The sequence below is a fragment of the Actinoplanes sp. L3-i22 genome (assembly GCF_019704555.1).
Lineage (GTDB): Bacteria > Actinomycetota > Actinomycetes > Mycobacteriales > Micromonosporaceae > Actinoplanes.
On record NZ_AP024745.1, the window covers coordinates 9,370,603 to 9,485,945 of the forward strand.

Here is a 115,343-nt window from a genome sequence, read left to right on the forward strand (position 1 = left end):
TTGCCGAACTCGGACACGAAGCCCGTGGTGCCGAGGCTGACCGCGCGGTCGCGGATGCGGTTCATGGCCGAGGAGTAGGTGCCGTCCCCGGCCGCGGTCGGGTCGATGGTGATCCGAGCGCCGTCGTAGTAGTGGCTGTTGAAGACGTACCGGCTGCCCAGCGCCGGGATCGTGGTGAGGCCGCCGGCCTCGCCGAACGTGGTGTTCCAGAAGACCAGCGGCTCGGCGTAGAGCGGGAGCGCGGACCACCCCGCGCTGTCCATCGTGGCGCGGAACCGCTGGTAGAAGGGCAGCAGGTAGCTCTGCTCCCAGGTGGTGCCGGCCGCGCCGTCGAGGCCGCCGTCGAACGGCTCGTTGAACGGGTCGACGCCGAGCATCATGCCCTTGGGCAGCGCGTCGCCGAGGTAGGTCAGCGCCGCGGCCGCCTGGGTGAGGTAGGCGTCCTGCACCCCGTAGGTGTTGTGCCAGAAGTCGTACGCGGCTTTCCGGACGGCGTTGTTGGTCAGCATGTTCTGACCCCAGAGCACGCAGATCCCGCACGACTCGGCCGGATAGCTCCCCTTGTCGATCACCCACTTCGGCGCGCCGTCGCCGGTGTACCAGCTGCCGGTGTTGAAGAGGTAGGACGCGTAGAGGTCCTGGTGGTAGTCGAGCAGCACGTGGATGCCGCGGTCGGTGAACTGCTTGATCTGCGCGGCCGCCCGGCCGAGGTAGGCGGTGTCGATCGTGTTCGCGGCCGGCTGGACGCCTTCCCAGCTGATCAGGAACCGGATCGCGTTGGCGCCGGTCTGCTCGCGCATCGCGGCGGCCGAGGCGGCCGCGTCGGCGGTGCTCCGGAACGGCAGCAGGCCGCTCTCGTGGAGTTTGGTGCTGCCGGAGACGTTGAAACCACGGAAGGTGAGCTCGCGGCCGTACGCGTCGGTGAACCCGTTGTCGGCGGCGAGCGCGGGCTGCGGCACGGCGACCGCGAACCCCAGGAGCATCAGCACAAGCAACCATCGCGCGTGCACCATGTATCGAAGTTAATGAATTTTTAAGGTTTGGCAAAGGACCCGAATTCGCAGGACCCGGCGCGGAGCGTGACGAACGGCGCCGTGCCGGTCATGGGTGCTGGCTGCTGACCGAGATCACCTCGCCGGTGAGGTAGGACGCGTAGTCGCTGGCCAGGAACGCCACCACGGTCGCCACCTCCCACGGCTGCGCGGCGCGGCCGAACGCCTCGCGCGCGGCGAGCCCGGCCAGCTCCGGCTCACTCATCACCTTGCTCAGGAAGGGGTGCGTGGCGAGGCTGGGCGCCACCGCGTTGACCCGGATGCCGTGCGCGGCCACGTCGAGCGCGGCGCACCGGGTGAACGCCATCACCCCCGCCTTCGCCGCCGCGTAGTGCGCCTGCCCCGCCTGCGCGCGCCAGCCGAGCACGGAGGCGTTGTTGATCACCGTGCCCCCGCCGCCCTGCGCGATCATCTGCCGCAGCGCGGCCCGGGTGCAGCGGAAAGTGCCGGTCAGGGTGACGTCGACGACCTGTGCCCACTCGTCGTCGGTCATCTCGCTGACCGCTCTCGCACCGCCCAGCCCGGCATTGTTGATCATGACGTCCAGCCGCCCGAACCTCCCGGCCGCGCCGCTCACCAGCGTCCGCACGGCGCCGTCGTCGGTCACGTCACAAGGCAGGGTCCAAACCATCTGCGCGTACGTCTTCGTCAGGCGCTCGTGCGCCTCGGCCAATCGCCGCTCGTGACGGTCGCTGAGCACCACACGGGCCCCCTCGGCGAGACAGCGCTCGGCGATCGCGGCGCCGATCCCCGTCCCGGCGGCCGCGGTCACCACCACGACCTTGCCGGTCAGCAGGTCGTGCCCGCCCGGCATCATCGGCGGTCCTGGCGGGGCAGGCCGAGGACCCGCTCGGCGAGGATGCCGCGCTGGATCTCGCTGGAGCCCCCGTAGATCGTGTCGGCCCGGCTGAACAGGAACAGCCGCCGCCAGCGGTCGACCTCCCCGTCCCCGTCCACGACCGACGCCACCCCGGCCGGGCCGAGGACGGTCATGGCGAGCTCGCCGAGCCCCTGCCGCCAGCGCGACCAGAGCAGCTTGATGACCGTGGCGGTGCCCGTCGCGGGCGGCGCCGACAGCAGCCGCAGGGTGTGCGCCCGCAGCACCGTCAGGTCGATCCACGCCCTGGTCAGCCGCTCGCGCACGCCCGGGTCGGCGCTCGCGCCGGTGCGCCGGGCCAGCGCGACGAGATCGTCCAGGTCGCGCTGGAAGCCGACCTGCTGACCGACGGTGGCCGCGCCGCGCTCGAACCCGAGCGTCGCCATCGCCACCCGCCAGCCCTGGCCGGGCTCGCCGACGACCAGGTCCCGCTCGGTGCGGGCACCGTCGAAGAAGACCTCGTTGAACTCGCTGTCGCCGGTGAGCTGGCGGATCGGGCGGACCGTGACACCGCTCTGGCGCATCGGCACCAGCAGGTAGGACAGGCCGGCATGCCGGGACGCGCCCGCCGGGACCGGGGCGGTGCGGGCCAGCACGAAGCACCAGTCGGCCACGTGCGCCAGCGACGTCCACACCTTCTGCCCGGTGAGCACCCAGCAGTCGCCGTCGAGCTCGGCGCGGGTGGCGACGGCGGCCAGGTCGGAGCCGGCGCCGGGCTCGGAGTAGCCCTGGCACCACAGCTCGGTGGCCGCGGCGATGCCGGGCAGGAACCGCTCCCGCTGCCGGGCGGTGCCGTGCTCCATGAGGGTCGGGCCGACCATCGTGACGCCGATGTGGTCGACCCGGCCGGGGGCGCCGGCCCTGGCGAACTCCTCGTGGAAGATGACCTGGCGCTCCAGGGAGGCACCCCGCCCGCCGTGCTCGACCGGCCAGGCCAGGGTGCTCCACCCGGCCGCGGCCAGCCGGCGGGTGAAGGCGAGACGTTTCTCGAAGGCCTCGCTCTCCCGCCCGGCGCCACCCGCGCCGCGCAGGTCGTCGGTCACGTTCGCGGCGAGCCAGTCCCGGATCTCGCGCCTGAACTCCTGGTCGTCCTCCACTGGTCTGCCTCCCGCTCCGCGCGTACGCTCACCCTACCAAGCACTTGCTTGGGTGACCATGTCCGGCAGAGTGACCATGGCCGTCAGGAGGTGCGGTGACCTCGACGATCCCGGCAGCCCTGGCCCGCGCTGCCGCGTGCTTCGGCCCCCGATACGAACACCTGCTCGCCGAGGCGCGGCGGGTGGCCCGGGCGCTGATCGCCGGCGGGCTGCGACCCGGTGACCGGCTCGCGCTGTGGGCGCCCAACTCGGCGGAGTGGGTGCAGACCGCGCTCGGAGTCGCCTGGGCCGGCGGCACGCTGGTGCCGGTCAACACCCGGTTCACCGCCGTCGAGGCGCTCGACATCATCGAGCGCAGCCACGCCCGCGGCCTGGTCGTCGTCGGCCCGTTCCGCGGCGCCGACCGCCTGGCCGGCCTGCGCGCGACCGGCGCCACGCTCCCCGGCCTGATCGTGTCGATCCCCGGCGGGTGGGCCGATTTCCTGGCCTCGGGGGACGCGGTGCCGGCGAGCGAGGCCGACGCCCGCGCGGAGGCGGTCACGCCGGACGACGTCGCCGACATCCTGTTCACCTCGGGCACGACCGGGCGCAGCAAGGGTGTGATGAGCGCGCACCGGCAGTCGCTGGCCGTCGCCGAGGCCTGGGCCGGGATCGCCGGGCTCGGTCCCGGCGACCGCTATCTGGTGGTCAACCCGTTCTTCAACAGCTTCGGCCTCAAGGCCGGCATCCTGGCCTGCCTGGTCAGCGGGGCCGCGATCGTGCCGGAGCCGGTGTTCGACGTGTCGCGCACCATGAAGGTGATCGGCGACCAGCGGATCACCGTGCTGCCCGGGCCGCCCACCCTCTACACCAGCCTGATGGACCATCCCGAGGCCGGCCGGCACGACCTGTCCAGCCTGCGCCTGGCGGTGACCGGAGCCGCGGTCGTGCCGCCCGCGCTGGTCGAGCGGATGCGCAAGGAGCTGGGCGCCGAGGTGCTCACCGCGTACGGGTTGACCGAGGCGGTGGTGGCCACCATGTGCCGGCCCGGCGACGACGCCCGGACCGTGGCCGAGACCTGCGGGCGGGCCGCGGCCGGCTTCGAGGTCCGGATCGCCGGCCTGGACCACGAGGTGCTGCTGCGCGGGCCGAACACGATGCTCGGTTACCTCGACGACCCGCGGGCCACCGCCGGGGCGATCGACGCCGAGGGCTGGCTGCACACCGGCGACGTCGGCCGGCTCGACGAGCGTGGCTACCTGACCATCACCGACCGGCTCAAGGACATGTACATCTGCGGCGGCTTCAACGTCTACCCGGCCGAGGTGGAGCGCACCCTGGCCCGGCTGCCACAGGTCGCCGAGTCCGCCGTGATCGGGGTGCCGGATCAGCGGCTCGGCGAGGTCGGCAGGGCGTACGTGGTGTGCCGCCCCGGCCAGTCGCTCACCGCGCCCGAGGTGATCGACTTCTGCCGGGGACGTCTCGCCGGCTACAAGGTGCCGCGAGGTGTCGTGCTGCGGGACGAGCTGCCGCACAACGCCTCGGGCAAAGTCCTCAAATACCTGCTGCGCGCGGAGGCGGGCGATGACTGACGAGGTGCTCTACGAACGCCGGGGCGTGGTCGCGGTCGTGACGATGAACCGGCCGCGCTACCGCAACGCGCAGAACAGCGCGATGACGTACGCGCTGGACTCCGCCTTCGCCCGTGCCGTCGACGACCGTGAGGTGCGGGTGATCGTGCTGGCCGGAGCGGGTGAGCACTTCTCGGCCGGCCACGACATCGGCACCCCGGAACGGGACGCGGACACGTCGTTCCCGCGCCGGGCCGCGCTCTGGTGGGACCACACCGACCGCGACGGAGCCGATCGGCGTTACGCCCGCGAGACGGAGGTCTACCTGAGCATGTGCCGGCGGTGGCGGGAGATCCCGAAACCGGCCGTCGCCATGGTGCAGGGCGCGTGCATCGCCGGCGGCATGATGCTGGCCTGGGTGTGCGACCTGATCGTCGCGTCCGAGGACGCGTTCTTCGCCGATCCGGTGCTGCGGATGGGCATCCCCGGGGTGGAGTATTTCGCGCATCCGTGGGCGCTCGGGCCGCGCTTCGCCCGGGAGGTGCTGTTCACCGGCGACCGCTTCACGGCCCAGCGGGCGTACGAGATAGGCATGGTCCACCGCGTGGTCCCGCGCGCCGAGTTGGCGGCGGCGGTGACCGCGCTCGCCGAGCGGGTCGCGACGATGCCGCCGTTCGGCCTGGCACTGGCGAAACGCGCGCTGAACCAGTGCGAGGACCTGATGGGCATGCGCGCCGGGATGGACGCGACCTTCGGCCTGCACCACCTCGCCCACGCCCACAACGCCGAGGCCACCGGCGACCCCCTGGCCGGTCTGGATCCGAAGGCCATGAAGCGGTGAACCTCGACCTCCCGCCCGCCGCGCGAGTGTTCCGTGACGAGGTACGCGACTGGCTCGCCGCGAACGTCCCCGGCGGGCCGCTGCCGGGCCTGGACACCCCGGCCGGCGACGAGGCGCACCGGGCCTGGGAGCGCACGCTCGCCGGCGCCGGGCTGGCCGTGGTCTCCTGGCCACGGCGCTTCGGTGGCCGGGAGGTCCCGGCCCTGCAGGCGTTGCTGTTCGAGGAGGAGTACCACGCCGCCGGCGCACCCGCCCGGATCGGCCAGAACGGCCTGTTCCTACTGGCCCCGACCCTCTTCGCGCACGGCACCCCGGCGCAGCGTGAACGGATCCTGCCGCCGATGGCCCGCGGCGAGCAGGTGTGGGCGCAGGCCTGGTCGGAGCCGGAGGCGGGCAGCGACCTGGCCGCGATCCGGTCCCGCGCGACGCGCGCCGACGGCGGCTGGCGGCTGTCCGGGCAGAAGACGTGGAGCTCGCGCGCGGCGATCGCCGACCGGGCGTTCGGCCTGTTCCGCAGCGACCCGTCGGCCGGGCGGCACCGGGGCCTGACCTACCTGATGTTCGACCTGCGCGCGCCCGGCGTGACCGTGCGGCCGATCCGGCAGCTCGGCGGGGAGGCCGGCTTCGCCGAGATCTTCCTGGACGACGTGTTCGTGCCGGACGAGGACGTGCTCGGCACGCCCGGTGACGGCTGGCGGGTGGCGATGAGCACCGCCGGGCACGAGCGTGGGGTGGGTCTGCGCAGCCCCGGCCGGTTCACGGCGGCGGCCCGGCGGCTGGTCGCCCGGTGGCAGGAGAGCGAGGACCCGGCGCTGCGGGACCGGGTGGCGGACGCGTGGATCGGCGCCCAGGCGTACCGGATGCACGCCTTCGCCGGGGCGCCCTGCTCCCCCAGCATCACCAAGCTGTTCTGGTCCGAGCTGGACGTGGCCCTGCACGAGACCGCCCTGGACCTGCTCGGGCCGCACGCCGAGACCGACCGCGCGTGGGCCGGCGGCTATCTGTTCGCGCTGGCCGGGCCGATCTACGCGGGCACGAACGAGATCCAGCGCGGCATCGTCGCCACCCGGGTGCTGGGGCTCCCCCGATGATGCTCGTCCCGTCGCCCGAACAGGCCGGCTTCGCCGCCACGCTGCACGATCTGCTGTCGGCGACCGCGGACGACTCGCCACGCCCCGACCGGCGCCTCTGGTCACGGCTGGCCGAGATCGGAGTCACCGCGCTCGCCGTGCCCGCTGCCTGGGGCGGTCTCGACGCCGAGCCGGCCGACCTGGTCGTCGCCGCCGAGGAGCTCGGCCACCATGCGGTGCCCGGTCCGCTCGCCGAGACCCTCGCCGCCGTGCCCACCCTGCTGGCCGCCATGGACGAACCGGATCGATGGCTGCCCGGGCTGGCCGGCGGGACGATCGTGGGGACCCTCGCGGCACCGCCGTGGCTGCCCTACGCCGTGGACGCGGACGTCGCCGACGTGGTGCTGCTCGCCGATCGGGGCCGGGCCGGCCACGCCCGTACCGGCGCGGCTCTGGAGTCTTTGGACAGCAGCCGGCGGCTGTTCGAGGTGTCGCCCGCCGGGCCGCCGCGGATCTGCCCTGCGATCGGGCGAGCCCTGGATCTCGGCGCCCTGGTCTGCGCCGCACAACTGCTCGGGGCCGGGCGGGCACTGTTGGAGATGGCCGTGGCGCACGCCCGCACCCGGGTCCAGTTCGGCGGGCCGATCGGGCGGTTCCAGGCCGTGCGACATCGCCTTGCCGATGTCGCCGTGGGCCTGGAGCTCGCCCGGCCGCTGCTCTACACGGCCGCGGTGACCGTCACCGCCCGGGACGTCTCCGCCGCGAAGGTGGCCTGCGGCGACGCCGCGAACCGGGCCGCCCGGGCGGCGCTGCAGGTGCACGGCGCGATCGGCTACACCCGGGAGCACGGTCTCGGGCGCCGGCTGACGAAGGTACGGGCGCTGAGCCTGTCCTGGGGCACCCCGGCCGACCACCGGGCACGACTGATGGCGGAGCTCGCCAAGGGGGACGCGTGGAACTGACCGCCGACCATCGTGCGCTACGCGACTCGGTACGAGGCCTGGTCGCGGCCCGGCCCGAGCCGTTGTGGCCGCGGTTGTGCAAGGAGATCGGGGTGGCCGGCCTCGCCACCGACGCCACCCTCCTGGAGTGCCAGGTGGTGCTCGCCGAGCTGGCCCGGCAGCTCACCCCGTCACCGATGCTGGGCAGCGCGGTGCTGGCCACCCAGGCGCTGCTGCGGGTCGGCGCGACCGGCCTGCTGCCGTCGCTGAGCGCCGGGGATCGCGTCGCCGCCCTGGTCCTGCACGGCGATCGGGTGCTGGACGCCGCGTCGGCCGACGTCCTGCTGAGGGCCGACGGGGACGACCTGTTCGAGGTCACCGGCTTCACCGTGCGGCCGTGCGACCTGCTCGACCCGACCCGGCCGCTGGCCGTGGTGAGCCACTCCGGCGCTCCGGCCCGGCGACTGGGCAGCGCGCCCGGCCTGTCGGCCTGGCTTCGCGATCTGGCCTGCGTGGCGTTGAGCGCCGAGCAGGTGGGGGCGGCGTCGCGCGCCTTCGAGTTGACCCACTCCTATGTGCGGCAGCGGGTTCAGTTCGGGCGGCCGATCGGGTCGTTCCAGGTGATCCAGCATCGGCTGGCCGAGGCGTACCTCCGCCTGGAAACCGCGACCACCGCGTCCTGGACCGCCGCCGAGGCCCTGGTGGCGGACTCGCCCGACGCTCCGGCGCTGGCCGCGATGGCCAAGGTGCACTGCTCGGAGGCGTTGCAGGCGATCGTGGGCGAGATGGTGCAGATGCACGGCGGCATAGCGATCACGTGGGAGCACGACGCCCACCGCTACCTGCGCCGCGCCTACGCCGACGCGCAGCTCTTCGGCGCCCCGGCCGACCACCTCAACCGTCTCGCCGCGACCCTGCTGCCCACATGAGCGAGCTTGCGAGCGAATCGCGACCGCCCACAGCCCGGCGAACACCAGCAGGAACACCGCGCCCGCGAAGATCGGATACGAATCCAGGAAGCCGCTCACCGCGCGCGCCGGGGGATGCGTGAGATCGCGGCGGCACGCGCCGAGGCCCTGTCCACGGTCTGGCTGCGCAGCATCTACGGCACCGCGTAGCGCGCCCCGGGCCGATCGCTACCGCGGATGCGGCAGGGCGCCCTGTCGCTGCTCGGCGATCACGTGCACCCCGACGACCTCGGCGTCGGGCAGCAGATCTGCCAGAGCCGCGGACACGGCCCGTTCCGCCTGGAAGGCCGCACGCACGGTCGGCGTCTCGACGGTGAGCCGCACCTCGACGCGGTGGTCATCCGGGCTGCTGACCGTGGCGGCCACGACGTCGAGCCGCTCGACGATCTCGCGGACGACGTCGTCGGTGACGATCAATGACGTGGTCAGCTCGACCTGGACGCTCCACGTTCCGAGCGGCATGCGGCAACACCTTTCCTCGCGTCCTCGCGGACACGCGACAATGGACGATTCCGGTCGCCGATCCTTCCAGACACCGCCCGGCGACGTGGTCGCCAGCCCACCAGCGGTCGCCCATCGGACGATTCGGGCGCGCCGGTAGGCTTCTCGCCGAAACGGACGCCGGCCCGGTGCGCGGGCCTGCCGTCAGGTTACGGAAGCAGGAGGCAGTCGGGTGGCATTCGCCGGTTCGCACATTCTCAGTGTCGACCAGTTCGAGCTGGAGGACATTGAACGCCTGTTCGACGTCGCGGACCTGATGCTGCCGTACGCACGGCGCGAACGGACCACCCGGGTGCTGGAGGGCGCGGTGCTCGGCAACCTGTTCTTCGAGCCGAGCACGAGGTCGCGGCTGAGCTTCGGGGCGGCCTTCAACCGGCTGGGCGGTTACGTACGGGAGACCACCGGTTTCGCGTTCTCCTCGATGGCCAAGGGCGAGTCGATCTACGACACCAGCCGCGTGGTCGCCGGCTACATGGACATTCTCGTGGTCCGGCACCCGGACGAGGGGGCGGTGCAGGAGTTCGCCGCCGCCACCCACGTGCCGGTGATCAACGGTGGGGACGGGCCGGGCGAGCACCCGACCCAGGCGCTGCTCGACCTCTACACGCTCTGCCGCGAGCTCGGGTTGCGGCCCGGCGGTCTCGGCGGCATGCACATCGCCGTCGTCGGCGACCTCAAGTACGGGCGGACCGTGCACAGCCTCACCAAGCTGCTGGCCCTGGAGGAGCGCCTCACGTTCAACTGCGTGGCGCCGGCCGAGCTGCAACTGCCGGACTCGCTGGTGCGCCACCTGCGCGCACGGGGGCACGAGGTGATCCTGACCGAGGACCTCGCCGAGGGCATCAGCGACGTCGACGTCGTCTACGCGACCCGGGTGCAGGAGGAGCGGTTCCCGGAGGGCATCGACGTCAGTGCCCGCAAGGAGCAGTTCCGGATCGACGCCGAGCTGTACGACAAGGTGTGCCGCCCGGGCACGGTGCTGATGCACCCGCTGCCCCGCGACAGCCGGGGTGGCACGAGCGAGCTCGCGGACAGCCTCAACACCCGCGGTGAGCTCGCCATCTTCCGGCAGACGGACAACGGGATCCCGGTCCGGATGGCGCTGTTCGCGCTGGTGCTGGACGTGGCCGACCAGGTCACCGCGACCGACCGGGCGGCCACCTGGTTCACCCCGCGGCGGTTCGGGGTCCTGGACACGCGCGACATCCTGTCCTGAGGTCGTTCCGGATCACCGCCCGTGACGCCGGGGCGGTGATCCGGAACGCTACCCGTTCAGTAACTGATGCAGGCCGAATGGATCCTGGTGTAGAAGTCCCAGGTCTCCGGGGAGCACTCGGCCGGGCCGAACTGCGAGGCCTTGGCGCCGACGTGGGGCATGTGCGGGTACGCGCCGACCGTGGCCCGGTTGACGTGGAACATGCCGGCTTCGATCCGTTCGAAGGCCACGAGAGCGGATCTGAGGTCCCGGGTGTGCACCGCGGCCGACATGCCGTACTCGACCGCGTTGACGATGTCGACGGCCTGGTCCGGGCCGTCGCACTCGATGACGCTCAGGACCGGGCCGAAGATCTCCTCCTGGGCGATGGCGGTGTACGGTTCGACGTCCGCCAGGACTGTCGGCTGGAAGTAGTGACCGGGCCGGTCGGCCGACGCCCGCTGTCCGCCGGCCACGAGCCTGGCGCCGTCCGCCACCGCCCGGTGGACGGCCCGCTCACAGACGTCCAGTCGCGGCGCCGACACCACCGGCCCGACGTCGGCGGTGTCGTCGAGACCGTAACCGACCCGTAGGCGTGCGACACGCGCCGCGACCGCCTCGACGAACTCCGGTGCCACCGCGCGGTCGACGACCACCCGGCTCGTCGCGGAACAGCGCTGTCCCGCCTGTCCGAACGCGCCGGCCACCACCGCGTCCGCGGCCCGTTCGAGGTCCGCGTCGGCGAGCACGATTGCCGCGTTCTTGCCGCCGAGCTCCAGTTGGGTGGCGGCCATCCGGCCCCCGGCGGCACCGGCGATCAACCGTCCCACCGGCACCGATCCGGTGAACGAGATCCCGGCCACCGCGGGGTGGCCGACCAGCGCCTCACCGGCCACGCGGTCGCCCTGGACCAGGTTGAGCGCGCCCGGCGTGACCCCCGCCTCGACCAGGACGTCGGCGAGCAGGGCGGCTGTCAGCGGAGCGAGCGGCGACGGTTTGAGGACGACGGTGCACCCGGACAGCAGGGCCGGCGCCACCTTCCACGCCGGGATGGCCAGCGGGAAGTTCCACGGCGTGATCAGCCCCACGACGCCGATCGGCCGGCGCACCGTGATCGCCAGGGTGTCGTCGTCGTCGGCCGGCAGCGTCGAACCACCGAGACGGCGGCCCTCGCCCGCGATGTAGTCGATCAGTTCGATCGTCCGGGCGACCTCCGAGCGGGCCTCGCGCAACAACTTGCCCTGTTCACGGGTGATCGATCGGGCGAAGTCCTCGGCGCGGACCCGGATCAGGTCCGCGGCGCGCCGCAGGACGGCCCCGCGCTTCACCGGGCCGAGCGCCTGCCACCCGGCCCGGGCCTTGCCCGCGGCGTCGACAGCGGCGTCGACGTCGGCGGGTGACGAGTCCGGGAAGAATCCGATCTCGTCACCGGTGTCGCCCGGGTTGGCGTTGAGGATCCTGGCATCCGTCGTCGCCGGCCGCCAGGATCCGGCGATGAGATTGCCCTCGAGGCGATCGTCGTGGGGCATCGCGGTTACTTCGCCAGCCGCTCGGCGGCCAGCTTCTCGAAGCGGCTCTGCTGCTCCAGCATGGCGTGCATGCCCTGCAGGTGGAAGACCTTCTTCAGCGGCGCGATCTGGTCCTCGACGTGGAAGGTCGTGCCGTCCTTGTAGATCTGGGCGAGCACGTCCTCCATCGCGGCGATCGAGCCCCGCACCGCGTGGTTGGCGTAGATCACCGCGCCGAAGCCGGCCGCCTCCAGCTCGGTGGCCGTGACGCTGTTGTAGGTCGTCGGCACGACGATCAGCGGCAGCGGGCCGGCGTACCGGCGACGGAACTCGTAGACCTCGTCCGGCGTCGACTTCTTCGAGTGGATCAGCAGGGCGTCGGCGCCGGCCTTCGTGTAGGCGTCCGCCCGCAGCAGCGCCTCCTCCATCCCGGCGCCGGCGATCAGGGCCTCGATCCGGGCGACGACGGTGAACGAGGGGTCGCGCCGCACCTGGGTGGCCGCGTAGATCTTGGTGACGAAGTCGTCGAGCGGCGCCAGGTCCTGGTTGCCCTCGATGAAGCTGTTCAGCTTCGGGTACTGCTTGTCCTCGATGCAGATGCCCGCGATGCCGTTGTTCTCGTACTGACGGATCATGTCGATGACGTTGTTGACGCTGCCGAACCCGGAGTCGCAGTCGGCGAGCACCGGGATGTCGACGGCGCCGGCGATCTGCGAGGCCGCCGACAGGGCCTGCGTCATGGTGAGGATGTTGGCGTCCGGCACGGCTGCCTGCGCCGAGATCTCCAGACCGCTGGCCCAGATGGCCTCGAACCCGGTGCTCTCCACGAGTTTCGCGCTCAGGGCGCTGTGCGCCCCCGCCAAACGCAGGATGGGGGAATCGCGCAGCATGTCGGCCAGGCGGGTGGTCTTGGTCATGATGGTTCTCCTGCTTCGATCAGGCTGAGGGGACGCGGTCGAGGAAGTCCTGGGTGCGGGAGACGATCTCCTGCGGGGTGTGGCGCACCCGTTTGCCGATGCCGCCGGTGCGTGGCGCGACCACCGCGTGGATCAGCATCGGCAGTTCGGCGAAGTCGAGGCCGGCCAGATCGGCGTCGTCACGTACGGTCACCGCGGTGCGGTAGCCGGTGGCCGTGGCCACCGCGGTCAGGTCACGCGGGAGCATGGTGCGCTGTCCGCCGGTGCTCTGGTGCATGCCGTTGTCCAACACGACGTGCACGACGCTCGCCTGGGTCTCCTGCGCGAGGGTCAGGCAGCCGAGGTTCATCGTCAGCGACCCGTCCCCGTCGATCGCCACCACGGTGTGGCCGGGCCGGGCGGCGGCGATGCCGTAGGCGATCGGGGCGGCCATTCCCATCGACCCGAGGAGGTAGAAGTTGCCCGGGTCGTCAGCGCAGTTGTACAGCTCACGGCTGGGGTAGCCGTTCGTGCAGACCACCACCGCGTCCGGCAGCGCCGCGCGCAGGTGGGTCATGACGGCTTCGGAGGTCAGCACGGTTCAGACTCCTTCGCGGATGACGAGCACGCCGGTGCGCCCGGTCGCGGTGATGTTCTTCAGCACGCGGTCGACGCAGCCCGCCGGATCCACGCCTTCGAAGACCTCGTACGGCAGGCCGAACAGATCGAGCAGGCGCGGCAGTTCCGCACCGATCACGTCGTGCTCGACCGCGTCGTCGGCGCCGGGGCATCCGCGCCAGCTCACCACCAGCAGCAGCGGGACGTCGTAGATCGCGTTGAAGGAGGTGAGGACGTTCAGGGAGTAGCCGAGACCGGAGTTCTGCATCAGCACGACGGGCGTGCCGCCGCCCACGACGATGCCGGACGCGAGTCCGAGAGCGGAGTCCTCCCGGGGCGCCGGGATGTACCGGATGCCATGAGCGGCCGGGTCGGCGCTCTCCAGGAGCTTGAAGAGGTTCTTGAGGTAGGAGCAGGGAACGCCGGTGGCGTGGGTGACTCCGTGGCCGGCGAATGCGGCAAGGAGATCCCGCGCGTGCTGGTCGCTCGCGGTAGAAGACATGGTTTCGTCCTGACTGGAGACGGCTGATGCCGTCGATCGACGATCGGGTGGCTGAGCGGCGTGTCACGGCGGCGCGCGAGCCGGCGGCGGCTGCCCGCCCGCGGGAGGGTCCGGGGTCATCGGGACGACGCGGCCCCGGCCGTCGAGGCCGCGAGGAAGCGTTCCCGGAAGGCGTCCAGTTCGGTACGGCGCATCGCGTCGAAGACGTGCTCGCCGAGGATCGTTCCCAGGCGTTCCTGCGCGGCGGTGATGTTGCGCCGGGGCACGCCGTGCGCGATCGGCACCGTGAAGTTCTGGTCCTGGAGCCAGGTCGCCGCCCCGTAGGCCGCCATCGCGTCCGACGGGATCACCACCAGGGCGCGCGCCGTCGCGGTGAGCGCCGGGTCGTGCAGCAGCGCCGGGATCCCGGCGCCCCAGAGGTCGCCGCCGAGCTCGGCGACGACGATCTCCGCGCCGTCGCCGGCCAGGCGGTCGACCAGGTGACGCGCCACCCCGGTGACCAGCTCGTCCGGGTGGCCGTAGGTGGTCGGGAGCCCGCCGTCGACGAAGTCCAGCGCGACGGAGGCGCCGGCGTCGGCGAGCGTCAGCAGGTCACGCAGACGTCCCGTGCCGGCCAGTTTGGTCACGCCGACGCGCAGCCCGCAGACGCCCGACAGATAGTTGACCAGGTTCGCCGCGAACGTGGTCTTGCCGACCTCGGCGGCGGTGCCGCCCACCAGGATGATCGGCACCCGCGCCGCCGCCTCCGAGCGGATCGGCTGGGCGCGCAGCTGCTGCCCGTCGGCGCCGTACGCCAGGCCGAGCAGACGGACCCGGGTCGGCTGTCCCATGCCGGCCGGGGTGGACGCGGCGACGCCGATGATCCCGCCGACCGCCAGCAGGTCGGCCTCGGCGCCGTCGCCGGTGTCCAGCCCATCGGCGGGAACTGTTCCGTAGATCGAGGTGGTGGTGAACCGGTTGCCGAGGACGCCCAGGATCCGGGTCCCGGGCCGCAGACGCACCTCGCGGGCGTCAGTCGTCTCCAGGGCGGGGTAGGCGCCCACCCGCAGGACCTCGGCCACCACCAGGTCGCCGGCCCGGCCCGTGCCGGACCGGACGGTGAGGTCGTCGAGTGGCTGCCTCGTCGCGCGGCAGCAGCTGGCGTGCAGAGTCCCGGTGTGACGGCCGGGTCCCTGCCTGGACAAGGGGTAGTCAGACATCGTGTTCCTCGTCAGTCAGGATCTTGGTAGGCCGGCGCGGCGGCTGCCGGTCGGCGAGCTCAGGAGAATCGGACCCCGCCCACCGCGTCGGTGATCCGGTCGAAGTCGGCCCTGCTGCCGGCGTCGAAGTAGACGTAATGGCTGCAGTCGCAGCTGTGCGCGGCAGCGGATCCGGCCCGCATGTTCCCGGCCTCCAGACGCACGACGCCCGGCAGCGCGGCGACCTCGTCCGGGCCGTACGCGGAGTCCTGCCGGATCATCAGCACGCCGGCCCATCGGCCCGGGGGCACGCCGCCGGTGGGCGCCGGCCGGTCGATGCCGACCTGGGCGGCGACGAAGTGTTCCCAGAGGTCCACCCCGGTCACCGAGCCGATCGACGTCGCCACCCCGCCGCCGGCCGGGCGCAGGGCCACCTCGCCGAAGATCATGTTTCCGGCGGCGTCGACGAACAGCTCCAGGTGGAAGACGCCGTCGCGTACAGGCAGGGCGTCGAACGCCTGGCGCACCACGACGTCCGCGGCGGCGGCGAGCGGGTCGTCCGGCGCCAGGTGCAGGCTGCCGCGGGAACCGGTGGCCTCGATCACCGGCCGGTCGTACGCCGACACGCAGGACCAGACGACCCGGCCGGCGCGCAGCACGCCGTCGCAGTGCAGCTCCCGGCGGACCGCGACGACCTCCTCGACCAGCCACATCGAGTGCTCCTGTCGCATCCGCCGCACCGCGGCCGCGGCGTCCAGCAGCTCGACGCCGCGAGCGGACGACGACAGGGTGGGTTTGACGACGACCCGGCCGGGCAGCTCGGCCCGGCCCGCGGCGACGGTGCTGGACGACCAGCCGCGGGCCGCGGGCACCCGGCCCCGCACCACCTGCTTCATCCGCCACTTGTCGGTGACCGGCAGGATCTCCTCGAATCCCGGGCCGGGCAGGCCGAAGCTGCTGCGGATGAAGGCCGCCTTGAGCATGTTGCTCTCGGAGGTCGCCACGACGTGGGTGAAGTCCTCCCGCTGCATGGCCGCGGCGACCTCGCGCAGCAGGTCCGGCCCCGAGCCGGGCGCGGCGTCCACCGCGTCGACGGTGCGGAAGTCGCACGAGTCCGCGAACGCCGGGGCCACCTGACGGAAGCGCCGCTTGGCCCCGTCGAGCACCAGCACCCGGCGACGATCGTCACGAGACATGGCTGGACTCCGCGTTCTCGCGGACCATCGCGGTGAGCCGCCGGCGCAACTCGTCCCGGTCGGGGTGAGTCAGGATGGCGTACCCGACCTGCTCGTACGGCACCCCCGGCGACGGTTCGGCGCGCATCGCCAGATCCACCACGTCGTAGTGCTCCCGGTAGTAGTCGGCCCCGCGCTCGCCGGTGCGGTCCTGACGCAACAGCACGTAACCCGTCGGGATGCCGGTCGCGGCCGGATCCGGCACCGGCGGGGTCTCCCCCAGGGCGAAGGCGACCGCGGCCTCGTACAGGTCGATGCCGTACGCGTGCCGGGTGCACTCCGGCACCCGGCCCCCGGGAAGGCGCAGGGCGCACTCGCCGAAGACCAGCTCGCCGGTTCCGGGACGCCGGAAACCCTCCAGGTGGAACACGGTGGGCGCGGCGCCGAGCGTGCTCAGCACCGTGTCCGCGAGCTTCTCCGCGGCGGCGGCGTACTCCGACTCGCCGGCCGTACCGATCAGCATCTCGCTGAGCGGGGTGCCGGAGTAGGCGGAGATCGGGGGCGCCAGGTACACGCCGGTGTTGCTCCAGGTGACCCGCGTGCCGTCCCACAGGCCGTCGACGTGGAACTCCTCGCCGTCGACGAACGATTCGGCCACGAACTGGTCGTCACCGTGCTCGCCGGCCTCCCGGAGGTAGCCGCGGAGGGCCGCCGCCGTGCCGACCACCGCGGTGCGGTGCGAGCCGTGCCCGTTCGAGGGTTTGACGACGAAGGGAGCGCCCAGCCGCGCGGCCAGGTCGCCGAAGTCGGCCTCCCTGGTCAGCCGTTCACAACGGGCTGTCGGGACGACCCCGCTCAGCGCGCGTTTCTGCAGATACTTGTCCCGGAACCGGAGCGTGGCCGCGACATCGCGACTCCCGACCGGCACGTCGAGCGCCGACCGGACCAGGGCTGCCGTGAACACGCCCTGCTCATGCCCGGTGACGACACCGGACACCGGCACGGCGCCGGTCATCAGCGCCCGGAGCACCTCCTGCCCGTCCTCCAGGTCACGGACCACCCGGAAGGGTTCGGGCAGCCCGGGTTTGACCTTCTCCACCAGGTAGTACGTCGGTTGGCCACGGCGGGCGAGCGCTTCCGCCATTCCGGCCCGGTAACCGAGCACGACGATCGACACGTCAATTCCTTTCATCGAGGTCGGGCGGGGGTCGCGCTATCCGCCGAAGCCCGGCGCCACCACGCCGATCTGGGCACGGTTCGCCACGACCCGTCGCGCGACCGGGCCGAGCACCGCCGCCGCGAGCATCAGCACCGCGACCAGGACCGCGAGCCCGATCCCGAGCGAGGCGGACATCAACGCGACCAGCCAGGGGGCGAGCATCCGGGCCGCGCCCAGACCCAGCGCGTTGGTGGCCTGGTACTGCCCCTGCCGGCCGTGCGGAGCGAATCCCATCTGCAGCTCCCACTGCCCCGCGACACCGCGCATCTCGCCGGTGACGTGCACCAAGGTGCCCGCGATCGCCGCGGCCACCAGCCACGGTCCGCCCAGACCCGCGCCGGCTGCCAGAATCGCCAGGCCGGCCGTGGCGACCGCCGCTCCGACGCGGGCGGCCCGCACACTGGACACCCAGTCGGTGATCCCCCGGGTCGCGAAGGTCTGCAGGCCGGCGACGGCCGCGGTGTTCAGGGCCAGGCAGAGCCCGATGATCCAGGACGGACCGCCGTACCGGCTGACCAGCAGAACCGGCAACATCAGCTCGAAGACCGGCAGGAACAGGCTCAGGGTCCCGTTGACGGCGACGAAGCCGAGGTACCGCCGGTCCGCGCCGGGCCGCCGGGCGACCCGCTTCACGGCGGGGGCCGACGACTCGTCGAGGGTCCGGGCCAGGACCGCGCACGCCGCGTACGAGGCGGCGTTGAGCAGCACCGCGGCCGCGAATCCGCGCTGCGGCATCACCGCCAGCAGGCCGGCGCCGATCGCCGCGCCCAGCCCGTACCCGAGATTGGACACCGACCGGATCCGGGCCTTGACGCGCGGTCCGTCCCGCCCGGTGGCGAGGGTCGGCACCAGCGCGTTGCGGGCGACGTTGCACGCCCGGTCGAACAGGACGAGCAGGACGTAGCAGATTCCGGCGGCGACCGGGCTCCGGACCAGCGTCAGGATCCCGGCCATCAGGAACGCGGCGAGGCAGCCGGCCCGGAGCATGCGGCCCAGGCCGACCCGGTCGGCCAGCACGCCCAGCGGGACGAGGCTGACCAGACCGACTCCCGCGGCCAGGCTCAGCAGGGTGTTCGCGGTGTTCTGCCGCAGGCCCAGGAACGACACGAGGAACAGGACCAGCACGCCGGCGAAGGCGCCGCTGCCCACCTGGTTGATCAGCGAGATGGCGACCAGCCGCCGGACGCCGGGGATGAGCCCTGGTGGCGCGGGGTGCGGAGGGGCCTTCCCCACCCCGCCGTCCGCCTCGATCACCACACCGGGCCCGCAGGCCGGACGAGCGGGCCGCGGGGGCATGAGGTGGTCATCGCAGGGTGGTGCTCCAGATCTCGCGCGGGTTGAGCGCCCGCTCGCCGTCGATCTCCGACTCGCCGACCATGCCGGTACGACCGTGCGAGACCCGGTCGTTGTCGACGATCACGACGTCGCCGGTCTCCATGTTGAACTGGATCTGGTTCGTGCTCCGAGCGGCGGCGGCGACCAGCGCCTCGGCGGCGGCGAGATACTCCGGGCCGATCTCGGATCCGCCCTTGTTGTCGCCCAGCACGGCGAGCAGGTCCTGCTTCATCCGCACGCCGTGGTCGAACTCGTCCTGGGCGTCGGACAGCGGGTACACCAGCGGCAACTCCGAGATCGCCTCCTCGACGTTCTTCGACCGGAACACCAGGGGGCTCTCGGTGAGGATCTTCAGGTGCGACTGGAAGTCCTGGTCGGCCGCCTCGTTCTTGAACAGGTCGTGCCACCGCACGAAGATCGACTCGCCGTTCTGCCCGGCCGGCAGGTCACGCCAGCCGGCATCCACCATGTACATGGAGAAGAACGCCGGCCTGGGGTCGGTCCAGGCACGCGCCGAGTGCGGGGTGAGCGACCCGTCGATGTAGTGCACGGACGAGGACTGACGGGTCTCCGGCGCCCGGTACTTGACCCGGTTGAGCACCGGGTGCGGCTCGTCGTCGTGCATCTTCCCGGAGGCCGAGTAGTTCTCGAACGGCTCCCCGAAGGTTCGCAGGAAGGCGACGTACGCGTCGGGCTCCCGGGGGAAGCCGTGAATCAGCGCGATGCCCTGGTCGTCGAGAACCTCGCGGACCCGACCGGCGAGGTCGGCGTCGACGCGGCCGTCCGCGTCGATCGCCGTCTCCTGGATCCGGGCGGCGGTCAGCACGTCTGTGGATTTCACGTTGTCTCCCATCTGTGGTGCGGAATCGGTACTGATTCCGGGCAGCCGAATTCGCACGGCATTCCATACGGAGTGCCGCTCCTGTCAAGAATGTTCGGGGAAAACCGCTGTGACGCTTATAGGAGCGGCGCCCCGAGAGCGGTCTGCGCCATTCCCAGCGAGTACGGTATTCCGGCCGCGCTCAATTGCCCGGCGAGTATTTCCGCGGGCGGATTGGTCTGCGCCCAGGAAGTCGGTGGTTTCAGCTGGAAACGGGGTGCGGTGACGTGTTCGGCGACGCCGGTGGCGGCGTCCGTGGCCAGGTCGGGCCAATATCCCGCCATTTTCGCGCCACCGACGACGATGTCGGTGAAAAGCCCGAGCAGCAGCAGGTTGGTGGCGTTGTCATAGAGGAACGGCTGCCCGCCCGTGCCGCCCTCGACGAGTCTTCCGGTGGCCCCGTCGAGAGTCCGCTCCCGGTCCCGCAGGCCGGCTCGCAGTCCCGGATCGCCGGCGCCCAGCCAGGCTGCGGCGACCTCGACCAGCCACTGCAGCGGGACGAACAGGGTCCGGCCGGGTTCGGCCACCCCGCCCAGCCGCTCCTGGGCCGCGGCCAGGATCATCGAACTCCACGCCAGATTGCTCGCCGCGCCGGCCCACTGCCAGGCCTCCCGGTAGGCCACCGGGACCCGATCCACGTCCTGCCGCGCGTCGATCGGCGCGCAAGCGTGCACCGTGACGTGCTTGCGGGACTTGTTCCGGCTCTGGAACACGAACTTCTCCAGGGATCCGGACGGCGCCAGCCACCACGCGTACGGCCGCCATCGCAGGTCCGACAGCGTCGCGTGGGTCAGCACGGCCCGGACCTGGAAGACCCCGGGATCGGCCCGTGCCATCCGGGCGGCGTGCACGTGTGAGTCCGCCCGGGGGAAGAAGACGTTGGCACTGGCGTGCGGCGTCGTCGCCACGACGGTCCCGGCGTTCAGGTAGCGGTGCAGCCCGGCGGTGTCGTGGCCCAGCGACGCACGGGCCGCCGCACCACCGGGGCCGGCCACCTCACCCGTTTTCCACGCCTGCTCGACACGTTCGGCAAGAAGCGAGCGCAGCAGCAAATTCGAACCTTCCCCGTACGCGATCTGCATGGCAAGAAGTGGGCATCGCCGGGCGGCCGAATGCAGCTTTCCGGGTGCTCATACAGGGGCGCCGGTGCCCTTTACTGAGCTGCAGAGGGGTGACGGACAGCCGTTTTACGAGGTGTACGAATCCATGCCGAAAGCCTCCCCATGACTTCGAAAATCGCTCAGACGGCGCCCACCCTGTCAATAGGGTGATTCGCTATCCACGATGGACGACGGTACATGACCATCCGACGAACGTTCGGTTAAGAACCTGTGGCAAAGATCATAAATACGGCCTCGGATATATTTATGCAGACATAAGCCCTGGTCGTGGGCGGTACGGACATTTCGCGCCCTCGCGCGGACGGCGGGCGCTTCGCCCCGGCCGGGATCTCGTCGAGCGCACGGCTTCGACGGCGTGGACGGCTGACACCGCCCACGCGAGTTGATCTCGCTACCGACGCTATGGATCGACGACTTTCCACACCCATGACAGATGTCATCGATCTTGAGCGACCTTCGGACGGGCCGGACCGGGCCTCAGATCCAGTCGGTGTGGCGGGGCCACGCGAGCAGGGTGTCGACGACCTCGGTGGTGGCGGACGGCGGCGGCGGAGCGGCGGAGCGGTAGCGGCCCTTGAAGAACAGCAGCGGGTCACCGTCCCGGCATTCGCCCAAGGTCTGGACCTCGCCGGTGACTATGGCGTGGTCGCCGCCCGGGTGGACCGCCGCCACCGCGCACTCGGCCCAGGTCAGCGCGCCGTGCAGGATCGGGGCGCCGAGCGGGGACGGGGACCAGGCGACGCCGGCGAACTTGTCCGGGTGGCTGGCGCCGAACGCGCGGGACAGCTCGTGGTCGCCCGCGGCGAGGACGTTGACGCAGAACACGCCGGTCTCCCGGATCCGCTGCCAGGTGCGCGAGGTCGCCTGCGGACAGAACAGCACCATCGGCGGGTCCAGCGAGAGCGGCACGAACGCCTGGCACGCGAACCCCGCCGGACCGGCCGTGGTGATGATCGTGACGCCGGTGCAGAAGTGGCCGAACACCCGGCGGAACTCGCGCGCGTCCACCCGGGTCGGGGTGGTCACCCGTGGCCGCCGGCCGCGAACCGATGGCCCCACACGCTGTGCGCGGTGGTCTGCCGGGCCACCCACGTGGTGTCGTCGACGGTCAGGCCGGCCGTGCCGTATTCGATGTCGAAGCCGCTCGGGGTCCGTACGTAGAAGGAGATCATGTCGTCGTTGGCATGCCGGCCCAACGTGGAGATCATCGGGGCCTTGTTCCGGGCGCAGCGGTCGATGGCCCGGCCCACGTCGTCGACCGACGCGGTCTCGGTCATCAGGTGGATCAGGCCGGTGGGCGCCGGGATCGGGGCGAGCGCGACGCTGTGGTGCCGGGGGTTGCAGCCGAGGAAGCGCATCCACAGCGGTTTGTCGCCGGGCTCCGCCCCCACCAGCGAGGGGTGCAGCACCATCGAGTCGCGCAGCCGGAAGCCGAGCACCTCGGTCCAGAAGCGCAGCGACGCCTCGTCGTCGAAGGCCGGCAGGACCACGTGGCCCATGCCCTGATCGCCGGTGACGAACCTGGTCCCGTACGGGCTGATCGCCGGCCGGGTGTCCAGGGCCGCGCCGCAGAAGAACTCGAGGTGGTTGCCGGCCGGGTCGTCGACGCTGATCATCTCGGCGACGCGCCGGGCGGCGAGCTCGTCCGCGCCGGCCGGTTTGAAGCCGATGCCGGCCGCCTCCAGGACACCGATCAGGCCCGCGAAATCCGACGGCGAGGCCACCTCCCAGCCGCTGGCGGCCAGGCGATCGACGGCACCGGGCACCACCACGATCCGCGCGGGCAGGTCGTCCATGCGCAGGTAGACGGCGGCCGGGTCGGGGCCGCGGCCCTCGACCATGCCGAGCACCTTGACGCCGAACTCGCGCCAGGCCGGCACGTCGGTGGCCTCGACCCGCAGGTAGCCGAGGGCTCGGATGAGAGTCACGGACGGTCCCCTTCCAGGAAGTCGAACGCCAGGCGGTTGAACTCGTCGAACTTCTCCAGGTGCGCCCAGTGCCCGCAGCCACCGAAGACGTGCAGCCGGCAGCGGCGGATCACCTTCAGGGCGACCAGCGCGCCGTCGAGCGGGTTGACCCGGTCCTCGCGGCCCCAGACCAGCAACACTTCGTTGCGCAGCCGGTGCGCGTCCCGCCAGAGCAGGCCCTCCTCGAAGTGCGGGCCGGCGAAGGAGGCGCCCATGGCCCGCAGCGTGGCGGAGTCGCCGGCGGTGGCCAGCCGCTCGTCGATCAGCTCGTCGGTGATCAACGCCGGGTCGAAGACGAGCGTGCGCAGGAACGCCGCCATCCGCTCGCGGGTCGGGGCCGCCCCGAACGCGCCGAGCCGTTTGACCCCCTCGGTGGGGTCGGCGGCGAACACGTTCAGGCTGAGCCCGCCGGGGCCCATCAGCAGCAGCCGCCCGGCCCGCGACGGGTGGTTCAGTGCGAACCGGACCGCGGTGCCGCCGCCGAGCGAGTTGCCGATCAGGTCGACCCGGTCGAGGCCGAGCTCGTCGAGCAGTGCCGCGAGCGCGTCGGCGGAGTGGGTGAAGTACTGCCCGGTGAGCTCGCCGAGCTCGGATCCGCCGTATCCCGGCTGGTCGACCGCGAGCGTGTCGAACGTCTTGGCGAAGACCGGGATCGTACGCGCGAAGTTGCTCATCGCCGAGGCGCCCGGTCCCCCGCCGTGCAGCAGGACGACGGGTCGGGCGCCGGTGGGTCCGGCCCGGTGGAACGAGAGTGTCATGGCCGCCTCACACCATCGCGTCGGCGACGGACAGGCCGAACTCGCCCCGCCCGTACATGGACAGGGCCCGCTCGGGGTCGTTGATCGCGTGCACCCGGCCGGCGTGCGCGTCCCGCCAGTAGCGCTGCATCGGGTGGCTCGTGTAGATCGCCCGGCCGCCGGAGTTCTCGAACAGCCGATCGACGGCGGCGATCGCCAGCTCGGTGCCGCGCACCTGGTTGCGGCGGACCCGCAGGCGCAGCCGCATCGGCGGTCTTTCCCCCGCGGTGACCAGCGCCATCAGCTCGTTCATGTCGGTGGTCAGGGCGAGCCAGGCGGCGTCCACGTCGGCGGCGGCCCGCGCGACCCGCACCTGCGAGTACGGATCCTCGGCGGCGCGCACCCCGGCGTAGGCCGCCCGGACGCGTTCGCGCATGTAGGTGACGTGCGCGTGGTACGCCCCGGTGGCCATCCCGACGATCGGCGTGGTGATCGTGTTCGGGAAGATCGACCCGTACGGGATCCGGTAGAGCGGGGCCGTGTTCAGCTCCTGGCCGGGGCAGACGCAGCGGGCCGTGTCCCCGAAGCTCAGCGACCGGTACGCCGGGACGAACGCGTCGGCCACCACGATGTCGTTGCTGCCGGTGCCGCGCAGTCCGATGGTGTGCCAGACGTCCTCGATCGTGTAGTCGGCGGCCGGGATCAGGAACGTGCGGAAGTCGGCCGGGGTGTCGCCCTCGCCGGGCACGATGCCGCCGAGCAGCGCCCAGCTCGCGTGGTCGCTGCCGGACGAGAAGCTCCACCGGCCGCTCACCCGGTAGCCGCCGTCGACCGCCGAGATCTTGCCGGTCGGGGCGTAGGACGAGGACATCAGCGTGCCCGGGTCGTCGCCCCAGACGTCCTGCTGGGCCCGGTCCGGGAAGAGCGCCATCTGCCAGTTGTGCACCCCGATCACCGAGGCGACCCAGCCGGTGGACCCGCAGGCGGCGGCGATGTCGCGCACGCAGCCGAAGAAGGTGACCGGGTCGGCCTCGCACCCACCGAATCGGGCCGGCTGGAGCAGCCGGAAGAAACCGGTGGCCGACAGGGATTTGACGGTCTCCGCGGAGATCATCCGGCGGTCCTCCGCCTCCTGCGCCCGGTCACGTAGAACGGGTAACAACTCTCGGACTCCGGAGACGACCGCTGCGGCGCCTTCCATGAGATCACCTCGGATCTGCTTGGCTGACCAACGGAACGGTCCTTATACTAGAACACGTTCTACTTGCTGGGCTACCGAAGGGATTCGGGGAGCGACATGACCGACGGCGGAACACCACGCACGATCGACACCGGGGTCCTGCCGATCAGGTTCGCCCGCGGCTGGCACTGCCTGGGCCTGGCCGACTCCTTCCGGGACGGCCGGCCGCACGCGATCGAGGCGTTCGGCACCAGGCTGGTGGTTTTCGCCGACTCGGCCGGCGCCCTGCACGTGCTCGACGGGTACTGCCGGCACATGGGCGGCGACCTGACGATGGGCACGGTCAAGGGCGACGAGATCGCGTGCCCGTTCCACGACTGGCGCTGGCGCGGCGACGGGCGCTGCGCCGCGGTGCCCTACGCGCACCGGGTCCCGCTGCGCGCCCGCACCCGCTCCTGGCACGCCATGGAGCAGAACCGGCAGTTGTTCGTCTGGAACGACCCGCAGGGCGCGCCGCCCCCGCCGGAGGTCACCATCCCGCGGATCGAGGGCGCCTTCTCCGACGAGTGGAGCAGCTGGACCTGGGACTCGATCCGGATCGACGGCGCCAACTGCCGCGAGGTGATCGACAACGTGGTCGACATGGCGCACTTCTTCTACATCCACTTCGCCTTCCCGACGTTCTTCAAGAACGTCCTCGAAGGCCAGGTGGCGGCGCAGTTCCTGGAGACCCGGCCACGGCCGGACGTGCCGATCACGGCGAAGCAGTCCGGCGACGCGACGCTGCGCTCGGAGGCGGCGTACCACGGGCCGTCGTACATGATCGACTACCTCTACAACAACTATCGCGGGATCAACGTCGAGTCGGTGCTGATCAACTGCCACTACCCGGTCTCGCCCGACTCGTTCGTGCTGCAGTGGGGCGTGATCGTCAAACGGCTGCCCGGGCTCACCAACGAGCAGGCGGCGAAGGCGGCGCTGAAGTTCGCCAAGAGCATCGGGATCGGCTTCGAGCAGGACGTGGAGATCTGGAAGCACAAGAGCCGGATCGACAACCCGCTGCTCTGCGCCGAGGACGGCCCGGTCTACCAGCTGCGCCGGTGGTACGAGCAGTTCTACGTGGACGTCGAGGACGTCACCGAGGACATGGTGGCCCGCTACGAGTTCGAGGTCGACACCACCCGGGCCGTCGAGACCTGGACCGCCGAGGTGGAGGCGAACCTCGGGCAGCAGGCCGGAACCGCGTCATGACCCGGGCCGACACGCTCACCGAGCGGCAGGAGTACCTGCGCGGCGGCTACGCGGAGCTGGGTTGCCGCAGCTGCGCCGCGGTGGTCCTGGTGCGCAAGTCGAGCCTGCGGCAGACCAGCGTGCAGTGGACCACCGAGGCCGCCCGGCAGTGCCCGACCGAGCTCGGCGCGCTCGTGCCCACCTGCCCCGGCCTACGCGCCAGCATCGATCAGGCGGTCCGCGCCGGGCTCCTGGACGTGCCCTGATGTCCCACCGGCTGCGCGTCGCCGAGGTGATCACGGAGACCGCCGACGCGCACTCGCTGGTGCTGGCCGTGCCACCGGAGCTGGCCGCGGAGTTCGCCTACCTCCCCGGGCAGTACCTGACGGTGCTGGTGCCGCAGGACGGTGGCGCGGTGGCGCGGTGCTACTCGCTGTCCAGCTCTCCGCACACCGACGAAAACCTCAAGATCACGATCAAACGGGTACGCGACGGGCAGGTCTCGAACTGGCTCTGCGATCACGTCCGCGCGGGTGGCACGCTGGAGTTGCTGCCGCCGGCCGGCGAGTTCATCCCCGGTTCGCTCGACGACGACCTGCTGCTGCTCGCCGGGGGCAGCGGGATCACGCCGGTGATGGCGATCATCAAGTCGGTGCTGGCGCGCGGGCGCGGGCGGCTGCACCTGGTCTACGCGAACCGGGACGAGCCCTCGGTCATCTTCGGCGCCGAGCTGGCCGAACTGGTCCGGCGGCACGGCGACCGGCTGACCGTCACACACTGGCTGGACAGCGAGCGCGGCGCCCCCGGTCCGGACGCGCTGGCGGCTCTGATCGCCGGCGAGCGCGGGCTGACGTCGTACGTCTGCGGCCCTGAGGTTTTCGTCGGGATCGCCCGTGACGCGCTGCAGCGAGCGGGAGTGCCGCAGGATCGCGTGCGGGTCGAACGGTTCACGGTGGAACAGGTGATGACCGCGGACGCGACGCTCGAGGTGGAGCTGGACGGGCGGACGCACCGGCTGCCGTGGCCGGCCGGCAAGCGGATGCTCGACGTGGTGATCGAGGCCGGCCTGAACCCGCCGTTCTCGTGCCGGCAGGGGCACTGCGGGGCGTGCGCGTGCCGGCTGCTCGCCGGCAAGGTCGAGATGATCAACAACGAGATCCTCGAAGCGGAGGATTTCGCCGAGGGATACGTGCTGGCCTGCCAATCCGTGGCGCGCAGCGAGAACGTGACGATCACCTATCAGTGAGTCCGGGGATTTGGAAGCTTTCAATTGAGAGTCTTCCATGTTTCTATCGCATGAATCGCAGTACATCCCCTTCCGAAAGGAAACTGCGCTCATGCGATCCATCACCAGGAAAGCGCTTGCCTCGGCGGCCGTCGCCACGGTCGCCCTCGGCCTGCTCGCCGCCCCGGCGTTCGCCGCGACAGTCGTGGTCAGCAACGTGACCGACCTGACCAGCGCGATCAAGAACGCCACCGCCGGCACCGTCATCCAGGTCCGCGCCGGCACCTACTACCCGACCGCGACCCTGCAGTCGACGAACAACGGCACCTCCGGCTCGCCGATCACGCTAACCGCGTACGGCTCGGAGGTCGTCAAGATCAGTGGAACCAGCCTCCCCAGCGGTTCCTGGATCTTCAAGCTCACCGCCGACTACTGGAACGTCTCGAACATCACGTTCCAGAACTCCCCGGACAGCGCGGTGGTCTGCCAGTCCTGCATCGGCACCAACTGGAACAACATCAAGACCATCAACGGCGGGGACTCCGGTTTCACCCTGACCGGCGACGGGACCTCGAACAACACGGTCAAGAACATCGACTCGTACGGCAACTACGACGCCGCCGAGCACGGGGAGAACGCCGACGGGGTGGCGATCAAGTTCGGGTCCGGCACCGGGAACCTGGTCACCGGGGCCCGGCTCTACAACAACTCGGACGACGGCATCGACTTCTGGTCGTTCTCCTCGCCGGTGACCGTCGAGCACACCTGGTCGTTCGGCAACGGCAAGAACCGCTGGAGCGACTCGGCGTTCGCCGGGGACGGCAACGGCTACAAGCTCGGCGGTGACGGCGAGACCGTGGCGCACGTCGTGAACAACTCGGCGGCCTGGGACAACGCCGGCAACGGCTTCACCGAGAACTCCAACAAGGGTGCGATCGTGATCAACCGGACGACCGCGTACAAGAACGGCAGTTGGGGTTACTACTTCGCCACCAGCTCGGCCAAGCTCGGCAAGAACCTGGCAGTCGGCAACGGCAGCGGCACGGTCTCGAAGGGCTCGTCGGTGACCTCGGCCGGCAACAACTGGGACAGCGGGATCAGCACCCCGTCGTTCGTCTCGACAGACGCCACCACCTGCTACAACGCGCGCAGTTCGAGCGGCACGCTGCCCGCCACCACCTTCCTGACCACGGGTAGCAGCACGATCGGCGCCACGATGAACTAAGACCTGCCCTCGGCGGCCAGGTGGACCGCGATGTCGATCAACTGGTCCTCCTGGCCGCCGACCAGGCGCCGCTCGCCGGCCCGCACCAGGATCTCCGCGCCGGAGACCCGATAGCGCTCGGCGAGCGCGTAGGCGTGGGTGAGGAAGCTGGAGTAGACCCCGGCGTAGCCCATGATCAGGGCGAGCCGGTCGAGCTTGCACTCGTCCGGCATGACCGGGCGCACCACGTCCTCGGCGGCGTCGACGATGGCGAAGAAGTCCACGCCGGTCCGGATGCCGAGCTTGTCGCAGACGCCGACGAACGCCTCCACCGGGGTGTTGCCGGCGCCGGCCCCGAACCGGCGGGTGCTGCCGTCGATCTGCTTCGCCCCGGCCCGCACCGCGAGGATCGAGTTCGCCACGCCGAGCCCCAGGTTCTCGTGCCCGTGGAAGCCCACCTGGGCGTCGTCGCCGAGCTCGGCCACCAGCGCGGCGACCCGGTCACCGACCTGGTCGAGCACGAGCGCGCCGGCCGAGTCGACGACGTAGACGCACTGGCAGCCGGCGTCGGCCATGATCCGGGCCTGCGCGGCGAGCACCTCGGGCGGCTGGGAGTGGGCCATCATCAGGAAGCCGACGGTCTCCAGGCCGAGCTCGCGGGCCAGCCCGAAGTGCTGCTCGGTGATGTCGGCCTCGGTGCAGTGGCTGGCGATCCGGCACACTGTGGCGCCGTTGCCGGCGGCCGCCCGGATGTCGTCGAACAACCCGATCCCGGGCAACATCAGGAAGGCGATCCTGGCGTTTCGAGCGGTGGAGACGGCCGCCTTGATCAACTCTTGCTCCGGCGTCCTCGAAAGGCCGTAAGTGAAGGATGACCCGCCCAAACCGTCGCCGTGGGTCACCTCGATCACCGGCACACCGGCTGCGTCCAGGGCTGCTACGACTTTTTCTACTTCGCCGGTGGTGAACTGGTGACGTTTGGCGTGCGAGCCGTCTCGTAGTGTGGAGTCGGTAATCCGGATCATGCCGCCAGCTCCTCTCCCACGCGCGTCGCGGCCGCCGTCATGACGTCCAAATTGCCCGCATATTTAGGCAGGAAGTCACCCGCACCGGAAATCTCCAGAAAGATCGCCACTCGTCCGGCATCGAACTGCGGCTCGCTGAGCAGGCGATAGCCGGGGACATATTGAGCCACCGCGGCGGCCATGTCTTTGATGGACGCGGCGACGGCGTCGACATCCGCGTCGGGGCCGATCGCGCAGAACACCGTGTCCCGCATGACCAGCGGCGGATCGGCCGGATTGAGCACCACGATCGCCTTGCCCCGGGCCGCGCCGCCGACCTTCTCCAGGGCGCGGCCGGTCGTCCGGGTGAACTCGTCGATGTTGGCCCGCGTCCCCGGCCCGGCCGAGCGGGAGGCGACCGTCGCGACGATCTCGGCGTAGCTCACCGGGGTGCGCCGCGACACCGCGTACACCATCGGGATCGTCGCCTGACCGCCGCAGGTGATCAGGTTGAGGTTGGGCGCGCCGAGGTGTTCGCGCAGGTTGACCTCGGGCACCACGAGTGGGCCGACCGCCGCCGGGGTGAGGTCGATGGCGCGGATCCCGGCCGCGGCGTAGCGCGGCGCGCAGGCCCGGTGGATCGCCGCCGAGGTGGCCTCGAAGACCAGGTCGGGCAGCGGGTCCTGGGCGAGCAGCCAGTCCGCGCCCGTCGCGCTGACCGCGAGGCCGAGGTCGGCGGCGCGGCGCAGCCCGGGGCTGTCCGGGTCGATGCCGGCCATCCAGCGCGGCTCGATCGACGCCGAACGCAGCAGTTTGTGGAGCAGGTCGGTCCCGATGTTGCCGGACCCCACGATGGCTGCCGTCAGCACAGGGACAACCTCACTTCGCCGAGGCCGGTGAAGACCGCGTGGAATTCGTCGCCGGCGTGCGCGTCGACCGCGCGGGCGCACGCCCCGGGCATGATCAGATGGCCGGCCCGCAGTCGCACGCCGAAGCCGGCGACCGTGCGGGCCAGCCAGGCCACCGCGGTCACCGGGTCGCCCAGCACCGCGTCGGAACGCCCCCGCACGACCGGCTCGCCGTTCTTGACCAGCACCGCGTCGATCCCCCGGATGTCGATCGCGCCAGGTGGCACCCGGCCCGCGCCGATCACGAACCCGGCCGACGACGCGTTGTCCGCGATCGTGTCGGCCAGGCTGATGTTCCAGTCCTCGATCCGGCTGTCGATCAGCTCGATCGACGGCGCGAAGGCCTCGGTCGCCGCCAGCACGTCCGCTTCCGTGCACTCCTCGCCGGGCAGGTCCGCGCCGAGCAGGAAGGCCACCTCGATCTCGACCCGCGGGTAGCAGTAGCGGGCCGCGTCGACCGGATCGTCCCCGGACAGCCGCATGTCGGCCATCAGGTGCCCGTAGTCCGGCTCGTCGACGCCCATCATCTGCTGCATCGCCTTCGACGACAGGCCGACCTTGTGGCCGACCACGGCGGCGTCCCGGCGCCGGATGTTGGCGAGTTGGATGGCGTACGCGTCGGCGGCGGTCAGGTCCGGCCACTCGGCGGTCAGCGGCCGGACCGGTTTGCGGTCGCGCTCGGCGACGCGCAGCCGGTCGGCGAGCGCGAGCCGATCAGGCTCGGTCAGCATGGGGACCTCCCAGATCCTGGCCGGTGGCCCCGCGGCCGGACCGGCGCTCGGCGAAGACAGCGGCGGCGGCCGCCCGGCCGGCCCGGCGCCCGGAGAAGACGCAGTCGGCCAGCGACAGCCCGCTCACGTAGCGGCGGGAACAGATGCCGACCGCGGTGCGCCCGGCGGCGTACAGGCCGGGCACGCCCACCACCTGCCCGGTCCCCTCGTCGACCCGCAGACCCCCGAGGGTGAGCATCGGCGCCGGGTAGGCGGTCCGGTTCCGGACCGAGACATCGATCATGGTGTACGGCGGTGGCCCCACCGTCGCGCCGGCGGTCGCGACCAGCCCGGCCGGGTCGACACCGGCCCGCCGGGCCACCGCCTCCACCGTCGGCCCGGTGACCCGCCCGAACGTGAGCAGCCACAACGCCTGCCACCGCTGGAACCACAACGTCTGCGACCAGAGCTGACGGCGGCACCGGGCCAGCGTGGCGGCGTCGAGCAGCAGCCAGGCCCGGCCGCCCGGCGCGCGCAGGATCGCCTCGCCGACCGCCGCGCCGTACCGGTTCAGGTCGCCGGCCCGCCGGCCGTCCCGGTCGACCAGCAGGCCGTCGAGCATGGCCGAGGGCGGGCTCACGAACCGCCAGACGCTGACCCGGCCGAGGTGTGCGGTGGAGCCGCCGGCCGCGACCCCGAGCCGGATGCCCGAGCCGTCGTCGCCGGGTGTGCCCAGCCGCAGCCCGCCCCGGTAGCCGGGCGCGTGCTCGCGCATCATGTCGCGGTTGAACACGTACCCCCCGGCGCACAGGACGACCCGGCCGGCGTCGATCCGCAGCGGGCGTCCGTAGCTCTTCTCCAGCCAGGCCACCGGCCGATGCAGTGCACGGCCCAGCCCGGGCAGGTAGAGGCCGGGCTGGACGGACAGCCGGTGCAGTGCCCGGTGCAACGGTCGCGCCCATCCGGGCAGGGTCCGGCACTCGACCCCGGTCACCCGCCCGTCCGCGTCGGTGATCAGCCGCTCGGCGCGGGTCCGCGGAAGGATCGTCACGCCACGGTCGCGCGCGGCGGCGGCCAGCCGGGCATAGAGCGTCCGGCCGCTCGTCCCCCGCGCGAGCACCCGGTGACCACGCGGCGCCTTCTGGCCGAACGCCTGCTCGCTGCCGGAGAAGTACAGGTAGTGGCGGTCGGTCGGGTACGACGTCTTGTACGGGCAGATCCGCGCGTCGAACGGCACGCCGAGCCCGGCCAGCCAGTCGAGCATCCCGGCGCTCTGCTCGCAGAACCTCCGCAACGTCTCGGCGCTGACCGTGTCACCGACCTCTTCACGCAGGTAGTCGGCCATCTCCTGGGGCGTGTCGGCGACTCCGGCGGCCTGCTGCTGCCGGGTGCCGCCACCGGCGTAGACGACCCCGCCGGAGATCGCGGTCGCCCCGCCCCCACCGAACCGGTCGAGCACCAGCACCCGGGCGCCGGCGTCGGCGGCCTCGATGGCGGCGCACGCTCCCGCCGCGCCGAAGCCGACCACCACGACGTCCGCCGTCTCGGTCACCGCGCCTCCGATCAGTGGTGCTCGATGCTCGATAACTATAACCTGTTCTAGTGGTGGTGACGGAAGAGCAGTTCGACCTGGTCGTGGTCGGCAGCGGCGGTGCTGGCCTGGTCGCGGCACTGACCGCAGCGCATCACGGGCTGCGCGCGATCGTGCTGGAGAAGGCCGAAACGTATGGCGGTTCTACCGCGCGTTCCGGCGGTGGGCTGTGGCTGCCGGGCAACGAGGTGCTGCGGCGGGACGGGGTGCGCGACACCGCCGAGGACGCCCGGGCGTACCTGGCTCACGTCGCCGGGCCGGACGTGGCGCCGGCGCGGCAGCACGCGTTCCTGACCGCCGCGCCGGAGATGCTGGCGTTCGTCCGGGCGCACACCCCGCTCGACTTCGCCTGGGTGCCCGGCTACCCGGACTACTACCCGGAGGCGCCCGGTGGACGGGCGCTCGGCCGCAGCATCGAGCCGCGACCGCTGGACGCCCGCCTGGCCGGAGAAGACCTGGCGACGCTGGCCGCGCCCTACCGGGCCGCGCCGGACGGGGTCGCGGTCACCCAGGTGGACTATCGGTGGCTGGCACTGGGGACCCGGCATCCCCGGGCGATCGGCACCGCGGCACGACTCGGTCTGCGGGGGCTGGCCGCCCGGCTGACCCGGCGCCGAAAGCTGACCATGGGGCAGGCCCTGGCGGCCGGGTTGCGAGCCGGGTTGCGGACGGCCGGGGTGCCGGTCCTGCTGGGCACGCCGATGACCGAGCTGCTGGTGGACGGGGTGCGGTCGGGTTCGCGTACGTTCCGCGCCCGGCGGGGCGTCCTGCTGGCCAGTGGCGGGTTCGAGCACAACGAGCCGATGCGGCGGAGATACCAGGACATCGGGGTGGACTGGACGGTCGGGGCGAGCGGCAACACCGGGGACGGGATCGAGGCCGGTGAGCGGCTCGGCGCGGCGCTCGACCTGATGGACGAAGCCTGGTGGGGACCGTCGATCCCGCTCACCGGCGGGCCGTACTTCTGCCTCGCCGAACGCAACCAGCCCGGCTGCCTGATGGTCGACGGCAGCGGGCGGCGGTTCGTCAACGAGGCCGCACCGTACGTGGACGCCGTGCACGCGATGCTCGCCCCCGGCGTGCGGCTGCCGGCCTGGCTGATCGCCGACCGGACGTACCGGGACCGCTACCTGTTCGCGGGACGCGGCCCGCGCGCGCCACTGCCACGCCGGTGGTTCGCGGCCGGGGTCGCGCAGCGGGCGGACACCCTGGACGAGCTGGCCGCGCGGATCGGCGTGCCCGCACCGGACCTGCGGCGCACGGTCGGGCGATTCAACGAGTTCGCGGCGCACGGGCACGACGACGACTTCGGGCGCGGGGACTCGGCATACGACCGCTACTACGGCGATCCGCGGCAGCGGCCCAACCCGTGCCTGGGCGCGGTGGCCCGGCCGCCGTTCTACGCGTTCCGGATGGTCCCCGGCGACCTGGGCACCAAGGGCGGGCTGCGCACCGACGAGCGGGCCCGGGTGCTGCGACCCGACAACACGATCGTCCCCGGCCTGTACGCGGCGGGCAACGCCAGTGCCACGGTGATGGGCCGCAGCTATGCGGGCGCGGGCGCGACGCTCGGGCCGGCCATGACCTTCGGTTATCTCGCCGCCCTCGACGTGGCCGGAGGCAGCTGATGCCGATCGATCCGGACATCGCGGTCGGCGCCGAACTGCCCGGCCGTGAGCTGAGCTGGGACAGCACCGACGGCTCAGCGGAGCGCGTCGAGGATCAGACCGCTCGTGGGCACCCCGGTGCCCGCCGTGACCAGCACCGGCCCGTCGCCCGGCACCTGGTTGACGGCCGTGCCCCGGACCTGCCGCACCGCCTCCGCGATCCCGTTCATGCCGTGGATGTAGGCCTCCCCGAGCTGGCCGCCGTGCGGGTTGACCGGCAGCCGCCCCTCCGCGATCACATGCCGCCCCTCGCCACGGCCGCAGAACCCGAGAGCTTCCAACTGCATCAGCACGTACGGCGTGAAATGGTCGTACAGCACGGCCGCCCGCACGTCCGCGGGCCCGAATCCGGACTGTCCCCAGAGTTGCCGGGCCACCACGTTCATCTCCGGCAGCGACGCCAGCTCGTCGCGGTAGTAACTGGTCATCACGAACTGATCCGGCCCGCTGCCCTGAGCGGCCGCGCACACCACGGCCGGCCGGCAGCGCAGGTCACCGGCCCGCTCCGCGGACGTCACCACGAGCGCCACCGCGCCGTCGCTCTCCTGGCAGCAGTCGAGCAGCCGTAGCGGCTCGGCGATCCAGCGGGACGCCCGATGGTCGTCGAGCGTGATCGGCCGCCCGAAGAACCACGCGGCCGGGTTCGTCGCCGCGTGCCGCCGGGCCGCCACGGTGACCTGGCCGAAGTCGTCGGTGGTCACCCCGTGGTCGTGCATGTACCGCCGGGCCACCATCGCCACCTGGGCCGCCGGTGTGGCCAGGCCCATCGGGTAGTGCCAGGTCGCGTCGATCCCGGGCGGCGCGGTCGCCTGCCCGAAACGGCGGCCGGACCGCTCGTTGAGCGCGCGGTAGCAGACCACCGTCCCGGCGATGCCGGCCGTCACCGCGAGCACCGCCTGCTGCACGACCGCACAGGCCGCGCCGCCGCCGTACCCGATGCGGCTCAGGAAGGTGAGCTCGCCGGCGCCGATCTCCCGGGCCACCGCGATCTCGGCGTTGTCGTCCATGCTGAACGTGGTCAGGCCGTCCACGTCGGACGGGCGCAGGCCGGCGTCGTCGAGCGCCGCCCGGACGGCCTCGACCGCGAGCCGCAGCTCGCTGCGCCCGGAGTCCTTGGAGAACTCGGTGGCCCCGATGCCCGCGATCGCCGCGGTCCGGGCGATCACGACGCGACCCGGACGACGCCGGAGACGTGCTCGCCGGCCGCCGTACGCCCGGCGACCGCCACCTCGTCACCGTGCGCGTGCCCGCTGAAGGTCAGCGTGTCGTACGCGTAGCACGGCGTCCCGAGCCGGATCTCGATGCCGCGCAGCACCACCTCCGGGCCAGCCCAATCGGTCACGTACCGCTGCACGAGCCCGGTCGTGGCCAGGATGTTGAGGAAGATGTCCCGGCTGCCGCGCCGCACCGCCGCGTCCCGATCGTGGTGCACGTCCTGGAAATCCCGGGTGGCCAGCGCGCTGCTGATGATCACGGTCGGGGTCACCGCGAGCTCCCACGACGGCAGCTCGACCCCCACCGGCCGCCACACCGGCAGCCCGCCGTCGAACCCGGCCTGAACCCGCGCGCCGATGCTCGGGCGCATGCCGCGCAGCTCGCCCACCATCCGTACCCCCTCGTCCAGGTCGACCAGCGCGACCGTCACCGGCGACCGGCGTCCCGGCAGCGGCGGGTGGTGGTGCACGACGTAGCTGTGGATGCTCCCGGTGCCGGCCGCCACCACGTGCCCAGGCTTGAACGCGCCGCAGACCGGGCATCCCGGACCGGGTGGATGGCGCAGCGCGCCGCACTCCCCGCAGCGCTGGATCCGCAGCTCACCGGCCTCGACCCCGGCCCAGAAGAAGGCCGAGTCCGGGCCGTGCACCGGCCGGATCGGCTCGGATCGCACCGGCGCCACGGCGCCGGGCCGGAACTTCAGCACCCGGAAGCTCATCCGGGCCACCGGCTCGCCGGAAACCTCCCAGACGCTCTCGGTGGTGACGAACCAGCCCTCGCCCAGCGCGGTCCGCTTCGGCCCGGCCACGCCGGTGAGCCGGCTGCGGACCGCCAGCGCCTCCCCTTCGCGCAGGTAGCGGTGGTATGTCTGGGCACAGTCGGTCGCCACCACCGACGTGTAGCCGTCCTCGTCCAGCACCGCCGACATCCCGCGCAACGGGTCGTCGCGGTCCTCGGCCGCCGGGCGCAGCCCGCGCATCGTCCACACCTGCGCCATGGCGGGCGGGGCCACGCCGTCGCGCTCCCAGACCGGGCTGGTGTCGCCGATCGCGGCCAGCCAGTCCCGGATCGCCGGCCGGTTCACCGGGTCCCGCGCCGTCCGCGGCGCCGACCACCCGGCCGCGGTGATGCGCTGAGCGGCCGCCTCGATCGTCTCGCCCATGCTGAGCCTCCTTGGCATGCCCTTCCGGCCCTCGCCCGGTCACACCCGGCCTCCCCTTACCTCGGCACCCTCGGCAGGCCCAGACCGGCCGACGCGATCAGCTCCCGCTGGATCTCGTTGACCCCGCCGCCGAAGGTGAGCACCAGGTTGCGTTTGGCCTGCAGGTCCAGCCAGGCCAGCAGCGCGGCGGTGGCCGGATCGGCCGGATCGCCGTGCCGCCAGACCACCTCCTCCAACTCCTGACCGATCCGCAGCAGGCGCTCCGAGGCGAAGACCTTGGTGGCGGACGCGTCGGCGACGTTCGGCTCACCACCGGTCACCTGCCAGTTGAGCAGCTCGTTCACCCGGCGGCAGGCCTCGGCGCGGGCCAGCGCACGACGCACGTCCGGGGTGTCGTGGCTCGCCGCCCAGCTCCGGACCCGATCGATGAACGCGCCGAAGCGCCCGGCCGGACCGAGCATCACCCGCTCGTGGTTGAGCTGCGCGGTCAGCAGCCGCCAGCCGCCGTTCTCCGCGCCCACCAGGCGGTTCGCCGGCACCCGCACGTCGGCCAGGTAGACCGCGTTGACGTGGTGCGCGCCGTCGCAGGTGATGATCGGCGTCCAGGAGTAGCCGGGGTCGGTGGTGTCCACGATCAGAATCGACAGCCCCCTGTGCCGGGGCGCCCCCGGGTCGGTGCGGCAGGCCAGCCACAGGTGGTCGGCGTCGTGCGCGCCGGTGGTGAACATCTTCTGCCCGTTCACCACGTACTCGTCGCCCTCCCGCACGGCCCGCGTCCGCAGCGCGGCGAGATCGGTGCCGGCCTCCGGCTCGGTGTAGCCGATCGCGAAGTGGATCTCGCCGGCCAGGATCCGCGGCAGGAAGAACTCCTGCTGCTCGGCCGAGCCGTGGGCCAGCAGCGTCGACGCCACGGTCTGCAGGGTCACCGCCGGCAACGGCACGTCGGCGCGCGCCGCCTCGTTCACGAAGAGCTGCTGCTCGACCGGCCCGAGACCGCCGCCCCCGAACCGCTCCGGGAACCCGAGCCCCAGCCAGCCGTCCCGGCCCAACCGGCGAACCAGAGCCCGATAGACCGCCCCGTGCCTGTCGATCAGCATCGCCGCGCGATCATTCTCGGTCAAAACCTTCCTGAGGTACGTCCGTAGCCGGGTCCGCAGAGCGAGCTGTTCCTCAGTCAGCGCGATGAACACCGGAGTCCCCCCATCGATCGAGGCAGTGCTCCGCGCCGCCGAGGTGACGGACCAGGTCACGCACCAGTTCGGTGTGCCGGTGCAACGGGTGGTCGGCGACCAGTCCGAGCCCGCCGTGCAGGTGGTGGCAGACCCGCAGGGCCGGCAGGACCTCGCTGCCCAGCCAGAACGCCCCGGTCCACAGGTCGGCGTCGGCGTCGGCGTCCGTACCGTAATCGTGGTCTCTGCCCTGGTCCTGGTCGAGACGCCAGTTCGCGGCGAGCGCGGCGAGGTGCATCGTGCGGGAGGCGATGTAGACGTCGGCGATCTGCTGGGCGACCGCCTGGAAGGTCGCGAGTGGGCGGCCGAACTGGCGCCGGTCGCGGACGTGATCGGCGGTCATCCGCAGGGCTCCCGCCAGCGCGCCGTCGCCGAGCGCACAGGCGCCGGCCATCGCGTACCGCTGGAATCGGCCTTCGATCCTGCCCAGCGGCTCGGCGGCGACATCCTCCAGAAGCAGCGTGAACTCGTCGGTCCCGGACGAGGCCGGGGTCCGCAGCAATGTCACGCCGGACGCGGATGGGTCGACCAGCGCGACCGTGCCGCGCGCCGGCACCAGGATCCGATGGGCCCGGTCGGCGTCCGGGACGGCGTGGCAGGTCCCGGTCAGCCGCCAGTCCTCGGTGGCCGCGACCGGTTCGCCGAGGGCGGCGGTCAGCACCCGGCCCTCCAGCACTCCCGGGAGCAGATCGCGCTGCTGCTCCGCGCTGCCCCAGCGCACCAGCGGCAGCACCCCGAGCGACAGCGTCGACCAGGCCGGCACCCGGGCGGCGTGCCGGCCGATCTCGGTGAGCAGCAGGCCGGTCGCCAGCGCGCCGAGCCCGGCGCCGCCGAGCTCCACCGGCACCGCGAGGCCGAGCAGCCCGGCCTGGCCGAGCGACTTCCACAATTGTCGCGGCGCGTCGCCATGGTCGCCCAGCACCTCGCCGGCAAGGCGGACGATCGCCTCCTGCGCGTTGTCGAGTGCGAAGTCCGGACCCATTCCGCTATTAGAACACGTTTCATTTCTGGGTCAACATCGATCGCCGCAACAGGCCGTCAACATCCCGTTGCTAGGCTGGTGGGACCACAGCGCCGCGAGAGGCAGACCATGGCTGCACCGAGAACCAATACCAGTATTCGCGCAGCGCGCAGCACCATCGACACCGAGCAGGGCTCCGCCGCGCAGCGCGACAGGCGCCGCCGGATCCTCGAGGCCACGCTGCTGCTCGCGTCGAAGGGTGGCTACGACGCGGTGCAGATGCGCACCGTCGCGGAGCGCGCCGAGGTCGCCCTGGGCACGCTGTACCGGTACTTTCCGTCGAAGATCCACCTGCTGGTGTCGGCGCTGGCCGCAGAGCTGGAGAAGACCCAGGAGAAGCTGGAGCGCAAGCCGATCCCCGGTGACAACCCCGACGAGCGCATGCGGTTCGTGCTCAGCCGGGTGACCCGGGCGATGCAGCGCGAGCCGCAGCTCACCGAGGCGATGACCCGGGCCTTCATGTTCGCCGATCCGTCCGCGAGCGCCGAGGTCAACGCCGTCGCGCGACTGATGGAGGACATGTTCACCCGGGCCATGCACGACGGCGAGCCGACCGCCGACGACCGGGCCAAGGCGCGGGTCATCGGCGACGTGTGGCTGTCCAACCTGGTGGCCTGGGTGACCCGCCGCGCCTCGGCGAACGACGTGATCAACCACCTGGAGCTGGCGAGCCGCCTACTGCTGCGCTAGCAACCGGGCCGGGTGCGAGGCACGGTCAGGAGTGTGGCCGGCCGCGCCGCACCCCCGGCCGCCGGCAAAACGCGGCCCGGTCACTCGGCCAGCGCGACCAGTTTCGCCAGGGCCTGCTGACCCGCGGCGCCGGCCTGCTTCTCCAGCATGGCTGCCATCGGGCCCTTCAGGGCCGGGCCGATGAACTCCATCTCGTAGGTGATGTGCGAGCCACCGTCGGCCGCCTCGATCACGAGGAGATTCTTCGCCTTGACGCCCATCGGCCCGTCGCCGTTCTGCTCGAGCCGGCTCGGCGCGGCCGCCGTGATCACCCGCCACGCCATCTCGGCGGGCATGCCCATCAGTTTGACCTTCTGCCGATACGTGACGCCCGCGCCGAGGCTCTCCGGCAGATCGCCGACGAATCCCTCGTGCATCGTGTTCCATTCCGAGACCCGTGACAGGTCCGACACGACATCCCAGACCCGCTGCGGATCCGCCTTGGCATCGGCCTCAACGGTCACCTTGGCCATCCCGCGCCTCCTCCGGTTTACCAACTAGAACAGGTTATAGCAGTGTGACTTGATTCACTAGTTGCTCACCACCCATCGGCGGCGATGCTGTTGTCATGGAAGGACAAGCGGTGACCCGTCGACGCGAGGCTGTCAGCGAGCTCGGCGACGCCCTGCGATCCCTGGTCGAGCACGCCACCATCACCGAGGCCCAGACCGACGACCTGCTCCACGCCGCCACCGAGATCCGCGCCGTGATCGCCCGGCTCGGCTCCCGGGTGCGCGGCCACAACACGCTGTCCAGCGCCGACGACCTGCTCGGCGGCGTCCGGATGTACAACCCGGTCACCGGCTCCGGCAGTGCCCTCGCCCCGCCGGTGCACGTCGAGGTGGTCGCCGGCGAGGCGATCGGCCGGTGCACGCTCGGCCTGGCCTTCGAGGGGCCACCGATGTTCGCGCACGGCGGCGTCAGCGCGATGCTGCTCGACCAGATCCTCGGCCACGCCGTCGTCGCGTCCGGCAATCCCGGCATGACCGTCCGCCTGGACACCAGCTATCGCGCGCCGGTCCCGCTGCTGACCCCGCTGCTGCTGCGCGCCGAGGTGCGTGCGGTGGACGGCCGCCGGGTGACCGCCACCGGCACCATCGCGACCGCGGCCGAGCCGGGGACCGCCCTGGTCACCGCGACCGGCATGTTCGTCGGCCTGCGCGCCGAGCAGACCCACCGCCTGTTCGGTCCGGTCCTGCACCCGAACCCCTGACACCGCACGCGTGCCGCGCCGGGCTCAGGTTCCTTACCACCCCTCGCGTCCAGGTGATGTCCAGTGCCCGTCCAGCGCCGCTGAATAGCTTCTTCCGCAACGGATCCAGCAGCGGAAACAGAAGGAGGGGACATGCGCCGTCGCATGTGGAAAACCTGGGCGCGGACCGCAATGGCGATCACCGTCAGTGTCGCGGCCTTCGCCGCCGGCGGGGCTCTGGCGCTCACCGGCCCGGCCGGCGCCGTCGGCACGACCGGCCGGACCGACTCCTCGGTCATCGACGTCACCAACGGTGACTTCAAGGTCATCCTGTCGAACAGCAAGGTCGCGAGACTGGCGGCCGCGGACCAGATCACCGCGTTCCACGGCTTCAGCAGCCTGCAGAACCTCGTCATCCAGTCACAGGGCTTCGATCTCGAAGGACGCATCCAGGGCACGCTCCGGACGTACGACTTCAAGAGCCTGTGGACGGTCTACAACCTTCCGTCGTCGTCCGGCTGGAAGGTGTGGGCGCTCAGCTTCAAGAAGGACACCAGCCAGAGCGTCCTGAAGGAGACGTTCCGCTCGGAGCAACTGATCGACGTCAACATCGACATCAAGTTCAAGGTCTCGGCCGCCGCGCTGAACGGGGTGTCCACCCTGCGCATCGGGTTCGAGACGCTGCGCCTGCAGCTCGACGGCACGACCAAGGACTTCACGGTGGTCAACGGGGCTTCCGGTGGCGCCAAGGATCAGAACAACGGCGACGTCCCGGTCGACTTCGAGGAGCTCTGACCGGCGACTCCCGACGGCGGCGACCGGTGCCTGGACCGGTCGCCGCCGTCACCTCTACGAGCCGAGGAGGCCGACATGTCATCCGTACTGCCGAGACTCGCCATGGTCACCATGTCCGTCGCAACGCTTCTGATCGGCGGCGCCACCGCCGCCCTCGCGGACGGTGCGCGTTTCGTGCCGGAAGCCACCGGGGCCGGCTGGGACGGCGCCGTCGCCACCGTCACGTTCCAGGAGGTGGACGTGGCTCTGGAGTCGGCGGTGACCACGATCTCCGTCCAGGTGACCGCCGACGTGGACGCCACCTGCGAGCGGGGCGCCTCGACGATCCACCCGCACCGGTCGGCGACCGCCCTGGACGTGCGGGACCATCCGATCAGCGACGACGGTGTCGTCGAAGGCGTCGCCGCCGTGCCGCTCGCGGTGGCCGGGCTGAAGGTCCCCGGCTACACGTGCGTGACGACGCGGGTGTCGCTCATCGCGACGCTGGAGGACTTCTGGACCGGCGCGACACTCACCCACCCGGGCTGACGAACCGCTACCGCGCCGGCCTGGTGATCGCGCTCGACGCGACCGGCGGTTGCAGGCCGGCCTGGGCACGGACCTGCTCGTACCGGTTGCCGATCTCCTCAGCGAGGCGTAGCGCGGACAGGTGGTGCGCCCGCGCCTCGCCGGGGCGGCGCCGGGCCGTGGCGACCTCGCCGAGACTGTTCGTCACCCGCGCCTCGCCGGCCCGTTCCCCGATCCGCCGGAACAGCGTGAGCGCCTCGCCGAGCCGGTCGAGAGCCCGTTCCGGCTCGCCGCGCAGCAGGTCGACACCGCCCAGGCCGTCCAGGGCGTACGCCTCGCCGGCCGGCTCGGTCGCGCCACGGAACAGGGTGAGGGCCTTCTCGTGCTGCTCGCCCGCCTCGTCGTACCGGCCGAGGGCGGACCCGACATGACCCAGATACACCAGCGCGTAGGCCTCACCCACGACGTCGCCGACGTCCCGGCAGATGGCGGCCGACGCGCGCAGGTTCTCCGCGGCCTCCGCGAACCGGCCCTGACGCAACCGCACCTGGCCGAGATTGCCCAGGCCGCGCGCCTCGGTACCCCGGTCACCGGAGTCGCGGGCCAGGGCGATCACCTCGGTGAGCATCCGGGCGGCGTCGTCGTAGCGGCCCAGCCACTGATGGACGTGCCCGAGATTGCCGAGCGCGCGCACCCGGACGGAGTCGTCCGCGGCCTCGCACGCGAGCTCCAGCGCTCGCTGCAGCTCGGCGGTGGCCTCGGCGTACCGGCCCTGCTGAATCGCGACGACGCCGATGTCGATCCGCAGCCGTGCCGCGCTACGGCTGTCCGGCAGGCTCTCGGCGGCCCGCAGCGCGTGCTCGTGAAGGGTGACGGCGTCCGCGTAGTGGCCGCCGCTCTCCAGATAGCGCAGCAGCACCAGGGCGAGCCGCACCGGGTACCACTGCTGGCCGTGCTCCGCCGCATGCACGGCGGTGGCGACCAGGTTGGCGCGCTCGGCGTCCAGCCAGGCCAGGGCCGTGCTGTTCCGCAGCGGCGCGGACGCCGTCGCGGGGCGCGGCACCCGGGGACGCCGGCCACGCTCGGCGGGATACAGCACGTCCATCGCCGTGGCCGCGGTGTGCAGATAGAACTCCAGGACGCGGCGCGGCAGGTCGGTCTCGCCGTCGCGGGCGGCCAGGTCCTTCGCGTACGCGCGAAGCAGGTCGTGCATGGCGTAGCGGTCGCCGTTGCGCTGCACCAGGTGCCTGGCGGCGAGCAGGGCCAGGCTCTCCCGCGCGGCCGCCTCGTCACCGCCCGCCTTCGAGTCACCGCCCGCTTCGTCACCCCCGACCGCTGTCCCGCCATCGCCGGCCTCGTCGCCGAGCAGGGCGGACGCGGCGAAGCCGTCCACATCAGCGCCGGGGTGCAGGCCCAGCAGCCGGAACATGCGGGCCGCGCCGGGCGGCAGGTCCCGGTACGACCAGGAGAACACGACGCCCATGTCGGAATGCGGATCCCCGGTCGACAACAGCTCCAGCCGCCCCCGGTGATCAGCGAGCTCACCCGCCACCTCGGACAGGGTCGCCGGTGTCCTCCGCTGCACCAGCTCCGCCGCGATCCGCAGGGCGAGCGGCAACCTGGCGCACTGCGCCACCAACGCCTCGGCGGCGCCGGTGTCCGCTGTGACCCGATCGCCCACCAGCCGCCGCAGCAGGGCCAGCGCGTCCTCCCTCCGCAGGACGTCCAGGTCCAGCCGCCGCGCGCCGTACCGCACGATCAGTCCGGGAAGGCTGTCGCGGCTGGTCACCAGCACGGCGCTGCCGACCGACCCGGGCAGCAGGGGCCGGATCTGGTCGACCGAGGCCGCGTTGTCCAGCAGGATCAGCACGCGGCGCCCGTCGAGCAGGCTGCGGTACCGGGCGGCGCGCTCCTCGACGTCGCCCGGCACCTGCTCGCCCGGCAACCCGAGCGAGCGCAGGAACCGGGCCAGGGCGGCGCTCGCGGACACCGGCTGCTCCGGGTCGTAGCCGCGCAGGTCGATGTAGAGCAGGCCGTCCGGGAAACGGTCCCGGGCGCGGTGCGCCCACCGGGTGGCCAGTGCGGTCTTGCCGACGCCCGCGGTGCCGGAGACGACGGCGATCACGACGGTGTCCCGTTCCGGCGCGGTGGTCAGCCGGTCGAGCTCGCCCAGCTCGAATGCCCGCCCGGTGAAACCCGGCACGTCGGCCGGCAACTCGGCGGGCGTCTTCCGGTCCCGCACGGTCACCACGTGTGGTCGCGCATCCTCGTCCAGCAGCTCCTGGTGGGCGGCGGTCAGCTCCGGCCCCGGGTCGACACCCAGTTCGTCGGCCAGCCGGCGCCGCACCGCGTGATACACGGTGAACGCCTGCGCCCTGCGCCCGGCGGCGGCGTACGCCCGTACGAGCCGGGCCTGCCCCACCTCGTCGAGCGGATCGGCCGCCGCGGCCTCCTCGAACGCGCTGATCGCCCGCTCCACCGCCCCGGCCGCCAGCATGGCCGCGCCGAACCGGCCCAGGGCCGCCCGGTGCTCCGCCGCGATCGACAGCACCTTCGGGTGGCCGGCCAGCACGGGCAGGTCGGCGAAGGGCCGTCCCTGCCACAGCGCCAGCGCCTCGGTCAGAGCCGCCACCTCCTCGTCGCCGCCGGCCTGCCGGACGAGACGACGGAAGCGCATCATGTCGATCTGGTCGACGGGGACGCCGAGGCGGTAGCCGTCCCCCAGATAGGGCAGCACCGCACTGCGAGAGTGCGGGGCCCGATCGGGCTCCAGCAGCCGGCGCAGCCGCTTCACGTGCGTCTGGATCACGTTGACCGCGCTGGCCGGCGGCTGTTCGCCCCAGAGCGCGTCGATCAGGTCGGCCTGGCCGACCGGCTGCCCACCGGCCAGCACCAGCAGCCCGAGCACGGCCCGTTGCGCGGGCGGCCCGAGCGGAAGGGGCTCGTCATGGAGCCAGGCGTGCATCGGCCCGAGCACCTGGATCCGTAGCGTCATCCCGCGTCCAGTCCTCGTCCAGTCCGGCAGTCAACACTGGATCGGCGAGATTTTATCGACGAAATCCGATGTAGAGGAGTCGCAATGTCGCGAATCGGACGAGCGATGCTGGGCGCGGCGCTGATGATCCCCGGCGCCGCCACCCCGGCCGGCACCGCCGCGGTGTGCGAGGTGGCCTACCGGATGTCCGCCTACACCGGCGGCTTCACCGCCGGGATCACGGTGCTGAACATCGGCACGGAGACGATCAACGGCTGGACGTTCCGCTTCCCGCTGGACGCGACCGCGACGGTCGTCGAGATCTGGAACGCCGTGCTGCTCTCGGCCACCGACGTGGTCACCACCCGCGACAAGAGCTGGAACGCCGTGGTCCCGCCCGGCAACTCCATCACCATCGGCTTCCGCGCCACCGGCGCCAGCGCCACCCCGTCGAGCTTCACCGTCAACGACCTCCCGTGCCGGGTCGCCCCCTGATCCGGTCACGGACGTGGCTCGACCTAGCGCGAACGGGGAGCCGGGCAGTCCCCCTCGAACCTCCCGGCTCCCCCGCTCGGGTCAGATCATCCCGGCCCGCAGCGCATAGGCCACCGCGTGCGACCGGTTGCGCAGGTTGAGCCGGTGGGTCAGCCCGTGGATCACGTTCTTCACGGTCCGGTCGGAGTAGCAGAGCCGACCGGCGATCTCGTTGGTGTCCAGCCCCTCGGCCATCAGCCGGAGCACGTCGATCTCGCGGGTGGTCAGGCCGGAGGCGTTCAGGCCGTGCGGCGCGAGCACCTCGCGCTGGAGCCGTTCGATGTGCTTGAGCAGCTCGCCGACCAGGTTCGGCGGCATCACCCCGCCGCCGTTGGCCGCGGCGATCGCGCTGCGCACGAGCCGTTCGGCGGTGACCGCCGACCGGTGCAGGATCGCCACCACGCGGCACCCGATCGCGGTGAGCAGCTCCGACTCGGTGATCTCGTTGATCACCAGCACGACCGGCAGGCCGAACTCGGCCGACGCCTGGCGCAGCGCGGCCACCGCCTCGGTGGAGAACCGGTCGCAGGCGAAGACCAGGGTCTGGCCACCGGTCCGGTCACCGGGCTGCACCACGGCCACCCCGGGGCCGCTCTGGAGAAGACTGGCCAGTCCCGCATGACTGACCGGGTCCGATGCCTGGAGAACCACCCGAACCCGTTCCACTGCCCACCTCCGCTGTATCGAGACGCGGCGACAGTCTCCGGAAGTGATCTTCAGAAAATCTTCAAGCCCCGGACGGAACCCGGGCCCGGCGGAGCGCCTCGATGTATTTCGGCAGCTCGACCAGGGCCTGTTCGAGCCGGCCGGGGGCCATCTGGTCGGCCAGGACCGCCGTCGAGACCTCGTCGGCCAGGTCGTCGCGAAGCTCGTCGACCCAGCCGGTCGGCATCTGCTGCCAGATCCGGATGACCCGCAGCCGGGCGCGCACCTCCGAGAGGGTCCGTTCCAGACCGGCGATGACCGCGTCGGCCTGGCCCGCCTCCACCGCCAGCCGGCCCTCGTCGGCGAGGGCGAGCATCAGCTCGCCCGCGAACGGGTCGGTCGGGTAGTCGGATGGCGCCGGCACGCGACGAGTCCACCAGTGAACCGGCCACAACGGAACCCTCTGTTCGGTCATCCTGCCCGACTCGTCACCCGATCTTGCCCGGGACTGCGCGGGCGGACTGGCGATCGCCCGCGAGACCGACTACAAATGTGAACATGCCAGGTCATTGCGTCACGTTCCTGGTGTGCCGCTGAGTGATAGATCTTCACCTGCTGGGGCCGGTACACGCGCGACGGGACACCACCGACATCAATCTCGGGTCCGCGCGAAGCACCGCCGTGCTCTGTGTCCTGGCCCTCGACACCGGACACGCGGTCTCCCGGGACCGGCTGATCCACGCCGTCTGGGGTGCGGACGCGCCGGCCAGCGCGATGGGCAACGTTTACACCTATGTGAACGCGCTCCGCCAGCTCCTCGAGCCGGACCGGGACCGCCGGTCGTCGAGCCGGCTGCTCAACTCCGGGGGCGGGACCTACCAGCTGGACCTGCCGGCCGAGTCGATCGACGCGTACCGGTTCGAGGCGCTGCGCGAGACCGCGCGCCGGCACCGGGCCGCCGGTGACAGCGAGGCCGAGCTGGCCGCGGTCCGCGACGCCGGCGCCCTGTGGCACGGCGACGCCCTGGCCGGGGTGCCCGGCCCGTTCGCCGAGGCGCAGCGACTGCGGCTGACCGAGCTGCGGATCGCCACCGCGGAACGGCACGCGGCGCTGCTGACCGCGGCGGACCGGCACGAGGAGGCCGCCGGGGTGCTGCGGGCGCTGGTCACCGCGTACCCGGAGCGCGAGGACCTGCGCACGATGCTGGCCGGGGCGCTGCGCCCGGCCTGGCGGCAGGTGCCGATGACGGTCACCCCGTTCGCCGGCATCCCCACACTCGGGCCGCGCCGCGACCGCCCGGAGGCCGAGCGGCCCACGCTGCTCGGCCGGCAGCACGAGATCGACCGGCTCCGGCGGATCGTGGCCGGCGCCGCGACCGGGCAGGGCCACCGGCTACGGATCGTGGGCGCCGCCGGGATCGGCAAGTCGGCGCTGCTCACGGTGGCGCTGCGGGACGCCGTACCCAAGCAATGTCTTCTGGGTTGGGTGGTCGGTGATGAGCTGGCCGGACGCGGGCCGCTCGCGATGCTGCTGGAATGCGTGGACGCCGCGCTGGCCGGGACCCCGGCCCGGCATCTGGCCGCCCAGCTGGTCACCGTGGCCGGCGACGCCGCGCACACCGCACCGGAGGCGACCGTCGCCGCGGCCGTCGACCTGGTCCTGCGGGCCGCCCGGGAGGCTCCGCTGATCCTGGTCGCCGACGACCTGCACTGGGCCGACCCGCTCACCCGGCGGGTCTGGGACGAGCTCGGGCAACGGACCGGCGAGGTGCCCCTGGTGCTGATCGCCACCGAGCGGACCGCGCCGGCGCCCGCGCGCACCGGCGACGACGTGCTGACCGTGCCGGCGCTGCCGCCCGCCGCGGCGACCGCGCTGGTCCGGGCGATCGCCGCGGCGCCACCCGACGCGCTGCGGCTGGCCCGGACGCTGGACGAGGCCGGTGGCAATCCGTACTACCTGCGGCACCTGGCCGCCGGGGAGACGGTGGCCGACGGGCTGCCGGCCGCGGTCGGCGCGCATCTCGCGCCGCTCGGCGAGGGCGCCCGGGAGGTGCTGCGGGCGGCGGCTTTCCTGAGCGCCTACGAGCTGGCCATCCCCGGCCCGCAGCCGATCGGCTGCACCCTCGCCGCGCTGACCGCCGTCGCCGACCGGTCCCCCGCCGAGCTGTCCCGCGACCTCGCGCCGCTGCTGGCCGCCGGGCTGCTGGCCAGCAGCGGCGAGCGGGTGGTCTTCCCCTACCGGGTGGTGGCCCGCACCCTGCACGAGGGGACGCCGGCCGCCCTGCGGATCCCGGTGCACCGGTCGCTCGGGCTGCGGCTGGCCGCGGCCGGCGCGCCGCCCGAGGAGGTGGTGGTGCAGTTCCTGGCCGGCAAGGTGCCCTTCGACGGCGCGATCGGGACCTGGCTGGCCGGGCACGTGGAGCGGCTGGCCGAGCGCGCCCCGATGGTCACCCTGACCGTGCTGCACCGGGCGCACGCCGAGCAGGGCCTCGATCCGGAGCTGCGGATCCCGCTGACCGCGTGGCTGGCCCGGCTGCTGCTGCGGCAGGAGCGCAACGCCGCCGTGCCGGCCGCCTGGGTGGCCGCCCGGACCACCGATCCGGGGCTGGAGGGCGAGATGGTGTGGACCGCGGCGCGCGCGCACGAGCGCCGGGGCGAGGCGGAGACCGCGGCGGCGCTCGCCCGCGGGGCGCTGCGGGCCGGGCGGATCGCCCCCGAGTGGGCCGAGCGGATCCGGGAGCTGCTCGACCGGGTCCGGTCGCTGCTGCCCGGGGATCCGACCGAGCCGTACCTTCCGCGCCCCCGGATCCTGGACGGCGACCGATGACCACCCCGGCGCTGCGCGTCTCGGTGCTCGGGCCGGTGCGCGCCTGGGCCGGCGAGCGGGAGCTGTCGCTCGGCCCGGCCCGGCAGCGGGCGGTCTTCGCGATCCTGGCCGCGGCGGCGCGGCCGGTCGGGCGCGACGAGCTGATCGAGAGCGTCTGGGGCGCCGCGGCGCCGGCCACCGCGAACGGCAACCTGTACACCTACGTCTCCGGGCTGCGCCGGGGGCTGGGCGCCGGCCTGCTCACCTCCGGCCCGGCCGGGTACGCCCTGCGCCTGTCCCCCGGCGACCTGGACAGCGCCCGGTTCGACCTGCTCTGCGCCGAGGCCACCGCGCAGCACCAGGCCGGGCGGCCGGCCGGCGCGGCCGCGACCCTGGACGAGGCGCTGCGGCTGTGGCACGGGGAGGCGTACGCCGGACTGGCCGGCCACCACTTCGAGCTGGAACGCGCCCGCCTGGCCGAGCGCCGGCTGGCCGCGGCCGAGCAGCGCGCCCGGGTGCTGACCGAGCTCGGCGACGACAGCGTGGTGGCCGAGCTGGCCGGCCTGGTCCGCGACCATCCGCTGCACGAGCCACTGCACGCGCTGCTGGTCGGCGCCCTGCACCGGGCCGGGCGGCGGGCCGAGGCCCAGACGGCGTACCGGGCGGCCCAGGAGACGCTGCGCACCGAGCTCGGCGTCGCGCCCGGGCCGGAGCTCGCCGCGCTGCACGAGCGGATCGTCGCCGAACCGGGCGGTCCACCGGCCGCCGAGCCGGCGCCGCTGCTGCGCGTGCTGCCCGAGCCGGTCGCCGACGACCTGCGGCGCAAACCGCGCAACCGGGTGCCCGGTGGCCGCGACGCCGAGCTGAACCGGTTGCACGGCATGGTCGCCACGCTCGCCGCCGGCCGGGGCCGGGCGGTGTGGATCGAGGGCGAGCCCGGGATCGGCAAGAGCGAGCTGATCGCCGCGGCCTTCGCCGGCGCCGGCACCCGCGGCTGCCAGCTGGCCTGGAGCATCGCCGGGGGCGACGACACGATGAGCCGCGCGCTGGGCACGGCCGGCCCGGACGGGGACGGGGTCCTGGCGTACGTCCGGACGTTGTGCGCCGTCGCCCCGCTCGTCCTGATCGTCGACGACCTGCACCGGGCCGGCGACGTGAGCCTGGCCGTCTGGGCGCGGCTGACCGCGGTCACCCGGCAGCTGCCGCTGCTGCTGGTCGCCGCGACCCGGCCGGACGCGCACGACGGCCGGCTGGCCGGCCCGCGCCGGGGCGTGCAGACCCGCCGGGGGCATCTGATGCACCTCGGCCCGCTGCCCACCGAGGCGATCGAACGGCTGGTCGCCGACCTGGCCGGAGCCCCGCCCGGGCCGAATCTGGCCACCGTCGTCCCGCTCTCCGGCGGCAATCCGCTCTACGCCCGGGAGATGACCACCGCGCTGCTGCGGCTCGGCGCCGTCGAGGTGACCGGCGGCGTCGCCGAAATTCCCGGCTTCTCGCTGGTCCAGGCGCCGCCGTCGCTGCTGGCCACGGTCCGCTCGGCGGTCCTGGGGCTCTCCCCCGGCACCCGGGACGTGCTGCGCTCGGCCGCCCTGCTCGGCCCCCGGTTCGCCGTCGACGACCTGGCCGCGGTCACCGGCCGGTCACCGCTCGGGCTGCTGTCCACCCTGGAGGAGGCGTTCGCCGCCGACGTGCTCGCCGACGCCGGCGCCGACCTGGTCTTCCGGCATCCGGTGCTGCGCCAGGCGCTGTACGAGAGCATCCCGGCCCCCGACCGTCCCGCCCTGCACCGGCACACCGCCGAGGTGCTGCACCGCGGCGGCAGCACCGTCACCCGGGTCGCCGAGCAGCTGATCGCCCAGGGTCTGGTCCCGGACGCCTGGGTGGTGTCCTGGCTGACCGAGCAGCACCCCGAGCTGGCCCGGCGCGCCCCGCAGGTCACCGCCGAGCTGCTGCACCGGGTGCTGGACTCCGACGTACCCGGCCCGGAGCAGCGGGAACGGCTGCTGATCGCGGCGGTCCGGCTGGACTTCCGGCACGAGCGGCAGCCGGTCGAGCGCACCCGGGAGGCCGCCCGGGTGGTCACCGACCCGGCCGAGCGCGCCGAGATGCGCCACCTGCTGGCCACCATGATCCATCGGCAGGGCGAGACCGCGGCCGCCGTCGCGGTGCTGGCCGGCTCGCTGTCCGACCCGGAGGTGCCGGCGCTCTGGCGGACCCGGCACCGGGTGCTGCTGGCGAACTTCCGCCGCGGGCCGCTCGACGACCTGGACGAGGCGGACCGGTCGGCGGCCGCCCGCAACGCCGCCGCGCTCGCCGAGGGCAAGCCCTACGAGGCGGTGTACGCCCTGCAGACCAGCTGGCTGACGCACTCCATCCGCCGCGACCACGAGCGGGCCCTGGACTACGTCGACCGCGCGCTGGACATCATGCGCGACCACCCGGCGTTCACCGCCATGTACCTCGACCTGCTCGACAACCGGACGTTCACGCTGCAGAACCTGGACCGGCTGGCGGACGCCGAGGGCACCCTGCGCGAGGGCGCGCTGTTCGCCCTGCGCCACCGGCTGCCGTCCGGCCTGCACGTCGCCACGGTCGTGCAGCACTACTGGCGCGGCCGGTGGGACGACGCGCTGGCCGAGGTCGGCACGGTCACCGACGGGCCGCGCTCCACCCTGCTCGGGATGCGCGAGCCGGCCGCGGTCACCACGCTCCTGCACGGGGTGGCCGCGCTGATCGCCGCCCAGCGCGGGGACGCCGTGCTGACCGGCGGGCACCTGGGCTTGGCCGAGGCGCTGCCGGCCAGCGACGCGGAACGGGAGAGCAGCGACTTCCAGCTGGTCGCCCGGGCGCTCGCCGCCGAGCAGCGGGGCCGGGCCGAGGACGCGGTGCGGATGCTGGAGCCGCTGCTGGTGCCCGACTTCGCGCCGCTGATGCTGCGGCACCAGTGGCTGCCGTACCTGACCCGGCTCGCCCTCGGCCAGGGGCACCGCGACATCGCCGAACGGGCCGCGGCGCTCTGCGCCGAGGAGGCCACCAAGGAGGTACGCCGGGCCCGGGCGCACGCCGCGGCGGAACGTTGCCGCGCGCTGCTGGCCACGAACCCGGAGCCGGCCCTGGGTGCGGCGGCGCACTACCGCCGGGTCGGCCGGGTCACCGAGCTGGCGGTCACCCTGGAGGACGCGGCGGTGCTGCTCGCGGCGACCCGGCGACCGCACGAGGCGGCCCGGGCCGGCGCCGAGACGGTGGAGCTGCACGCCGTGCTGGGCGCGCGGTGGAACGAGCGGCGCACCCGGGCCCGGCTGGCGGAGTTCGGCGTCGAGCCGGCGGCTCAGCGGACCTCGATCTCGAACAGCGAGTAGCCGTACGTGCTGTTCCGCTTGGTGCCGTAGAGCCGGACGTAGCGGCCGGGGACCGCGTCGAGCGGGACGGTCACGGCGCCGCCCACCCCGGACGCCGTCGAGTAGACGGTCTTCCACTTCGCGTTGTCCGCCGAGACCTGCACCCGGTAGGCGACGCCGTAGGCGTGCTCCCAGCGCAGCACGACCTGACTGAGCCGGTACCGGGCGCCCAGGTCGACGGTGAGCCACTGCGGGTCGCTGAACGCGCTGCTCCAGCGGGTGGCCGGGTCGCCGTCGACGGCGTATCCGGCGGCCCACGGGTCGCCCTCGCTGCCGGACGCGGTCACCGGCCGGCCGAGTGCCAGGTTGCGGCCGGACGGATTGGTCTTGCCCGGCACGGCCGTACCGGCGGGTTTTGTCGGTTTTGTGGTCTTTGTTGGGTTTGTCGTGGCCAGTGGCGTCGTGCTGATCTCGGCCGGTACCGGTGCTCCGGTGGGGACCGGCGCTTGCGCCGCGACCTCGGGCACGCCGCCGGACAGGGCCACGGCGACCCCGACGGTCGCGATGACCGCGGCCACCGCCGCCACCACGGTCACCGCCCGTCGCTTGCCCGCGACCGGAGGCACCGGCGGCACCGGCACCGGGTGGTCACCGACGAGCATGCCGAGCAACTGCTGGGCGGTCGGCCGGTCGGCGGGCTCCTTGGCCAGGGCCAGCCGCACCGGGGCGCGCAACGACTCCGGCAGGCCGTCGAGGTTCGGCTCCTGGCTCAGGATCCGGCCGATGGTCGAGGACGGCGAGTCCCCGCGGAACGGGGTGCGGCCGGTCCCGGCGTACGTCATCAGACAGCCCCAGGCGAACACGTCCGCGGCCGGCGTCAGCGACCCGCTCGGGTCGGCCGAGAACCGCTCCGGCGCCATGTACGGCACCGTGCCGACCAGCACGTCGGCCTGGGTGTGCCGGCTGGTCGCCTCGAACGCCCGGGCGATCCCGAAGTCGATCACCTTGGGGCTGCCCGGCGGCAGCAGCACGTTGTCCGGTTTCAGGTCGCGGTGGATGACCCCGGCGCCGTGGATGCCGGCCAGCGCCGTGGCCACCCCGACCGCGAGCGAGTCCAGGGCGCCGCCGCGCAGCGGGCCCCGCTCCTCGACGACCTCCTCCAGGCTGGGGCCGTCGACGTACTCGGTCACCAGGTACGGCGGATCGTGCTCCAGGTCGGCGCCGACGAACGCGGCGGTGCAGAACGCCGGCACCTCCCGGGCCCGGTCCACCTCGCTGCGGAACCGGCCGGCGAACTCCGGGTCGGACGCCAGGGTGGCGTGGATCAGCTTGATCGCCACGTACGTGCCGTCGTCGCTCTCCGCGAGGTACACCACCCCCATGCCGCCCGAGCCCAGCCGGCCGACCAGCCGGTACTCCCCCAGCCGGTCCGGGTCGGCCGCCCGCAGTGGACTGACGCGGTAGGCAGTGTCCACACACTCTCCTCAGACGCGGGTCAGGCCCGGCAGCCCGGTGAAACGATCCACCGAGGCGGCGCCAACCCGTTCGACCGGCGGGGTTTCCGCCCACTTCTCCAGGCTGCGGTGCATCGAGGTGAGCGCGATCTCGTCGAACGACACCCGGTTCGTGGCCACCACGCCGTCGTCGGACATCTCGTTGAGACCCATCTCGCGGAGCAGGATCATCCCACGCCGCCCGGCCGCCGGTTCGGCGACCTCGAGCACCTTGAACGGGGTGCCGGGCACGAACAGCACCCGGTCCCGGACCGCGAAGGCGTCGTCCGGTTCGAGCAGCGCGGTACGCCGGCCGGCCAGCGACCAGATCACCACGTCGGTGTCCCCGGTGAGCCCCGCGCAGGGCGCCGTCAGCGCGCTGACGAAGCCCCGGTCCCGGACCGCGAGCCGCTCCCGGTAGGCCGCCCAGTCCGCGGCCCCCGGGGTGGTCCGGTAGATGCTCGCGCCCCGGTGCGAGGGCAGCCGGGCGACCCCGGACAGCACGCAGCGGCCGAGCGGCACGTGGGTGCCGCCGGCGCCGGAGCGCAGCCCGGCGTTGATCGCCGCGCCCCGCTCGCCGAGGAAGAGCCGGACCGCGATCGAGTCGGCGACGTCGGCCTGCAACCGGGGGTTCTCCGAGTGGATCCGCTCGACCGGCTCGGCCAGCTCGGCGAAGGCGCCGCCGAGATCCTCCCGGAGCCAGGCGCGCTCGGCGCCGATCTCTTTTCCCCCGGCGACCTCGACGGGCGCCGTCCAGGTCAGGTCGACGTCGACCGGCGCCACCGACAGCGGCGCCACCACCGGGTGCTCCGCGGTGTCGGCGGTCAGCGCGGCCAGCGCGCTCCGGTGGATCTTCGCGGTCGCGCCCTCGGTCCACTCGCCGCCGTCCAGCGCGGTCACCACCGGCCGCCGGATCTTCGCGGTGGCGCCCTCCCCGGCCGACGCGCCGTCGAAGCCGATCACCCCGGCCGGCCCGAACTCCCCGGCCCGGGACGCTTCCACCAGGACACCGAAGTCGCGCGCCCCCACGTCGAGCCGCGCGCCCAGATCCACCGCCAGCTCCTTCATCCGCCGGGTCCGCGCGGCCACCGTGTCGTCGTAGAACAGCGCCACCCGCTCCGCGTCCAGCACCACCTCCCGGACCCGGCCGGCGCCGGCCGGCAGCTTCGGCGGCCGCACCCAGAGCCCGGCCTGGACCACCTCGACGACGGCGTCCGGGGCGTACCAGTAGACACGCTCGTCGACCTGCTCGGCGCCGATGATCGGGGGCCGGTGCCGCAGCACGCGCGGCCTGGCGGCCTCACCGCCGGCTTTGCGCGGGGCAAAACCCAATTCGATGGCGTACGGCTCCCAGCCCAGCACGCCGTCGGTACGTACCGCCTTGATCTCGTACCGGTACGGGCTGCCGACCGGCACCCCGCTGTAGCAGACCACCGGGGATTCCAGCACGTCGGCGAGGGTCTGCCCGAACGACCGGCCGGGGTGCAGCAGCACCTCGCCGTACTGCACGAACCGGGCCCGGTCCCGGTGCTCCGGGGCCAGGTCCCGCCAGAACCGGATGATGTCGTCGAGGTGCAGCGCGCCGGTGCCCGGGCAGCCGACCAGCACCGTCATCAGCTGGTCGGTGCAGGGCACGTCGGCGACCAGCCGGTTGCGGTGCCGGGCCAGCACCGCCGGATCGCCGACCGGCCGCACCCACAGACCGCCGGGCAGCGGCTCGATCTCGCCGCTGGCGCTGGACGGCGTCACGTCGGTGATCGCGCCGTCCCACGGCGGCGCCGGGAAGCGCTTGCCGAGCACGACCGGCGGCCTGCCCTTGCGGAACCGCACCCAGCCGCTGCCGGTGGCCGAGTCGACGAACAGCGTGCCGGCGGCGCCGCGGACCAGGACGCCGTCCGGGGCGACGACCGTCCGGTTCAGGCGCTCGGAGAGCCACTGGCCGACCAGCGCGGCCATCCCGCGATGCTGACCGCACGCCATGATCCGCAGGCCGCGCCGGCGCCGCGGCAGCGCCGCGGCGATCGACTCCCACGAACTGGTCGGCAGGTCCGCGCCCAGGTCGAGGACGACGATGTCGTGCTCGGCGTCGGCCACCACCGCGAGCGCGAGGTTCTGCGCCTCCGGGCTGATCTTGTCCGGCCCGTGCAGGACGAGCGCGTTGCCGACCGTGTGCCGGACCACCTCGCCCGCGTCGCCGCCGCCACGAAGCAGTCCTCTGATGCCGAATGCCATGTGCGGCTACCTCGTTCTCCTAGTAGCTAACCCACCGACGCCAGGCCGCCCTCGGCCCGGTCGGTGAGTCCGTACGCGGTCAGTCCGCCGACATCGGCGACGGTGAGAGTGCGGGCCGCGGCGGTGCGCGCGAGCGCCGCCGAGAGCCGATGGGCCGCCACCACGGTCGGCTCGGGCAGCGTGGTGACCAGATCGGCGAGCGACGCGCGGACGTCCTCGGGCACCTCGTGGCCGCGCCGGACCAGGTAGCGCACCGCGATCTCGGCCAGCTCGGCGGTGCTGAACGCCGGGAAGTCCCACTGCTCGGCGAACCCGTCGCGCAGCGCGGGCACCTGGCGGAACAGCCCGGTCAGGGCCGACGGCTCGCCGCTGAGCACGACCATCGGATCGCCCGGCGCGGCCAGCACCGCGGCGAGCGCCTCGGCCACCTCGACCGCGTGCGGGTCGTCGCCGCCGGTGTCGTAGTCGACCACCAGCACCCCGCCCCGGGCGTCGTCGACCGCCCGGGCGACCAGGCTGCGGGCCTGCCCGGGCCACTGGGCGGCGAGCTCGCGGGAGAACGCCACCGGCACCACGTGACCGGCGGCGAGCACGCCCAGCTCGGCGAGGGCCTGGGCGTAGAGCCGGGCGATCTCGTGCCGGCCGCTGCCGCGCCGCCCGGCCAGGATCACGTTGCCCTGGTTGCCGTAGCCGCGGCGACGATTCTTCAGGTCCGCCAGGCGCAGCACGGTCGCGCCGGCCGCCTGGCGGACGCCGACCAGGCCGGCCAGCTCGCCGATCCGGCGCCAGGCGTGACTGGCGGCCAGCGCCGCGGACGGGTCGGTGGCCGCGTCCGGCTGGGCCGGGCCGGGCTGCGCCTCACGCAGCTGGGCGATCTCGGGTTCCAGGTCGGCGGCGGTCAGCCGGTTCAGCTCGGTGTCGCGCGACGGCGGGGCCAGCGCGAACCGCGACGCCTGGTTGTTGACCACCGCCTCGAACAGCTTGCGGGCGACCCGGCCGTTACCGAACGTCGGCCCCTTCGGGACCCGCTCGAAGTAGGTGTACAGCGACTGGACCGCGTCCTCGGTCAGCTCGTAGTAGTGCTTGCGGCACAGGTTGGACGCGATGGTGACCAGCTCGTCGACGCTGTAGTTGGGGAACTCCACGGTCCGGGTGAAGCGGGACGCCAGACCCGGGTTGGACTCCAGGAACCGTTCCATCAGCTCGGAGTAGCCGGCGACGATGACGACCAGCTCGTCGCGGTGGTCCTCCATCATCTTCATCAGCGCGTCGATCGCCTCCTGGCCGAAGTCCGGCCCGGAGCCGCCGGAGCCGGAGCTCAGCGTGTACGCCTCGTCGATGAAGAGCACCCCGCCGATCGCCTTGGTGACCAGCTCGGTGGTCTTGATCGCGGTCGAGCCGATGTACTGCCCGACCAGGTCGGCGCGGGCCGCCTCGACCATGTGACCGCGGGAGAGCACACCCAGCTCGGCCAGGACCGTGCCGTAGAGCCGGGCCACCGTGGTCTTACCGGTGCCGGGCGGGCCGGCGAAGACCAGGTGCCGGCTCATCGGCGGCATCGGCAGGCCCATCCCGCGGCGCATCTCCGACATCTTGATCAGGTTGATCAGGCCGGTGACCTCCTTCTTCACGCCGTCGAGCCCGATCAGCGTGTCGAGTTCACCGAGCGCGCCGGTCAGCTCGGCCCGCGGCGCCGGATCCGCGGCGGCCGGGGCCGGGGCCGGCGCCGGCTCGCCCGAGTCCAGCGTGTCCACCGTGACCTGATGCCGCTCCGGCCGGTGCACCGCCTCGCCGCCGCTGCCCCGGATCGCGCAGCCGCCGATCCGGCTGGGCCGGTCGGAGCCGACGTGCACGCCGTCGGCCGCGCTGTCCAGCACCTCGCACTCGCCGAGCGTGATCGCCCCACCGGCGTCGACCAGCACGCCGTGCCGGCGCGCGGCCCGGATCCGGGTGCGGGTGGCGGTCAGGGTGGCGCCGTCGCCGACCCGGACGCCGTCGGACCGGGGCTCGTGCACCTCGCTGTCCCGTACGCTCGCCTCCGCCCCGTCCCCGACCAGCAGGCCGCCGCCGCTGAGCCGGACCGAGACCAGCGACGCGGCGCCGGTCCCGGTGACCGCGATCGCGTGCTCCCCGGTCGTGCTGACCCGGCTGTCCTCGACGGTGATCCGGCCCTCGCCGCGCGCCTCGATCCCGACCGCCTGGCCCGCCTCGATGGTGGCGCCCCGCACGGTGGCCCGGCCGGTGCCCTCGACGACCACCCCGGCGCCCTTGGTGATCTCCGCGTGCAGCCGGGTGAACGCGACGTCCGCCGCGTTGACGGTGGCGACCCGCTCGGTGGTGCCGGTGACGGTCAGGCCCTCGAACCGGGGCGCCGACTCGCCGTCGGCGGCGATCGCGGTCGGGCTGTCGGCGACCACGCAGTCGGTCAGGTGCGGCGCGGCGCCGTCGGTGGCCCGGATCGCGATCCGGCCGGCCCCCCGGAACGTGCAGTCGGTGAACCGGGCCAGCGAACCCCCGGCCAGGTGCGCGGAGTGCGCGCCGGCGCCGGCGAACGACGACCGGCCGATCCGGACCTGGCCGGTGCCGCGCAGGAACAGGTCGACGTTGGCGCTGCCGGTGACGGTGAGCCGCTCGGCGGTCAGCCCGGCGCGCTGCTCGACCACGACGGCCGGCTTGGCCGCGTCGATGATCTCGCAGTCCTCCAGCACGCAGACCGCGTCGCCGTTGACGCAGACGCCGTTGCCGGCCACGCCGATCGCCCGGCAGCGGCGCAGGGTGAGCCGGCCGGTCTCGGTGACCACCACCGCCGACGAGGCGACGTCCTGGAAGACGGTGTCCTCGATGGTGCTGGCCCGCTCCGCGGTGACCACCACCCCGGCGCCCTTGGCACTGCTGATCGTGCAGCCGCGGGCCGCGATCGAGCCCTGCAGGCGGGCCAGCACGGTGGTCCACGACCGGCTCTCCACCCGGCAGCCGTCCAGCGCCACCTCGCCGCTGTACACGTCCACCGCGGCCAGGCTCTCGTCGTCGCAGATCAGGTGCAGGCCGCGCAGGGACACCCCGGCGCCGTTGACCACCAGGACGCTGCCGGACGCGGCGTGCACCACGACCGTCTCCGGGGCGTCCGCGGCGACGATGCTGACCCGCTTGCTGATCTGCAGGTTCTCCTCGTAGCGGCCGGCGTGCACCGAGATGGTGACGTCGTCGCCGGCCCGGGCCAGCGCGGCGGCGATCGTGGGCAGCGCGCCCGGCTCGCTGCCGCCGACCACGATCACCTGGCGGTTCATCGCATCTCCTCGGTCTGCTCGGCCTTCTTCTGCTCGGCCAGGCCCGGCACGGCACCGAAGCGCACCCGGGCCGGCTCGCCGATCCTGGACGACGGCTCGGCGCCGTCCCAGCGCGTGGCGTAGCCGTTCAGGGACTTGGTGGCCAGCTCGTCGAACGACGCCCGGTTGTCCTGCACCCGGCCGTCCGGGTCGATCTCGCTCGCACTGACCTCGCGCAGCAACAGTCGGCCACGCCGGGCGCCGTCCGGTTCCGTACGCTCAAGGATCTTGAAGCTCGTGCCGGGCAGGAACAGCACCCGGTTGCCCGCGTGGTCGTCGTCCTCCGGTTCCAGCAGCGCGGTGCGGCGCGCGGTCATCGCCCAGATCAGCACGTCGGTGTCGCCGGTCAGGTCACCGCTCGGCTCCATCAGCGCGTTCAGGAAGCCCCACTCGGTGAGCATGGTGCGACCGGCCAGCAGCCCCCACTGGTCCGCCGAGATCGAGGTGGTCAGCGACGTCGCGCCGCGGTGCGACGGCAGCCGGGCCAGGCCGGAGACCGCGCAGCGGGCCAGCGGGACGTGCGGTCCCTTGCGCGCCGAGCGCAGCGCCGAGTCGATGGCGCGGCCCTTCGCGGAGAGGTAGAGGCGGACCGCGACCGAGTCGGTGAGCGCGTCGTCCGGGCTGATGCCGTCGCCGCGCAGCAGCACCGGGTGCTGCGAGAGGATCCGCGAGACCGTGGTCGCGACCAGGTCGAACTCCTTACTCAGGGTGCGGCGCAGCCAGGCCCGCTCCTCGGTGAGGCCGCGACCGGGCGGGGGCAGGGCGGAGGTGGCGCGGTCCGGGATCGGCTGGAGGCGGGGGCGCGGTCGCTGCGCCGGCGCGGGCGCCGCCGTTGCCCGCGGTTCCTTCTTCTCCGGTACGGCGGATTCCCCCCCGGCCGGGAAGTCGGGAAGGGGCGCCTCGATCACCGGAGCGTCCACGATCGGCGCGGACCTCGCCGGGACGGCCGGCAGCGGCAGGTCCATGGCCGGCTCGACCGGTGACAGGGCGGACGGGGCGAGCGGCGGCGGGACCACCGCGGCGGCCGGCCTCGGCAGCGGCAGCGGAGGCGGCGGTGGCAGCACGAACGCGAGGTTCGGCTCCGGCTTGGTGATCGGCGGCAGCGCGGAAAGCGACACGGGCGCCGCGACGGCACGTTCCGGCTCGGCCGGCGTCTCCTCGGCCCAGTCGGACGCGACCTGCGGAACCGGCAACGCGACCGGGACCGGGGCCGCGACCGGGACCGGGACCGGGACCGGGGCCGCGACCGGGGCCACGACCGGAGCCACCGGCGGCGGTGCCTGGACCGGCGCGCTCTCCACCGCCTCCGCCACCGCGAACGGCGCGGGCACCTCCTCGCCGACCGTGCCGACGGCCCGCGCCGGCCCCCGCGACGCCGCCGCCACCACGGCCGAGGCGGCCAGCAGCTCGGTGCGTTCCCGGGTCGCCGGGTCCAACTGCGCGGCGACATCCGCCGCCAGCGTCCGCATCCGCTTCGCCCGGGGCCCGTTCGCGTCGTCGAAGACCAGGGCCGGCCGCTCCGGGTCGGCCGGCGTGGCCCGGATCCGGTCGGCGTCGCGCGGCGCCTCGCTCGGGCGCAGCCACAGCCCGGACTGCAGCACCTCGACCACCGCGTCCTCGGCGTACCAGTAGACCCCGGCGCCCAGCTCCTCCCCAAGTTCCAGGGGCACCCGGTGCCGGATCATCCGCGGGCTCGGCGCCGGCGCCGACGGCCGTTCCCGCGGCGTGTAGGCGAGTTCCTCGGCGAACGACTGCCAGCACAACCGGCCGTCCTCGTCGACGGTGAACAGCTGCGGGCGCGACGGCGGCCCGACCGGCACCCCGGCGTAGCAGACCACCGGGGCGCCCAGCGCGTCGGCGACCGCCTGCCCGAACGGGTCCCGGCCGGGGACGTCGACCGGGCCGTACCCGACGAACCGGACCCGGCGGCGGTCCTCCTCGCTCAGCCGCCGCCAGAAGCGGTGCACGTCGTCCAGCGGAAGTTTGCGGGTGCCGGGGCAGCCGAGCAGGACCACCAGGGTCCCGGGCTGGCAGGGCACGTTGGAGCGCAGCCACTCGCGGTGCGGGCGGACCGCCTCCTCGGCGGCGCTGTCGTGGATCCAGACACCGCCCGGGATCGGCTCGGCGACGCCGGTGGAGCTGGTCGGGGTGGCCTCGGCGGCCAGCGCGTCCCACTCCGGGCGGGGGAACCGCTTGCCCTCCCACTGCGGCTCCCGGCCGGGCCGGTAGCGGATCCAGCCGCTGCCCGCGCCGGAGTGCACGAACAGCGCGCCGGCGGCGGCCCGCAGCACGGTGCCGTGCGGGGCGACCACGGTCCGGTTGAGCCGCTCGGACAGCCACTGGCCGACCAGGCTGCTCGGCTCGGCGTTGTCCCCGCAGATCACCAGCCGGATCCCGGCCCGGCGCCGGCGCGGCAGCGCCTCGGCGACCGACTCCCAGGTGAGCACGGACATCCGGCCCGGCGCGTCGAGCACGACCACGTCGTTCTCCGGGTCGTGGGCCACGTTCATGGCCAGCGCCTGCGCCTGCGGGCTGATCTGCTCGGTGGAGTAGAGCACGTAGGCGTTGCCGACGGTGTGCAGCGGCATGCCCCGGCTGCCCTTGCCCCGCCACGACGACAGCACGGCCATCGGTTACCTCCCCGGCTCGGAGCTGACGCCGGCGCTCGGCGGCGGCGGCTTGAGGGTCTGGAGCTTGACGTTGCCGGGCGTCGGCGGCTGCTGCTGCGCGGCCGGCAACTGTGCGGCCGCCGGCGGTTGCTGAGCGGGTTGCCCGGCGGCGGCCGAGGTGGTGATCGCGTCGACCGCCAGGTCCGGCCCGCTGGTGATCCGCTGCAGCAGGGCCCGTGGGAACGGCACCTGGTATCCGTCCACCAGCCCGAGCGCCGAGGTCGCCTTCTTGTCGGTCAGGTGGTACTTCTGCCCCTGATCGGCGATCAGGTACGGATCAGCCGGGCTGCTCGCGGTGGCCGGCGGGATCGGGGTGACGACCATCCCGGCGCCGGCCGGCAGCCGTACGCTCCCGGCGCCGTCCCGGGCGAGCGCGGCGTTGCCGGGCGTGGTCACCACGACCCGGCTGTCCACGCTGTTCTTGCCGGACGGCGCCTGCCGCTGGCAGAGCACCAGGCCGGAGTCGTCCAGCGCGGTCGCGTCGGCGAGGCCGTCGAACGCCTCGGTCATCGACCGGTCCCCGGAGCGCGGCGCGGCGGCGACCGCCGCGGCGTCCAGCGCCACCGGCCGGCTGTGGTACGCCGCCTGCAGGAGCAGCAGCATGGTCCGGTTGACCGCGGTCAGCCCGTCCTTGCGGAGCACGAAGTACTGCTCGCCGCCGTTGGCCGCCTGGCTGAACAGGGCGCCGGCCTTGACCTGGCGCCCGTCCACGGTGACCTCGGCACTGCCGGCGCCGGGGATCTCCGGCACCTCGATCGGGTCGCCGGCCGGCACCATCTCGGTCCACGCCGCCGGGGCCGGGACCGGCACCGCGCTGGTCGCGCCGAGCGCCACCGGAATGCTCGGGTCGGTGATCAGGTGCTTGCGACCCTGCCAGATCAGGTACTCCTTCGACCCCGACGTGACCAGCGCGAACCGGTTCCCGGGCAGCTCGGTCGCGGGGGCGGCCGGGTCCAGGTTGAGGCCGATCTGGTCGCCCGCCGAGGCGCTGACCGAGCCGCCCAGGCAGGCCAGCCACGGGCCGCGCAGGATGTCGCCGGCCGCGGACGGCATCAGCTGCGGGGCGCCCGGGATCCCGATCGGCGCCCCGATCGGAACGTCCTTGAGCGAGTTGCGGGAGACCAGCTCGATCTTCGCGCCGCCGTTCAGGATCATGGCGGAGGCCAGGTTCAGCGTCGGGAACAGCCGGCCGTCGAGGTAGACGTAGCGGGTGCCGGACTCCTTCTCGACGATGATCGAGCCGCCCTTGCGCCAGGAGTTGTTGCCGCCCGGGACGATCCAGCCGTACACGCCGAAGCAGACCACCGTGAGCAGCCCGATGACCAGCCCGATGGCCAGGCCCATGCTGGTCCGGCGCATCGGGTTCTCGGCCATCGACGGGTCGCCCAGCAGCAGCGCCGAGCTCATCCGGGCCATCTGGAACTGGTGCGCGTGCACGTGGTCGCGTTGGGTCTGCATGCTCTTCCTATCCGAACAGGCCGCGAGCCCACGCGTACGTGTGCATCAGCTGCAGGGCGATCGGGAGGATCGCGAGGCCGGCGATCACGTCGAAGACGGTCGCGGTGAACTCCCAGATCGGCAGCAGCCGCCGGGGCCACGGCCGCATCGCGGCCAGCACCGTCACGACCAGCAGGACGAGCAGGATCAGCAGGATGGTGACGAGCCAGCCGGGCGACACCACCGCGGCGGCGCGCAACAGCAGCATCACCACGCCGGCGCCGCCGCTCGCGGTCAGCGCCACCCGCTGCCACACGTTGAGCAGCACCCGGGCCCGCAGCAGCAGGCCGGCCGAGAGCACCGCGGGCAGCGCCCAGGCCGCCCAGCCACCGGCCGGCAGGATCACCGTGTAGAGCACCGGCAGGGCGACGCTGACGCAGACGACCAGGACGCTCAGATAGTTCTGCGCGACGTGCGCGCGGCGTTCCATCTCCTGCGCCGGGTACGGCTCGATGTCGAACTGCAGCTCCCGGCCGGTCTTCGGCAGCTGCGGACCACGCAGCTGCCCGGCCCGCAGCACCAGGTTCGGCGCGAACAGCACGAACGCGAACAGGATCGCGGCGCCCAGCGCGGCCGCGCCCGCGGCGTCCATCCCGGCCATCCGGCGCAGCCCGGCCACGCCGTCGACCACCGCGCCCAGGCCGGCCACGGTGAGGAAGACCGGGTAGAGCAGGCTCGGCGCCCAGAGCCGCTGCACCACGACCAGCACCAGCGCGACCCCGGCCGCGGTCCCGGCGCCCGCGCCCAGCGCGGCGTCCGCCTCGGCGACGTCGGCGACGGTGACCCCGGCCAGCAGGATCGCGGAGAGCCCGAACAGCGTGGACAGTGCCCGGTCGCCGAGGTTGCGGGCGTACAGCACCGCCGCGATCAGCAGGCCGGCCGCGACGCCGCCACCGACGCCGACCCGCAGCGGCAGCTGGTCCGCGTGCCGCAGCACCGCGGTGAGCAGCAGCACGACCGCGGCCGAGACGCCGATGAACAGCGGTCGCCGGTACTCCGGCTGCCACTTGTCGCGCCGCTCGTTGACGGTCTCGGCGATGCCCTCGGAGATGTCGTCGAAGTGCATCTCGGGCAGCTGGTTCTCCACCGGGCGCAGATAGAGCCGCTCCCCCTCGAGCCAGTCCAGCGATTCCGGGGTGCCGGTCGGGTCGAAGGGGCGCCCGCCCATCCGCTGCAGCACCCAGGACTCCTCCGGCCGGGCCAGGTCGAGCCGGCCCTCGGCGGTGTGGTGCAGCAGCACCGGCAGCAGGGCGGCCACCGTGATGGTCAGGGGGACGGCGAGATCCATCCGCCTGTCCGGCCCCTCGACCGAGATCCGGCACAGGTCGCCGTTCAACGCGGTTGTCACGCAAGCATCTTGGCCCGCCCGGAGATCGAGTCCCGCAACCTTGGCCCATAGGAACCACGGTTGTGCCCCTTGAGCCACATTCACTCGCCGCCGGCTCGCGCGTACCCCAGGGTGGCATCATGACGATCTTCGTGTCGATCGCGTCCTATCGGGACAGCGAGCTGGTGCCGACGGTGCTGGACATGCTGGCCAAGGCGCGCCGCCCGGAGCGCCTGCGGTTCGGGATCTGCTGGCAGCACGGCGACGACGAGGACATCACCCCGCTGCTGGAGCACCCGCAGGTCACCGTCCTGGACGTGAACTGGCGGGACGCGCAGGGCACCTGCTGGGCCCGGGCCGAGTGCATGCGGATGTACGACGGCGAGGACCACTTCCTCCAGTTCGACAGCCACCACCGGTTCGTGCCGGCCTGGGACGACAAGATCATGCATCAGCTCCGGTCCGCCGACGCCGACAAGCCGGTGCTCACCGCGTACCTGCCGGTCTACGAGATCGACGAGGAGCCGGATCCGGGCGCCGAGCCGCTGGTGCTGACCGCGCTCGACATCGGCGCGGACACCATTCCGCGGGTCTGCCCGATGCCGATCCCCGGCTGGCGGGACCGGGACCGCCCGGTCCGCGCCCGGTTCGTCTCCGGCCACTTCCTGTTCGCCGCCGGCACGTTCGTCGAAGAGGTCCCCTACGACCCCGAGCTGTACTTCCACGGCGAGGAGATCACCCTTTCGGTACGGGCGTTCACCTGGGGCTGGGACCTGTTCCACCCGATCCGCACGTTCATGTGGCACAACTACGGCGGCTTCTACCGCCGCAAGCACTGGGACGACCACCAGCCGGGCGCCGAGGTCTTCAAGAGCTGGGGCGCGCGCGACAAGCTGAGCCGGATGACCGCCCGCAACCTTCTGCTGCGCAACCCGACCGGCCCGCTGCGCTGCGGCACGGTCCGCACGGTCGCCGACTTCGAGGCGTACGCCGGCCTGAACTTCAAGGACCGCACGGTCTCCGAGGAGGCCCGGCTGGGTACCGAACCCGCCGCCTGGGCCCCCTCGTTGACGCTCGCCTAGACCTCGCCGGTCTGGATCAGCCGGACCGAGCGCCGGGTGACCAGCTGGGCGCGGCCCGGCGGCAGCTTGCGCGGCGGCGCCTCGCCCAGGAACCGGCCCTCGTCCTTGGAGTACGAGAACAGCGTCGCCGGCGTCCCCAGCTCCCACATCCGCCGGATCGCCGGGTCCATCATGGCCCGCATCGCACCCGACGTGGTCCGCGCGATGATCAGGTGGAACCCGATCGCCGCGCCCTGGGCGATCAGCGGGATGAGCGGGTCGAGGACCGACCCCATCCCGCCCGGGTTGGTCATCATCTCGTAGTCGTCGACGACCACGAACAGCTCCGGCCCCTCCCACCAGTCGCGCCGGCGCAGCCGCTCGGAGGAGATGTCCGCCCCGGGCAGGCGGCGGCCCAGCGACACCGACGCCTGCTTGGCCAGCTCGGCCATGTTCTGCGCGGTGAGCGCGTAGCCGACCCGGTAGTCCGCCGCGATCGCGTTGTCCAGGTCCCGGCGGGTGTCGCCGATGACCACCTTGGCCTGCGTCGACGTGTAGCGCTTCGCGATCGCGTCGAGCACCAGCCGCAGCACGTTGGTCTTGCCGGTCTCGTTGTCGCCGAGCACCAGCAGGTGCGGGGTGACCATGAAGTCGTGCCAGACGTCGGCGAGCCGCTGCTCGTCGTGGCCGAGGCAGACCTGGAACTCGGGCTTCGGGGCGGGCAGCCGGACGGCGGGCAGGTGGGCCGGCAGCAGCCGGACCGGGGGCGCCGGCGGGCCGGCCCAGAACGTGCTGATCTCCTCGACGATCGTCTTGGTCGCCTCGGGCAGGTCGTCGGTGGCGGTCCGGCCGTCCAGCCGGGGCAGCGCGGCCAGGAAGTGCAGCCCGGTCGCGGTGATGCCGCGGCCCGGCTGGGTCGGCACCGAGGCCGCCTTGCGCGAGCCGACCTCGGACTCCATCGAGTCGCCGAGCCGCAGCTCCAGCTTGGTGCCGAGCAGGTCGCGCACCCAGGTCCGCACCTCGGACCACCGGTTCGCGGTGACCATCACGTGGATGCCGAACGACAGGCCGCGCGAGGCCAGCTCGCCGAACTGCTGGTCGAGCTCCATGAAGTCCTGCTTCATGGTGAACCAGCCGTCGACGATCAGGAACACCCGGCCGTGCGGGTCCTGGATCCGGCCCTGGGCCCGCGCCGCCAGGTACGCGTTGATCGACTCGAACCCGTGCTCGGCGAACGCCGCCTCCCGCCGTTCCAGCACGGCCCGCAGCTCCTGGATGGTCCGGACCACCCGGTCGCGCTCCATCCGGGTCGCGATCGAGCCGACGTGCGGCAGCCCGGTCAGCGACATGATGCCGCCGCCACCGAAGTCGAGTCCGTAGAACTGGACCTCCTGCGGGGTGTGGGTCAGCGCCAGCGCCAGCACCAGCGTCCGCAGCAGGGTCGACTTGCCGCTCTGCGGGGCGCCGGCGATGCCGACGTGCCCGTCGGCCCCGCTCAGGTCGGCGATCAGCAGGTCCCGCAGCTGCTCGGTGGGCCGGTCGACGACCCCGACCGGCACCCGCAGCCGGCCGTGCATCTCGGCCGGCTCGACGGTCATCCCGCGGATCGGGTCCGGCACGACGCTGGGCAGCAGCGAGTCCAGGCTGGGCGCCTCGGCGAGCGGCGGCAGCCAGACCTGGCGGGCCGGCGCGCCGGCCCCCTCCAGCCGGTCGATGATCACGTTCATCAGCCGGACCTCGTCGGACGTGCTGACCGGCTCCACCGGCCGGACGACCTCCGGTTCGGGCTCCGGGCGCCGGCGCCGGATCATGCCGCTGCCGGTGGTGAACGGTACGACGTCGACCAGCGCCCGGGCGTGCTGCTCGTCGTCGGCGGCCGGGGCGGTCCGCTCGTACGGGCCGGAGACGTACGCCCCCTTGAACCGGATCAGGCTGGTGATGTCCACCTTGAGGAAGCCGTTGCCGGGCTCGGAGGGCAGCTCGTACGCGCTGCCGACGCCGATCACCGACCGCGATTCCATCGAGGAGAAGGTCCGCAGGGCGATCCGGTACGACAGGTGCCCCTCGACCCGGTTGATCCGCCCCTCGTCGAGCCGCTGCGAGGCGAGCAGCAGGTGCACGCCGAGGCTGCGCCCGAGCCGGCCGATCGAGACGAACAGGTCCATGAACTCCGGCTTGCTGGAGAGCAGCTCGCTGAACTCGTCCACGACCAGCAGCAGCACCGGGAACGGGGCCAGCGGGGCGCCGGCCGCGCGGGCCTTCTCGTACTCGAACAGCGACGCGTACCCGGCCGACCGCAGCAACTCCTGACGCCGGGTCATCTCCCCGTTGAGCGCGTCCTGCATCCGGTCGACCAGCGGCAACTCGTCCTGCAGGTTGGTGATCACCGCCGAGGTGTGCGGCAGCCGGTCCATGCCCAGGAACGTCGCGCCACCCTTGAAGTCGACCAGCACCAGGTTCAGGATCTCCGACGAGTGGGTCATCGCCAGCGCGCAGACCAGCGTGCGCAGCAGCTCGCTCTTGCCCGAGCCGGTCGCGCCGATCAGCAGGCCGTGCGGGCCCATGCCGCCCTGCGCCGACTCCTTCAGGTCCAGCTCGACGACCTCGCCGTCCTCGGTGACCCCGATCGGCACCTGCAGCCGGGCCCGCTGCGCCTGCCGGGACCGCCACAGCCCGGGCACGTCGAACGTGTAGGCGTCGCGCACCCCGAGCAGCGTGGTCAGCTCGAAGTCGCTGCTCATCGGCTCGTCGACCAGCTCCAGCGTGCCGCTGGTCCGCTTCGGGGCGAGGATCCGGGCCAGCGTCTCGGCCTCGTCGACGCTGAGCGTGTCCGGGGCCGCGCTGCCGGTGGTCTCGCCGGCCGGGAACTCCACCGTCTCGCCGTCCACGGTCAGCCGCAGCACCCGCGGCCCGCCGGGCAGGTCGTTGGTCAGGTCGAGCAGGCCCACGTTGCGGATGCCCTCGCCGAGCAGGCGCGAGCTCTCCGGGATCGCCGTGTGGTGCGCCACCACCAGGATGTACGGCTCGGTCGCGCTGGGCACCACCGACCGGTCCAGGTCGCCGCGGTCGGCGACGTCCGGCCCGAGCAGCTCGAACAGCTGCTCGTGGTCGTCGGCGAACAGCCGGACCGGACCGGCCGCGTCCTCGGCGGCCGGATGCGCGCTGTGCGGCAACCACTTGACCCAGTCCCAGTGCTTCTCCCGCTCGGCCGGGCCGCACAGCAGCACGACCCGGAACTCGTCCGGGGCGTGGAACGTGACCAGCTGGGCGATCATCGCGCGGGCCAGGCCGAGCGTCCGCTCCAGCTCGCCCTCCAGCTCGATGCTGGTGAAGCTGCGCACGCCGACCGCGATCGGCACCCCGGACACCGTCCGGTACGCCTCCCCGAACCGGCGCAGCGAGATCGACGACAGCGGTTCCAGGTCCTCGATCGGCTTGGTCGACGGCGCCACGTACTTCACCGACGAGCCCTGCCGGCCCAGCCCGATCCGGACCCGGCCGAAGTCCTCGTGGCTGGGGCGCCGCTCCCAGATCCGGGCGCCCATCGCGATCGACCAGAGCGCGCCCGGAGCCGGGTTGTTCCAGAGCACCGACTGCCGCTGCTCGCGCGCCGACTGCCGGGCCTTCTTCCGGATCTGCGCGATGTAGCGCAGGAAGTCGCGCCGCTCACTGCGCATCTTCGTCTTGCGCTCGGCGGCGTTGCGGCCGATCTGCATCGCGCCCATGCCGGCCATGCCGACCGCCATCACGATGCCCATCACGTACATCGCCGGCGACCGGTTCGACATGCCGTAGAGCAGGAACATGCCGCCCATGCCCAGGCCCATCGGGATGACCATCATGAACGCCCGGAAGTCCGGCTGGGCCGGCTCGGCCATCACCGGCGGCTCCTGCAGCTCCACCTGGCCGTCGGGCAGCTTCGGCGGATCCACCCGGGGCGGGCGCTTGACGGTGACGATGCTCATCTGTCTCGGCTCTCTGTTCCGGCGGCGGTCATCCGAGGACGCCGCCGACCGTGTCGTCGCGGTTTCCCCACTGCGTGTCGTCGCGGTCGAGCAGGTCGGCGGCCCGGCGCTCGGCCGGCTCCTCCTCGTCGGCGTCGTCGTCGCGGTCCAGGCCCATCTCGATCCGGGTCCGGCGGACCCGTTCGGCCCGTTCCTCGGCGAGCCGCGCGCGATCCTCCGGCGTCAGGTCCGGGCCGCCGGAGCGCAACGGCATCTCGGCCAGCAGCACCGCCTCGTAGGACTGCCCGGACGGCCGGGTCCGCGCCCGCGGTTCGTCCTCCGGCGCCGGGGGCGGCGGAGGCGGCGTGGGTTCCGGGCCACCCCACGAGGACGGGTCGTCGTCACCCTCGATCGGCGCCGGCATCCCGTCGGTCTCCCACGGCAGCGGTTCGCTGTCCCAGGACCCGAAGTCGTCGTCGGACTCCCGGACCAGGGCCACCTGATCCGGCGGGATCTCCTCGACGACCGGCCCCCAGGCACGAGGTTCCTCGGCCAGCAACTCGCCGGCCCCGGAACGCTCCTCCGCCCGCCTGCGCTCCCCCGGGATCAGCGGCGGCGCGAGCAACGGAATCTCGTCACGGTCAGCACGGTCAGCACGGTCAGCACCGCCGATCTCCGGCGCGGCCACGGACGTCGGCCCGGCACCACCGACAGCCGGCGCGATCATCGGCGCCGGGTCGCGGTGGCTGCCGCGCTCCCGGTCGTCCTCGGCCATCCGGTCCCGGTCCGCCCGCCGCTTCCGGTCGCTCTCCCCAAGACCGACAATTGGGGGTACGAACGGAAGCCCGCCCAGCAGCGGCACCGGCAGCACCGGCGCCACGTCCCCCGAGCCACCGGCCGCCGGCTGACCCCGCTCGGCGCCCGCCGGGGCATCCGGGGTGCCGGCGCCCGGCTCCCCGTCCCACACCTCGTCGTCCCCGGTGACCAGCCCGGACGAGTCCGACCGCTCGGCCGCGCCCCGCTGACTCTGCGGCGGCGACATCGGCGGCATCATCGGCATCTGCCCGCCCGAACCCGCCCCGCTTCCGGAACCCGAGCCACTACCGTCGGCCGGCGACTCCACGGACGGAATGCTCGGCGTGGTGACACCACCGGGCGTCTCCAGCCCGGTCCCGCCACCGCCGGCGCCGGGCGCGGCACCACCGGAAGCCTCCGGAGCACCCGGAACCGAACCCGCGTCCCAGTCCTCCGCATCCCCACCGACCAGCCCGGACGAATCCGGCCGATCAGTAGCACCGGTCGCCGACTGCGGCGGCGACATCGGCGGCATCATCGGCGTCTGCCCACCCGAACCCAACCCGGTTCCGGAACCCGAACCACTACCGTCGGCCGGCGACTCCACGGACGGAATGCCCGGCACGGTCACACCGCCGAGACCCGAACCCGAGCCCACGCCACCACCAGCACCGGCGCCGGGCGCGGCACCACCGGAAGCCTCCGGAGCACCCGGAACCGAACCCGGATCCCAGTCCTCCGCATCCCCACCGACCAGCCCGGACGAATCCGGCCGATCAGTAGCACCGGTCGCCGACTGCGGCGGCGACATCGGCGGCATCATCGGCGTCTGCGCCCCCGAACCCAACCCGGTTCCGGAACCCGAGCCACTGCCGTCGCCCGGCGACTCCACGGACGGAATGCCCGGCGTGGTGACACCGCCGGGCGTCTCCAGCCCGGTCCCGCCACCACCGGCGCCGGGCGCGGCACCGCCGGAAGCCTCCGGAGCACCCGGAACCGAACCCGGATCCCAGTCCTCCGCATCCCCACCGACCAGCCCGGACGAGTCCGACCGGTCGGTGGCGCCGGTCCCCGACTGCGGCGGCGACATCGGCGGCATCATCGGTGGCGAGCCCGCCCCGGTGCCGGAGCCGGTGCCGGACCCACCGCCGAGCCCGGTGTCGACGGGCGCGTCGACCGAGGTCAGCGGCGGGATCACGGCGTCCGAGCCGGACGTCCCGCCACCCGCGGCGCCGGGCGCGTCACCGGCCCCACCGAAGTCCGGTGCCGAGGCGCCGGACCCGCTGCCCGCGCCGCCGCCGGCCCCACCCGGCGCGTCGGCGCCGTCGAACTCCGGGACCGGGGCGTTGGCCGCGCCCTTGTTCCCACCCGAGCTGCCGCCGGGCGTGTTGCCGCTGCTGAACGCCGGGATCGGGGGCGTGGCGCCGGTGCCCGTACCGTCGCCGGTCTGATCGAAGCCGGGGAGGCCGCCGCCGGCACCGCCGGGAGCGCTGAAGGCCGGCGGGTTTTCGCCGTTGGTGCCGGGCGGGTCCGGCGTGTCGGCGGTGGCCGGGTCCGGGATGTCGGTCGGGTCGGGCACGTCGTCCGGGCCGGCCAGCGCCGACGTCGAGATCGGCGCGTCCGGCGGCGGGACGTCGGTCGCCGACGGGTCCGGGACGTCCGGGCCGCCGGTCACCTCGTCCGGGGCGTCCGTGGAGAGCGCCGGCGGGGTCGGGGTCGGCGTGGCGGCCACCGAGGGCGTCGGCACGCTGCTCGGCGGCGGCGTCGAGGAGAGTTGGGGCGGCGCGCTGGACGAGATCGACGGGGTCGGCGGCAGCGAGGACGACTCGAACGGCGGCGGGCTGTACGACGGCACGCTGTTCGACGGCAGCGAGCTGTTCGGCGGCGGCGTCGAGCTGCCACCGGTCGGCGAGCCGGTCTCCGGATTCATCGGCTGCGGGGTGTTCACCGCGCTGGTGCCGAGCCGGACGTACTCGACGACCAGCTTGCCCATCACCTCGCGCATCGCGTTGGTCATGATCTCGGGCAGGCCGTCGACCTCGCTGACGTGCACGACGCCGTCGCCGTAGTCCTTGACGTAGTTCGACGCCCAGCTGGCGTAGAAGTGGTCGACGTAGAGGACCTGCTTCTGCGCCCACTCCAGCATGTTGCCGCTGTGGAAGAGCTGGTTCGGGACCGAGACGCCGAGCTCGCCCTCCCCGCCGTTGATCCGCTCGGCCTGCCGTTCCAGGTAGTTCGCGACGTCCAGCATCTTGGCCTTGAACGTCTCGGCGGCGGTGCCCTGCCAGGCCCGGCCGTCGCCGGCGAGACCCTTGATCTGGGCGGCCAGGTTCTTCGCCACGCCGCGCATCACCGACTGGGTGTTGTTGAAGATGTTCCCGGCGTCACGCAGCGACTGCGGATTGACCAGCGCCGCGGCGTCCTGGGCGGCGGTGGCCGCGCCGTTGGCGTTGTTGACCGCCGAGGAGCCGGTGAGGACCGCTTCGATCCACTTCCAGTCCTTGTCCGTGTAGTCGTAGACGTTGCCTTCGCTACCGGTCTCGCCGCTCGCGTAGATGCCGTTCGGCCCGGTCGAGACCAGCGGGGGCGGGGAACTGGACGGATCGGCCATCAGGCGTTCTGCCCGTTCCCGTTCCCATTGCCGTTGCCGTTCCCGTTGCCATTTCCGTTGCCGTTGCCGTTGGTCTCGGTGCCGGTGCCGTCAGTGCTGGTGTTGCCGTACTGGCCGTAGTGACTGATGTTGGTGAACGCGTCGTTGAACACGTTGTTGAGCTGCTGCGCGGTGATCCCGTTCCACTCCTCGGTGGAGTCGTAGTCGGTGATCAGCGTCTCGATGTCGGCGCGGATGTAGGTGAAGGTCTCGCTCACGCTCTGCAGGAACCGCAGCGTGTCGCCGCGCAGGCCGGTCTGGATCGCCGCGCTGATGTGCACGCCGGCGCCGAACGTGCCCGGCGCGACCTTCACGTCCTTGACCGAGGTGTGCTCCTTGACCACCAGGTCCTCGAGCATCTTCAGGTTCTTCGCGAACTGCCGCAGCGCCTCGGTGCTGACCGTGACCGAGCCGCCCTTCTCGCCGGAGGTGTTCAGCGGCGGGGGCAGGACCTTCGTATCGTCCAGCGGGTCCTTCGGCTTGTCGTCCGGCATGTCGGTGTCCGGGTTGTCGTCGTTCCCGGACAGCGTCGGCGGCTTGCCGTCGGTCCACTCGTTGACCAGCTTCTCCACCTTGTCGTGGATGGCCTTTTCCTCGGGCGTTCCGGCGCTGTACTCCGTACCCCAGGCGAAATAGGTGTACTTCTCGTCCTCCGTGATGGTCCCGGAGTCGACGAGTTTCTCTGCGATCTCGGAGGGTGCTTCGCCGGACATGGCTTCCTTTCGAGGCGGGGGTGACGGGTGGACACCGGATCCGGCCGGCCGTGCGACGGGACCGGCCGGATCCGCGGGATCAGCGGCCGGTGTAGGTGTTCGCCCAGATCTGCGAGGCGCGCTGCTCGGCGCCGCCGTAGCCCTCGGAGATGTTGTAGAGCGAGACCCGGCCGGACTGCAGCGCCTGGCTCATCGTCTGCAGCCCGGCCCGCCACTCGGCCTCGGCGTGCGCGTACGCGGTCTGCGCGTCACCGGTCCACTCCTGCAGGTGCGCCCGGCTGTTGCGCTCCAGCTCCTCGAGGGCCTGCTTCAGGTTGTTGTTGACGGTGTCCATGTGGTCGAGGGTGTTGTCGGCCACGGTGAAGTTGAACTTGTAGGAACTCATCTCAACGCCTTTCGGGAGTCGGTTTCGGGGGTGGCGATCACATGCCGGGCAGGCCGCCGGAGGGCGCCGCCACCGGGGCGTCCTGCACGCCGTTGCCGAGCGCCTGACCCCACTGCTGGGCGAGGTTCGAGGCGGTGTCCTCCTGGCCCTCGTACAGCTTCGCGTTGCCGCCGAGGCTCTCGATCATGCTGATCAGGGCGGTGATGACCCGCTTGAAGCCGCCCTCCCAGTTGTCCATCGCCTGGTTGAAGTTCGACGACGCGGTGCCGTCCCAGGTGCTCTGGAGAACCGACATCTCCTGGTTCACACTGGACAGCTGCCCGTTGAAGATCTGGACCTTGCCCTCGAACTCGACCCGGGCGGCGGCCATGCCCTCTTGGGTAGTTCCGACGTTCTGCTGCTGAACTGCCACTGTTACCTCCCGCGAGGGCCCCACTGGGGTGGGGATGCCCGCTCTGTCTAGGACGCTGCGATGCGCACGCTTCGCGTCAGTGGAGCGTCCCAGCCGAGTAGATGACGGCAAATGCCCGAAGCACCGGGTGTGCCTGCTCGGGCCGCGATGCTGCCCCGACTGACATCCGGCCCGCGCCGGCGCCCGCCCGGTCGCGCCCACGCGGGTAAGTCTCTTTCCCGTCCCGCCCCCATCGGCCCGGTTTCCCTTGCCGCCCGTCCGCGGACCCGGCTTTGCTGAGGGATCACCGACGGAAGAGGGGCCGAGCATGTCCGACGACCACCGCCTCGAGACGATGTTCGAGGAGTACCAGCGGCAGCGCCTGAGCCTCACCGAGCTGCACCAGCGGATCCAGGCGATCAAGGCGACCGCGTCGTCGCCGCGCCGGGAGATCGACGTGACGGTGAACCACGGCGGTTCGGTCACCGACATCACGTTCAACGGGACGGCCTACCGCAAGCTCGCGCCCAAGGACCTGTCCGCGCTGATCCTCAAGACCATCGACGACGCCAAGGCCAAGGCCGTCGCCGAGGCGGCCGAGCTGATCGCCCCGATGATGCCGCCCGGGTTGAACGCCCGTGAGCTGCTCGCCGGCAGCCTCGGGCTGGACCGGATGGTCCCGGCCGACGGGCCGCGCCTGCCGCAGATCGTCAACGAGCAGCTGCGGCGATAGGGGGCACGATGTCCGACGAGCCGCTGTACGTCGACCCGGAACGCCTGGCCGCGCACGCCCGCCCGTACGAGTCGGCGTCGCACGACTGGGCCCGCCTGAAGAGCCGGGTGACCGACATCCGGGCCCGGTACGCCGGCGTCTGGGGCGACGACGACCTGGGCAGACAGTTCGGCCCGTCGTTCACCGAGGGACTGGACTCGGTCGAGGGCCGGGTGAACGTGGTCAGCACGACGCTGGGCTACTACAGCGAGGGGCTCGTCGAGAACGGCAAGATCTACGGGGAGGCCCGGGAGGACGCCGACCAGTCGACGTACCTGCTGCTGGTGGACTCCGAGATGGTCGGCGGCTACGAGGCCCCGGCCGACCCGAACGCGCCGGCCCGGCGGTACATGACCCCCGAGGGCGAGGGGACCGAGCGGCCGCTGCTGCGCCGGGCGATGACTATCCAGGGCCGGATCCTCACCCCGGCCGAGGAGGGCGAGGTCACCCCGCTGAGGCCGATGCTGGCGAGCCGCCGGCTGGCGGTCGAGGGCGAGACCTACCAGCCCGACGAGGAGGGCCAGGCCACCCCGCGCCTCCTGGCCCGCGGCAAACTGCTGACCCCGGACGACGAGCTGACCCCGCTCAAGCCCGCGCTCCTGATGCGCCGCGAGGCCGTGGCCGACCCCGGGACCGCCCCGCTGGAGCCGCTGCTGCCGGCACGCCGCGAGGCCGTGGTCGAGCCGGAGACGCCGTTGGAGCCGACCCGGTCGCACGTCTTCTACCGCAGCGTCCACCCCGCCACCCCCGCCATTCCCGCCGTCCCCGCGGAAGAGCCGGAGTAACCGCACCACATGGACCTGCACATCCCCGACGACCCCGAGTACCAGTGGGCGTACACCGCGATCCTGATCGCCTCCGGCGAGCAGCTCCCGAAGGCGGACATCACCCAGCTCCGGGCGATGACCGCGGAGCTCACCGGGGTCGTCGCCGGGATGATGGCCCTGAGCACCGGCATGGGCGGCCTGTCGACCAGCGTGTACAGCGCGGTCAGCGGCCAGACCGCGCGTGAGTTCTACAACGCCACCCGCAACGTCACCGACGGTGTCCCGGACGACGTCAACCTGCTGCAACAGATGATCTCGCAGGCGGACAACTTCACGCTGGACGCCGAGCAGACCCAGTACTCGGTCGCCATCGCGATGTTCCTGACCGTTTTCGACATCTTCCTGGCGCTGGTCTCCGGCTTCTCCTACCTGGTCCCGTTCCACATCGCGTCCGGCGGCGGCGTGGTCCGCGCGCTGATCCAGGGCCTCAAACTGCGGCACGCCGGCCGGGCGCTGTCCAAACTGCACATCCCGCCGCTGCCGAAGATGCCCAAGGCGCTGCCGAAGACGACCCCCAAGGACGTCCCGCACACCACCCCGAAGCCCACTCCCAAGGACACCCCGACCCCGACCCCCAAGGACACGCCGACCCCCACCCCGAAGGACCCGCCGGCGGCCGAACCCACCCCGCAGCCCCTGCCCAAGGACGCCCCCACCCCGAAACCCAAAGACACCCCGACGCCTTCGGCGAAACCCCCGATGACCAAAAAAGAACAGGCGATTCGGTACGGCGGGGAAGTCGTCCAGGAGGCGATCGAGGAAGCCGCCCAGGAGATGGCCGAAGAGGGCGCCGCCATGGGCATCCAGACCGCCGAGGGCAACCGCAAGGTCGGCCAGGTCAACTGGAACCAGTGGCTGATGGCGGGCGCGGGCGGCGCCATGATCGGTGGCGTGGCCAGCGCCTGGAGCGGCGCGGTCAAGAAGATCCTGCCGAACTTCTCGGCCGGCAAGGACGGGCGCGCCATCAACGGCGCGATCGGCGAGGTCCTCGGCGAACTCGGCTTCACCAGCATCGTCGGCGGCGACTTCGTCCCGTGGGCCACGGTCACGTCCTCGATGCTCGGCTCCTACGGCGTCGACTACGCCCACCAGGCGAGCAACAACCTCGCGGGCGTCCCGCACGGCACCGGCGGCCACGGCTCCGGCAACGGCCACACCACGGTCACCCCGCAGTCCGTCCAGAACTATTTCAACCAGCTCTCCGACACCCTGCGCACCGCCGGCGGCGACTTCACCCAGGTAGCCCCGGTAGTGGACGCCCTCGGCACCGACGTCGTCAACGAGATGACCGGCCAGCCCCTCACCAACGGCCCCACCGACCCCACCACAAGCACCGCCACCGACACCCCACCCCCAGCCACAGCCACAGCCACCGGCACAACGCCCCCAGCCACAGCCACAGCCACCGGCACAACGCCCCCAGCCCCAGCCACAGCACCACCGGCCGCGGTCACCGGCGCTCCACCCCCGGCCACAGCCAGCGGCGGTATCCCCACCAGCACCAACTCCCCCATCACCACCGACAGCCCCGCCCCCGCTCCGTCATCCCCGTCGGCGCCCGCCCCCGCACCTTCCTCGTCGTCCCCCGGTGCCGCGCCCTCATCGCCGGCCACCAGCACAGCAGCCCCGGCCGCCCCGTCGTCGTCCCCGTCCACCTCGACACCCGCTCCGGCGACCTCGTCCCCTTCCTCGACCACGACGGCCCCGGCCACCTCGACCGCTGCCCCTCCGACATCCACATCCGCGCCGACAACCTCCGGCGAGGGCGCCAACACCTCTCCCTCGTCGCCGACCAGCGGCTCGACCACCCCACCCACCAGCGGATCAACCACAGCCAGCGGCCTCCCCGGCTTCGACACCCAACCCGGCACCAGCCCCGCGCCCGACACCGCCGACAACACCAACTCTCCCGCCACCAGCACCACCGCTCCCAGCTCCAACGCACCTCAGCCCAGCGCCGACACCAGCACCAGCACTCCGAGCTCCAGCGCACCTCAACCCAGCGCCCCCAACTCCACCACCGCGTCCACACCCCAGCCCGCCGGGTCCTCAACCAGCACGGCAGCCCCCGCCACCAGCACTTCCACCCCCAGCACCAGCGCGCCCCAGACCAGCACCTCCCAGCCGGCCCCCCCTCCGACGACCTCCCCGACTACGAACACGCCGACCACGTCCCCCTCGCCGACGCCGACACAGACGCCGGCGAATCCCACGACGACATCCCCGAGCACAACGGCGTCCTCTCCCACGACGCCGAACTCGACCTCAACCCCCACACCCACCCCGGCAACCCAGACCACCTCGACGTCAACCCCGACGCCAACCACCCAGAACACGTCCCCGTCGACAACGCAGACCACGCCTCAGTCCGCGCCCGCTCCGTCCCCGTCGACAACGCAGACCACGCCTCAGTCCGCGCCTGCTCCGTCCCCGCAGACGCAGACCGCCCCGGCAACGCAGACCGCCCCAACGCCGGCCCCGACACCCATCGCCACCGAGGCCCCCGCGCCCCCGACCGCGACCGAGGCCGCCCCGCCCACCGAAAACCCGCCGTCCTACCAGGAAGCCACCGCCACCGACCAATCCACAACGGACCAAACCCCCGAAGCTCCCCCGGCCTACGACTCCTTGGAAACCCCTCCCCCGGCCTACGACTCCCTGGAAACGCCTCCCCCGCCTACGGCTCCCAGGACTCCCCGCCAGGCCGATTCCCCGACCACCGCCACCCCCGACCCGGCGAAAACTTCCGTCGACTCCCCAAGCCCCCCACCGACAAAGCCCCCACCCAGTCACAAAACCCCGCACCGCAGTCCCCCCGACCGACCCCCGAAGCCCCCACGGCAAAGATTTCCACCGAGACCAACACCCCCGACGTCAAAACCCCACTCGAATCCGACGTCAAACAGGCCGTCGACTCCATCGCCCCCCACCACCACCGCGGCGGCGACAACACCCCCACACCCGGAATATCCGAAAAATCCGGCCGCGGCGGCTACCCCACCCCCACCTCGAGCAACAGCCCGCCCCCTGGCCTGGAACAACGACAACGACAACGACAACGCCGACGACAACGCCGAAAACGACAACCAACGCACCGACCCCACCGGCCCGATCCACGTCCCCGCCGGCCTCCGCCTGATCGACGCCAAATCCCACCCAGGCCACTTCGACCACGCCGCAAGAGCCCCCAAAACCCCCACCTACCAGGTCTTCGCCCACGGCACCCCGACCGGCATCACGATCGGCCCCCGCACCATCACCGCCCCCGAACTCGCCACGATGATCAGAAACGACCCGGCCTGGAACAACAGACCGATCCGCCTGATCGCCTGCGACACCGGCGCCGGCCCCACCAACACCGACCGGTTCATCAACGAGCTACGGCAACACCTCCCCGGCGTACGCATCGATGCCCCGCGCCGAACGGCCTGGACCACCGCGAACGGCGACGTCTTCGTCGCCGGCGCGAAGATCGTCGGCGGACGCCGACGCCCGGACCTCACCCCGCACCCGGACAACGCCTGGTCCACCGGCACCGCCCAGCGGAACCCGGACGAGACCGACGACTCCCGCGAGACGATCAAAAACCGCCCGGTCACCGAGTCGATCACCGCCGAAAGCCGCCCCCCGACCGAGGTCGATCTCGACCCGGACGACCCGTGGGCGATCGGCGTCGAGATCGAGACCCAGTTCGCCCTGGACACTCCGGGCGACGTCGACGTCGGCTACGCCACCGTGCTCGCCCAGACCCGCGACGGCATCCACCCCGCGATCAAACTGGTGATGGACCACTCCGGCGGCGAACAGATCATCGAGATCGTCACCGAGCCCCTGGGCGTCATCGACGGCGAGAACCGACCGCCGTCACTCCCGGCCTTCCAGCTGATCAACGACCTGATCAACCGCCTGCACCAGGTGACCGCGACCGACCGCAACACCCCGCTCGCCGAGGTCCTCGCCACCCTGCCGCAGTTCGAGGTCAGCACCGTCGGCAACCAGGTCGGCATCATCGGCGGCCAGTCCCCGAAGACCGTCTACACCCAGTACACCGTCGGGGTCCCGCTGGCCGGCATGCCGGAGTTCCTGCGGAAGGTCATCCAGGACACCCGCACCCGCAACTCCCGTGACCCGCTCCAGCACGGCCTCGACTTCGCCCAGCGACTCGCCCAGCACTTCGCCGGCACCGTCTCCACCGACCCCTACCTGAACCGCCTGGTCCAGGGCATCGGCGCGATGGCCTACACACACACCGCCGCGATCTTCTCCAGCGCCGCCGACCAGCTGGAGTCGCAGCGCGACAACAAGCCGATCGAACGCCTGACCAAGAACTACCTGGGCGCCGCCTCCCGGGTGCACATGGCGGCGATGAACGCCCAGCTCCCGCCGACCGTCCAGCAGTTCCTGGAGAACAACACCGACACCATCGGCCAGGAGGTGCTCAACCAGTACCGGCAGCAGGCCCCGGAGAAGGCCGCGCTCCTGGATCAGAAGATCACCACCGACAACACCCTGACCAGCCTGTACGACGTCGACCCCCGCGCCCGCACGCTGTTCCTGAACGCGGTCCTGACCGAGGACACCCGCAACGCCCGGGGCATCCCGGTCATCGACCAGAGCGACGCCCTGGGCATCCGCACCCATCTGACCACGTTGGACCACCACACGCCCGGCGGACCGGTCGTCCCGTTGGAGATCCGCCAGCCCGACACCTACCAGGGCAAACAGCCCGGTCTGGCCGGCTCGCACGCCAAGTTCACCGAGTACGCCGACCTCAGCAACCAGCTGCACCAGCAGCACGGCGCGCCCCCGCCCGAGCACGCCATGCCGGGCGAGCCGATGGACGGCGTCGACTCGGCCGCGCCACCGCAGGACGTCGACATGGACGACGCGATCGGCTGGGGCGAGGGCGTCGAGGTGGAGACCCGCTTCCCGCTGGACGTGCCGGCCGGCAGCGCCATCGACTACGGCACCGTGCTCGCCACCAGTCCGGACAGCTTCCTGCCGGAGATCAAACTGGTGGTCGACCACGATCTCGACGGCGAGAAGATCATCGAGATCGTGGTGGGCCCGATGCGGACCATCGACGGCGAGCACCGCCCCGGCCACGAGCAGGCGTTCAGCATCATGAACGACCTGGTGACGAAGCTGCACGAGGCCAGCCGGTCGACGGCGAACACCCCCCTGGCGGACATCCTGAGCCCGCTCGGCTTCACCGTGACCCCGCAGGGCGCCCAGGTGAAGCTGGAGAGCGGCCAGGCCCCGGCCCACGTCTATCCCCAGTTCACGGTCGGCACGCCGATCGGCGGACTCGCCGACATGCTCCAGTCGATCGCCGCCGACACCCAGACCAGTCGCGCCAAGGATCCCCTGGACCAGGGTCTCGACTTCGGCGCGCAGCTCGCCCAGCTCTACCTCGGCAGCAACGGCACCGACACCGCCGGCGCCCGGGTGATCCACGGCTACGCGGCGCTGGCGTATTCACACACGGTCGCGATGTTCTCCAGCAAGGCCGACGGGCTGGCCGGCAACACCGACGCCCCGGCCTCGAAGAACTACGTCGCCGCCGCGTCCCGGGTGAACCTCGCCGGCATCCAGCTGCACCTCGCCCGGCAGCACCCGGCCGTCGCGGCGTTCTTCGAGCAGCACGCCGCGACGATCGGCAACGCCCTGCAGACGCACTACACGAACACCAACCCGGCCAAGGCCGCGCACCTCAACGACCAGCTCGCGGTGATCGACGGCGCGAAGAATCTCTTCGACGTCACGCCCGGCTCGGAGGCGCTGTTCGCCAACGCCTTCGTCGGCCCGCAGACCCGCGCCCGGCTGGGCCTCCCGGAGATCAACCAGAGCCAGGCGCTGGGCATCCACCACCACTTCGCCGAGCTCGACGACCACACTCCCGGCGAGCCGGTCATCCCGCTCGAGGCGCGGCAGATCCGCGCCTACCAGAACGAGTCGCCCGGCATCGCCGGCGTGCTCAAGCGCTTCCTGGACTACAAGCAGCGCAGCAACACGATCTACCAGCAGACCGCCAACCCGATCGCCTGGGGAGACGGCGGCCACGGCAAGGGCACCAGCCCGACCGGCCCGATCCACGTCCCCAGCGGCCTGCGCCTGATCGACGCCGAGGCCGACCCGGCCCATTTCGACCACGCCGGCAAAACCCCGAAAACCAACACCTATCAGGTGTACGGCCATGGCACGCCGGACGGCATCAAGATCGGCACCCGCACGATCGGCGCGGCCGAGCTGGCCGCCCTGATCCGGAACGATCCGGCCTGGCAGAACAAGCCGATCCAGCTGGTCGCCTGTGACACCGGCGCCGGGACGTTCATCGACGAACTACGGCAACACCTTCCCGGCGTACGCATCGATGCCCCTCGCCGCCCAGCCTGGACCACCGCGAACGGCGACGTCTTCGTCGCCGGCTCGACCATCGTCGGCGGACGCCGCCGTCCCGACACCACCCCGCACCCGGACAACGCCTGGAACACCGGCGTCGCGCGGAAGAACCCGGACGAGACCGACGACTCCCCGGAGACGATCAAAAAGCGCCCGGTCACCGCGAAGACCTACCACTCGGTGCACCCGCCGACCGGCACCGACCTGGACCCGGACGACCCGTGGGCGATCGGCGTCGAGATCGAGACCCGGTTCATCCTGACCGAGGACATCCCGTACAGCACCGTCCTGGCCCAGACCCCACCCGGCACACACCCCGCGATCAAACTGGTCGTCGACCACGACGGCATGAACGACCCGATCATCGAGATCGTCACCGAGCCCCTGGCCACCATCGACGGCGAGCACCGCCCGCCCTCCGCGCCGGCCTTCCGGACCATCAACGCCCTGGTCGAGCAACTGCACGCGGCGACCCGCTCGGGCCGCAACACCTCGCTGGCCGACGTGCTCGCCCCGCTGAAGTCGTTCCAGGTCACCGACGCCGGCCGGAACGTCTCGTACAGCACCGGCCTCTCGACCCCCGCCGTCAACGACCTGTTGCAGCAGGTCGCGAGCACCGCGACCAACCCGGACCACCCGGCCGTCGTCACCCTGAACCGCGGTATCGAATTCGGTCAACGGCTGGCCGAGCAGCTCGGCGACGACAGCGTCCGCGGGGTCGGCGCGCTCGCCTACACCCACACCGCGGCGATGTTCGAGGCCACCGCCGACGCCATGGCCGGCAACGGCAACCCCGACCAGCTGCCGCAGCGGATGCGCGACTACCTGGCGGTCGCCGCGCCGGTGAACCTGGGCTCGGTCGCCGCCGACCTGACCCCCGAGGCCCGGCAGCTGATCGAGGACAACTTCACCAACATCACCCGCGCTCTCGCGATGACCTGGAAGCAGCAGAGCCCGCAGAAGGCCGCCTTCCTCGACGCGAAGCTCGGCGACGGCCAGACCTACTTCGACCTGGCCCGCCCGATCCCCGCCGTCACCGCGAACCTCCTGCTCACCGGTCAAGCACTGCAGCAGTCCGGCGTCCCGGTCATCACCGCGGACAGCCCGGGCGGCCAGGCGTTCAAGGACACCCTGGCGCCCCCGGCCGCGTTCCAGGTCAGCGACGCCGGCCGCCACGTCCAGGTCGAGGGCGAAGCCGCCTCGACCGGCCTCTACACCCAGTTCACCGTCGGCGTCCCGGTCGACGGCATGGCCGAGTTCTTCCAGGCCGCCGTCGAGGACGCCACCAGCAAACCGCGCCGCTCCGGCAAACCCTCCCCGGCCGCCGGCCTGCTCGCCGACGGCCTCACCTTCGGCGACCGGCTGGCCCAGGAGTTCGCAAAGACCTCGCCCGACCAGCACCTGCGGCAGATCGTCAAGGGCGTCGGCTCCCTCGCCTACAGCCACACCGGCGCGATGTTCGAGGCCACCGCCGACATCGTCGAGAAGCAGACCAAAGACAAGAACATCCCCCGCCTCACCAAGAACTACCTGACCGCCGCCTCCCGCGTCGACCTCAACGCGATCAACGCCCAGCTCCCGCCCCAGGTCCAGCAGTTCCTCGAACAGAACTCGCAGGCCATCGCCGAACAGATCCAGCACAGCTGGAAACAGGCCAGCCCCGAGCGATCCGCGATCCTCGACCAACAGCTGGCAGCCGGTCAGACCTACTACCACCTGGACGACAACACCCCGCGCGTCCTGGCCAGCACCATCCTGTCCAAACCCGCGCTCGACCGGGCCGGCATCGAGCCGATCAACCAGAGCGACGCCTTCGGCATCCGCACGTTCCTGACCGACGTCGACACCCACACGCCGGGCCGTCCGGTGGTGGCCTTCGAGGTCCGCCAGCCCAACACCCACCAGCACGACCCGAACCGCGCCGGGATGCCGGGCACGCAGTCCCGCTTCGACGACTACGCCGCCCTCACCAACCGCGTCTACCACCAGCCGACCACCACCCCCGCCCCGGCCGACACCGCGATGGTCGAGGCGCTGACCTGGAGAAACGGCACCGAGCCGACCGGCCCGACCCGGGTGCCGAGCGGCCTGCGCCTGATCGACGCCGAGGCCGACCCGGCGCACTTCGACCACGCCGGCAAGACCCCGAAAACCAACACCTACCGGGTGTACGGCCATGGCACCCCGGACGGGATCAAGGTCGGCGCCCGCACGATCGGGGCGGCGGAACTCGCCGCGATGATCCGGAACGACCCGGCCTGGCAGAACCGGCCGATCCAGCTGGTCGCCTGCGACACCGGCGCCGGGACGTTCATCAATCAACTACGGCAACACCTTCCCGGCGTACGCGTCAATGCTCCTCTTCGGACGGCCTGGACCACCGCGGACGGCGGAGTCTTCGTCGCCGGCTCGACCATCGTCGGCGGACGCCGACGCCCGGACCTCACCCCGCACCCGGACAACGCCTGGTCCACCGGCGTCGCGCAGCGGAACCCGGACGAGACCGACGAGTCCCCGGAGACCGTCGCCAAGCGGCCGGTCGCCGAGACCACCCACCCGTCGCCGCCGCTCGACGGCGACCTCGACCCGGACGACCCGTGGGCGATCGGCGTCGAGATCGAGACCCAGTTCGCCCTGGACACCCCGGGCGACGTCGACGTCGGCTACGCCACCGTGCTCGCCCAGACCCGCGACGGCATCCACCCCGCGATCAAACTGGTGATGGACCACTCCGGCGGCGAACAGATCATCGAGATCGTCACCGAACCCCTGGGCGTCATCGACGGTGAGCACCGGCCACCCGCGATGCCCGCGTTCCAGCTGATCAACGACCTGATCAACCGGCTGCACGAGGTGTCCCGCAACGATCGCAGCACCCCGCTGGCCGAGGTGCTGGCCACGCTGCCGCAGTTCCAGGTCAGCGACGTCGGCAACCAGGTCGGCATCGTCGGCGGGCAGTCGCCGAAGCAGGTCTACACGCAGTACACCGTCGGGGTGCCGCTGGCCGGCATGCCGGAGTTCCTGCGGAAGGTCATCCAGGACACCCGCACCAGGAACACCCGCGACCCACTCCAGCACGGCCTCGACTTCGCCCAGCGCCTGGCCCAGCACTTCACCGGCACCGTCTCCACCGACCCGCACCTGAACCGGCTGGTCCAGGGCATCGGCGCGATGGCCTACACGCACACCGCGGCCATCCTGGCCAGCGCCGCCGACCGGTACGAGTCGCAGCGCGACAACAAGGCGATCGACCGGCTCACCAAGAACTACCTGGGCGCCGCCTCCCGGGTGCAGATGGCCGCGCTGAACACCCAGCTCCCGCCGGTCGTCCAGCGGTTCCTGGAGGACAACGTCGAGAACATCGGCCGGGAGGTGGTCGAGCAGTTCCGGCGGCAGTCGCCGGAGCGGGCCGCGCTGCTCGACCAGAAGCTCGCCGCGGACGGGCTGACCAGCTTCTACGAGGTCGACACCCGAGCCCGCACGCTGCTGTTCAACGCAGTGCTGACCGAGGACACCCGTGCCGCGCGGGGCATCCCGACCATCGACCAGAGCGACGCGCTGGGCATCCGCACCCACCTGACCACCCTGGACCACCACACGCCCGGCGGACCGGTCGTCCCGCTGGAGGTCCGCCAGCCCGACACCTACCAGGACAAACAGCCCGGCCTGGCCGGCTCGCACGCCAAGTTCACCGAGTACGCCGACCTCAGCAACCAGCTGCACCGGCAGCACGGCGCCGCGCCGGACGTCGACATGGCCGACGCCCTCGGCTGGGCGCCGGCGGCCGATTCGCCGGTGCCCGGGCTGGCCCGGACGCCGTCGCTGTTCACCATCGCCGAGGAGCCGGAGACCGACGCCGAGCTGGCCCAGGCGATCCGCCGGGCCCTGCCCGACTACCTGCGGGAGAGCCGGCACCTGGGCCTGGCCCAGCAGACGGTCGAGGCGCGGGTCGACCCGCCGGACCTGACCGCCCTGGTCCCGGACCTGGATCCGGCGATCCACGAGCAGCTGCGGCAGCTGATGCGCACCGACGTGGGCCACTTCCTCGGCGACGCGCACGCCGAGCCGGTCGTCGTCGACGGCCGGCCGGTCGAGCTGGTGATCCACGCCGTCCTCGACCCGGACCACCTGACGGTCACCGGCCCGGCGGACGGCAAGAACGACGGCAAGGACGTCAAGGCCGCCACCAAGGACACCGGCAAGACCACGCTGACCAGCGGCGTGGCCGACGACCAGAGCCTGAACCCGCGGATCGCCGTGACCGCGCTGCCCCCGGTGGTCGGCGACCTCTCGGTCACCGTGCCGATGGCCGCCAGCACCACCGACGCGCACACCGGGACGGTCGAGGACACCCTCAGCAGCACCCTGAAGCTCAAGAACGGCATCCAGGTCGACATGCCGTTCCGGTACGTCGTCGAGCTGCGCGACCCGGACGGCACGCCGCTGCGCGACCCGCTGACCGCGGACGGGCGGGTGGACCTGGTCGTACCCAAGGATCTGCGCCGCCCGAAGGGTGAGCGCAGCCGCCGCCGCCCGCCCACCGCCGCGGTCGTGGAGAGCGCGATCGCCCGCCCCGGCCCGGCCGGCGACTTCTACACCCAGGTCGCGAGCCAGCTGCACCTCGACGCCGAGGGCAAGCGGATGCTGCGGGACTTCCTCGGCGACCGCAACGTCCAGAAGGAGCTGCACAAACTCGAGCACGGTGCGGACGCGCTGCCGAAGGCCGGCTGGGTCACCTCCGACCCGCTGGCCGAGCGGCCCAGCCGCAATCCGTTCCGCGGGCCGCGGCACACCGCCGTCCGGATGCGTCTGGTCCCGCGCCTGACCCGGGTCGTGGAGACCGTCGAGGACGCCCGGCACGAGGTCACCAGCGCGCACGCGGCCGAGCAGAGCGACCACCGCGCCGCGTCCCGGACCGTCGGCGTGGCCGGTGGGGTCGGCGCCGGCACCGAGACCGGCGCGGCGAACTTCGCGGTCGGCCCGCGCGCCGGCTACTCCCGCACAGCCGAGAACAGCCAGGAGCACTCCACCGCGACCGGCGGCAAGCAGATCACCGGCAGCGACGGCCCGATGGTCCGCTACCAGGTGGTCTACGACCTGGAGGTGGCGCTGCCCGGCCGCAAGCCGGCGAAGCTGGACGGCACGGTGGAGAGCTTCCAGTGGGCCACCCCGGAGCGGATCGCCGAGGCCGGCCTGGACCCGCGGGCCGCCGCCGAGTGGCCGGGCCGGCACGGCGACGACCGGGTCTGGCACGCCCCGCGGAACCTGGAGCACGGGGTCTCCTTCGACGGCGCGATCCCGCAGCTCAGCGACGCCGGCAGCCTGTACGAGGCGATCGCCGACGCGCTGCGCGACGTCCCCGGCCGCCCGCGCCTGGACCGTTCCCTGTTCGGCCTGTTCCTGTCCGCGAACGACCTGCTCGGCGACATGGGCGACCCGAAGTACGACGGCCACCCGGACTCGGACGACCGGGCCGCGTGGCAGCGCGCCGACGCGGTCCGGGCCGCGCTCGGCGAGGACCAGCTGGTCAAGCTGCTCAACCGGATCGTCGGCCCGGGCCTGCACATCCCGGTGCTGTACGAGGGCACCCGGCACAACTACCCGACCATCATCAAGATCACCGGCGAGATGGGGCCGCTCTCCGACGGCCCGACCGCCCGCCGCCGCACCGACGACACCGGCACCCGGCTGAAGGAGAAGAGCAGCACCGTCTCCGGCCGGGGCACCACCACGACCGGCGAGGTCGGCGTCGAGGGCCGGGTCTACGGCCCGCTGTCCAAGTTGTACGGAACGCTGCTCGCCGGCATCCGGTTCGCCCGGACGTCCACCCGCACCCAGGCGCTCGGCGTCTCCCAGAGCGCCACGTTCCACCTGGACCACGGCACCTCGGTGGACGCGGACGGCAAGATCACCCCGGGAACCGTGCGGGCGTTCGCGACCGAGTTGACGCTGACCGTCGAGACCGAGTCGTACCGGACGCTGAACACCACCGGGCGGCGCACCTCGATCGGCACGCCCCGGCGCGGCATGCCCGGCCCGATCGAGCCGGCCGCGATCCCGGCGCAGACCCACAAGCTGGACGTCCGCCTGTTCGTGCCGCAGGACCGGACCACCCGCGAGAAGCCGCCGGCGCCGGACACCAGCCGCGCGGTGACCAGCGAGCCGATCGAGCGGCCCAACCCGATCGCCGGGATCGGCGGCGGCTACTCCCGGGACCTGGACGGCAACCGGCTCACCTCGTTCACCGCGTCGAAGGCGCTGCGGGACGCGACGATGCGGGTGCTGCGCAGGGCGTCCCGGGACGATCCGCTGTTCGACTCGTTCGCCACCACCATCCCGCTGACCGTCGGCGAGGTGCTCGCCCCCGAGTCGATGACCGCCGACCCGTCGCTGTTCAGCACGGCCACCGAGATCACCGGCCTGACCCACGAGCGGCGGACCTCGGACACCACCGCGCAGGCCAAGATCCGGCTGCGGCCGGCGAACCCGCGGATCGTCGACGGCACCGAGTACGACAAGCGCAAGCAGTCGCACACCGGCGGCACCCGGGCGAGCAGCGCGAAGGGCCGCCAGTTCGAGTTCGGCGCGACCGTCACCGGCGTCGGCTCGGTCACGCACGCGCCGGTGCCGACCGGCTGGCTGCGCTACATCCCGGGCGGGATCTTCGTCGGCCAGCTCGCTCCGCTGGCCCGCCGCTGGGGCACGAGCCGCGATCAGGACCTGACCGGCAACTCGCGGCTGTCGCTGACCGGGCGCGCCGAGCGCAAGGTGCTCGTCCAGTTGGACCTGGACGCCGAGGTGACCGCCGAGGTGCACGCGAACCCGTGGCATCCGGGCAGCGGGAAGACCACCGCGGCGGCCGAGCACGTGCTGATCCCGGACGGCGTCCAGATGTGGATGACCGAGGCGCAGTACCACCGGCTGCGCGAGCACGACGCCGAGTTCACCGCCACCCGCGCCGACCTCGAGGTGGCCCGGACCCAGCAGCGGGAGCGGCGCGACCTCGCGGACGCCCAGCGGCAGGAGCTCGACGACCAGCAGCGCACGCACGCCACCGAGCAACACGACCTGAGCCGGCACCAGCAGGACGAACGCGCCGCGCTGAGCGCCGCCCACACCCGCGCGCTGATCGACCGCAAGGCCGGGCACCGCGCGACCCGGGCCACCGTCCAGAGCCGGATCGACGCCGCCCGGGACCTGGACCGGCTGCGGGCGGAACACCGGGCCGAGACCCACGCCCTCGACGAGAACCACACCGCGGCCGTACGCACCCTGGCCGGTCACCAGACGCAGGCCCGCACCGACCTGGAGACGGCCCACGAGGCCGCCGCCCGGGAACTGTCCCGGCGGCACAACAACGCGATCCTGCTCCGGCTCGACGAACGGGTCGCCCGGGCCCACGCCGTACGGGACGAAGCCCCTGAACCCGAAGCGAACCGCGCGGTGCCGGACGGCCTGCTCACCCCGCCGCCGGTGGCGCGCCCCGCAGGGGCCGCCCCGGTGACCGGCGCGCCCAGCGTCGGGATCGGCGGCACGGTGACCCCGATCGATCTCAGTGACCGGGTCGACCAGCTGCGCACCAACCTGATCAAGGGCTTCACCAGGGAGAACGGCGGCGACGAGGGCAAGGCCCGGGAGACCGCCGAGCGGCTGCTGCCGCGCGACACGCTGGCCGGCCCGCACGACAACACCCGGGCGGTCCGCGACTTCCTGGCCACCCTCAACCGGCACCTGCCCGGCGGGCTCAACGGCGGCCGCACCCAGCCGCTGCGCCTGGAGGACCGGCTCACCGGCCACACCTACTACCTGACCGCCGACCTGACCTTCCCGGCCCCGCTGACCGGGGCGACCGTCGCGCACGTCGACGAGCTCGGCACCTCGGGCAAGGTGGAGATCGCGGAGAACGAGGTCCGGTCCCGCTGGCGGCAGAAGCTCGGCGGCTCGGTCACCGCCCGGTTCAACCAGACGCTGCGCGAGGCCGGCAGCGCCACCACCGCGCCGCGGGCCGGCTCGCTCGGCACGGCGCTGCGCACCGGCCTGAAGTGGGGCACCCGGGACAGCAAGACGACGGCCGGCCGCAAGAGCGTGCACAAGCAGTCGCTGACCGCCTCCGGTCCGATGGTGGCGTGGCGCGGCGCGGCGACGATCGAGCTGTTCATCACGCACGGCGACCGGCACCTGGGCCGCGCCGGCGAGCAGGTCGGCGACGTGCTCGCCACCGATGTGCGGATCCACCCGGTCGAGTTCCACGCGCTGCCCGGCGACACGCTGCCGGCCCCGGCGACCGGGCAGACCCGGCTCGGCCAGGCCGGCCCGATCCTGACCGTCGACGCGGCCCAGCACACCGCCGCGGCCCGGACCGCGTGGCGCACCGCCGACGGCGCCCTGCGGCTGCCGGCGGAACCCGACGCGTACGCCGTGGAACGCGTCCTGCCGGACATGGCCGCCCTGCGCGCCGCGGCCGCGCAGGCCATCCTGGAGTCGCACGGCGACGTGGACGACGACACGATCGCCGCCCTGGACAGCGCGCTGACCCCGGACATCGTGGCGACCGCGCTGCGGGCGATGACCGACGGCACGTTCGCGATCCCGCTGCCGATCGACGCCGACCGCTTCCTCTACGTCGACGCCCGGATCCTCACTGACTCGGCCCGGCTGACCGGCGCCGATCACCGCATCCGGGTCAAGAGCTCGGTCACCGACGATCACCAGCGCAAACAGGAGGTCAAGGCGACCGGCCTGGAGACCACCACCGCGCCGGTCGTCGCCGCCGCGGGCGGCAGCACGCACGGCGAGCAGCGCCGCGACTTCCAGTCCGTGTTCGGCTCCACCCAGGCCGACCGGGACCTGCTCAGGACCGGGTCACCGGCCCTGGCGACCGGCACCGAGCACGGCCACGAGCTCAGCGCCAAGCCGGCCGCCGAACGCTCGCCGGACGACACGCTGACCCGCGGGCTGCTCTACGACATGCGGTTCCGGTTCACCGTCGGCACCCGGCCGGGCGTGTTCTCCACCGGGCCACGGCGCACCGGCGGCACCGAGCTCACCGTGACCGACGCGGCGCTGCTGCGGGTCACCGACCGCGTCGCCGAGGAGCTGACCGGCCGGAAGCTGCCCGCCGAGCTCACCGCCGCGGCGCGGGACCTCGCGGACGCGTCCAAGACGTACAGCGCGGCGGCCACCCGGACCGACGCGGTGCGCCGCCGGGGCGCCGAGGGCGGGCCGCTGGTCGCCGCCCGGGCCGCCGAGGAGGCCGCGGCGAAAACCTGGGAAAAGACCATTCGCGCGTACGGCGTACAGCTCACCCAGGCGCAACGTGACCCGATCACCCCGGCCGCAGCCCTGGCCGATCCGTCCGCCGCCCCGATCTGGATCCTCGGGCGCGACGACCGCGCCGACGCCACGGTGCGCACCGACACCGACGGCGCGGTGACCGCCCTGACCTTCGGGCTCACCCCCGAGCACACCACCGGGCTGCGGGCCGAGGCCGAGGCGGCGACCCGCGCCACCTACCTGCACCGCGACGACGACGGCGCCCGGGCCGGCCGGGCCATGCCGTGGCGCGGCGACCAGCCGCTCTCGGTGCACGGCCGCAGCGACGGCACCGGGCACGTCGTGGTGGCGCTCGCCGGGCGCGGCGCGGTCCGGCTCACCCCGGCCGACTTCGCCGAGCTGACCGCCCGGACCCTGCGGCAGCACGGCGCCGAGCCGGACCGGCTGCTGCTGCTCCCGTCCGGCCCGGGCACGTTCGCCCGGGACTTCACCGCGGCCGCGCGCACCCGGCTCGGCGCGGACGTCGTCGTGCACACGGCCGACGGCCCGGCCACCGTCCACAACGGACGGCTGGCGATCGGCGCCGGCCGGATCAGCACCGACACGCCGCCGGGCGCGACGCCCCCGCCCGCGGCCACCCCGCGGCTGCGCGGCAAGCCGTACACGATCGCCGACGTCAAGCACACCGTGCTGCCGAACCCCGGCGCGAAGCGGGTCGCGATCATGTTCCCGTCGCGGGCCGGCGACCGGGAGACCATGCCCCGGCAGGCCGCGGCGATCATGCAGAGCGGCACGTCCTGGTACGACGTGCTGCGCGGCGGCGCCGGCTCGCCGACCGAGGGCCGGGTCGAGATGCCCGGCAGCACCGACGGCCGGACGCTGCTCGTCGAGGCGCACGGCACCGTCGACGGCTTCCAGGTCGAGATGAACGACGGCGAGCTCGTCACCGTCGACGGCGACGATCTGGCGATGCTGGTCCAGCAGGCGTCCGCGCTGCACCCGGAGAGCACGATCCTGCTCGCGGCCTGCGACACCTACGCCGAGGACGAGCCCGGAAGCGCCGCGCACGACTTCGAGCGGCGGGTCCGCGAGCTCGGGCACCGGGGGCCGGTGCTGGCGCCGACCGATCAGCTGATCGTCCGGCACGAGGACGGCGACAACGACGAGCGGGACGCCGGCGACCACGTGCTGCGGGTCGCGCACGGCGGCCGGATCGCCAGGGTCGGCGACCGGGCGGCCGCGCTCGCCGCGACGCCGGTCGGCGGGAGCCGGCACGTGCCGCTCGCCGAGGACCGTCACGACGACCCGCTCAGCCCGGCGGACCTGGCCGACGTCCGGCCCCCGGCCCGGCTGATCGACCGGAACGGGCAGGAGTTCGGGGTCACCTTCAGCCGCGATCCCGGGCCGGTGCGGGACTGGGCGCGCACGATCGATTCCGGACAGCTGGACACGGTGTGGACGTACCCGGGGGCGATCGGCGAGGGTCTGCCCAGCGCCGGGCTCGCCGACTTCTCGCCGCGGCACGGCAACGCGGTGTACGTCGTGCACACCGACGGCGCGGACGGCTGGTCGGCGTCAGTCCCGCTGCACGACGACCGCGACGGGCGGCTCGACGGCGCCGGCCTGGTCGCCGCGCTGAGCAGCCCGGAGCTCGGCGACCTGCGGCTCGACCGGTTCCCGCGGCGGACCTCGATCCTGCTGCTCGCGCCGTGGGCCGGCTTCCACGACAGCGACCGGCACCTCGGCCACCAGGTGATGCGTGCCGCGCAGCACGCCGGCTTCCCGGGGAACGTGTTCGCGCTGCGGACCACGGCGGCGCTGCTGCCCGGCGGGGTCGCGGTCGGGTACGACGGCGGGTTCACCAAGTTCGTGCCGTCCCGGATGTACTTCGACCGGATCGTCGCGGCGGACGCCGACCCGGCCGCCGCGATGTTCCGCGACAGCGCCACCCCCGGGGCCTTCGCCGTCGAAACGGTCGAGGAGCCCCCGCTCGCTGCCGACCCTCCGCCCGATTCCACTCCGGCGCCCGATTCCACTCCCGCGGCCGAGGAATCGGAATCGGACACCGACTCGGAGAGCGACAGCGACAGCGACGACGACCTGCTCGACGAGAGCCGCGACCCGCGCCCGGCCGCCCCGTTCACCCCGCAGGCGATCGCCGCGCCCGACGGCACCCCGCGCACCACCCCGCACACCGACCCGCACGGCCGGCCGTTCGCGGTCTCGCTGCTCCCCGACCCGGCGCTCACCCAGCGCCTCACCGACCAGGCCGCCGACCTGCCGGACGGCTGGATCGACAAGGTCGAGGGCCGCAGCCTGATCCCGGCCCCGTGGGCGGACGGCGCGCCGCGCCCCGACGGCCGCCCGATCACCGTCTACCTCAAGCGCGAGTTCGACGCCACCGACCTGGTGGTCCCCGCGCACGGCGGCGGCACCCGGACGATGAAACCCGCCGAGGTCATCGCCGCGCTCTACGCCGACCCGCACTTCCGGTCACTGGACCAGGGGCCGGTCGCCACCCCGGTGATCTTCGTGATCGACGCGATCGGCGACCACGAGTGGACCGCGCGGACCGCCCGGGAACTGTTCGACGCCCAGCTCGCGCACGGCGGCTACCGGCCGGTCTACTACCTGCACGGCCTCTGGCTCAGCCAGGCCCGGCTGCCGTTCTCGTACGTCGAGGAACCGGGCTCCGGCTTCCGCCTGGTCCGCGGGCCGGAGGCGGCCGACCTGGAGATCGTCGAGCTGCCCGGCGGGCGCGGCCTGGCCTTCCCGACCGCCGACGAGCAGAACCCGATCACCCAGGCGGCTCGGGGCGCCCGGCGGCTGCCGCCCGGCGACGACTTCTTCGTGGCGGTGGACGGCGACGCCGAACGGTTCCTCCCGGCGGTGGCCGGCGGCGGGCGGCAGGTCGCCCTGACCGGCGCCGCCCTCGCCGGCGTACTGACCGGGCACGGCACGTTCGCGGCGCTGCCCGGCACCCGCGAGGTGACCCTGCTCTCCGGGGCGGCCGGGCGGCACAACCGGGCCGGGCACAGCGGCTACGACTTCGCCACCGCCGTCGGCCACCCGGTCTTCGCGGCGGTGCCCGGGCGCCGCCGCCGGATCGGCGCGCTCCGGCCCGAGGACGTGCAGGGCATCGGACTGAAGCACCCGACGGCCGGGTCGATCGGCGCGTACTTCCCGGGCCACCAGGACTTCCACACCCACACCCACCATGCGTACGACAAGTGGCAGGAGAACGCCTCGCTCGGTCAGCTCGGCGTCTACGCGGGATCCCGCAAGCCGACCCCGTGGGGCTATGATAAGCCCACCGTGGTGGTACTGCGCGACGTGAACCGGGCCGGCGTGAACGTCCGGACCGGCGACATCCTGCACCAGGGCACCGAGCACCTGCCGCCGCACGCCGCCGCCCGGGCGATCGTCGGCTCCACCGAGTTCCGCGCGGCCGCCGCCGAGGGCAAGTTCACTGCCCGGCCGGTCGTGCTGGTCCTGCCGGCGGACACCCCGGTCGCGACGGCCGCCCGGCTGGCCCACGCGACCAGCCGCGAGCTGCGCCGCTCCGGCTACTTCCGGACGGTGCACGCGCTGGTCGGCGCGGAACCGGCCGCGGACGGCTCGCTGACCGAACCGGCCTGGCACACCGCGATCGAGCCGGACCCGCTGCGGCCCCGCGACGTCGAGATGCACGCCGTGTACTACCGCGGCGGCGAGTACGCCGGCGTCTCGTTCCCGAGCCGGGACCTGGCCGCCGACGCCACCTCGACCGACCTGTTCACCGACAGCAACTTCGTCCGGCGCACCGTGGTCGGCGGCCCGCTGCGGTACAGCAGCATCCGGGAGAAGTTCGACGAGCTCGGCGCCACGAGCCACCCGCTGCGCGCGGCGGACGACAAGTGGCACGCGATGATCCTGGCCCACGGCACCCCCACCGACGTGATCACCCGGATGCGCCGTGGCCCGGACCGCCCGATGGTCGACGGCGACGTCATCGCCGACCTGCTGGACCGGTCCGGCCAGCGGCAGCGGTGGTCACCGGACGTCTACGGCGGCTTCCTCGCGGCGATCTGCCTGATCGGGCAGAAGTATCCCGACGGGCCGGCGGCGGCCCTGCAGCGCCGGCTGGCCGAGCTCGGCGACGACCGGCCGGTGCTGGCCGGCAGCATGAGCGTGGTCCTGCAGACGGTCACCGGCGACATCGCCGTCGACGAGAAGGGCGAGTACCGCACGTTCCCCGCCCCCGCCCCCGCCGCCCCGGCCACACCCGACGCCCCGGCCGCCACCACCGCCGCCGCCTCCCCTACCGCCGGGCCCGCCTCCGAGCCGGGGCCGACGTCCGGCAACGAGTTCTCCGAACCCCGCGAGGAGACCGGCGAGGAGACGGTGCCGCAGCCGGACGGGGTGCTGCCGCCCGGGCCCGCCCCCACCGCACCGGCCGCGCCGGCCGACCTGGCCCTGGCCGATGTCGTGATCACCACGGCGACCGGACCGGGCGGGCGACTGGCCGCGATCGGCTTCCCACTCAGCGAGGAGCAGGCCGACGCGTTCCGCTCGGCTGCCGTGATCTCCGAGGTGGACGGACAGCCGGCGATCACTTTCCTGCTCGGCGACTCTTACGGGGACGCCGTCCTCGTCCACCGGCGCGGTGCGGGCATCGTGCGGATGCCCGGGTCGCAGCTGGCGACCATGCTCGCCCAGGCCGGACTGCGCTCGGTGCCGGGCGTCGGCCCGCGCACCCCACTGGTGCTGTGGAGCGGCTGGGCCGGCACCGGCTCGGCCAACTCGTTCTTCTCGGGCCTCAGTGACGCCCGAGTGCCCTACTCGCACGGCATGGCTCCGGACGTCGCCGTCGCGGAGGCCCCGGAATACGCCGAGCTCACCGACAACGGCGAGTTCCGCTGGTACGTCAACCCGAAGCCGGAACCGGGCGACACCGGCTCGCGGATCGTCACCATGCCGCCCACGATCCTGCCCCAGCCCCGCCCCCTGCCCCCGCCCATGACACCGGCACCGGCACCGGCCCCGGCGCACCCGGCTCAGGACGTGACTCCCCTGGCCGGGCCGCAACTGGCGGATCTGCGCCAGCGGACGCTGGTCCGCGACGGCCAGCTCGTCGCGATCGCTTTCGGTCGTGGCGCGAGCGGCCCGTCCGGCATCCGCGACACCCTCAAGAAGATCCACGACAACGACCAGAGCCACTACGTCACCTCCGACGGCCACCGCCGCCAGACCAAACGCCGGCTCCCGTTCCCCACCCGGGACACCGACCCGACCCCGACGGTCTGGATCGACATCCGCGGCCGCGGCGACCACTTCGAGATCGACACCCCGATCCGCGCCGGCCGCTCGACCCCGGACACCACCTACGCCTACTCCGGCTCCGCGCTGGCCGACCTGCTGTTCCCGGCGATCACCCAGTCCCGGGCCGGCCACCCGCGGATCGTGCTGCTCGCCTCCCGCAGCGCGGAAGGCCGGGCCGGCTACGACTTCACGACCCGGCTGGACCAGCTCGGCTACACCGGCCGGGTCTTCGGCCTCACCGGCACCCACCACCGCGGCTCGACCGGCTCCGCCCTGATCGGCGTCGGCGGCAACGGCCGCATCACCGAGATCGTCACCACGCCGGCCCCCGCTCCCGCCACACCACAGCCGGACCCGGCACCCGCCGCCACACCACAGCCGGACCCGGCACCCGCCGCCACACCACAGCCGGACCCGGCACCCGCCGCCACACCACAGCCGGACCCGGCACCCGCGCCCCGGCCGGCCCTGGTCCCGGCCGGCACCCCGGTCATCGACCCGGCCTCGGTCCCGGTCGTCCGGGTCACCGATCCGGCCACCGGCACCCTCCTGGCCGCCGCCTTCCCGTCCCCCAAGGACCGGATCGACGGCATCAAGCCCTACCTGCAGCGAGTGCTCAAGAGCGGGCACCGCGTCTACGCCCAGACCGCCAAGGGCCGGCTGACCCCGAAGCTGCTCAGAACCCCGTGGGGCGGCGCGACCGGCCGCCCGATCCTCTTCCTCGAGTTGCACGGCAACGAGAAGGTCTTCGCCGTCGGCCAGACCGGCGGCCGCAAAGCCCTGCTCAACGGCGAGCAGTACGCCGACCTGCTGATCGCCCTGCGCCTGCTCGACGAGGCCCCGGGCATCAGACAGGGCGTGATCGTGATGTTCTCCTGCATGGTCGGCGGCACCGACCGCCCGGGCGGCGCCGCCCACGATCTTGGCCGCACGCTGCGCGACTCCGGCGAGTTCGCCGGCACGCTCTACGCCCCGACCAAGATCTTCAGCAAGATGCCGGACGCCGGCCGGCACCCGCTGATCCAGTCGTTCCAGCTGATGGGTGTCCGCGGCGGCGGCACCTTCGTAGAGATCGGATCCAATCAGTGACCGACGAATACGTCCTGCTCCTGGACCCGGCGTGGTCGCCGGACGACGGCACGGAACCGCCGGTCGAGGCGATCGCCGGGCTGTGGCCGATGCGCCCGGACGGCACCACGGGCCGGTTCCGCGGCAATCCGGACTACCGGCCGGTCGATCCGGACGCGCCGACCGACCCGATCGACTCCGCGCTCCGCGACATCGCCTACGACCAGGCCGGCACCGAGGTCCTGGAGGTCGTGCTCCGCGACGCGCTGGTCGAGTTCGCCGGCAACGGCGACGGACGCCCGCTGCTGGCCCACTCGCCCGACGACGTGCTCTGCGCGGTGATCGCCACCGCCGAGCCGCACCGCCGGCGGATCGCCGCGCCGCAGTGGCAGCGGGTCACCGTCGAGGAGGTCGCCGAGCTGCTGCCGGACGGCACCGACCTGCTGATCAACCCCGGCGGACCCGCGGCCATCCGCCTCACCGCCGGCTTCGTCCGGCGCGTCGCGGCGATCTCCGACAAGGACCTGACTGCGGCGTACGACCGGATCGCCGCCCGATGACCACGATCGAGACATACCTGTTGCTGATGGACCCGGCCTGGGTCCCGGGCCCGGACGACGAGGTCCCGCCGGTGCCGGCGATGGCCGGCTCGTGGCCGGTCGGCCCGGGCGGCGACGTCGGCGCCTTCCGGCCGAACCCGGAGTACCGCCCGGCCGACCCGGACGCCCCGGCCGACCCGCTCGACGCCCTGCTGCGCACCGCCGTGACCGCGCCGCCGCCGGTCGAGCTGGTCCGCCTGCTGCTCCGGGAGAGCATGTTCGACGTCGCGCTCGACGAGCACGACCGGCCCCTGGTCGTCTACTCCCCGGACCGCGTGCTGTGCCTGATCGTGGCGACCAGCGCCCCGCAGCGCGACCTCGTCCCGGTGGCCGGCTGGCGGCGCACCGACCTGCTCGGCCTGATCGAGCTGCTCGACGACGGCGTGGACGTGCTGGCCAACCCGTACGGGCCGGTCCCGGCCCGGATCACCGGCGACGACGTGCGCGCCGCCTACCTGCTGGACGACGGCGAGCTGGCGGCGGCCCGGGACCTGTTGCGCGCCCGGCACCCGCGGCGCGACGCGGCGGTGCTGCCGTGGCTCGGCGGCCCGTCCGGGCAGATCTGAGGGCGGATCGAGCAGACGCGCGCCGGTGGACTCGCCTCGCGGCGGTCCGGCCCGGCACAGTGGGGGCGTGTCCGCCGTACGGGAAAATTTCTTTGTCCTGATGGACCCGGCCTGGGCGCCGGGGCCGCGGGATGAGGCACCTCCGTTCGCGGCCGTCCTCGGCCTGTGGCCGATCCTGGACCACGGCGGCGTCGGCGGTTTCCGCACCAACCCGGAGTACGTGCCGTCCGGCGCCGGGGCGCCGACCGATCCGATCGACGCCGCCCTGCTCGCCGTCGCCGGCACCGGCACGGGTCTGGACCAGGTCCGGGTGCTGCTGCGGGACTGCCTGGTCGAGGTCGGGGTCGACGATTCCGGCCGGCCGCTGATCGCCGACTCCCCGGACGACCTGCCGTGTCTGATGGTCGCCACCAGCGCGCGCAACCGCGGGTACGCGCCCGCGATCCCCGGCTGGCGCACCGCCGACCTGGACGACCTGATCGCCGTGCTCGACGACGACGTGGACGTGCTGCTCAACCCGGGCGGCCCCCGGATGACCCGGCTGACCGGCGGGTTCGTCCGCGCGGCGCTCGGCCTGGACGACGCCGAGGCCGCCGCCCTGCTGACCGGGGCCGGCGCGCGGCCCCGGCACCTGACCGTCCTACCGTGGGCGGCGGACCGACCGTGACGAAGGGACTCCGATGACCGACGCCGCCCTGCACGAGCTGCTGTTGCGGGTGGCCGGCAACGCCGCCGACGACCTGGTCACCAGCGCCCGCGACGAGCTGGCCGCGGGCCGTCCGGCGGAGACCGCGCGCCTGGTCGCGGCCGCTGCCGGCAGTGGCTGGTTCCGGCCGGCCGACGCCGATCTGGCGCTGCTCACCGCGCTCGACCCGGCGATCGACGCGGCCGCACTGCGCGCCGTCGCCCCGGCCGGCGGTGACTGGGAGTTCGCCCCGGCGGTGCCCACGCCCGGCGGGCCGACCCTGGTCGTGCTGGACCTGACCACCGGCGGCGCGCGCCTGGACGGCCCGGACGACACCGCCGCCCGCACCGCCGCCGTGACCACCGGGGCGGTCGCGCTGTGGCGGGTCTGGCGGGCCCCGACCGAGCTGAACCCGGAGGTCGGGCGGGTCTACCTGGTCGCCACCACCGCCGCCACGGCGGCCCTCGCCGGGATCGCCGCCGGGTTCCAGACCGCGCTGCGCGGCGCCGGCGTCGAGGATCCGCAGGTGGAGGTGTTCCGCCCGGACACCGAGTTGCCCGCCTACCAGCGCCTGGCCCTCGGCCGATCGGCGCTGCTCTGGGCCCGCACCCCGGCCGCGCCGGTCAGCCTGGCCCGGGACTTCGACGGCGACGACCCGGAGCTGGGCCCGGCCTTCGACCCGGACCACGAGCACCTCGACGCCGCCGAGGCGGCCCGGGTCCTCACGTTCCTGAGCGGCGGTGAGTCGCTGCTGGCCACCACGGCCCGGGAGACCGACGTGCTGGACAGCTCGCTCGGCGCGGTCGTGCCGCAGAGCTTCCGCACCGACGGCGTCTGGATCTGGACCGACACCGCCGGGTACTACCTGCGGACGTACGGCCTCGCGCCGGACCCGGAGTTGCTCGCCCACATCCGTGACCGCGACTACCGCCCGGCCGTCCTCGACGATGTCGAGCGGCACCGCGCGCTGGTGGAGTTGTTCCGCCCGTTTCCGGCTACTGCGCAGTAGTACGCCCGGTGCGGACGGCCTTTGATCGTCTGCCACGATGATGGGCTCACGACACGGGGGACGAGCCGGAGGGACCGCGGTTTGATGAAGCCACTGTCGCCCACCGACCCCCAGCAGGTCGGTCCGTACGATCTCGAGGGCATTCTCGGGACCGGGGGCATGGGCACGGTGTATCTGGGCCGATCACCGGGCGGCCGGCCGGCCGCCGTGAAGGTGATCAACCCGAGCTACCTGGCCGACCCGGAGGCGATCGCCCGGTTCCGCCGGGAGGCCGCGATGCTGGGCACGGTCCGCAGCGCGTACACCGCGGCGCTGATCGACGCGGAGCTGACCACCGCGCCGTACTGGATGGCGACCGAGTTCGTCCCCGGGCCGACGCTGGCCACGGTCATCGCCGACGAGGGCGCACTGTCCGCCGACCGCTGCCTGCAACTGCTGGCCGCGGTCGCCGAGGGGCTGACCGACATCCACCGGCACGACATCTGCCACCGGGACATCAAGCCGCAGAACGTGATCCTGTCCCCGACCGGCCCGCAGTTGATCGACTTCGGCCTGGCCCGCGGGATCGGCGAGAGCGGCCTGACCGTCGGCGGCATCACGCTGGGTACGCCCGGCTACATCGCGCCGGAGATGATGGTCTCCGACGACCTGACCCCGGCCGCGGACGTGTTCGCCCTGGGTGCGACGGTGACGAACGCGGCGACCGGGCGGCGGCCGTACGGCAACGGCACCTTCGAGACCGTCTACCTGCGACTGATGCACGAGGAGATCGACCTCGACGGGGTCGATCCGGGGCTGGCCGAGCTGCTGCGGGCCTGCACCGCCAAGGACCCGTCGGCGCGACCGGCGCCGGCCGGGATCGTCGCCCGCTGCCGGAGCCTGCGCACCCCGAACGCGGCGCCGATCCCGCCGGTGACGTCCGCGCCCCCGGCTCCGGTGCCCGGTCCGGACCTGCCCGCCACCCCGCCCCCGGCGGCATCGCAGTCGGCCGCGAACCTGCCCACGGTCCGGTTCCAGCACCGCAAGCGGGTGGCCACGGCCGCCGCGATCGCCCTGGTCGGCGTGCTGCTCTTCGCCGGCGGCGCGTTCGCCGCGCTGCGCCTCGCCCCGGCCGGCGCCCCGATGTCCAGCACCGCCGGCTCGGCCCCGCCGGCCCCGGTGGTGCCGTCCCCGGAGGCCTCCGCGCTCCCCCTGCCGATCCCGTCCCAGCCCTCCGCGTCCCCGTCCCGCAAGCGCTCGCCGAAGCCGTCGAAGACCGCGAGCCGGACGCCGGCCCCGAAGACCAGCACGGTCAAGCCGGTGACCACCCCGACCACCGGCGACGGCCGCTGCATCGTGATGCCCGGCTCGGACGTCAACGGCATGAAGATCTCGGTGGCCAAGTGCACCGGCTCGGCGAGTCAGAAGTGGACCTTCACCAAGGAGGGCGCGCTGATGAACGCGGCCGGCACCAAGTGCCTGGACCTGGGCGGCAACGCCGGCGCCGACATCCAGTACCAGGTGCAGATCTGGGACTGCAACTTCAGCGGCGCCCAGCTGTGGGTGCCGCAGCCCGACGACACCCTGTTCAACGCCGGTTCCGGTCGCTGCCTGGGCGTGCTGCCGACCGCGGCGCTGTCCGCCAAGGTCTGCACCAGCACCGCGGTGAACCGCTGGCGGCTCCCGTCCTGACCGGCTACTCCCGGTACGCCGTCTGCAGCACGCTCGCGCCGGTCCGGGTCACCAGCGTGCCCCGGCCCGGCGGCTGCCGCCGGGCCCGCACGCCGCGCAGGACCGGCCCCTCGTCCGGGCTGCCGGACAGCACCAGCCCCGGGCTGCCCAGCTCGGTCAGCAGGCGCAGGATCGGCTCGTACATCGCCCGTCCGACGCCCGCGGTCGGCCGGGCGACGATCACGTGCAGGCCGATGTCCCGCCCGTACGGGATCAGCTCGGCCAGCCCGGACAGCGGGTTCCCGTCCGGCGTGGCGACCAGGTCGTAGTCGTCGACCAGGACGAACAGGTGCGGGCCACGCCACCAGCCGCCGGTCGCGAGCTGCTCGGCGGTCACCTCCGGGCCGGGCAGACGCCCGTCGATCGCCGGCCGTACCTGGGCGACCGCCTCGGTCAGCGCCGGCGCCGAGCCGACGTCGAGCAACAGGTGATCGGGCCCGACCGCACCGGCCAGGCCACGCCGGTAGTCGACCAGCATCAGCCGGGCCTGCGCCGGTGACCAGCGGGCCTGGATCGAGCCCGCGATCAGCCGCAGCAGGCTGGACTTCCCGGAGCCCGGATCGCCGACGATCACCAGATGCGGATCGGCGCCCGGGTCGAGCCGGACCGGCTCCAGCGTCGTCTCGTCCAGCCCGATCGGGAAGCCGTACCCCGGCCCGTCGGGCAGTTCGGTCGCGGGCAGCAGCAGCGGCAGCATCCGGAGCCGCGGCGCCACCTGCTCCGGCCAGGCCGCCGCGACCCGTTCCGCGGCCTCGAACCACGGCGCGGCGGCCAGGAAACGCAGCCCGCCGGAGGTGAGCCCGTGCCCCGGCCGGTCGGTCGGCACACCCACCGCGGCCCGCCGGTCGATGATCGAGTCGGCCGGTTCGGCCAGCCGCAGCTCGATCCGGGTGCCGAGCGATTCCCGCAGGTCATCGCCGATCTCCGACCAGCGGGCGGCGGTCAGCACCACGTGGATGCGCTGCGCCGGCCCGCGCCGCGCCAGCTCGGTGAGCCGGGCCGCCACCCGCGGATGTTCGCGCCGCAGCCCACCACCCCAACCATCAACCATCAAAACCACAATTTGGTACGGATCCTCGCGCGCGTCCCCGGCCTCCCGCGCGAGCAGCAGCCGGTGCAGCTCGGCCACGATCCGCCGCACCCCGGAACCGTCCCGCGGGGCGACCCCGGCGGACCGGTGCGGCAGCTCGTCCGACTCCGGCTGGACGCAGAAGAACTGCACGTCCCGGGGGCTCCGGGTGACCGCCAGCGCGGCCGTCAGCGTGCGCAGCAGGGTGCTCTTGCCCGACACCGGACCACCGACGATCGCGACGTTGCCACTCAGGTCCAGCACCAGCGGGTCGCGCCGATGCCGGAACGGCAGATCGACGAGCCCGACCGGCACCCGCAGCCCATCAGCCTTACCGTCGCCCAGCAGATCGGTCAGCACCGGCGACTCGTCCAGCGGCGGCAGCCAGATCTGATGCGCCCGTGGCGTCTCGTCCGCCAACGCTCCCACCAGGACGTCCAGGGTGGACGGCGACCAGTCTTCGACCCGTCGGTGCGGACCGGACACGTAGGCGCCACGAAACCGCCGCAGCGGCCCGGTCCCCGTCCGTAGATAGCCGTGGCCGGGCACCCGGGGCAGCTCGTAGGCGTCCGGGACACCCAGCACCGCACGGCTCTCCATCGAGGAGAAGGTGCGCAGCCCGATCCGGTACGTCAGATCCTGGTCCAGCCCGCGCAGCTGCCCTTCTTCCAGGCGCTGCGTGGACAGCAGCAGGTATACGCCGAGCGACGGCCCCGTCCGCACGATCGCCGTGAACAGGTCGATGAAGTCCGGTCGCGACGACAGGATCTCGTTGAACTCGTCGATGACGACGAGCAGGCCGGGCAGCACCGTCCCGCCCGAGCCGGGCAGCAGCTCCCGCCGCCGGTCCAGCTCCCCGAGGATCGCGTCGCGCATCCGCTCGGGGGTGAACACTTCGTTGAACTCCACATCGGCGACAACTCCGCCCACGTGCGGCAACCGGCCGGTTCCGGCGAACGTCGCACCACCCCGGTAGTCCACGGTCACGAGGTTGATCTCGTCGGGGCGGTGCGTGGCGGCGAGGACGGCGACGATCGTACGCAGCAATTCGCTCTTGCCCGAACCGGTCGCCCCGACCAGCAGGCCGTGCGGGGTGGCCTTGAGATCCACCTCGACGCGCGAGCCGTCCGGGTCCGTCCCGAGCGGGAACCGCAGCGGCTCGTGCGGCGGCCGCGGCACCGGCCGGGCCACGTCCGCGATGCCCAGCAGTTCGGCCAGTCCGACGTCCCGGGGTGCGTCCACGGCGCCCATCGTAGGGTGGCCGGACCGCGCCCGGCTGCCACGGTTGCGGGCAGATGTCCGTACCCAAGCGGGGTTTGTGGTCCTTGTTCCTGGCATCGTTTTTTACCGGATGTTCGGTAACCTTGCCGGATGGGGCGCGCACCGAGCATCGACGACGACCTGCTGCTGCAGCACCTGACCGAGGTCTTCCGGCACACGGGCTACGAGGGCGCCTCGCTCACCGCGCTGTCGTCCGCGTCGGGCCTGCACCGGGCGAGCCTCTACCACCGGTTCCCGGACGGGAAGCCCGGCATGGCGATGGCCGTCCTGGAGTCGGTGGAGCGGGCGTTCGGCGTGATCCTCGAGCCGCTGACCTCGACCGACGAGCCGTCGGCCGCGGTCCGGGAGATGGCCCGCCGGGTCGGCGCGTTCTACGACGACGGCCGTCTCGCCTGCGTGCTCGACACGATGACGCTGCGGGGCGCCCCGGACGAGATCCGCGTCCGGGCCGCCCGCCTGGCGACCACCTGGCTGGCCGCGATGACCGGCGTCGCCCGGCGGGCCGGGGCCTCCGAGCAGGAGGCCGCGCGGCGGGCCAGAGCCGCGCTGGTCCGCATCGAGGGCGCACTGGTCCTCGCCCGGGTGCTGGAAGATCCGGCGGACTTCCAGCTGGCCCTGGCCGAGCTCCCGGCAACGCTTGTCGCGTGAGCGGTCAGGCCGGCAGGGGCGGGTTGTACCGCGACGGGGTGGGCGCCGACCAGTTCGCCGGGAGCGACCGGGGGCGATGGACGGCCTCGTCGAGCTCGAACTCCACCGCACGCGAGCCCTCGGCCGCCCAGAGCACCTCGGCGCGGCCGGTGAGCTGGAGTGTCGAGCCGGTCGCCCAGTCGACGACGAGCAGCGCGCTGCGCGGGTTCTCGGTGATGTTGCCCAGCGTCATCAGCATGCTGTTGCCGGCGTAGTCCGGCCAGCGCAGCCGGGTCGGGGACAGCACCTGGACGAACCCCGGGTTCCCGCCGCGGTGCGAGACATCCGGGTCACCGGTCTCGGACGCCGAGGCCACGAAGAACGTGTCGGCACCGGCGACCAGCTCGCGCATCGGCTCGGTGAGCGCGCTCGCCGTCGTACGCTCGCCGGGCTGGGAGTCCCTGCCCCGGGCCACGCTGCGTTTCTGGATGTACTTCGGACAGTTCGGGAAGCTCTGCTCGACGGCCAGCCGGAGCCCGTCCGGCAGCGGCGTCGCCGCGCCGTTGATCCGCAGCCGGATGCGCGTCTCCAGATCGATGGCCAGCAGCCCGAGCCGGCCGTCGCGCCGGGTCATCGGCTCGACCGGATCGTCGGCGTCGAGCCGGGCCCGGATCCGCACCGACTCGTCGTCGGGCGCGCTGACGAAGCCCCGCGGCCCGGTGAACAGCGACGCCCAGAGCCGGCCGTCGTCCGCCTGCGCCCCGACGAACAGCAGGTTCTGGTGCGCCAGGAAGTCGTCGGCGCCACCCGGCAGCAGCGGCTGGACCAGCCGCGAGACGCCCGCGGCCCGCTCGCTGAACCCGGCCCGGGCCTGGGCCGCCAGCTCACCCCAGTGGAACGTCGTGAGGTTCTCCCGGCCGGTCTTCCTCCCGGACATGTCGATCTCCTCGTCGTCGAAGTCGCTTTATCTTACCAAACGTTTGGTAAAAAATGGGGTCACCGTACGCCACCTCACAGATCCCGGCGGGCAGGCGTGGCCGAAGATATAAGCATTTCAATATCTTGTGCCTACCGGCAGGTTCCTGATCTCCTACGGCGGGCCGGGAAATCGGCCTCGACCCTAGGAGCCCCTCATGAGACTCAGAACGGTGACGGCAGGACCTGCCCTAGCTGTTTTCGTCGCGACGGCGGTGGCGCTCGGCGCCCTGCCGGCGGCCGCCTCGACCGGCGCGCGATCGTCCGGCTCATCCGCGCCGGCCGCCGCGGCCGCCCTGCTGGCCGCGCCCACGGTCAGCGTCACCAACGTCAACGCCCACCTGCAGCAACTGCAGACCATCGCCACCAGCAACAGCGGCAACCGGGCGACCGGCACGGCGGGGCACACCGCGACGACGACGTACCTGCAGCAGAAGCTGCAGGCGGCCGGGTTCACCGTCACCGTGCAGACCTGCACCACGTGCAGCGGCGGCTCCGCGAAGAACATCATCGCCGACTGGCCGGGCGGCGACACCAGCAACACCTACATGTTCGGCGCCCACTCCGACAGCGTGTCGGCCGGGCCGGGCATCAACGACGACGGCTCCGGTTCGGCCTCGCTGCTCGAAGCCGCGCTGGTGTTCGCCGCGAACAGCCCGACCATGACCAACCACGTGCGCTTCGGCTGGTGGGCCGGCGAGGAGCAGGGGCTGATCGGCTCCAAGTTCTACGTCAACTCGCTGACCACGGCACAGAAGACCGCGATCAAGGCGTACGGCACGTTCGACATGATCGCCTCCACCAACGGCGGCTACTTCGTGACCGGCACCGACGCCATCGCCGTGAAGCTGCGTGAGTACTTCACCTCGATCAGCGTGCCGACCGAGACGTCGACCGAGTGCTGCAGCGACGACGGCTCGTTCCGCAACGCCGGCATCCCGTCGTCGATCAACTCGACCGGGGCCAGCTACACCAAGACCAGCGCCCAGGTGACCAAGTGGGGCGGCACCGCCGGGCAGGCCTACGACACCTGCTACCACAAGGCCTGCGACTCGTACCCGTCGAACATCAACACCACCTCGCTGGGCCGCTGGGCCAACGCCGAGCTGTACTCGGTCTGGACGCTGACCACGGCCACCTCGACGGCCAACGACTTCTCGGTGGCGCTGAGCCCGAGCACCGCCACGGTGGCCCCGGGCTCCTCGGCCACCGCCACGGTGAGCACCGCCACCACCTCCGGCAGCGCGCAGACCGTCGCGCTGACCAGCTCCGGCGCCCCCAGCGGGGTCACCGTCAGCTTCAGTCCGGCGTCGGTCACCTCCGGCGGATCGTCGACGATGACCGTCGCGACCACCACGGCCGCCGCGACCGGCTCGTACACCATCACGGTGACCGGCACGGGTTCCGCGACCCACACCGCGTCGTACACGCTGACGCTCAGCAGCACCGGCGGGTGCGCCGGCGCCGGCCAGTTGCTCGGCAACCCCGGCTTCGAGACCGCCACCACCCCGTGGACCGCCTCGACCGGAGTCGTCGGCTCGAACACCGGCGACGCGGCCCCGCGCACCGGCACCCGGGACGCGTGGCTCGGCGGCGTCGGCTCGACCAACACCAAGACCCTGTCCCAGTCGGTGACCGTGCCGACCGGCTGCAGCGTCTACACGCTGTCGTTCTACCTGAAGATCACCACGTCGGAGACGACCAGCAGCACCCAGTACGACAAGCTGACCGTGAAGGTCGGCACCACCACGCTGCAGACCTTCTCCAACCTCAACGTGAGCGCTTACACGCTGCGCTCGTACAACCTGGCCTCCTTCGCCGGCCAGACCGTCACCCTCACCTTCACCGGCACCGAGGACTCCTCCCTGAAGACCTCCTTCGTGATCGACGACACCGCCCTCACCGTCAGCTGACCCAGCCGACCCGATGCCGCGGGGCAGACCGCTCCGCGGCATCGAGCGCACTGCCGCGCCCGGTTTGTCCCGCCCCTCGTCCACCCACGTGGCCCACGTCCAAGGCACCTCACGCGGCAGCCGCGTCCACCGCGACCCCCAGCAGAGCCTCGTCGACCCACGCGGCGAACAGATGAGCCAACCCATCGAAGATGGCGTATACCAACTTGAGCAGCCTTCCATGGGAGGTAATTGATGTTGGACAACTCATCCTTGAACGAAGCGGACCACTGGGTTGACGACTGGCACGAGGGGATCGCGACGCGGCTTGCTCGCGCGCGAGACCTTGCAGATCAATTGGCCGGGCTGAGGGGAACAGCACGTTCCGGAGGCGGCCTGATCGAGGTCACTGTTGACAGCGCCGGCGCTGTCAACGATCTATCCCTCGACGACGGCGTACGCCGACACTCCGGGCAGTGGATTGCCGACCAGGTGCTTTCGGCCATCCGATCAGCACGGGCCGAACTGGTCCGGCAGGCCGATCTTGTGGCACAACAGTCCGGCGCCGCTGACACTGCGGAGGGCCACGCGTTGCTGACCGCCCTGACCGCTCGTCTTCGCAGCGACAGACAATGACCGAGCCACTGAAGGTCCCGGCGGAGGACTTGCGCCGGCACGCCGACCATCTGGATGTCATCGTCGACGGGCTCAACATGGCCCAGCGCGCTGGCAACGCTACCGAACCCGGGCCGGAGTCCTACGGACGACTCTGCGTGCTGGTGCCAGTCCTGCTGGGCCAACTGCAGAGACCATTGATAGAGGCGATCGATGTGGCCTCGCGCTCGGTGCGAGGAAATGCCGACTCGATCATCGAAGCCGCCGACTTCTACGAGGCTACCGACGAAACCAACGCGGTTGAAATTCGGCACGGCGGAGGACACCGATGAGTAACCCGCTCATCGCACCACGCATCGAAACGCCCAAGGATCCCTGGGCCGGAGTTTGGATCGTTGAGGACATCGAGTCGATCCGCCGTGGAATCGAGAACGACAGCTGGGTCGACGGCACGCTCGGCGTCGTTGGAGCCGGCTTGGACGGCCTCGCACTGATCAGCGACCCCATCGGGGTGCTCCTGCAGTATGGCGCGTCTTGGATTATTGAGCACGTCAGGCCGCTCAGCGAGGCTCTGGATTGGCTCGCCGGAGATCCGGCGAGCATCGCCGCGAACGCCCAGACCTGGCGCAACGTCGCCAACGAGTTGCACCACCAGGCCGAAGAGTTCGGCAGCGCCGTCAGACTCGACTTGTCCGAATGGGCAGGCGAATCGAGCGCCGCATACCGCGACCGGTCCGGACAGCAGCAGCAGGCCATCGGCGCGCTTGCCGAGGCATCAGAGACGATGGCAGTCATCACGGAAAGCGCCGGGTTTCTCATCGCAGCGGTCCGGATCTTGGTACGGGACGCAATCGCTACGCTGGTCTCCAGACTCGTGGTTTATGCCGCCGAAGAAGTCGCCTCATGGGGCGCTGCCATCCCGCTCGTCGTCGAACAAGTAACCACACTGATCGGCTCTTGGACAGCAAAGATCGCCCGATGGCTGAAGAGCCTCCTGAACAGCCTGCGCAATCTTCTGCCCGCTGTCCGCCGGATCGGAGACCTCATTGACGAGATCAAGAAGGTCCTCAATCGAATCCACGACGGCAAGGAAACAGCCGGAGCTCTCAACCGGGTCAAGAAGCGTGGTGCAGGCCCGATCAAACTCTTCAACCTGGAGTCGGTACGAGACATCGCCGCGAAATACGGTATCGATATTTCTGGCCTGAGCATCTCGCTCGGCAGAAAGTCCACTCGCGCAGTTTGCGGACTCACCCGTCCCGACGGTTCAATCGTGCTGTTTCCGGCCGGATTCCGAAGCGAAGAGGATTTGGCCAAGACTCTCGCTCATGAGAAGTTTCACCACGACGAACTGGCTGCAGGCAAGCCGTACCCGAGCAACGATGAAGAGTTCAGCCTCTTCGAGGACCGCGCATACGCACACGAGGACCAATGGTGGAACAATCAGCCGATCCGTCCCGAACCGAGGAGACGATGATGGCGGCATACGACTTGTGGCTCGACTCCTACGGCGCCGCCTATGACACCGTGCCGGGGCCCTTGCTCCTGCCGTGCCCCAACTGCGGGCACCGGTGCCTTCGACTTGTCTTCACCGGCGACCTCGACAGCATGGTCGGATACGCACATTTCTGGTGCGACCACTGCGGGCAGGGCATCGGCATCTCACGTACCACCATCCCAGAGGGCGCCGTCGTTCAGGACATCCGACAGGCCCGCGAAGACCGGCAACCGAAGATCCCCAACTACCAACTGGTCCAATAGCCGCTTCCGCGGCGAGCCCCTCTCCCCCGGCCTCGGTTCCGCCCCCGGCGAGGACGACCAGGTGGCGGCCATCGGCCCGACATCAGCCGGAAATAGTCCGCGATTAGCGTGCGGACCAGCACCTTTCGGGTGCTCCGGCGTGTTGTGGAAGGGTGTCATGGATCTCCTCCTGCTGACGGACAACAAGCTCGATGTGTTGCCCGCCCTCGACCTACTGCCGTACGCCGTCCAGGTCGCGCCGCGCAGCAACTGGGCCGAGACGACCAAGGGCCAGAAGCTCGTCCTGGTCGACGCCTGCGACCAGCTGAACAAGGCCCGCGCGATCTGCCGGCAGATCCGGGCGCACGGCCTGGACGCCCCGCTGATCGCGGTCTTCCGCGACGCCGGCCTGGCCTCGGTCGCCGCCGACTGGGGGGTCGACGACTTCATCCTGGCCACCGCCGGGCCGGCCGAGATCGCGACCCGGCTGAGCATGGCCGTGGAGCGGCGCGGTGCGGCGCCCACCACCGGGCAGGAGCTGGTGCACATCGGCGACCTGAGCATCGACCCGCACAGCTACACGGTCCGGCTGCGCGGCGAGGCCCTCGCGCTGACCTACAAGGAGTTCGAGCTGCTCAAGTTCCTGGCGCAGCAGCCCGGCCGGGTGTTCGGCCGCGATCAGCTGCTGCGCGAGGTCTGGGGCTACGACTACTTCGGCGGCACGCGCACGGTCGACGTGCACGTCCGGCGGCTGCGGGCGAAACTCGGGCCCCGCTCCGAGTCGATGATCGGCACGGTGCGCCAGGTCGGCTACAAGTTCGTGGCGCCGGCTACACCCCGTACCTCCGAGGCGTTTTCGGTCTTCAACGACGGAATGTCGGCACCGATGCCCACCCGGAACCCGACCCCGATCGCGTCACTCACCGCATAGCGCCGACTCACCGCGCCTCGGCCGCCTGGACCCGGTCGAGGGCCTGCTCGAGGACGGCCAGCAGCGCGTCCCGCACGGAGGTGCGCACCCGGGCGTCGAAGGTCACCACCGGCACCCGGTCGTTGACCGCCAGCGCCCAGCGCACCTCGGCGAGATCGTGGACGGTGTACCCGTCGAACGTGTTGACCGCCACGACGAACGGCAGGCCGGCCTGTTCGAAGTAGTCGATCGGCTGGAAGCAGTCGTCCAGCCGGGAGCTGTCGACCACGACCAGGGCGCCGAGCGCGCCGTGCACCATCATGTCCCACATGAAGCCGAAGCGGTCCTGGCCGGGGGTGCCGAACAGGTAGAGCTTGAGGCTCTGGTCGATGGTCACGCAGCCGAAGTCCATCGCCACCGTGGTGGTGGTCTTGCTGCCGCCGGCCCGGGGGTGGTCCACGCCGACCGACACCGAGGTCATCTCGGCCTCGGTGGTCAGGGGGACGATCTCGGAGATCGTCCCGACGGTGGTGGTCTTCCCGACGCCGAAGCCCCCGGCCACGATGATCTTGACGGGGACCGGTGGGCGGGACGGGTCAGGAGATGGCGCGAAGTCCATGCATCACTCGCAGGATCGTGTCGGCGGTCAGTGGGTTGAGGGTGTCGGCGATGTGCACGTCGAGGTAGCCGACCGCGCGGAGGTCGGCCACCAGGATCTTGGTGACGCCCAGGTGCAGGCCGAGCCGGGCGGAGATCTCGGCGACCGACATCGGCGTCCGGGACAGCGTCACGATCGCCTGCATCTCCGGGCCGAGCGCGGCCAGCGGCGGCCGCCCGGTCCACGGCTCCTGGGCCCGGAACGTCACCTGCGTCTCGACGTCGATCTCCGGGTCGGACGCGTTGACCCGCCCGGCGGTCAGCACGAACGGGCGCAGGGCCGCGGACCGGTCGGCGGCCGGGGGCCGCGGTTGCGGTGCCGGTGGCGAGCCGCCGGGCTGGGCTCTCAGGTAGGGCGGGATCCGCCCGATCGGCTCGGGGGGCTTCTGGTCGCTCAACTCTGCACGGCGATCTTGAGTTCGGCGATCAGACCCGGGGTCAGTGCCTCCTGCGCCCGGGTGCCGAACAGCGTCATCTCGTAGGCCACCGTGGCGAGGTTCGCCGACCGGCTGGCGACCACACCCAGCGAGGAGCCGCGGCTGATCGAGGTGACCACCAGATAGCCGTCGGAGACGTCGACCACGACCCGGTTCAGGGCGCCGAGCCGGTACCACTCGCTGGCGCCGGCGGACAGGCTGGTCATGCCGGACACCACCGCGGCCAGCCGCTCCGGGTCGGCCTCGTCCAGTTTGGACGAGCGGGCCATCAGCAGACCGTCCGAGGAGACCACGACGGCCTCCTGCACGCCGGCGGTCCGGGTCACGAACGAGCCGAGAAGCCAGTTGAACGTCTTCACCTCGGCGCTGAGATCGCTGCCGTGGTGGGTGGTGGTGCTGTCCATCGTGCCGCTCCCTGTCACTGTCGCTTCTGGGTGGACTCGTGCAGCGCCTGCGTCACGCCGAACTCGAACTGCTCGACCAGGGTCCGGGCCGCGTCCGGGTCGTGGACCAGCGGCGGAGGGGCCGCTCGCCGGGTGTCGCCCGGCCGCAGGGTCGCCCCGGGCACCCGGCGGTTGAGCCCCGGCGTCGCGAGGGCCGGGGCCGGCGCGGTGCCGTTGCGGGCGGATCGGACCCCGAGTTCGAACGCTTCGACGACGTCGCGGGCGGCCACCGCGTCGGCGGCCACCGGCACGTGATGCGAGACGGCCGGCGTCGTTCTCGGCGGCAGCTGGGCGCCGGGCACCCGTTGCCGCAGGCCGGCCTCGGGTGACGGACCGCCGGCCGGCCGGGCCTGCACGGTCAAGGCCGGCGCGGGCATGGCCGGCGCGGGCATGGCCGGCGCGGGCATGGCCGGCGCGGGCATGGACGGCGCGGGCATGGACGGCGCGGGCATGGACGGCGCGGGCATGGACGGCGCGGGGGCCGCGGGCAGCTGGTGCGGCACGTCGAAGCCGTTCCAGGTGACCTGCTCGCCCAGGGCATAACTGGCCCTCGACACCGCCGCGCGCACGCCCGGCTGCGACGGCGTCTGCCACTCCGGAGTGATCAGCATCGGCGCCCGCGCGGGCGTGCTCGGCGGCGCGGCGGGCGCCGCCGGGATCGCCGTGCCGGCCAGCAGCGACGCGCCGATCAGGACCTCGACGGTCACCCCGCCACCGGGGGTGGATGACAGGGTGACCGCCAGTTGGTGGCGCCGGGCCAGGCGGCCGACCACGAACAGGCCGAGGACCTGCGTCGGTACCAGGTCGAGCCGCTCCCGGCGGGCGATCCGGGCGTTCTCCTCGGCGAGCCGTTCCGCCGGAATGCCGATGCCGTGGTCGGTGACGACCAGCCGCGCGCCACCGCCCGGCACGCCCCGGGCGCTGACACTCACCCGGGTGTGCGGCGGGGAGAACGTGGTGGCGTTCTCCAGCAGCTCGCCGCAGATCAGCACCATGTCGCCGACCAGCGCGGGCGCGAGCAGCAGGTCCAGCGGGACGTCGACGTCGACCCGGGTGTACTCCTCGATCTCGGCGAGAGCGAGACGGGCCACGTCGTTGAGCCGGACCGGGGACAGGTGGGTCTGCTCCCGCTCGGCGCCGGAGATCACCACGAGCGAGTCGGCGCTGCGGCGCAGCCGGTTGGCGATGTGGTCGAGCTGATAGAGCTTGGTCAGCCGCTCCGGGCTGGTCTCCTCGTTCTCCAGCTCGTCGATCAGGCCGACCTGCCCGCCGACCAGGTTCTGGGTGCGGCGGCCGATGTGACCGAACATCTCGGCGACGTTGCGCCGGCTCAGCACCTGCCGCTCGACCAGCTGCGACGCGGTGTTCTGGACCCGTTCGAAGACGCGGGCCAGGTCGCCGATCTCGTCCTGCGAGTCCAGGTCGAGGACCTCGAAACTGACCGGTTCGATCGTTTCACTCTCGTCGTCCGCGATCCGCCGCAGCTCCGTCTCACCGGCCTCGGCGACCAGCTCGGCGGCGCGGCTGAGTTGCGTCAGCGGCACCGCGACCGCGCGGGCGACCGCCGCGACCAGGAGCAGAACCAGGAGCAGAACGACAAGGACAAGGGCCCCGACCGCGTACGCAATGGTCAGTTGCCGTTGACGTTGATCTTCGACGAGGGAGTCGACCTCGTCGGCGAGGCGCTTCTTGACGAAGCCGCCGAGGACGCTGAACGAGCGCAGCGCCGGGAACAGCCGGGCGACCGGCAGCGCCGCCATCGTCGTGGCCGGGTCGGCGGCGAAGTTCGCCTCGAAGTCCTTGCCGAGCCGGTCCTGGAAGGCCGCCGCGACCAGGTCGTACAGTTCGCGCTCGGCGGGCGTGGCGAAGTTCTCGAACCGGTCCAGGTAGGTGTCGTACTCGGCGCGTT

88 protein-coding genes and 1 pseudogene (2 of these 89 only partly in view) are annotated in these 115,343 nt (G+C 72.6%); 34 read left to right on the forward strand and 55 right to left on the reverse strand.

Annotated features, from left to right (window positions below; all coding sequences use genetic code 11):
* From L3i22_RS41740 to L3i22_RS41750, 3 genes are all read right to left on the reverse strand, one after another.
* Positions 1-1,013, reverse strand: partial view of a cellulase family glycosylhydrolase gene (locus tag L3i22_RS41740; protein ID WP_221322955.1) — the 5' portion only. The gene continues 751 nt to the left of window position 1, outside the view; the window shows 1,013 of its 1,764 coding nt (coding positions 1-1,013); the start codon lies at positions 1,011-1,013; its stop codon lies beyond the left edge, outside the window.
* Positions 1,014-1,101: 88 nt separating this feature from the next.
* The gene (locus L3i22_RS41745; protein ID WP_221322956.1) at positions 1,102-1,869 is read right to left on the reverse strand and encodes an SDR family oxidoreductase; all 768 of its coding nucleotides are present in this window, start codon (positions 1,867-1,869) and stop codon (positions 1,102-1,104) included.
* Complete coding sequence (locus L3i22_RS41750; RefSeq protein ID WP_221322957.1) at positions 1,866-3,026, reverse strand: acyl-CoA dehydrogenase family protein; 1,161 nt, start codon at positions 3,024-3,026, stop codon at positions 1,866-1,868. Before L3i22_RS41750 ends, L3i22_RS41745 begins: the two co-directional genes overlap by 4 nt.
* Positions 3,027-3,121: 95 nt before the next feature.
* Here L3i22_RS41750 and L3i22_RS41755 point away from each other — a divergent pair, with 95 nt between their 5' ends.
* The 5 genes from L3i22_RS41755 to L3i22_RS41775 are packed head-to-tail and all read left to right on the forward strand — an operon-like array spanning position 3,122 to position 8,357.
* On the forward strand, positions 3,122-4,597 hold the full coding sequence (locus L3i22_RS41755; RefSeq protein WP_221322958.1) for a FadD3 family acyl-CoA ligase: 1,476 nt from the start codon (positions 3,122-3,124) through the stop codon (positions 4,595-4,597).
* Complete coding sequence (locus L3i22_RS41760) at positions 4,590-5,417, forward strand: enoyl-CoA hydratase (RefSeq protein WP_221322959.1); 828 nt, start codon at positions 4,590-4,592, stop codon at positions 5,415-5,417. Before L3i22_RS41755 ends, L3i22_RS41760 begins: the two co-directional genes overlap by 8 nt.
* Positions 5,414-6,508 (forward strand): acyl-CoA dehydrogenase family protein, encoded by a 1,095-nt coding sequence (locus L3i22_RS41765; protein ID WP_221322960.1) that lies wholly within the window; start codon positions 5,414-5,416, stop codon positions 6,506-6,508. Before L3i22_RS41760 ends, L3i22_RS41765 begins: the two co-directional genes overlap by 4 nt.
* The gene (locus tag L3i22_RS41770) at positions 6,505-7,449 is read left to right on the forward strand and encodes an acyl-CoA dehydrogenase family protein (protein WP_221322961.1); all 945 of its coding nucleotides are present in this window, start codon (positions 6,505-6,507) and stop codon (positions 7,447-7,449) included. Before L3i22_RS41765 ends, L3i22_RS41770 begins: the two co-directional genes overlap by 4 nt.
* Entirely contained in the window at positions 7,446-8,357 is a 912-nt protein-coding gene (locus tag L3i22_RS41775; RefSeq protein ID WP_221330410.1) for an acyl-CoA dehydrogenase family protein, read from the forward strand. The genes L3i22_RS41770 and L3i22_RS41775 overlap by 4 nt, the downstream gene beginning before the upstream one ends.
* Positions 8,358-8,564: 207 nt before the next feature.
* On the opposite strand, the gene L3i22_RS41780 is transcribed toward L3i22_RS41775, so the two are convergent.
* Complete coding sequence (locus L3i22_RS41780; protein WP_221322962.1) at positions 8,565-8,858, reverse strand: hypothetical protein; 294 nt, start codon at positions 8,856-8,858, stop codon at positions 8,565-8,567.
* A gap of 211 nt (positions 8,859-9,069) precedes the next feature.
* Here L3i22_RS41780 and pyrB point away from each other — a divergent pair, with 211 nt between their 5' ends.
* Entirely contained in the window at positions 9,070-10,113 is a 1,044-nt protein-coding gene (pyrB, locus tag L3i22_RS41785) for an aspartate carbamoyltransferase (protein ID WP_221322963.1), read from the forward strand.
* 56 nt (positions 10,114-10,169) lie between these two features.
* Here the strand turns inward: pyrB and L3i22_RS41790 are convergent, their stop codons facing one another.
* The 14 genes from L3i22_RS41790 to hsaA all read right to left on the reverse strand — a co-directional run bounded on the left by L3i22_RS41790 (position 10,170) and on the right by hsaA (position 24,429).
* Positions 10,170-11,621, reverse strand: a complete 1,452-nt coding sequence (locus L3i22_RS41790) for an aldehyde dehydrogenase (RefSeq protein WP_221322964.1) — start codon at positions 11,619-11,621, stop codon at positions 10,170-10,172.
* Between the two features lie 5 nt (positions 11,622-11,626).
* Positions 11,627-12,517, reverse strand: coding sequence for an isocitrate lyase/phosphoenolpyruvate mutase family protein (locus L3i22_RS41795; RefSeq protein ID WP_221322965.1), 891 nt, complete (start codon positions 12,515-12,517; stop codon positions 11,627-11,629).
* A 19-nt stretch (positions 12,518-12,536) separates the two neighbouring features.
* Entirely contained in the window at positions 12,537-13,094 is a 558-nt protein-coding gene (locus tag L3i22_RS41800) for a thiamine pyrophosphate-dependent enzyme (protein ID WP_221322966.1), read from the reverse strand.
* 3 nt (positions 13,095-13,097) lie between these two features.
* Positions 13,098-13,616 (reverse strand): thiamine pyrophosphate-binding protein, encoded by a 519-nt coding sequence (locus L3i22_RS41805; RefSeq protein ID WP_221322967.1) that lies wholly within the window; start codon positions 13,614-13,616, stop codon positions 13,098-13,100.
* 116 nt (positions 13,617-13,732) lie between these two features.
* On the reverse strand, positions 13,733-14,815 hold the full coding sequence (locus tag L3i22_RS41810; protein ID WP_221322968.1) for a hypothetical protein: 1,083 nt from the start codon (positions 14,813-14,815) through the stop codon (positions 13,733-13,735).
* Between the two features lie 59 nt (positions 14,816-14,874).
* Complete coding sequence (locus tag L3i22_RS41815; protein WP_221322969.1) at positions 14,875-15,990, reverse strand: acetyl-CoA carboxylase biotin carboxylase subunit family protein; 1,116 nt, start codon at positions 15,988-15,990, stop codon at positions 14,875-14,877.
* Positions 15,980-17,146 (reverse strand): acetyl-CoA carboxylase biotin carboxylase subunit family protein, encoded by a 1,167-nt coding sequence (locus L3i22_RS41820; RefSeq protein ID WP_221322970.1) that lies wholly within the window; start codon positions 17,144-17,146, stop codon positions 15,980-15,982. Before L3i22_RS41820 ends, L3i22_RS41815 begins: the two co-directional genes overlap by 11 nt.
* A gap of 36 nt (positions 17,147-17,182) precedes the next feature.
* Positions 17,183-18,484: an MFS transporter gene (locus tag L3i22_RS41825; RefSeq protein WP_221322971.1), complete on the reverse strand. Its 1,302-nt coding sequence runs from the start codon at positions 18,482-18,484 to the stop codon at positions 17,183-17,185.
* Positions 18,485-18,491: 7 nt separating this feature from the next.
* Positions 18,492-19,364 (reverse strand): TauD/TfdA family dioxygenase, encoded by an 873-nt coding sequence (locus L3i22_RS41830; RefSeq protein WP_221322972.1) that lies wholly within the window; start codon positions 19,362-19,364, stop codon positions 18,492-18,494.
* Between the two features lie 116 nt (positions 19,365-19,480).
* On the reverse strand, positions 19,481-20,455 hold the full coding sequence (locus L3i22_RS41835) for a hypothetical protein (RefSeq protein ID WP_221322973.1): 975 nt from the start codon (positions 20,453-20,455) through the stop codon (positions 19,481-19,483).
* A gap of 546 nt (positions 20,456-21,001) precedes the next feature.
* Positions 21,002-21,550, reverse strand: a complete 549-nt coding sequence (gene hsaB / locus L3i22_RS41840) for a 3-hydroxy-9,10-secoandrosta-1,3,5(10)-triene-9,17-dione monooxygenase reductase subunit (RefSeq protein WP_221322974.1) — start codon at positions 21,548-21,550, stop codon at positions 21,002-21,004.
* Positions 21,547-22,452 (reverse strand): iron-dependent extradiol dioxygenase HsaC, encoded by a 906-nt coding sequence (gene hsaC, locus L3i22_RS41845; RefSeq protein ID WP_221322975.1) that lies wholly within the window; start codon positions 22,450-22,452, stop codon positions 21,547-21,549. The genes hsaB and hsaC overlap by 4 nt, the downstream gene beginning before the upstream one ends.
* On the reverse strand, positions 22,449-23,249 hold the full coding sequence (gene hsaD, locus L3i22_RS41850; protein WP_221322976.1) for a 4,5:9,10-diseco-3-hydroxy-5,9,17-trioxoandrosta-1(10),2-diene-4-oate hydrolase: 801 nt from the start codon (positions 23,247-23,249) through the stop codon (positions 22,449-22,451). The genes hsaC and hsaD overlap by 4 nt, the downstream gene beginning before the upstream one ends.
* 7 nt (positions 23,250-23,256) lie before the next feature.
* Positions 23,257-24,429, reverse strand: a complete 1,173-nt coding sequence (hsaA, locus tag L3i22_RS41855) for a 3-hydroxy-9,10-secoandrosta-1,3,5(10)-triene-9,17-dione monooxygenase oxygenase subunit (protein ID WP_221322977.1) — start codon at positions 24,427-24,429, stop codon at positions 23,257-23,259.
* Between the two features lie 96 nt (positions 24,430-24,525).
* On the opposite strand from hsaA, the gene L3i22_RS41860 reads away from it, so the two are divergent.
* The 4 genes from L3i22_RS41860 (at position 24,526) to L3i22_RS41875 (ending at position 28,088) form a co-directional block, all read left to right on the forward strand.
* Positions 24,526-25,659, forward strand: a complete 1,134-nt coding sequence (locus L3i22_RS41860; RefSeq protein WP_221322978.1) for a Rieske 2Fe-2S domain-containing protein — start codon at positions 24,526-24,528, stop codon at positions 25,657-25,659.
* Positions 25,656-25,904 (forward strand): hypothetical protein, encoded by a 249-nt coding sequence (locus L3i22_RS41865; protein ID WP_221322979.1) that lies wholly within the window; start codon positions 25,656-25,658, stop codon positions 25,902-25,904. The genes L3i22_RS41860 and L3i22_RS41865 overlap by 4 nt, the downstream gene beginning before the upstream one ends.
* Positions 25,904-26,884 carry a ferredoxin--NADP reductase gene (locus L3i22_RS41870; protein ID WP_221322980.1) on the forward strand — a complete coding sequence of 327 codons (981 nt, stop codon included), beginning with the start codon at positions 25,904-25,906 and terminating at the stop codon, positions 26,882-26,884. The genes L3i22_RS41865 and L3i22_RS41870 overlap by 1 nt, the downstream gene beginning before the upstream one ends.
* A gap of 91 nt (positions 26,885-26,975) precedes the next feature.
* Entirely contained in the window at positions 26,976-28,088 is a 1,113-nt protein-coding gene (locus L3i22_RS41875) for a chondroitinase-B domain-containing protein (protein WP_221322981.1), read from the forward strand.
* Here the strand turns inward: L3i22_RS41875 and dmpG are convergent.
* Genes dmpG through L3i22_RS41895 form a run of 4 tightly spaced genes read right to left on the reverse strand, consistent with a single transcriptional unit; the run spans position 28,085 to position 32,241 of the window.
* A complete protein-coding gene (dmpG, locus tag L3i22_RS41880) occupies positions 28,085-29,092 on the reverse strand; it encodes a 4-hydroxy-2-oxovalerate aldolase (RefSeq protein ID WP_221322982.1) in 1,008 nt (335 codons plus the stop codon). The two genes, L3i22_RS41875 and dmpG, sit on opposite strands and share 4 nt — an antisense overlap.
* Positions 29,089-29,940: an acetaldehyde dehydrogenase (acetylating) gene (locus L3i22_RS41885; RefSeq protein WP_221322983.1), complete on the reverse strand. Its 852-nt coding sequence runs from the start codon at positions 29,938-29,940 to the stop codon at positions 29,089-29,091. The genes dmpG and L3i22_RS41885 overlap by 4 nt, the downstream gene beginning before the upstream one ends.
* Positions 29,934-30,710, reverse strand: coding sequence for a 2-keto-4-pentenoate hydratase (locus L3i22_RS41890; RefSeq protein ID WP_221322984.1), 777 nt, complete (start codon positions 30,708-30,710; stop codon positions 29,934-29,936). Before L3i22_RS41890 ends, L3i22_RS41885 begins: the two co-directional genes overlap by 7 nt.
* Positions 30,694-32,241 carry an FAD-binding protein gene (locus tag L3i22_RS41895; RefSeq protein WP_255657569.1) on the reverse strand — a complete coding sequence of 516 codons (1,548 nt, stop codon included), beginning with the start codon at positions 32,239-32,241 and terminating at the stop codon, positions 30,694-30,696. Before L3i22_RS41895 ends, L3i22_RS41890 begins: the two co-directional genes overlap by 17 nt.
* Before the next feature lie 50 nt (positions 32,242-32,291).
* Between L3i22_RS41895 and kstD the strand changes: the two genes are divergently transcribed.
* Complete coding sequence (gene kstD, locus L3i22_RS41900; protein WP_221322985.1) at positions 32,292-33,908, forward strand: 3-oxosteroid 1-dehydrogenase; 1,617 nt, start codon at positions 32,292-32,294, stop codon at positions 33,906-33,908.
* A 74-nt stretch (positions 33,909-33,982) separates the two neighbouring features.
* On the opposite strand, the gene L3i22_RS41905 is transcribed toward kstD, so the two are convergent.
* The 5 genes and pseudogenes from L3i22_RS41905 to L3i22_RS41920 form a co-directional block, all read right to left on the reverse strand.
* A complete protein-coding gene (locus L3i22_RS41905; RefSeq protein ID WP_221322986.1) occupies positions 33,983-35,113 on the reverse strand; it encodes a lipid-transfer protein in 1,131 nt (376 codons plus the stop codon).
* On the reverse strand, positions 35,110-35,478 hold the full coding sequence (locus L3i22_RS54085) for a MaoC/PaaZ C-terminal domain-containing protein (RefSeq protein WP_255658762.1): 369 nt from the start codon (positions 35,476-35,478) through the stop codon (positions 35,110-35,112). The genes L3i22_RS41905 and L3i22_RS54085 overlap by 4 nt, the downstream gene beginning before the upstream one ends.
* A pseudogene (locus L3i22_RS41910) lies at positions 35,461-36,324 on the reverse strand (bifunctional MaoC family dehydratase N-terminal/OB-fold nucleic acid binding domain-containing protein); the annotation flags it as partial. The gene L3i22_RS54085 and the pseudogene L3i22_RS41910, both read right to left, overlap by 18 nt.
* Positions 36,325-36,380: 56 nt before the next feature.
* The gene (locus tag L3i22_RS41915; protein ID WP_221322988.1) at positions 36,381-37,514 is read right to left on the reverse strand and encodes an acyl-CoA dehydrogenase family protein; all 1,134 of its coding nucleotides are present in this window, start codon (positions 37,512-37,514) and stop codon (positions 36,381-36,383) included.
* Positions 37,495-38,535 carry an acyl-CoA dehydrogenase family protein gene (locus L3i22_RS41920; RefSeq protein WP_221322989.1) on the reverse strand — a complete coding sequence of 347 codons (1,041 nt, stop codon included), beginning with the start codon at positions 38,533-38,535 and terminating at the stop codon, positions 37,495-37,497. Before L3i22_RS41920 ends, L3i22_RS41915 begins: the two co-directional genes overlap by 20 nt.
* A gap of 108 nt (positions 38,536-38,643) precedes the next feature.
* On the opposite strand from L3i22_RS41920, the gene kstR reads away from it, so the two are divergent.
* The gene (gene kstR, locus L3i22_RS41925; protein ID WP_221322990.1) at positions 38,644-39,264 is read left to right on the forward strand and encodes a cholesterol catabolism transcriptional regulator KstR; all 621 of its coding nucleotides are present in this window, start codon (positions 38,644-38,646) and stop codon (positions 39,262-39,264) included.
* An 80-nt stretch (positions 39,265-39,344) separates the two neighbouring features.
* Here kstR and L3i22_RS41930 read toward each other — a convergent pair whose 3' ends face one another.
* A complete protein-coding gene (locus L3i22_RS41930) occupies positions 39,345-39,776 on the reverse strand; it encodes an SRPBCC family protein (protein WP_221322991.1) in 432 nt (143 codons plus the stop codon).
* Between the two features lie 95 nt (positions 39,777-39,871).
* Here L3i22_RS41930 and L3i22_RS41935 point away from each other — a divergent pair, with 95 nt between their 5' ends.
* The 3 genes from L3i22_RS41935 to L3i22_RS41945 all read left to right on the forward strand — a co-directional run bounded on the left by L3i22_RS41935 (position 39,872) and on the right by L3i22_RS41945 (position 41,818).
* On the forward strand, positions 39,872-40,516 hold the full coding sequence (locus tag L3i22_RS41935) for a hotdog domain-containing protein (protein WP_221322992.1): 645 nt from the start codon (positions 39,872-39,874) through the stop codon (positions 40,514-40,516).
* A gap of 132 nt (positions 40,517-40,648) precedes the next feature.
* Positions 40,649-41,290: a hypothetical protein gene (locus L3i22_RS41940; RefSeq protein ID WP_221322993.1), complete on the forward strand. Its 642-nt coding sequence runs from the start codon at positions 40,649-40,651 to the stop codon at positions 41,288-41,290.
* 75 nt (positions 41,291-41,365) lie between these two features.
* Complete coding sequence (locus L3i22_RS41945; protein ID WP_221322994.1) at positions 41,366-41,818, forward strand: hypothetical protein; 453 nt, start codon at positions 41,366-41,368, stop codon at positions 41,816-41,818.
* Positions 41,819-41,825: 7 nt separating this feature from the next.
* Here L3i22_RS41945 and L3i22_RS41950 read toward each other — a convergent pair whose 3' ends face one another.
* Entirely contained in the window at positions 41,826-44,792 is a 2,967-nt protein-coding gene (locus L3i22_RS41950; RefSeq protein ID WP_221322995.1) for a tetratricopeptide repeat protein, read from the reverse strand.
* A gap of 84 nt (positions 44,793-44,876) precedes the next feature.
* On the opposite strand from L3i22_RS41950, the gene L3i22_RS41955 reads away from it, so the two are divergent.
* Positions 44,877-45,266, forward strand: a complete 390-nt coding sequence (locus L3i22_RS41955) for a cellulose binding domain-containing protein (protein WP_221322996.1) — start codon at positions 44,877-44,879, stop codon at positions 45,264-45,266.
* An 81-nt stretch (positions 45,267-45,347) separates the two neighbouring features.
* Here the strand turns inward: L3i22_RS41955 and L3i22_RS41960 are convergent, their stop codons facing one another.
* Both L3i22_RS41960 and L3i22_RS41965 read right to left on the reverse strand, forming a co-directional pair.
* Positions 45,348-45,971, reverse strand: a complete 624-nt coding sequence (locus L3i22_RS41960) for a response regulator transcription factor (RefSeq protein WP_221322997.1) — start codon at positions 45,969-45,971, stop codon at positions 45,348-45,350.
* A 61-nt stretch (positions 45,972-46,032) separates the two neighbouring features.
* On the reverse strand, positions 46,033-46,374 hold the full coding sequence (locus L3i22_RS41965) for a hypothetical protein (protein ID WP_370644289.1): 342 nt from the start codon (positions 46,372-46,374) through the stop codon (positions 46,033-46,035).
* A 173-nt stretch (positions 46,375-46,547) separates the two neighbouring features.
* Here L3i22_RS41965 and L3i22_RS41970 point away from each other — a divergent pair, with 173 nt between their 5' ends.
* Positions 46,548-48,776 (forward strand): BTAD domain-containing putative transcriptional regulator, encoded by a 2,229-nt coding sequence (locus L3i22_RS41970; RefSeq protein WP_255657570.1) that lies wholly within the window; start codon positions 46,548-46,550, stop codon positions 48,774-48,776.
* Complete coding sequence (locus tag L3i22_RS41975) at positions 48,773-52,114, forward strand: BTAD domain-containing putative transcriptional regulator (protein WP_221322998.1); 3,342 nt, start codon at positions 48,773-48,775, stop codon at positions 52,112-52,114. The genes L3i22_RS41970 and L3i22_RS41975 overlap by 4 nt, the downstream gene beginning before the upstream one ends.
* Here the strand turns inward: L3i22_RS41975 and L3i22_RS41980 are convergent.
* The 6 genes from L3i22_RS41980 to eccD are packed head-to-tail and all read right to left on the reverse strand — an operon-like array spanning position 52,084 to position 64,658.
* On the reverse strand, positions 52,084-53,568 hold the full coding sequence (locus L3i22_RS41980; protein WP_221322999.1) for a protein kinase: 1,485 nt from the start codon (positions 53,566-53,568) through the stop codon (positions 52,084-52,086). The two genes, L3i22_RS41975 and L3i22_RS41980, sit on opposite strands and share 31 nt — an antisense overlap.
* Positions 53,569-53,577: 9 nt before the next feature.
* Positions 53,578-55,818, reverse strand: coding sequence for a hypothetical protein (locus L3i22_RS41985; RefSeq protein WP_221323000.1), 2,241 nt, complete (start codon positions 55,816-55,818; stop codon positions 53,578-53,580).
* 26 nt (positions 55,819-55,844) lie between these two features.
* Positions 55,845-59,105 carry a right-handed parallel beta-helix repeat-containing protein gene (locus tag L3i22_RS41990; RefSeq protein WP_221323001.1) on the reverse strand — a complete coding sequence of 1,087 codons (3,261 nt, stop codon included), beginning with the start codon at positions 59,103-59,105 and terminating at the stop codon, positions 55,845-55,847.
* On the reverse strand, positions 59,102-61,774 hold the full coding sequence (locus L3i22_RS41995; protein WP_221323002.1) for a hypothetical protein: 2,673 nt from the start codon (positions 61,772-61,774) through the stop codon (positions 59,102-59,104). Before L3i22_RS41995 ends, L3i22_RS41990 begins: the two co-directional genes overlap by 4 nt.
* A gap of 3 nt (positions 61,775-61,777) precedes the next feature.
* Entirely contained in the window at positions 61,778-63,271 is a 1,494-nt protein-coding gene (gene eccB, locus L3i22_RS42000; protein WP_221323003.1) for a type VII secretion protein EccB, read from the reverse strand.
* A 7-nt stretch (positions 63,272-63,278) separates the two neighbouring features.
* Positions 63,279-64,658, reverse strand: a complete 1,380-nt coding sequence (gene eccD, locus L3i22_RS42005) for a type VII secretion integral membrane protein EccD (protein ID WP_221323004.1) — start codon at positions 64,656-64,658, stop codon at positions 63,279-63,281.
* A gap of 119 nt (positions 64,659-64,777) precedes the next feature.
* Between eccD and L3i22_RS42010 the strand changes: the two genes are divergently transcribed.
* On the forward strand, positions 64,778-65,719 hold the full coding sequence (locus tag L3i22_RS42010) for a GlcNAc-transferase family protein (protein ID WP_221323005.1): 942 nt from the start codon (positions 64,778-64,780) through the stop codon (positions 65,717-65,719).
* Here the strand turns inward: L3i22_RS42010 and eccCa are convergent.
* The 5 genes from eccCa to L3i22_RS54730 all read right to left on the reverse strand — a co-directional run bounded on the left by eccCa (position 65,716) and on the right by L3i22_RS54730 (position 74,906).
* Positions 65,716-69,663, reverse strand: coding sequence for a type VII secretion protein EccCa (gene eccCa / locus L3i22_RS42015; protein ID WP_221323006.1), 3,948 nt, complete (start codon positions 69,661-69,663; stop codon positions 65,716-65,718). The two genes, L3i22_RS42010 and eccCa, sit on opposite strands and share 4 nt — an antisense overlap.
* A 28-nt stretch (positions 69,664-69,691) precedes the next feature.
* A complete protein-coding gene (locus L3i22_RS42020; RefSeq protein WP_221323007.1) occupies positions 69,692-73,048 on the reverse strand; it encodes a hypothetical protein in 3,357 nt (1,118 codons plus the stop codon).
* Positions 73,048-73,800 carry a hypothetical protein gene (locus tag L3i22_RS42025; protein WP_221323008.1) on the reverse strand — a complete coding sequence of 251 codons (753 nt, stop codon included), beginning with the start codon at positions 73,798-73,800 and terminating at the stop codon, positions 73,048-73,050. The genes L3i22_RS42020 and L3i22_RS42025 overlap by 1 nt, the downstream gene beginning before the upstream one ends.
* 79 nt (positions 73,801-73,879) lie before the next feature.
* Complete coding sequence (locus tag L3i22_RS42030; protein ID WP_221323009.1) at positions 73,880-74,185, reverse strand: WXG100 family type VII secretion target; 306 nt, start codon at positions 74,183-74,185, stop codon at positions 73,880-73,882.
* A gap of 37 nt (positions 74,186-74,222) precedes the next feature.
* Complete coding sequence (locus tag L3i22_RS54730) at positions 74,223-74,906, reverse strand: WXG100 family type VII secretion target (protein ID WP_370644290.1); 684 nt, start codon at positions 74,904-74,906, stop codon at positions 74,223-74,225.
* Between L3i22_RS54730 and L3i22_RS42040 the strand changes: the two genes are divergently transcribed.
* Together L3i22_RS42040 and L3i22_RS42045 are read left to right on the forward strand one after the other, a co-directional pair.
* Positions 74,905-75,309 (forward strand): YbaB/EbfC family nucleoid-associated protein, encoded by a 405-nt coding sequence (locus tag L3i22_RS42040; RefSeq protein WP_221323011.1) that lies wholly within the window; start codon positions 74,905-74,907, stop codon positions 75,307-75,309. The genes L3i22_RS54730 and L3i22_RS42040 overlap by 2 nt on opposite strands.
* Before the next feature lie 8 nt (positions 75,310-75,317).
* Positions 75,318-76,133 carry a hypothetical protein gene (locus L3i22_RS42045; RefSeq protein WP_221323012.1) on the forward strand — a complete coding sequence of 272 codons (816 nt, stop codon included), beginning with the start codon at positions 75,318-75,320 and terminating at the stop codon, positions 76,131-76,133.
* Between the two features lie 230 nt (positions 76,134-76,363).
* Here the strand turns inward: L3i22_RS42045 and L3i22_RS54090 are convergent, their stop codons facing one another.
* From L3i22_RS54090 to L3i22_RS42075, 7 genes are all read right to left on the reverse strand, one after another.
* Entirely contained in the window at positions 76,364-76,486 is a 123-nt protein-coding gene (locus L3i22_RS54090) for a hypothetical protein (protein WP_255657572.1), read from the reverse strand.
* 54 nt (positions 76,487-76,540) lie between these two features.
* A complete protein-coding gene (locus L3i22_RS42050) occupies positions 76,541-77,224 on the reverse strand; it encodes a hypothetical protein (protein ID WP_221323013.1) in 684 nt (227 codons plus the stop codon).
* A 135-nt stretch (positions 77,225-77,359) separates the two neighbouring features.
* Positions 77,360-78,100: a hypothetical protein gene (locus tag L3i22_RS42055; protein WP_221323014.1), complete on the reverse strand. Its 741-nt coding sequence runs from the start codon at positions 78,098-78,100 to the stop codon at positions 77,360-77,362.
* Between the two features lie 69 nt (positions 78,101-78,169).
* Positions 78,170-78,535 carry a hypothetical protein gene (locus L3i22_RS42060; protein ID WP_221323015.1) on the reverse strand — a complete coding sequence of 122 codons (366 nt, stop codon included), beginning with the start codon at positions 78,533-78,535 and terminating at the stop codon, positions 78,170-78,172.
* 840 nt (positions 78,536-79,375) lie between these two features.
* Complete coding sequence (locus L3i22_RS42065; RefSeq protein ID WP_221323016.1) at positions 79,376-79,534, reverse strand: hypothetical protein; 159 nt, start codon at positions 79,532-79,534, stop codon at positions 79,376-79,378.
* Positions 79,535-79,553: 19 nt separating this feature from the next.
* Positions 79,554-79,940 (reverse strand): hypothetical protein, encoded by a 387-nt coding sequence (locus tag L3i22_RS42070; RefSeq protein WP_221323017.1) that lies wholly within the window; start codon positions 79,938-79,940, stop codon positions 79,554-79,556.
* A gap of 99 nt (positions 79,941-80,039) precedes the next feature.
* Positions 80,040-80,531 (reverse strand): hypothetical protein, encoded by a 492-nt coding sequence (locus L3i22_RS42075; protein WP_221323018.1) that lies wholly within the window; start codon positions 80,529-80,531, stop codon positions 80,040-80,042.
* On the opposite strand from L3i22_RS42075, the gene L3i22_RS42080 reads away from it, so the two are divergent.
* The 6 genes from L3i22_RS42080 to L3i22_RS42105 all read left to right on the forward strand — a co-directional run bounded on the left by L3i22_RS42080 (position 80,532) and on the right by L3i22_RS42105 (position 102,749).
* Positions 80,532-98,240, forward strand: coding sequence for a hypothetical protein (locus L3i22_RS42080; protein WP_221323019.1), 17,709 nt, complete (start codon positions 80,532-80,534; stop codon positions 98,238-98,240).
* Entirely contained in the window at positions 98,237-98,779 is a 543-nt protein-coding gene (locus L3i22_RS42085; RefSeq protein ID WP_255657573.1) for a type VII secretion system-associated protein, read from the forward strand. The genes L3i22_RS42080 and L3i22_RS42085 overlap by 4 nt, the downstream gene beginning before the upstream one ends.
* Positions 98,776-99,384 (forward strand): type VII secretion system-associated protein, encoded by a 609-nt coding sequence (locus L3i22_RS42090; RefSeq protein WP_221323020.1) that lies wholly within the window; start codon positions 98,776-98,778, stop codon positions 99,382-99,384. Before L3i22_RS42085 ends, L3i22_RS42090 begins: the two co-directional genes overlap by 4 nt.
* Positions 99,385-99,451: 67 nt before the next feature.
* Positions 99,452-100,051 carry a type VII secretion system-associated protein gene (locus L3i22_RS42095; protein WP_255657574.1) on the forward strand — a complete coding sequence of 200 codons (600 nt, stop codon included), beginning with the start codon at positions 99,452-99,454 and terminating at the stop codon, positions 100,049-100,051.
* A 13-nt stretch (positions 100,052-100,064) separates the two neighbouring features.
* Positions 100,065-101,078 carry a hypothetical protein gene (locus tag L3i22_RS42100; RefSeq protein ID WP_221323021.1) on the forward strand — a complete coding sequence of 338 codons (1,014 nt, stop codon included), beginning with the start codon at positions 100,065-100,067 and terminating at the stop codon, positions 101,076-101,078.
* An 84-nt stretch (positions 101,079-101,162) separates the two neighbouring features.
* Positions 101,163-102,749 (forward strand): serine/threonine-protein kinase, encoded by a 1,587-nt coding sequence (locus L3i22_RS42105; protein ID WP_221323022.1) that lies wholly within the window; start codon positions 101,163-101,165, stop codon positions 102,747-102,749.
* 4 nt (positions 102,750-102,753) lie between these two features.
* Here L3i22_RS42105 and eccCb read toward each other — a convergent pair whose 3' ends face one another.
* The gene (gene eccCb, locus L3i22_RS42110) at positions 102,754-105,099 is read right to left on the reverse strand and encodes a type VII secretion protein EccCb (RefSeq protein ID WP_221323023.1); all 2,346 of its coding nucleotides are present in this window, start codon (positions 105,097-105,099) and stop codon (positions 102,754-102,756) included.
* Between the two features lie 129 nt (positions 105,100-105,228).
* Between eccCb and L3i22_RS42115 the strand changes: the two genes are divergently transcribed.
* A complete protein-coding gene (locus L3i22_RS42115; RefSeq protein ID WP_221323024.1) occupies positions 105,229-105,786 on the forward strand; it encodes a TetR/AcrR family transcriptional regulator in 558 nt (185 codons plus the stop codon).
* Positions 105,787-105,790: 4 nt separating this feature from the next.
* Here L3i22_RS42115 and L3i22_RS42120 read toward each other — a convergent pair whose 3' ends face one another.
* Complete coding sequence (locus tag L3i22_RS42120; protein ID WP_221323025.1) at positions 105,791-106,702, reverse strand: pyridoxamine 5'-phosphate oxidase family protein; 912 nt, start codon at positions 106,700-106,702, stop codon at positions 105,791-105,793.
* Positions 106,703-106,898: 196 nt separating this feature from the next.
* On the opposite strand from L3i22_RS42120, the gene L3i22_RS42125 reads away from it, so the two are divergent.
* From L3i22_RS42125 to L3i22_RS42150, 6 genes are all read left to right on the forward strand, one after another.
* The gene (locus tag L3i22_RS42125) at positions 106,899-108,653 is read left to right on the forward strand and encodes a M28 family peptidase (RefSeq protein WP_221323026.1); all 1,755 of its coding nucleotides are present in this window, start codon (positions 106,899-106,901) and stop codon (positions 108,651-108,653) included.
* Between the two features lie 234 nt (positions 108,654-108,887).
* Positions 108,888-109,268: a YbaB/EbfC family nucleoid-associated protein gene (locus tag L3i22_RS42130; RefSeq protein WP_221323027.1), complete on the forward strand. Its 381-nt coding sequence runs from the start codon at positions 108,888-108,890 to the stop codon at positions 109,266-109,268.
* The gene (locus L3i22_RS42135; RefSeq protein WP_221323028.1) at positions 109,265-109,579 is read left to right on the forward strand and encodes a type VII secretion target; all 315 of its coding nucleotides are present in this window, start codon (positions 109,265-109,267) and stop codon (positions 109,577-109,579) included. Before L3i22_RS42130 ends, L3i22_RS42135 begins: the two co-directional genes overlap by 4 nt.
* The gene (locus L3i22_RS42140; protein ID WP_221323029.1) at positions 109,576-110,724 is read left to right on the forward strand and encodes a WXG100 family type VII secretion target; all 1,149 of its coding nucleotides are present in this window, start codon (positions 109,576-109,578) and stop codon (positions 110,722-110,724) included. Before L3i22_RS42135 ends, L3i22_RS42140 begins: the two co-directional genes overlap by 4 nt.
* A complete protein-coding gene (locus L3i22_RS42145; RefSeq protein ID WP_255657575.1) occupies positions 110,724-111,008 on the forward strand; it encodes a hypothetical protein in 285 nt (94 codons plus the stop codon). Before L3i22_RS42140 ends, L3i22_RS42145 begins: the two co-directional genes overlap by 1 nt.
* Positions 111,009-111,165: 157 nt before the next feature.
* Positions 111,166-111,918 (forward strand): response regulator transcription factor, encoded by a 753-nt coding sequence (locus tag L3i22_RS42150; protein WP_221323030.1) that lies wholly within the window; start codon positions 111,166-111,168, stop codon positions 111,916-111,918.
* Positions 111,919-111,925: 7 nt separating this feature from the next.
* Here L3i22_RS42150 and L3i22_RS42155 read toward each other — a convergent pair whose 3' ends face one another.
* The 4 genes in view from L3i22_RS42155 to L3i22_RS42170 are tightly spaced (at most 14 nt apart) and all read right to left on the reverse strand, a layout consistent with a single transcriptional unit that may run on beyond the window.
* On the reverse strand, positions 111,926-112,516 hold the full coding sequence (locus L3i22_RS42155) for an ATP/GTP-binding protein (RefSeq protein WP_221323031.1): 591 nt from the start codon (positions 112,514-112,516) through the stop codon (positions 111,926-111,928).
* Entirely contained in the window at positions 112,494-112,952 is a 459-nt protein-coding gene (locus L3i22_RS42160) for a DUF742 domain-containing protein (protein WP_221323032.1), read from the reverse strand. Before L3i22_RS42160 ends, L3i22_RS42155 begins: the two co-directional genes overlap by 23 nt.
* A complete protein-coding gene (locus tag L3i22_RS42165; protein WP_221323033.1) occupies positions 112,949-113,395 on the reverse strand; it encodes a roadblock/LC7 domain-containing protein in 447 nt (148 codons plus the stop codon). Before L3i22_RS42165 ends, L3i22_RS42160 begins: the two co-directional genes overlap by 4 nt.
* 14 nt (positions 113,396-113,409) lie before the next feature.
* Positions 113,410-115,343, reverse strand: the 3' portion of a protein-coding gene (locus L3i22_RS42170; protein ID WP_221323034.1) for a nitrate- and nitrite sensing domain-containing protein. 607 nt of this gene lie beyond the right edge of the window; 1,934 of the gene's 2,541 nt are visible here — the last part of the coding sequence; the start codon falls outside the window, past its right edge; it ends in the stop codon at positions 113,410-113,412.

Excerpts from the sequence above, each read along its gene's own strand:
- L3i22_RS41770 (WP_221322961.1), top strand. The coding sequence starts at position 6,505 with ATGATGCTCGTCCCGTCGCCCGAACAGGCCGGCTTCGCCGCCACGCTG.
- L3i22_RS42115 (WP_221323024.1), top strand. The coding sequence starts at position 105,229 with ATGGGGCGCGCACCGAGCATCGACGACGACCTGCTGCTGCAGCACCTG.
- L3i22_RS41935 (WP_221322992.1), top strand. The coding sequence starts at position 39,872 with ATGGAAGGACAAGCGGTGACCCGTCGACGCGAGGCTGTCAGCGAGCTC.
- L3i22_RS41995 (WP_221323002.1), bottom strand. The coding sequence starts at position 61,774 with ATGGCCGTGCTGTCGTCGTGGCGGGGCAAGGGCAGCCGGGGCATGCCG.
- L3i22_RS42025 (WP_221323008.1), bottom strand. The coding sequence starts at position 73,800 with ATGTCCGGCGAAGCACCCTCCGAGATCGCAGAGAAACTCGTCGACTCC.
- hsaA (WP_221322977.1), bottom strand. The coding sequence starts at position 24,429 with ATGGAAGGCGCCGCAGCGGTCGTCTCCGGAGTCCGAGAGTTGTTACCC.
- L3i22_RS42100 (WP_221323021.1), top strand. The coding sequence starts at position 100,065 with ATGACCGACGCCGCCCTGCACGAGCTGCTGTTGCGGGTGGCCGGCAAC.
- L3i22_RS42125 (WP_221323026.1), top strand. The coding sequence starts at position 106,899 with ATGAGACTCAGAACGGTGACGGCAGGACCTGCCCTAGCTGTTTTCGTC.
- L3i22_RS42020 (WP_221323007.1), bottom strand. The coding sequence starts at position 73,048 with ATGGCCGATCCGTCCAGTTCCCCGCCCCCGCTGGTCTCGACCGGGCCG.
- L3i22_RS41810 (WP_221322968.1), bottom strand. The coding sequence starts at position 14,815 with ATGTCTGACTACCCCTTGTCCAGGCAGGGACCCGGCCGTCACACCGGG.
- L3i22_RS41815 (WP_221322969.1), bottom strand. The coding sequence starts at position 15,990 with ATGTCTCGTGACGATCGTCGCCGGGTGCTGGTGCTCGACGGGGCCAAG.
- L3i22_RS54730 (WP_370644290.1), bottom strand. The coding sequence starts at position 74,906 with ATGCTCGGCCCCTCTTCCGTCGGTGATCCCTCAGCAAAGCCGGGTCCG.
- L3i22_RS41930 (WP_221322991.1), bottom strand. The coding sequence starts at position 39,776 with ATGGCCAAGGTGACCGTTGAGGCCGATGCCAAGGCGGATCCGCAGCGG.
- dmpG (WP_221322982.1), bottom strand. The coding sequence starts at position 29,092 with ATGATCCGGATTACCGACTCCACACTACGAGACGGCTCGCACGCCAAA.
- L3i22_RS41860 (WP_221322978.1), top strand. The coding sequence starts at position 24,526 with ATGACCGACGGCGGAACACCACGCACGATCGACACCGGGGTCCTGCCG.
- L3i22_RS42045 (WP_221323012.1), top strand. The coding sequence starts at position 75,318 with ATGTCCGACGAGCCGCTGTACGTCGACCCGGAACGCCTGGCCGCGCAC.
- L3i22_RS42155 (WP_221323031.1), bottom strand. The coding sequence starts at position 112,516 with ATGGACTTCGCGCCATCTCCTGACCCGTCCCGCCCACCGGTCCCCGTC.
- L3i22_RS42165 (WP_221323033.1), bottom strand. The coding sequence starts at position 113,395 with ATGGACAGCACCACCACCCACCACGGCAGCGATCTCAGCGCCGAGGTG.
- L3i22_RS42105 (WP_221323022.1), top strand. The coding sequence starts at position 101,163 with ATGAAGCCACTGTCGCCCACCGACCCCCAGCAGGTCGGTCCGTACGAT.
- eccB (WP_221323003.1), bottom strand. The coding sequence starts at position 63,271 with ATGCAGACCCAACGCGACCACGTGCACGCGCACCAGTTCCAGATGGCC.
- L3i22_RS41760 (WP_221322959.1), top strand. The coding sequence starts at position 4,590 with ATGACTGACGAGGTGCTCTACGAACGCCGGGGCGTGGTCGCGGTCGTG.
- L3i22_RS42140 (WP_221323029.1), top strand. The coding sequence starts at position 109,576 with ATGAGTAACCCGCTCATCGCACCACGCATCGAAACGCCCAAGGATCCC.
- L3i22_RS42145 (WP_255657575.1), top strand. The coding sequence starts at position 110,724 with ATGGCGGCATACGACTTGTGGCTCGACTCCTACGGCGCCGCCTATGAC.
- L3i22_RS41985 (WP_221323000.1), bottom strand. The coding sequence starts at position 55,818 with ATGGCATTCGGCATCAGAGGACTGCTTCGTGGCGGCGGCGACGCGGGC.
- eccCa (WP_221323006.1), bottom strand. The coding sequence starts at position 69,663 with ATGAGCATCGTCACCGTCAAGCGCCCGCCCCGGGTGGATCCGCCGAAG.
- L3i22_RS41795 (WP_221322965.1), bottom strand. The coding sequence starts at position 12,517 with ATGACCAAGACCACCCGCCTGGCCGACATGCTGCGCGATTCCCCCATC.
- L3i22_RS41990 (WP_221323001.1), bottom strand. The coding sequence starts at position 59,105 with ATGAACCGCCAGGTGATCGTGGTCGGCGGCAGCGAGCCGGGCGCGCTG.
- L3i22_RS41940 (WP_221322993.1), top strand. The coding sequence starts at position 40,649 with ATGCGCCGTCGCATGTGGAAAACCTGGGCGCGGACCGCAATGGCGATC.
- L3i22_RS41920 (WP_221322989.1), bottom strand. The coding sequence starts at position 38,535 with ATGGGTCCGGACTTCGCACTCGACAACGCGCAGGAGGCGATCGTCCGC.
- L3i22_RS41975 (WP_221322998.1), top strand. The coding sequence starts at position 48,773 with ATGACCACCCCGGCGCTGCGCGTCTCGGTGCTCGGGCCGGTGCGCGCC.
- L3i22_RS41745 (WP_221322956.1), bottom strand. The coding sequence starts at position 1,869 with ATGATGCCGGGCGGGCACGACCTGCTGACCGGCAAGGTCGTGGTGGTG.
- L3i22_RS42010 (WP_221323005.1), top strand. The coding sequence starts at position 64,778 with ATGACGATCTTCGTGTCGATCGCGTCCTATCGGGACAGCGAGCTGGTG.
- L3i22_RS42090 (WP_221323020.1), top strand. The coding sequence starts at position 98,776 with ATGACCACGATCGAGACATACCTGTTGCTGATGGACCCGGCCTGGGTC.
- L3i22_RS42120 (WP_221323025.1), bottom strand. The coding sequence starts at position 106,702 with ATGTCCGGGAGGAAGACCGGCCGGGAGAACCTCACGACGTTCCACTGG.
- L3i22_RS41865 (WP_221322979.1), top strand. The coding sequence starts at position 25,656 with ATGACCCGGGCCGACACGCTCACCGAGCGGCAGGAGTACCTGCGCGGC.
- L3i22_RS42150 (WP_221323030.1), top strand. The coding sequence starts at position 111,166 with ATGGATCTCCTCCTGCTGACGGACAACAAGCTCGATGTGTTGCCCGCC.
- L3i22_RS41955 (WP_221322996.1), top strand. The coding sequence starts at position 44,877 with ATGTCGCGAATCGGACGAGCGATGCTGGGCGCGGCGCTGATGATCCCC.
- L3i22_RS42040 (WP_221323011.1), top strand. The coding sequence starts at position 74,905 with ATGTCCGACGACCACCGCCTCGAGACGATGTTCGAGGAGTACCAGCGG.
- L3i22_RS41875 (WP_221322981.1), top strand. The coding sequence starts at position 26,976 with ATGCGATCCATCACCAGGAAAGCGCTTGCCTCGGCGGCCGTCGCCACG.
- kstR (WP_221322990.1), top strand. The coding sequence starts at position 38,644 with ATGGCTGCACCGAGAACCAATACCAGTATTCGCGCAGCGCGCAGCACC.
- L3i22_RS41890 (WP_221322984.1), bottom strand. The coding sequence starts at position 30,710 with ATGCTGACCGAGCCTGATCGGCTCGCGCTCGCCGACCGGCTGCGCGTC.
- L3i22_RS42135 (WP_221323028.1), top strand. The coding sequence starts at position 109,265 with ATGACCGAGCCACTGAAGGTCCCGGCGGAGGACTTGCGCCGGCACGCC.
- L3i22_RS41780 (WP_221322962.1), bottom strand. The coding sequence starts at position 8,858 with ATGCCGCTCGGAACGTGGAGCGTCCAGGTCGAGCTGACCACGTCATTG.
- L3i22_RS41950 (WP_221322995.1), bottom strand. The coding sequence starts at position 44,792 with ATGACGCTACGGATCCAGGTGCTCGGGCCGATGCACGCCTGGCTCCAT.
- L3i22_RS42080 (WP_221323019.1), top strand. The coding sequence starts at position 80,532 with ATGGCGGCGATGAACGCCCAGCTCCCGCCGACCGTCCAGCAGTTCCTG.
- L3i22_RS41945 (WP_221322994.1), top strand. The coding sequence starts at position 41,366 with ATGTCATCCGTACTGCCGAGACTCGCCATGGTCACCATGTCCGTCGCA.
- L3i22_RS42030 (WP_221323009.1), bottom strand. The coding sequence starts at position 74,185 with ATGAGTTCCTACAAGTTCAACTTCACCGTGGCCGACAACACCCTCGAC.
- hsaD (WP_221322976.1), bottom strand. The coding sequence starts at position 23,249 with ATGACACTCTCGTTCCACCGGGCCGGACCCACCGGCGCCCGACCCGTC.
- L3i22_RS41870 (WP_221322980.1), top strand. The coding sequence starts at position 25,904 with ATGTCCCACCGGCTGCGCGTCGCCGAGGTGATCACGGAGACCGCCGAC.
- L3i22_RS42130 (WP_221323027.1), top strand. The coding sequence starts at position 108,888 with ATGTTGGACAACTCATCCTTGAACGAAGCGGACCACTGGGTTGACGAC.
- L3i22_RS41825 (WP_221322971.1), bottom strand. The coding sequence starts at position 18,484 with ATGCCCCCGCGGCCCGCTCGTCCGGCCTGCGGGCCCGGTGTGGTGATC.
- L3i22_RS41790 (WP_221322964.1), bottom strand. The coding sequence starts at position 11,621 with ATGCCCCACGACGATCGCCTCGAGGGCAATCTCATCGCCGGATCCTGG.
- L3i22_RS41805 (WP_221322967.1), bottom strand. The coding sequence starts at position 13,616 with ATGTCTTCTACCGCGAGCGACCAGCACGCGCGGGATCTCCTTGCCGCA.
- L3i22_RS54090 (WP_255657572.1), bottom strand. The coding sequence starts at position 76,486 with ATGGCGACCGAGTACTGGGTCTGCTCGGCGTCCAGCGTGAAGTTGTCC.